The sequence below is a fragment of the Streptomyces sp. NPDC044033 genome (assembly GCF_056434425.1).
The window spans coordinates 225,176-338,412 of the sequence record NZ_JBWKFF010000004.1; the positions used below are offsets into that span (position 1 = coordinate 225,176).

A 113,237-nucleotide genomic window follows, 5' to 3' on the forward strand; every position below is an offset into this window, starting at 1 on the left:
CACTTCCCGGAGCGCCCTGGTCAGGCGTGTACGGGCCCTTGCCGCAGCCCCTCCGGGCCTCTGCCGAAGCCTGTCCGGGCCTCTGCCGCAGCCCCTCCGGGCCTCTGCCGAAGCCTGTCCGGGCCTCTGCGGCAGCCCTTCCGGGCCTCTGCCGAAGCCTGTCCGGGCCTTTGCGGCAGCCCCTCCGGGCCTCTGCCGAAGCTTGCCCGGGCCTCTGCCGCAGTCCCTCCCGGGCCCCTGCCGACTCGTCGGGGCGCGGTGACCACCTCAGATGCGGCGTGGGCCGTTGATCCTCGGTGCTCTGCATGGATGGTGCCGCCGCGCGCCGCCATCCCGCCGCTCTGGGTTCATGTGCGGTGAGCCCTACACGTGGGCTTGTTCCGCGGGGCGCTGACGTCGCCTCTTCAACAGTGCGTTGACAGCCAGGACGATGACAGCGGCTATCGCCAAAACCCGAGTGACATACCACGTATGTACAGACAGCTGATCCTGCAAAGGGGCCGTATCGGCCAGGCGCATGGTGGTCTCACCCACGACCACGAACGGAATAAGGAGCTGGAAAGGGAAACGGTAGGGTCCACTGCGCGAAGCCCTCCCGGATATCCCGCAGACGGGCCCCAGCAGGCAGGCGAACACACACCAGACCCCGATCGACGATATAAGCCCATCCCACGCGAAATATTCGGTCTTCCCGGAGTGGTCGCTCAGGTCGATCATCCAGTAGCTGCCTTGGGCGGCCTTCGTCAGGTAGTAAGCCGGTACGCATACCCAGAGAGAGGCGACGCCGAGGATGGCGGCTCCCTTTTTCGAATGGCCTGCCATTCCGGAAAAATAGGAAACTGCGGCATACGCCCACCCGGCACCCAGCGTGACAGAGGTGACCTGGGCCGCCCGGCCTCCTATCGGTTCTAGGAGGGGGCTGAGAATTCCTACGGCAGCGGCGAGTGCCAGAACCAGAGCCAGTGAGGCTTTCGAGAATAATGAGGAACGCATGAACACAACCTTGAACCTTGGAGACGCCTCTACGGGCATTATGGGCGCAGGTCGGCCATTGTGATCATCCTGCTGTGATGGAGATTACTGTAAAGTGCTTCCGTGGGAATTTCTCGTAGGGTTCAAGACACTCATGCGACAGAAATTGCCATTTTCAGGCGAAGCTCCGGAGTTGTTCCGGCGGTTCAGGTCGCTTCGGACGGGCGCGGCTGAGCTGAGGGAGACGCCTGGTCGACCCCGTCGGCCACTGCTTCGACGGCAAGCCCGTTCTCAACGGAAACACCCTGGTCGAAGGGTGCACGTGCCGTGTCTGCGCGGGAGCCGTCACCTTCGGTACCGCTGCGCCACTGCCGCGAAGGCGGCCTTGGGTTCCCATTCCATGTCGGGGTAGGTCTGCCCCCGGCGGCTTTCGAGGAGTTTGACGATGCCCAGGCCGGCCCGGTCCAGGTCGTCTCTGGGGTCGCCGTCCGGCCGGTGCGGAAAGCCAGGCAGTGCGAACAGGAACACGAACGCGCTGTCCACGCCCTCGGTCTCGAAGATCTCCAGCAGTTCGCTCAGATATGCGGCCTGACCGGCCTCGTCGCGCTCGTATACGCCCTTCAGCCGTACAGGAGCCTTGGTCTCCGCGTCGTACTCGACCACTTCCAGCACTCGCCCACCGAGGTCTCCCGCGCCGCGGTAGGCCGCAGTGCCGAACCCGGTGATGGCGAGCGGCTTCGGCCCTCGGGCCAGGGTGCGTACCGCGTCCCGGAACCGGTCGGCGACCTCGGCGGAGCGGATCAGCTCGAACGTCACGATGTCGAAGGGGGCCCAGTCGACCTGCTCGAACTGAATGGATGCGTAGGTGAGCTTGCCCCGGAAGCGCTCGCGGACCGTGGCCGCGGCGTCGCGGAGGAACGAGTTGACGCGCACCCCGAGCTCGCGCATCGCCTCGGCTCGCCTCTCGGGCCGGCTCATCAGATGCCCGACCCGCTCCTCGGGGCTCTCCCCGGGCAGGAACCCGCGGTTCATCACGCTCAGCTCGACCCCTGCGACGAACACGACCGCGGCCCCCTGCCGCCGGAGCCGTTCCGCTCGCTCGGCGCAGTCACGGAAGAGCGTGAGGATCTGCTGCGGATCCAGCTCCAGCGGGTAGGGCGAGAACCAGACCTCCAGGCCGAGTTCGGCGGCGGCACAGGCGGCCAGCTCCAGTCGGTCCGGGCTGCCGCCGATGATCTGGACCGCGTTGCAGTGCAGGTCGTCGCGGATGATGGCGAGCTCGCGCCGGACCACCGCGGGGTCGAAGTGCTCGCGGGATGTCCGACCGTGCACGACGAATCCGGTGTCGTAGGTCATTCCTCTTGCTCGCATGGTGGCGTCCTCTCCGTCGGTCTCGGGGCGTGTCGAGACTGACAAGAAAAGTGCGTGCACGCAAGTTTGCGTGCACGCAACCCCGTGTGGAACGCTGACACCGTGACGACACCATCACCATCACCAGGGCTACGGGAGCGGAAGCGGCAGGCCACACGCGAGGCGCTGCGCGAGGCGGCCCTGCGTCTGGCCTTGGAGCGCGGACCGGACCAGGTGCGGGTCGAGGACATCGCCGAGGCGGCCGGGGTCTCGCCGCGCACCTACAACAACTACTTCGCCAGCCGCGAGCAGGCGATCGTCTCCGCTGTCACCTCGGACAGGGAGGCGCGGATCGCGGCGGCGGTCGCGGCCCGGCCCGCAGGGGTGCGGCTGGCTGACGCCGTCACTGAAGCAGTGGTCGAGCAGTACACGGGCACCGGTGAGCGCGAACGCGAGGCGCTGCTGCTGATCACCGCCCGGACCGCGCTGCGCGACGCGTTCCTCGATGCCACAGCCGGCATCGAGCCCCCTCTCGCGGCGGTGATCACCGAACGCCTGGGTGACGCCGAAGCGCACGCGGCCCGTGTTCTCGCGGCAAGCGTGGCCGCGGCGGTTCGCATCGCGTTGGAAGGCTGGCTCCGGCCGGCCGGGAGCGCGGAGGCCGCCGGGAGTTTCGGCGCCGGAGGGCTGGTCGTGCCCTCCGGCTCACTGCCCGACCAGCTCCGCGCGGCGCTGGCCCCGCTCGCACCCGCGCTCGACGCGGCCGAGCAACGCACCCGGCCGTGACGTCGGAAAACCCTGGTGCGTCTACCTGTCAAAAACAAACAAAATATGGTGGCCTGTCCGGGCCTTTGCCGCAGCCCCCGGCCCCGGCCCTTCCGGGACTTGAGAGCCCGCAGGCCGAGCGCGGGCCGGGGGCCGGGGGCCGGCACAAGAGGTACGGCCCTGGCAGGGGCCTCGGCCGCTACGGGCCGACCGGCTCGGGATCGGCGTCGAGTGCGTCGAGCACCGCGTCGCCGTTCGCCCTCGCCCACTCGGTCAGCATGTGGATCGGATCGATGAGTGTCGCCCCGAGCGGGGTGAGTTCGTACTCGACGCGGGGCGGCACCTCGGCGTAGGCGTGGCGGCGGACGAGTCCGTGCGCCTCAAGGCGGCGGAGCGTCTGGGTGAGCACCTTGCGCGAGATGCCGCCGATCAGCTCGATCAGCTCGCCATGGCGCACCGGGCCCTCGCTGAGCCCGTAGAGCACGACCGCCGTCCACTTGTCGGCGATGAGCTCGACCGCCAACCGCCCCGGACAGTCGGCGAGAAAGGGGCCGCCGGGACCGAAACCGCTCATGGCGCCAAAGGTACCTGCTGGTTCCTATCGGAAAACTAGCCTGACTCTTCTACCCCCCTCCAAAGCCAGGAGAGTCATGCGCGTCATCACCCAGCAGACGCTCGGCGGTCCCGAGGTGCTCACCATCGTGGACGCGCCCGAGCCCCGGCCTCTCCCGACCGAGGTGCTCGTCCGCGTCAAGGCGATCGGGCTGAACCCGCTGGAGGCGCGCCTGCGCGCCGGTGAGTTCCCGCTGATCGGCCGGCCGCCGTTCATCCTCGGCTGGGACATCAGCGGCGTGGTCGAGGCGGCACCGCAGACATGGCGGTTCAGGCCCGGCGACGAGGTGTTCGGGATGCCGCTGTTCCCACGGGCGGCGAGCGCGTACGCCGAGGTCGTGGCGGCACCGGCGCTGCACCTGGCGCACAAGCCGGCGTCGCTCTCGCACGTCGAGGCATCGGCGCTGCCGGTCGTCGGGCTGACGGCGTGGCAGGGCCTCATCGACATCGGCGGCGTGACCGAGGGCGACCGCGTCCTGATCCACGGCGGTGGTGGCGGGGTCGGCCATGTCGCGATCCAGATCGCGAAAGCGCTCGGCGCGCACGTCATCGCGACCGCCGGCGGGAGCAAGCGGAAGTTCGTCGAGGGGCTCGGCGCCGACGAGGTGATCGACTACACGGCGGTCGACTTCACCGAGGCGGCCCGCGACATCGACGTCGTGCTCGACACGATCGGCGGCGACACCGTCGAGCGGTCGCTCGAAGTGCTCCGCCCCGGCGGCCACTTGGTCACGGCGGCGGCCGAGGAGAATGCGGAACTCGCCGCCAAGTACGAGGCGGCCGGCATGCGCTTCAGCGGCATCGCGGTCGACCCCGACCCGGCCGCCCTGCGAGGTCTCGTCGAACTCGTCGAGCAGGGCAGGCTCCGGGTCCACGTGCAGGAGACGTTCCCGTTCGAGCGCGTCGCCGACGCGCACCGGCTGCTCGATGCCGGTCACCTCCAGGGCAAGCTCGTCCTCACCATCTGACCCCGCCGCGGGGCCTCGCGCCCGCAGCAGCCGGCTCGCAGAGCCGGAGTCGAGGCCCAGGTGGCGGGCGAGGTAGACCCGTGCTTCATGCCGCATGGCCGTGTTCCTCCCCGCCTGCGCGGCACCCGCCCGCGCCGCATCGCTCGCCGGGCTCCCCCCGGCCTACGTTCTCACCTGCGGCCTGGACCCCCTGCGGGACGAGGGCCTCGCCTACACCCGCCGCCTCACCGAGGCCGACGTCCCTGTCGAGACCAAGGACGTTCCTGGCGCCTGGCGCATGGTCGAGTTCGCCGCCCCGCACAGCACCCTCGCCCAGCAGACCACCCGGCACTGGCTCACGGCCCTCAAAACGGCCCTCACCTGAGCGCCCCCGCGCCGAACAATCGTCGCAAGCGACCTACCGCGCGCCTACGGTCTGCGGGTGGGGACAACGCCTGTCACGGTTCGGCGGGGAAGGGAGAAGAGCCGGGCCGGTGGTCCTGGTTCCGGGGCTTTGGCGGGCGTCGAGAATGACATGCGCCCACAGGCCCTGCCAGAGCAGGAAGTAGCAGATTCGGCAGGCGTGGACGGGGGCCCGGCTGCCCCGGGGGCCTATGTCTTCGCCGGTGTCGGCGACTTCGCCCTCGGTGTCGCACCTCCGGCAGCGGCCCTTCGCCCATGTCGCCTGCGCCCACAGGGTTTCGGGCATCATGAGGCTCGTCCATGCGCCTGCCGGGGCTTCTGCCGACGGTGGTACGACAAGAGCACCTCCATGCACTTTTGGCACCAACACACCGGCACCTCGCACCCCTTGCCGAGGACAACCGCCCCCTCCAGGGCTCTGGCCTCCTTGGGGAGGGAGCGGTGGCACATGTAGCACTGCGTTCCCGCGTCGGGAGCGTTTTGCACCTCGGGGGCCTCGGAGCCGCCTTCGGGCTCGGCGGTCACCGGTACGGCTCCTTCTGGAGGCGCTGGACCTCGTACAGCACGCCGTCGTCGAGGTTCCTCGGGGCATGGCCGTCGAGCTCCACGCGCCTCCCGCCGACGCGGCTCCGCAGGTCCACCACGCGGAAGTACGCGCCGTCGACCTTGAGCCAGTCGCCCCGCCGAATCGTCTGCGCGACGACCGCCAGTGTCCTGTACACCGCTCTGTACCTACGCCTGGCAGGCATGTGGGTACCTCAGCTTCGCCCAGATGACCTTTCCGTTCGGCACCGAGCGCACGCCGACATCGTCCGCGAAGCTCCGCACGCAGCCCAGCCCCCGGCCGTGCTCGGAGAGCTGCCGCAGGTCCAGGCCCGCCAAGTCCGGTTCCGTTTCGGGGAATGTCACCAGCACCGGCGAGAAGTCCCGCACCCCGATCACGATCGCGTCGGTGCGGCGACGCATGATCAACCTGAAGTGGTTGTCGCCGGTGTGTTTGATGTTGCATACGAGTTCTGTGGCGATGAGACGGGCGTCTTCGACACGCTCCTCCAGCTCCCAGACGCGCATCTGGTCCGTCACCACTTCCCGGAGGAGTGGAAGTCGGTGCGGATCGAACTCCATCGCCCAACTCTTTGTGTCCTGTACGGGTTTTCTGCGTACGCCCGATGCACCTGTGGTCATCGTCGCCATGGTTGGCTGCCGCCTCACTGCTCGCTCACGCTGCCGGTGGGGGTGAAACCGTTGGGGGCGGGGGCCCGGCCTGTGCGGCCGCAGGCCGCGTTGGGGCTCCCTGGTGGGAGCTGACCCTGAAAGCGCCGTGACGGGGCTCGGCGGTGGCGTTTCCAGGGTTCTCCCATCGCCAACTCCGGCCGATGGCAAGGCAGTTGACGGTTATACGGTGCACCGGGGAACCGTCCGCCGGTTGTTCTGGTGCGACGCCTCATACGATGGGTCCAGGTTCTGCTTTTCTGCAAGTTGTTGGCTCGCAAATCTCAGAACTCCACCCTTAGGGGTGATTCGCCATCGGCAGCCCGGGAGGATGCTGGGTGGTGCCGTACCGTGCGGCGGGCATCCACCTGTCAGCAAGGGAGAAACCACCGTGGGCCAGCAGACGCTCCGGACGGCACGTCGCCGCAGGTTGGGGGCGGAACTGAGAACACTCAGGGAGGCCGCTCAGGTGTCCGTGGAGGAAGCGGCACGGAGGCTGCACGGCGATGGTTCCAAGATCAGCAGGATCGAGACGGGCAGCTATCGCGGCTCACGACTTGAGCTGGAGACCCTGCTGGACCTCTACGGTGTCCCGGAGGAAGACAAGCTGCGGGAGAGGCTGATCGCTCTGTCGACTCAGGGTCGGCAGCGAAGCTGGTGGCGGCAGCACGGTGATGCTCTGGGGCCGGGGCTCAAGGAACTGCTGTCACTGGAAGCCGACACCGCGAGAATCGCTGTCTTCCAGCCGCTGGTCGTCCCCGGCCTTCTCCAGACCAAGGAGTACGCCACTGCGATCATTGCAGGATCGGGTGAACCGCTGTCGGCGGAGGAGCTTGATTTCTACGTCTCCTTGCGAATCGAACGGCAGGAGGTGTTCCGGCGGAAAGAACCGCCGCCGTACCTCTGCTACCTGACCGAAGGCGTAGTGCGCCAGGTAGTCGATAACCCTAAAGTGATGGCCGACCAGCTCCGTCATCTCGTGCACATGAATGAGACTTCCGGGATCACCATTCAGGTCATCCCCTTCCAGGGTCCTTACGTCAACGTCGGGAGCGCCTTCATGCTCTTCTCGTATCCTGACCCCATGGACCTCGACATCGTCTATGTCGAGTACCTGGATGGCACGCTCTTCTTGCAGGAGGACGCCACGGTCTCGAAATACCGCAATACATTCGATGCGCTGAGGTCAGCAGCGCTGTCGTCCGGGCAGTCCATGAAATTGATCTCCTCGATCGCACAAGAACTTGATGAATAGGCAGAGGGGTATCCTTCGTGATGCGGTACAGCCTTCCCGAGCAGGATTGGACCAAGTCCTCCTACAGTGGTTCGCAGCAGTCTGATTGCGTCGAGACGCAGTACACCGCCGACGGCTTGGTCGCTGTGGGCGACAGCAAGGATCGCGCCTCGGGTGCGTTCGTTTTCTCTCCGGTGGCATGGATGGATTTTGTGCTTGCTGTGAAGTGTGGCGAGTTAGGGGACATGTAGCGAGGCTGACAGGCGCGGTTTAGGCCGGGCCGTCCGACGAAGGGCCACTCTGTGATCCGGAATAATTTGCCTAAGGGTCGGTGGGAGAAGTCTTCCTACAGCGCTGACCAAGGCTCGACGTGCGTGGAAACTCAATCTACTGACGATGGGTTGGTCGCCGTGGGAGATAGTAAAGAGCGCGCCTTGGGTGCGTTCGTTTTCCCCCTGGCTGCATGGGCGGAGTTCGTGGGTTCCGTGAAGCGTGGTGAGTTGGGTGACATGTGGCGAGGCTGACAGGCGCGGTTTAGGTCGGGTCGTCCGACGAAGGGCTACTCTGTGATCCGGAATAATTTGCCTAAGGGTCGGTGGGAGAAGTCTTCCTACAGCGGGGACCAGGGCCCGACTTGCGTGGAAACTCAATCTACAACCGACGGTCTGGTCGCCGTGGGTGACAGCAAGGAACGCGCCCTGGGCGCATTCGTCTTCCACCCGGCGGCATGGACGGCATTCGTACGTGCCGTGCAGCACGGCGAGTTCGGCGACGTATAGGCGAACTCCCCAACACGGGGCCCCAGCCAGAAGCATGGGGCTGGAGCCCCGCCCTTTGGGGTGCCGTTACCGCCGACCGCTGTCCCGTGGCCCCTCAAGGCCGCCGAGGAGTTCGTCCAGGGCCTTGCCGAGGGCTTCGGAGTTGGCCGGGGTGAACCATGTGGTGCGGATGCGTTCGTTGTTTCCGTTCGGGGTTTCGTGGTCGGCCGCGAGCTGGTGCAGGGAGCGGGTCCGGTCGCTCAGGGAGCGGCCGACGCCCTGGAAGAGGCTGCGCACGTAGCTGTCCGCGCTATCGGGGGCGATGCCGTGGCCGACGGCCCACGATGTGAGCGTGGCGAGATACGAGTAGTGGGTGGTCAGCGTGCCCGTCAGCGCGGAGAAGGCGTTGAAGGCCGCCTCGTCCTCGGCCGGGAGCACGCCGCCCAGGCGCTCGAAGAGGGAGTCCGCGGCGGGGTGCGAGGGGTACGTGACCGTGATGGAGCGGCGTTCGCGTACGGCGGGCAGGGGGATCGCCCGTACCAGTGGGGCGTCCGTGGCCAGGGTCTGGCGCAGGTCGTCGATGCCGACGCCGGCCATCACGTTGATGACCAGCTTTCCGCCGTCCACCCTCAAGCCGGCGAGCGCTTCGTGCCGGTCCTGGCGGCGCACGGCGATGATCAGTACCTCGGCACGGTCCACCACCTCCTGGTTGCCGGCGCACACCCGCACGTTCTCGAAGCGCTCGGACAACTCGGCGACCGTGCCCGCTCCCCGAGGTGACAGGAAGACCTCCGGAGACTCGTCTTCCCCTTCGCACAGGCCCGTCACGATGGCCCGGCCGATCTCGCCCACTCCGATGATGCCGATGCGTTTCACTGCGTCTTGCCTCCATGGCGTGCCGGGGCGACCCGGGCCGGTCCGGGTCGGTGAGGTCGAGTCCGTACTGCTCGGGTCTGTCTCGCGGGCATAGCGATGTCGACTGCCTGAGCTGGGTGTTGGGGCCCGCGAGCCGGAACACCGGGTGTTCCGGACCCGGTCGACGCTAGCCGAGCGCCCGATCGACGCGATTGAGAGTTTTTGCGCCAGGACGCAATAATCTTGCATGCCCGAACCGCTGCCGCCCCGCCTGGACGAGATCGACACGCAACTCCTGGACCTCTTCCAGCGCGACGCCGGACGTACCCTGCACGACCTCGGCGAACGGGTCGGGCTCTCACCGAGCGCTGTCCAGCGGCGGATCGCCCGTTACCGCAAGGACGGCCTCATCACCGGGCAGGTCGCCGTCCTCGACCCGCACCGCCTCGGCCCCACGGTCCTGGCCGTGGTCCTGGTGACCCTCGGCGAGGAATCGTTCGGGCACCAACGCGCCTTCGCCGAACGGATGCTCTCCGACCCGCAGGTTCAGCAGTGTTACCAGGTCGCGGGGGCATGGGACTACGCGGTCGTCCTGGCCGCGCGGAGCATGCGCGAATGCAGCCGCCTGGGCGACCGCCTGTTCAACGCGGACGACAACGTCAGGCGTTACGAAACCCTGCTCGTGTTCGACACCATCAAGACGGGCCTGGCCCTCCCGCTTCCCATGCCGCAGCCCTCTCGGCCTCAAGACGGGCGGGCGTGAGCGGGGCGGCTCAGGGGAGGCGCAAATGAAGCCGCCTGCCCCGTGGTTCAGGCCGGGTCGTCCGCCAGTTCCGCCACGCCCGTGATGCGGTGCAGCGGGTACGTACGGACCTCGTCGGCCGTGTGGTCGTACGCCGTCACGAAGCCGCCCTCCACCCGCACCGGGGCGATGACGCGCTGGCTGGCCGCCCCGTCCGCGTTGACGTAGCCGATCCATACGGCGGAGCCGGTGAGGGCCGCCGCCTGCATGGTGGCCAGGGTCTCGGCGGAGGTGGTGCGGGGCAGGCGGCCGTTGGCGGGGGGCGGGGAGGAGGGGGTCTGGGACGGTTTGCGTTCGGCGGTGGCCGCCAGGTCGCCGGCCCTGATGGCCCGTACCGCCGCGCCGAGCAGCGTCTCGTCCGGGACCGGCGGGCCGTCCGGCACGGGGGCGGGCGCGGTACGGGCCGGGGTGCGGTGGGCGTCGGCGCGGGCCACGACGACGTCGCCCTCGGCGGACTCGGCGGCGGGCGCGTAACCCATGGCGCGCAGCCCCTCCAGGAGCGCGTCCGGGGCGGTCTGCGCGGCGAGGACCGTCGGGGCCAGGCGGCGCAGCCGCAGGTTCGCCGAGCGGCGGTCGGCCAGGATCTCGGCCAGCAACGCGTCGTCGTCGCAGCGCAGGTACGCCGAGGCCGCGCCCACCCGCAGCCGGCCGTGTTTGCGGGCCACGTCGTCGATCAGATACGCCAGCGGCTGCGGCACCGGGGTCCGCGAGTGCTCCGTCAGGAACGCCTGGAGGTCCACGGCCGTCCTGCCCGCGTCCAGCGCGCGCCGCACCGAGCCGGGCGTGAAGCGGTAGACCGTGGCGCCGCCCTTCGACTCCACGTCGGCCAGCACGCCGAGCATGGCCGCCAGCGGGCGCTCCAGCGGGCCGGGTGCCACCGCCGTCAGGTCCGCCTGGAGGAGTACGTGGTCGAGCGGGGTCGGCAGGAGCGGGGCCAGCAGCTCCGCCGCTTCCTGGAGGCGCGACTCCGGCGGCCCCAGCAGCGCCCGGCCGTGCGCCGCCAGCACGCCCCGGCCCGTAACCCCCAGCAGCTCCGTCTCCGCCAGCGTCCAGCGCGCGATGCGCGAGCGGAGGTCCGTCGTCTCCGAGGCGGCCCCGCCGCGCAGCGGGCGTTCCCAGCGGAGCCGGGCCAGCAGGGAGTCCGGGGTCACCGCCGTGCCCTCCGGCGCCTCCGCCAGCAGCCGCAGCGCGCGGACCCGGACGTCCGGCGCCTGCGAGCGGTCCAGGTCCGGGCCGAGCGCCGCGAGCGTACGGGCCTTCGCGTCGCGGGTCCCCACCAGCCCCGCGGTACGGGTCCCCGCCAGCCACGCCGTCGCCAGCCGGGCCCAGCGGTCCTCGGCCGGGAGCGCCAGCCAGTCGTCGTACGCGGGTGTCGGCGCGTAGCGCTCATCGGTCTCGCCGTCCGAGGCCAGCAGTCCCGCCCCGTACGCCAGCTCGATCCAGAACGCCGCCACCGGTTCCGTCACGTCCAGCACCGACGCCGCCCGCTTCAGGTCGCGCACGCTCAGCCCGCCGGCCCGCAGCACGAGCGGGCCGGTGCCCGTCTCCCACTCCTTGAGCAGCTCCTCGACCGTGGTCAGCGCCGTGAACGCCTGGGCCGCCGCCGACGCGTCCACCGCCCGCGCGCCGTACTCGGCGGCCGGTACGAGCGCGGGCGGCGTCGGCTCCGTCGTACGGTGCGCCAGCCCCGCGCGCAGGTACAGCGCCGCCTCCCGCGGCAGCACCACGTTGCCCGGCGCGGAGGGCAGGAGCAGGCCGCGGTCCAGCAGCCACTGGAGGTGCGGGGCCGGATGCGCGGTCACGGAACCGTACGGCGGGCCCCACACCAGCCGGTCCAGGACCTCCACGGACCGCGGCGGCGCCTGCCCGAGCAGCGCCGCCATGCGCGTACGGTCGCCGAACAGCTCCGCCAGCGCCGTGACGGCCGAGACCGGGTCGTGCGTCGCCGTCAGCCCGGCCGCCCCGATGATCCCCTGGAGACGGCCCGGCGACATGCCGGCCGTCGCCTCGGCCACGGTGGGGCCCAGGCCCGTGGGCGACGGGTTCGTGGGGGAGGGCGACAGCAGCTCGCGCGCCGTGCGGACGAGGCGGAGGCGGTCGTCCGCGCCCCAGATGAGGGCTTGCGCGCGGAGGGTCGCCACGGCGTGCGGCAGGTTCCGGACGGTGGCCTCGGTGTGCGGTTCGGGGTTCTGGCCCGTCATGAGCGCGCTGAGGCGTTCGTACGGGCAGAGGTCCGGGGCCACCGCCAGCGCCTCGGCGGTCTGGAGGGCGAACCGGTCCAGGCGCTCCAGCGCCCGTACGACGGAGGCGCGGGTCCCGGCGCGGGTGGCCAGCTGGGTGAGGTCGCCGGGCACGGGGGTGAGGAGGTCCGGGCGGGCGTGCAGCAGGGCGGCGAGGCCGTCGTCGGGGCGGGTGCGCAGCTCTTCGGCGAGCGTGCGGGGCGCTCCTGGAGGGGTGTCGCTGTGGGCGGGGTCCCGATGCCGCGCGGTGGTCATTCTGCCAACGGTACCGGAGCGCCCCGCTGGGCTTGTGGGGGTTTGGGTGCGCGGGGCCGGGCGGCGCCCGGCTGGGGGAGGGGCGCGCGCTCCGGTTTCTCCCGCGCTCCGGCGGCGGGGAGCCCCCGGGCGGTCCGTGCGGGGTGTCCGTGGCGGTGGGGCTCGGCTAGCGTCGTCTGCGGCACGCGCGCACCTTCGCACTCCCTGGTTCTGACCGCGTCTCGGCGTTGAGTTGAGGGGAATCACCATGGCAGCGACAGCACACGGCGCAGGCGGCAGCCCCGCCCCCACACCCGACGAGGTCGGGGCGATGTACGACGAGTTCGGCGACATGCTCGGCATGCTGCTCGGCGGGACCGCCGTCCATATCGGCATGTACGTACCGCACGGCGAGCGTTCGCCCGTCTCCTCCCTGGTCGGCCTCGCCGACATCGGGCAGGACCAGCAGACCGAGTTCCTGATCGACACCATCGACCTGGGGCCGGACGCCCATCTGCTCGACATCGGGTGCGGCACCGGCGGGCCCGCCATCCGGCTGGCGGAGCGCAGCGGGGGGCGGGTCACCGGGATCACGGTCAGCAGGGGGCAGCTGGCGCACTGCGAGGAGCGGCTGCAGGCGTCGGCGGAGGCGGTGGTGGGGCGGGCGTCTGTGGCGGACCGGGCCTCGGGGGCGGGGCGGGCCCCGTCGGCGGGGCGGGCGTCTGTGGCGGACCGGGTGGAGTTCGCCCGCGCGAACGCCATGGAGCTCGGCTACGCGGACGCCTCCTTCGACGCCGCCTGGTCCATCGACTGCATCCCGCACCTCTCGGACCGCCCCGCCGGGCTGCGCGAGGCGTACCGCGTGCTGCGGCCGGGCGGGCGGTTCCTGATGACGGACTTCACGCTGCGCGGCGTCCCGGACGAGGCGGGGGTGGCCGCCTACACCCAGCTGTGGACCTGTCCGCCGATCCGGCCGTTCGGAGAACTGCTCAGCGAGGTGGAGGAGGCCGGGTTCCGCGTCACGAAGATCCAGAGCATGACGTCCAACGCGGTGCTGTCCGGCGAGCTGATGAACGCGCTGTACCAGGAGCGGCGGAAGGAGATCGAGGAGCGGTACGGGAAGGAGATGACGGCCCGTACCGACCCGCTGATGGAGCCCTTCCGCGACTTCTGCCGGGACCACGTGGACTACTACCTGCTGTTGCTGCGCAAGGAGGGGGACTGACGCGCGCGGGGGCGAGGGCGGGGGATGGGCGGTGGGTGACGGGCGATGGGCGACATAGTCCCCTTCGTCTGGATACCGCGTCGATCCCCTCTTGATCCGCTTCTGTGAGAGTGGCGGTGACGGCCGGGCGAAAACCCGAAGTCCGGCCCTGTCACTGAGGAGTTGACGACCATGCAGAGAGTCACGTCGTTAGTCGCCGCCCCGGCTGCCGCCCTCGCGCTGGCGGCAGTCGCCGCGCTGAGCGCTTCCCCCGCTTTCGCGGCTTCCCCCACTTCCCACGCTTCCGCCCCGACGGCGAAGGCGGCGACCGCGTGCGACGCCATCGCGGAGGGCAACGAGGTCAAGACCGCCGACGGCTGGCGGGCGGCCACCGCGTGGAACGTGAACTGTGCCGAGGCGCGCACGGTGCGGGTCGAGATCGAGTACGGCGACGGCAACGGCAAGACCGTGGTCAAGGAGCGGGAGGTGGCCGCCGGGGGCACCTGGAACGACACCGATGTGCTGCCCACCGCACGCGGCGTGAACTGCATCGTCTACTTCTTCGAGAACGGCGAGCCGCTCACCCATTACTCCATCGTCTGGGACTGACGGGTTGATGGGCTGACGGATTGACGGATTGACGGACTGACGGGCTGATGGCTTGTGTGCTGACGGTCTGACGTCCCGACCGCCTGACGTTCTGAGAACCGGCCGGGCCCCCGGGGCGCCATGCGCGCCGCTCGCCGGGGCCCGGTCGGGTTCGGTTCAGCTCGCGCCCTCAGTCCCACCCTTGACGGCCCGCCAGTCTCCTCCGTACGGAAGCCGGTTGCGGTCCGCGAGGTGCGCCGTTCGCGGTTCCGGCAGGGCAGCCCAGCCGCTGGTCGGGTGAATTCGCCGTGCGCCCCGGTGGGCGTGGTGGGCACTGCGCGGGTGGGGCCCGCGCGGTACCGTCGGGGGCGGCAACCGAACGGGCCCGTAGGGGATTTGGTGGGGATCGAGAGCGATCAGCTCGTTTATGACTATTTGAGCCGGGTCGGAGACCTGGCTCAGCAGCGCGGGCTGCCGTCCGGCGACCGAATGCGCCTGGTGGCGCGGTTGCGCAGCGAGATCGACCAGCAGCGCGCGGCCCTCGGCATGGCGGAGAACCCCAGCGCCGTGAAGCGCATCCTGACCAAAATGGGCACCCCCGACAAGATCGTGGAGGGCGCGGGTCCGGCCGACGGCGGTACGGACGGGGCCAACGCCGCGCCCGTGCACTCGCCCGTCACGGGGCGACCGCGTACGTCCGCGCGCGAGAAGCTCTCGGGGCTCACCGGCCTCGCGGGGCGCGGCGGCCGGGGCGGGTCCGCCGCCAAGGTGCCCGCGCCGCGCACCGAGGGCGAGCCCGAGCGTTCCCCTACGGCCGCGCTGCCGCCCCACCTCGCGGGCGAGGACGAGCTGGGATCGGGCGTGGACGCCCCGGACTGGTGGCGGATCGAACCGGTGCCGTTCACCGAGGGCGAGACCGTGCACGGCTTCGTCGGCGGCATCGAGATACCCGAAATACTCAAGCCTCCGCCCAAACCGAAGCCGGAGTCCGGAGCCCGCGGGCCCGTCGAGCAGGCGCCGGCCGAGGACGACGAGGCCGAGGCCGAAGAAGAGGCGGCCGAGGAAGAGGAGGCCGTAGCGGGCGCGGCGGGCCGGCGCCGGCTGCGGATCATGCCGCGCCGCGGTCCGCGCGAGAGCTCCGGCGTCCGGATGAGCCCGCTGATCCTCATCGCCGCCGTCCTCCTCGTCGTGGGCGCCGTGCTCGGCAACTGGATCGTCCTCGGCCTGGGCTGGGCGCTCGCCTACAGCACGCGCCGGCTGTCCCGTACGGAGTCGCAGTGGGCCGTGATGGTCGTGCCGGGGCTCACGCTGGCGGGCGGGATCGTATGGCTGTGGGGCCGGTCCGCCGGGCACTGGGGCGATCGGATACCACAGGGGCAGATGGGCCCGGCTCTCTCCGAGACCTGGCCCGTGGTCGTCCGCGTCGCCGCCGTCGCCTCGGCGGCCTTCCTCATCTGGCGGGCCCGGCGGCAGGTCTAGGGCCTGCCGCCGGGCGGCGGCCCCCGGCCCTTGCTACTGATCACCGGCTATAGATCTCCGGCCATTGATCTCTGGTCCGGTCCGCTGCCCGATCCGGCCTGCTTCCTCGCCGGGACCGCTTCCTCGTCCGGTCCGATCCGCTGCCTGGTCCGGTCCGCCGCCCGGTCCGGTCCGCCTCCCCGTCGGGTCCGCCTCCCGTCGGGTCCGCCTCCCCGTCAGACCTGCCGCCTTCTCAGGTCCGCTTCTTCGTCAGGTCCGTCTGGAGTTCGTCGAGGATCTTGTCGGCCGCCGTGTAGCCGATGCCCTGGATCCACAGCTGGTCGTCGACCTTGAACGTCCGGCCGTTCTTCGCGGCCTTCATGTTCTTCCACAGCGCGCTGCCCGTGGCCTGCGACTCCTTCGACTTCCGCGGGTCGCCGTAGGTGGACGTGAAGACGGCGTCGGCGTCGGCCTTGTCGATCTGCTCGGGGCTGACGTCGTACGAGAACCCGTCCTTCGCCTTGTCCACGATGGCGGGCCGGCCGAGGCCGACATCGGCGAGGAGGGTGCCGATGTAGTTCTGCCTGCCGTAGATGCGGATGTCCGCGCCCTCCACGAACCGCACGACGTTGACCTCCGTGGCCTCCGCCTTCTCCCTGCCGCCCAGCGCGGCGGTGACCCGCTTCGCGTGTGCGAGGTAGTCGGCGACGACCTTTTTCGCCTCGTCCGCCTTGCCGAGCGCCGCCGCGTGCGTGGTGAAGTTGGACTTCCACGGGAAGCCGGTGGTGCCGGTCATCACGGTCGGGGCGATCTGCGACAGCTCCTCGTAACGCGTCGCGTCCCGGTCCTTGTTGGTGAGGATCAGGTCCGGCTTGAGCCCGGCGACGGCCTCCAGGTTGGGCGCGGCGATCCCGCCGACGTCCTTTATGCCGGACACCGCGCCCTTGGGCAGGTAGTCGAGGAACCCGGTCGCGACGTCGGCGTGCGTCGCGCCGACCGGCCGTACGCCGAGGGTGATCGCGGAGTCGAGTTCGGCGGTGTCGAGGACGACGACGCGCTGGGGGTGGTCCTTGACCGTCACGTCCCCCATGGCCGTCTTCACGGTGTGCGTACCGGAGCCCGAGGCCGTTCCGTGGTCCGGTCCCGGTCCCGGCCGTGAGTCCGAGCCGCAGGCCGACAGCGTGAGGGCGGTGGCCAGAGCCAGCAAGCCCGCCGCCGCACCACGGCGGCGGAGAGTGCGATGCATGTCAGGACCTCTCGTCGGTGGGGGCGGGCCCGTCGGCGCCTCCGTCCTCCCCGTCGGCCCCGGCGGGCTGTGCGCCGCGAGCTGAGACTGCCCCGGCCGACGCCGCGCCACTCGGCTCCGCCGCGGCGTCCCGTACCTCCCGCGCGGCGTCCCGTACCTCCGGTGCGGCGTCCCCGTCCTCCCGCGCCGCGTCCCGTACGTCGCCCCTTGCCTACCGCGGGCCGTCCCCGTCCTCCCGCGCGCCGTCCTGAACGCCTCGCGCGCCCCGTACGGCCGTACCGGCTCCGGCCCCCGCCTGCCACGGCGCGCCCGGCACCACCAGCGGGCTGCCCGTCACCGGGTCCGGGACCACGACCGACTCCAGGCCGAAGACCTCGCGCACCAGCCGCGCCGTGACGACCTCCGAGGGACGGCCCCGCGCCACGATCCGGCCATTCTTCATGGCCACCAGGTGATCGGCGTAGCGGGCCGCCTGGTTGAGGTCGTGCAGGACCGCGACGATCGTCCGGCCGCGTTCGTGGTTGAGCTGGCGCACCAGGTCCAGGACCTCCACCTGGTGCGAGATGTCCAGGTAGGTCGTCGGCTCGTCGAGGAGCAGCAGGTCCGTCTCCTGCGCCAGGGCCATCGCGATCCACACGCGCTGCCGCTGGCCGCCCGAGAGTTCGTCCACGGACCGTTCGGCGAGCTCGGTGGTGTCCGTACGCTCCATGGCGTCCGTGACCGCGCGCTCGTCCTCGTCCGACCACTGCCGCCACCAGTGCTGGTGCGGCTGGCGGCCGCGGGCCACCAGGTCGGCGACGGTGATCGCGTCGGGTGCGACCGGCGTCTGCGGCAGCAGGCCGACCGCCTGCGCGATCCTGCGGGTGGGGATGCGGCTCAGCTCGGCGCCGTCCAGCAGCACCGCGCCGCTCCGCGGCTTGAGCAGCCGGCCGAGCGCCCGCAGCAGCGTCGACTTGCCGCAGGCGTTGGGGCCGACGATGACGGTGACCTCGCCGTGCGGGACGTCCAGGTCCAGGCCGTCGACGACCGTACGGTCCTCGTACGCGAGGGTCAGGTCCCGGGCGGTGAGCCTGCTCGCGGGCCCGGCCGGGGTCCTGTCCGCGGTGGTGTCCGCTGCCTCGGTCACGCTTTTCCTCCGGTACGGCTGCGGATGATGAGCCAGATCAGATACGGGGCCCCGATGACGGCCGTCAGCACGCCCACCGGCAGCTCCGTCGGCGCGAACAGCCGGCGCGCCAGCAGGTCCGCCACCACCACGATGAACGCGCCCAGCAGCGCCGAGCACAGCAGCGGGATCTGCGCGGTGCGCGTCACCCGGCGGGCGATCTGCGGGGCGAGCAGCGCCACGAAGTCCACCGGCCCCGCCGCGCCCGTGGCCATCGACGCGAGCACCACGCCGAGCGCCACCAGCCCGAGCCGCACCCGGCCCAGCCGTACGCCCAGCGCCGTCGCGGTGTCGTCGTCCATCGAGACGGTGCGCTGCGCCCGGGCCGCCCAGAGCACGAACGGGCTGAGCAGCAGCAGCGCCCAGGCGAGCGGCGCCGCCTCGTCCCAACCGCGCCCGTTGAGCGAGCCGGTCATCCACACCTGGGCCTGCTGGGCCACGAGGTAGTCGCCCTTGGTCAGGAACAGCTGGGTGACGGAGCGCAGCGCGACCGCGAACCCGATGCCGATGAGGACGAACCGCGCGGCGTGCAGCCCGCCGCGCCACGCGAAGACGTAGACGAGCGCGGCCGCCACCAGCCCGCCCGCCACGGAGAGGTAGGGCAGCGTCGCGTACGAGGTCACGCCGAGCGTCATCGCGCCCACCGTCAGCGCGCTCGCGCCCTGGGTGACGCCGATGATGTCGGGGCTGGCGAGCGGGTTGCGCGCCACGGTCTGGATCAGCGCCCCGGCGATCCCGAAGGCGGCGCCGACCAGCAGCCCCACCGTCATGCGCGGCAGCCGCAGCGTCCCGACGACCAGTTCGTCGGGGGACGGCCGGTCGAGGAGGACCTTGACCACTTCGCCGGGGGCCACGAAGGACTCGCCGACGCACAGGTACGCCACGCACGCGGCGGCCAGCAGCGCGGCCAGCGCCACGGCGACGAGAGCCGCCCGCCGGTGCAGCAGGAAGGAGCCGCGTCCGGCCCGTACGAGCGTGTACCCGGCGGGGCGTACGGCAGCGGGGGCCGCGGTCATGAGGCCACCGCCTTCCGGCGGACCAGGGTCACCAGGAACGGCACCCCGATCAGCGCGGTCATCACGCCCGCCGGCACCTCGCTCGGCGGGAAGACGATACGGCCGATGACGTCGGAGACGAGCAGCATGACCGGGCCGACGAGGGCCGCCATCGGCAGCACCCACCGGTGGTCGGTGCCGACGATCGCGCGGGCGATGTGCGGGACCGCCAGGCCGACGAAGGCGATCGGCCCGGCCGCCGCGACGCCCACGCCGGTGAGGACCGTCGCGCCGAGGCCGGCCACGACGCGTACGACGGCGACGTTCTGGCCGAGCCCCTTGGCGACGTCCTCGCCCAGCGCCAGCGCGTCCAGGCCGCGCGCCACCGAGAACACCAGCACCAGCCCCACCAGCAGGAACGGCCAGACCTGGCCGACCAGCCCGGCGTCGCGACCGGCCAGCGAGCCGACCTGCCAGAAACGGAACTCGTCCAGCGCCGCGGCCCGGGTGGTGAGGACCGCGTGCGACACCGAGGCGAGCAGCGCGTTGATCGCGGCGCCCGCGAGCGCCAGCTTCACCGGGGTCGCCCCGCCGCGCCCGCTGGTGGCCACCGCGTAGACGGCGACGGACGCGAGGCCCGCGCCCGCGAAGGCGAACCACACGTACCCGGTGAGCGAGTGCACCCCGGCGAAGGCGATGGCCAGCACCACGCCCACCGAGGCGCCCTGGCTGATGCCGAGGACGCCGGGGTCGGCGATGGGGTTGCGGGTGATGCCCTGGAGGACCGTGCCGGCCATGGCGAGGGCGGCGCCGACCATCAGGCCGACGACGGTGCGGGGCAGCCGCATGGACCGTACGATCTCGGCGCTGTTGCTGGTGCCGCCGTGCAGCAGCGCGTCGACGACCTTGGACGGTGCGATCTGGCTGCTGCCGATGGAGAGACTGAGCAGGACCGCGACCAGCAGGGCGGCGACAGCGGCCGCCGTCCAGCCGATGCGGCGCCGCACCAGATGCGATCTGGGGCTGCTGATCGGGACGGCTGACATCGCTTCCACTTCGCGGGTCGGTGCGGGTCGGCGCTGCTGCTCCCCGCTGTACAGGCCGGCCGGTGCTGCTCTGTGCTGCTCTGGGCTGGTCGGTTACGTGCCGCACGGCGCCGGTCGGCTGGTTCGCGCTGGTCGACGCGGTTCGGAGTTGTGGTTAGGCGACGCTAAGTGTACGGGCAGGGGCGCGGCACAATGTTCGGCATGTCCCCGCATACCCCGAACCACGAGCCCGCCGCCCAGTCGACTGCCCGGTCCGCCGCCCAGCCGGCCGCCCAGCCCACTGTCCGCTCCGCCGAGCCCGTCTTCACCGTCGGCTTCGACCTCGACATGACCCTGATCGACTCCCGGCCCGGCATCCGGGCCGCGTTCTCGGCGCTGTCCGCGGAGACGGGCGTGTACATCGACGCCGACCTCACCACCACCCGCCTCGGCCCGCCGCTGGAACTGGAGCTCGCGCACTGGTTCCCCGCCGACCGGATCAAGCCGATCGCCGACCGCTACCGCGAGATGTACCCCGAATACGCCATCGAGCCGACGCTCGCCATGCCGGGCGCGCGGGAGGCGGTGGCAGCCGTGCGCGAACTGGGCGGGCGGACCATCGTCGTCACCGCCAAGCACGAGCCCAACGCCAAACTGCACCTGGAGCGGCTCGGCATCGGCGCCGACGCCGTGATCGGTTCACTGTGGGCCGAGGCCAAGGCCGAGGCGCTGCACGAGTACGGGGCGGCCGTCTACGTCGGCGACCACACCGGGGACGTGCGCGGGGCGCGTACGGCCGGTGCGCTGTCCGTGGCGGTGGCGACCGGGCCGTGCGGCGCGGACGAACTGCGCTCGGAGGGCGCGGACGCCGTGCTCGACGACCTGACGGAGTTCCCCGAGTGGGTGCGCGGCTATGTCAGGGAACGGGCCTGACGCCGCTCCTGCGAGATCGAGCGCAGCACGCCCGCCGCGGCGATGACGAAGCCGACGCCCATGAGCATGCAGACGACATAAGCGGCCGACGGCAGCGGGTGCAGGCCCAGGAACAGCGGGGCGACGGTGACCAGGGTGGCCACCGCGCCGACCATGAAGACGATCGCACCGATCCGTACGAGCAGGTCACCGGCGTGCTTGGGGCTTGAGGGCGCGGGGGTCAGGACCCCGGCGGAAGGAGTATCACTCACCTCAACAGGGTAGGTCCCCTAGCCCCGGGGCGTTTGTCCCCATGGACCAAAGCGCTGCGGAACCACCCGAAGACGTCTTGTCACCGGGCCCGGGACCATTAGCCTTGGTGATGGCGGGTCTTGCGGCCCGCTGTAGTGCTATCCAGAGCCGTTTTCAGCTGCTTTTCCCGACGAGTACGAGGACGAGGACAGACGTGCCTACCGGCAAGGTCAAGTGGTTCAACAGCGAGAAGGGCTTCGGCTTTCTCTCCCGTGACGACGGCGGCGACGTCTTCGTGCACTCCTCAGTACTCCCGGACGGAGTCGAGGCGCTCAAGCCCGGCCAGCGCGTTGAATTCGGTGTCGTAGCGGGCCAGCGCGGCGACCAGGCGCTCACCGTGACGCTCCTCGACCCCGCCCCGTCGGTCGCGGCGGCACAGCGCCGCAAGCCCGACGAACTCGCCTCGATCGTCCAGGACCTCACCACGCTCCTGGAGAACGTCACCCAGCAACTGGAGCGGGGCCGCTACCCCGACAAGGCCCACGGCGGAAAGATCGCGGGCATGCTGCGGGCGGTGGCGGACCAGCTGGACGTCTGAGGATGTGACCGGTCCGGTTCACCGGTTCCCGCGCGGCGTGGACGGGCGGGCCGTGCCCCTCCGGCGCGGGGAGGCACGGTGGCGCCCTCGCTGCGGGGCGTCGGCTGTCCGGACCGGAAGGGCGGAACTCACGGCAGGTCGTGCGCCGATGCGGCGCCCTCGCCGCGCAGGACCGCGAGCGGGCACGTACGCGCGGCCAGGCCGCGAGCGCGCGCGTCCGCGAGGCCCTGGTCGTCCTGCACGCCCGGCTCGGCCTTGTCTACGGTGCCTGCGATCTGATCGTCACCCCGGACGGCGACGTCGTTTTCCTGGAGACGAACCAGAACGGTGAATGGGGGTGGCTCGCCGCCGAGTGCGGTCTGCCGATCGCCCCGGCGCTCGCCGATGTCCTGACCCGAGGGGACGGAACCACGTGAACGGCTCTCACGGAACCGGCGCCTGGCGGGAGCATGCCAGGGCCCTGGCCGACGCGCTGGAGAAGACCGGGGACATCACCGACCCGGTGTGGCGGGAGGCGTTCGCGCGGGTGCCCCGTCATGAATTCGTCGGGCACTTCGCCCGTACCGCGCTCAGCGACCGGGGCACCCGCTACGAGCTCGTTTCCGGCGACGCCCCCGGCCAGTACGGGCAGTGGCTGGACGCCGTGTACTCCGACACCACGCTGGTGACCCAGATCGAGGGCCGCCCGGTCGAGGAGTTCCTCGCCGCCGGCAGCGGATACGGACAGCATTCCAGCTCCTCGACCGCCCCCGGTCTCATGGCGCGGATGCTCGCCGCCCTGCGCCTGGCCGACGGCGACACCGTGCTGGAGATCGGCACCGGCACCGGCTATAACGCGGCGTTGCTGTGCGAGCGCCTCGGGAGCGAGCGCGTCACCTCGGTCGACATCGACGCGCGCCTCGTCGACCGGGCCCGCGGCCGGCTGGCGCACCTCGGGTACCGGCCCCGTCTGGCCGTGCGTGACGGGCGCAGCGGCAGCCCCGAGCACGCCCCCTTCGACCGGGTGGTCGCCACCTGCGGACTGCCGTACGTGCCGCCGGAGTGGATCGCGCAGACGCGGCCCGGCGGGCTGATCCTCACCAACCTCACCGGCCTGCTCGGCGGCGCGATGCTGCTGGCTCAGGTGACCGGCGACGGCACGGCAAGGGGCCGTTTCCTGCCGCGGTGGGCGGGGTTCATGCCCTCCCGCCACCCTCAGCCCCAGGGCGACTACGCCGAGGAGTACACCACCGGCAGTACGACGCTCGACCCCGCGGTCCTCGATGACCAGGCGTTCGCCTTCCTCGCCCAGCTCCATCTCCCCGGCGTACGCCCGTACACGGCCGGTAACGGCGGCCGTCACCTCTTCGGCCTGCGCGCCCCCGATACCTCCTGGGCCGAGGTCTACGAACCGGACGCCACCGGATACCGCTACGTCGAACAGGGCGGCCCGCGCCGGCTGTGGAGCTGGGTGGAGGAGGCCCACGCGCTGTGGACGCGGGCCCGACGGCCGGACTGGACCCGCTTCGGCTTCTCCGCCGAACCCGGCCGTCAACGGGTTTCCCTGGAGGGCAGTGGGAGTTGGGAGCTTCCCGGCTGACCGGGGCCGTGCTGGGCCCTCGCCCCGACGACACCCGCTGCTCGGGGGCGCGGGCGCGCGCCCTCAGCGGGCCCGCGCCCCCCGGGCCAGAGCCGGCCCGGCCCCGGTGTCCGGTGGGTTCCGGTGGTTACGCGAAGGTGAGCGCGTTCGGGCCGAGGGGCGGTACGAGTCCCTCGGCCGCGGCGCGGGTGAGGAGGCCGCGTACCGCCGCGTAGCCGTCCTCGCCGAGGTCGGCGGTGAACTCGTTGACGTACAGGCCGATGTGCCGGTCCGCGACGGCCGGGTCCATCTCCTGGGCGTGTTCCAGCACGTACGGGCGGGAGACCTCCGGGTCGTCCCATGCCATGCGTACGGACGTCCGGGCGGCCTCGGCCAGTTCGCGCAGCCGCTCCGCGCCGAGCGAGCGCTTCGCGATGATCGCGCCGAGCGGGATGGGCAGGCCGGTGGTGGCCTCCCAGTGCTCGCCCATGTCGGCGAGGCGGTGCAGACCGTAATCCTGATAGGTGAACCGCGCCTCGTGGATGACCAGGCCCGCGTCGACCTTCCCGTCCCGGACGGCGGGCATGATCTCGTGGAACGGCAGCACGACCACCTCGCCGACCCCGCCCGGCACCTCGGACGCCGCCCAGAGCCGGAAGAGCAGATAGGCCGTCGAACGCTCGCTGGGCACCGCGACGGTCTTCCCGCGCAGGCTCGCCGGGTCCCCGGCCTCCTGGGACTCCCGCGTCAGGACGAGCGGGCCGCAGCCGCGCCCCAGGGCTCCGCCGCAGGGCAGCAGGGCGTAGTCGTCGAGAACCCAGGGGAGCACCGCGTACGACACCTTGAGCACGTCGAACTCGCCGCGCTCCGCCATGCCGTTGGTGATGTCGATGTCGGCGAAGGTGACATCGAGGGCGGGCGCGCCGGGGACGCGGCCGTGTGCCCACGCGTCGAAGACGAAGGTGTCGTTCGGGCACGGCGAGTACGCGATCTTCAGCGGCTCGCTCTGCGAAGGCGGCAGAGGCTCGCTCTTCAGAGGCTCGTTCATGGGGGTGCTCTCCTCTTCGGGTTCGAGTCGGTCCGCCAGTCGGCCGAAGGCGAGCCGCAGCGCGCCCAGGGCCTCCCCGATCCGCCAGGCGGCGCGGTCCCGGGGGCCCACCGGGTTGGAGACGGCCCGCAGTTCCAGCGCGGGCACGCCGTGCGCGGCGGCGGCCTCGGCGACGCCGAACCCCTCCATCGCCTCGGCGAGCGCCCCCGGGTGACGGGCCGCCAGCTCGGCGGCGCGCTCGGCGGAACCGGTCGCGGTCGACACGGTGAGCACCGTGCCGGGCACGGCGCCCGTCGCCTCGGCCACGGCCCGTACAAGGTGTTCCGGCGCCCGGTGGGCCACGGTCCCGAAGCCCAGTTCGGTCGTGGAGCGGAACCCCTCGGGCGTCTCGGCGCCCAGGTCGGCGGCGATGATCGCGTCCGAGACCACCAGCGAGCCGACGGGCGCGGCGGGCTGGAAGCCGCCGCCGATGCCGGCGGACAGCACGAGGCCGTACGGTTCCGAGCGGAGCGCGGCGGCGGTCAGCGCGGCGGCGGCCCCGGCCCCGGCGGCGCCCGGGCCCACGCCCGCCGCCAGCACGTCGACGACCGTCCCGGCGGGGCGGTGCACCCGGTGCAGCACCCCGCCCGGCACGGCGGTCTCCACGGGGTCCCCGGCGGACGACGCGCCGCGTGCGACCGCGTCGCGCTCGGCGGGGACGGCGGTGACGACGAGTACGCGCATCAGCTGGTAACCCTCGGGTCGCGTCAGGAGCCGTTGCGCTCCAGGTTGAAGTGCCACATGCCCTTGGCCTCGCCCTTGCCGAGCTCGATGACCGTGACGGTGACCTTGTCCATCAGGGTGGCCTGGCCCATCTGGTTCTTCTGCGTGAAGAGGTCGGCCGCGTCGAAGGTGCGGTACGTGTTCTTGGTGGGCTCCGGCATGACCGGCCCGCCCGCGACCACGACCCACCCGGTGTCGGCGATCTTCGGCTCGACGCCGATGCGCACCTTCGCGCCGGCGTCGACCTTGACGGTCTTGCCGTCCTTCTTCGACAGGCACTTCTCCATCACGGACTTGGCGAGCGCCTTGCCGTCGCCGAAGCAGCCGGCGGTGGCCTCGGAGGTCACAGTGTTCGAGCCGACGGTCACCGTGGCCAGCGGCGTCGGCTTGTCGCAGGCGGTAAGGGCGACAAGCCCCAAGGTCACGGCACCGACGGCGGCAGCGGCGCGGCGGCCCTTACCCCGGGAAAACAGAGCGGTCATGCGGGCAGGTTATCGGTCGCCTCCGCTCACGCCACGCGGGGGTGCGGCGTGCCGCGCCGGGCGGCGGTCAGCAGGCCCCGTACGGAAGCGGCCACGCCCAGCGCGATGACCGCCGCGGCGACCGACATGCCGAGCACTCCGTTGAGCGGCAGCAGGATGCCGATCGCCCCGCCCACCACCCACGACATCTGGAGCAGCGTCTCGGAGCGCGCGAACGCGGACGTACGGACCTCTTCCGGCACATCGCGCTGGATCATCGAGTCCAGCGACTGCTTGCCGAGCGCCTGCGAGATGCCCGCCGTCGCGGCCACGACGGTGAGCGCCACGGGGCTGTAGAGGACGGCCGCGACGACGGCCGCGGTCAGCGCCGCCGTCAGCACCAGCGCGATCATCGACTCCGGGGCGCGCGAGCGCAGCAGCGCCCCGATGGCCGTGCCGAGCGCGTTCCCGCCGCCCGCCGCGACGGCGACGACGCCCAGCGAGACGGCCGGACTCAGCCCGCTCAGCGGATGCTCGCGCAGCATGAACGCCAGAAAGAAGGTGAGGAAGCCGGAGAGCATCCGCAGCGCGCTGTTGGCCTGCAAGCCGTGCAGTACGGACGAGCCGACCGTACGCAGCCCGAGCGGCCGCGGCCGCCGCGGCTGCTCCCGCCGGCCCCGCCCGGGCAGCGAGGGGGCTCGTGGGGGCCGGTGCTCGCGGGTGGTGAGGCGGGCCCGCGCCTCGCCCTTCGCCGAGTCGACCTTGTGGGGCAGCGAGAACGACAGGACCATGCCGATGATGAAGAGCACACAGGCCCCGTACAGCGGCCAGGCCGCCCCGATCTGATGCAGCCCCGCGCCCACCGGGGCCGCCGCCCCGGTGGCCAGCAGGCCGCCGAGCGTCACCCGGGAGTTCGCCTTGACCAGGGAGATCTTCGGCGGCATGAGGCGCGGCACGACCGCGGACCGCACGACGCCGTACGCCTTGGAGGCCACCAGCACGCCCAGCGCCGCCGGATACAGCTCCAGACTGCCGCTCACCACCGCGCCCGTCATGGTCAGCGCGAGCAGCGCGCGGGTCAGCATCGCGCTCGCCATGGCGGCCCGGCGGCCGTGCGGGAGGCGGTCCAGGAGCGGGCCGATCACGGGGGCGAGCAGGATGAAGGGGGCCATCGTGACGGCCAGGTACAGGGCCACCCGGCCGCGGGCCTGGTCGGTGGGGACGGAGAAGAAGACGGTGGAGGCCAGCGCGACGGTGATCAGCATGTCGCCGGCCGAGTGCACCGCGTGCAACTCGATCAGCTTGCCGAGGCCGGACTCGCCCGCGCCGTGGGCGTGCGTCGCCCGTCTGATGGAACGGCCGGCGCCGGTGAAGGGCGCGCGCAGGGCGTGACCGGCTGCCCGTCCCGCGCGGCGGAGCGGGCTGCCATGAGCGGACTGAATGGCTCCCACCACGCCATACTGCCCCAAGACACAGGGAAGATGGCGCGTTCCCGCTATCTGTTCGGTCAGGACGCCGGCATTCGCCGCCCGGTCACCGGGAGTGCGCCCGGGGTGCGCCCGGAATCCGCCGGGCGTCCCCCTCCGGCCGTCCGCCCGGCCCCTCGCGGGTGTCCTTTCCATATCGGGTCGGGCACGGGGAGATCTCCACCAGGTCACTCGGGCCGCGCCGGGCGGATACGGCCCGGCCCCGGAGCACGGTCGCCGGGCCCGGCCGCATACGGATGTGAGGCTCGCCGCAGCCCGGGTATCCCCGGCATGCTGGAGCGGGGTAGCGTGCGTAGCGCGCCACCGGCGGTCGTTCTTGGCCGCGCGCCGAGTCTCGATCCCGCAGAATGGGTCATACAAGGTGCGCCCCTGACCGATCGGGCGCGGACGTTGACGCGGTCCTGAGGTCCGCTCCGTCCGCCGACCCGGCCGTACGGCCGGCGCACTCGTGAGACGGCGTGGAAGAGAGAATCGATCCTGTGAGTGCTGCGATGCGAAGCCGGACCCCTGACCGCCAGTGCGCCGAGGCGGTCGAATTGGCCCGTGCGGCGGCCGAGGAGGCCGCGCTCCCCGGAATGGTCGGCGAGCACGTGGATGTCGCCGCCGAGGGAGACCGCGTCGTCACGCACTTCTTCGCGTGCCAGGAGCCCGGATACCGGGGGTGGCGCTGGGCGGTGACCGTCGCCCGCGCGTCGCGGTCGAAGACCGTCACCCTGGACGAGGCCGTCCTGCTGCCCGGCCCCGACGCGCTCCTCGCCCCCGAATGGGTGCCGTGGAGCGAGCGGCTGCGCCCCGGCGACATGGGCCCGGGCGACCTGCTGCCGACCGACGCCGACGACCTGCGGCTGGAGCCCGGGTTCTCCGGCGAGGACGCGCCGCCGCCGAGCTCCGTCCTCGCGGACGAGGCCACGGCGGGCCGGAGCCTGACCGACCTCGCGGATGCCGAGGACGCCGAACTCACCCCGGGCCCGCCCGCGGAAGCCCCCGCCGAGCCGGCGCCCGCCGCACCGGCGGCCAGGACGGAGCGCGGCAGCATCGCCGCCGTCGCCGAGGAGCTCGGCATGCGCCGGGCGCGGGTCCTGTCCCGGTACGGGCTGCACGCCGCCGCCGACCGCTGGGACGAGACGTACGGCGCCAAGACGCCGATGGCGCAGGCGGCCCCGGCCTCCTGCGAGAGCTGCGGCTTCCTCGTGCCGCTGGCGGGGTCGCTGCTACAGGCGTTCGGCGTGTGCGCCAACGAATTCGGGCCGGCGGACGGGCACGTCGTCTCCCTGGGCTTCGGCTGCGGAGGGCACTCGGAGGCGGCCGTCATGCCGAGGCCGTCGCGGCCGGCGGCTCCGGTGATCGACGAGACGCTGGTCGACCCGATGCCGCTGCGGCCGGACCGCACGAGCGGCTCGGTCGAGCCGGACGCTCCGGCGGAGGAGCTGGGCCACTCCTGATCGCGTAGCCGCGCGGCCGTGCGGCCGGCCGGCTTTATCGCGGCCGGTCGGCTTCATCGCACGGCCGCGGACGGCTGTGCGGCCGGTCGGCCGGTGTGGTTGGTCGGCCGGTGTGGTCGGTCCGCCCCAGGCCGTTCGCGGCCGACCGCGCGGTTCCCGCGCCCTTTACGGGGCAAGGTGATGATCCTGGGACGGCGGGGCCGACCGCGGCCCGTTCCCCGCGCCCCTCGCGGTCCGGGCTTCCACGGCCGCTCAGTCGGGGCCGTACGGGCGCGGTGCCGCCCCGGACTTTCCTGACCGCTCGACCGGCGCCGCCGCCCCGGTCCGTTTGCGGACGGGGGACGTGGAGAGCAGCCAAGGGCGGAAGCGCTGTACGTTTCGCGGCAGGTAGTGCGGCGGCAAATTGGTGCGGGGCTAGCAGGGGAGACGACACGTGAGCGGCGCGGCGATGGTACGAGGCGTGGACGAGGGCGCGGACCCGTTCGGGACCGGACGGCTGCGGCGCGGGGTGCTGGACGCCTGGGCGGCGTCGCCCGCGCGGTTCCGTGAGGACGCCAACGCCGAGGAGGACTTGTCCCTCGGCGGCTACCGCGACCGGCTCGTCGTCGAACTGGCGCAGAACGCCGCCGACGCCGCCGCCCGGGCTGGGGTGCCCGGCCGGCTGCGGCTGACGCTGCACCCCGGACAGGACGGCGCGCACGCCGTGCTGGCCGCCGCCAACACCGGCGCCCCGCTCGACGCCGACGGCGTGGAATCGCTGTCCACGCTGCGGGCCTCCGCGAAGCGGGACGCGGCCGAGGGCGGCGACGGCGGCGCCGTCGGGCGGTTCGGCGTCGGCTTCTCGGCCGTGCTCGCCGTCAGCGACGAGCCCGCCGTGGTGGGCCGCTCGGGCGGCGTCCGGTTCTCGCTCGCGGAGGCGCGGCTGATCGCGGCGGACGCCGCCGCGGCGGCCCCCGGGCTCGGCACGGAGATCCGCCGCCGCGACGGCCATGTGCCGCTGCTGCGGCTGCCCCTGCCGGCCGAGGGCTCCGCGCCCGAGGGGTACGACACCGTCGTCGTCCTGCCGCTGCGGGACGGCGCGGCCGAGGATCTGACGGCGCGTCTCCTGGCGGGCCTGGACGACGCGCTGCTGCTGGCGCTGCCGGGGCTGTCCGAGGTCGTCGTGGAGACGGCCGACGGCGTACGGACGGTGACGCGCCGTACGGACGGCCCGTACACCGTCATCGAGGACAGCGCCCGCATCGCACCCGCCCGTTGGCGCGTGGCGCGCACCGGCGGCGCGCTGGACGCGCCGCTGCTCGCCGACCGCCCGGTGGAGGAGCGGCTGCGCCCGAACTGGTCGGTGACGTGGGCGGTGCCGGTGGGCGCCGACGGCGCGCCCGTACGGCCGGACACCGCGCAGGTGCTCCACGCGCCGACGCCGACGGACGAGCCGCTGGGCCTGCCGGCCCTGCTCATCGCCTCGTTCCCGCTGGAGCCCACCCGCCGCCGCACCGCGCCCGGCGCGCTGACGGACTTTCTGGTGGCGCGGGCGGCCGAGGGGTACGCGGCCCTGCTGGGCGACTGGCAGCCGGTCGGCACCGGCACCATCGACCTGGTGCCCGGCCCCCTGGGCAAGGGCGAACTGGACGGTGAGCTGCGCCGCCTGCTGCTGGAGCGGCTGCCGCGGGTCCCGTTCCTGCCGAGCGCGGCCGCGGAACAGGACGACGACCCGGCGGCGGACCGCGCTCAGGACGCCGGACCCGACTGGGACGATCCCACCGCGCTCACCGGACCGGCCGAGGGCGCGCACGTACTGCGGGCCGTCGACGCCGAGATCGTGGAGGGCGCCGGGGCCGGGACCGTCGCCGTGCTGGCCGAGCTCTTCCCCAGCCTGCTGCCCGCCGGTCTGGAGCGGCGCGTGGAGCTGCGGGTACTCGGGGTGGAGCGGGTGCCGCTGGGGGAGATGGTCGACCGGCTGGCGGGCGTCGAGCGGGACCCCGCCTGGTGGCGGCGACTGTACGACTCGCTGGCCGGGGTCGACCCGGACCGGCTGTCGGGGCTGCCGGTGCCGCTCGCGGACGGCCGTACGACGATCGGCCCCCGGCAGGTGCTGCTGCCGGGCGCCGACGAGGGGGCGCGCCACGAGACGCTCGCCCGGCTCGGCCTGAAGGTCGCGCACCCCGACGCCGCGCACCCGCTGCTGGAGAAGCTGGGCGCGGTCCCCGCGTCCCCGCGCGCCGTGCTGAGGACGCCCCAGGTGCGGGCGGCGGTCGCGAACTCGCTGGACGCGGACGAGGACGCCTATGGGCTCCTCGAAGGCGACGCGCTGAGCGGCGAGGAGCTCGCGGAGACCGTGCTGGCGCTCGTACGCGACGCGCACCTGGCCCCCGGCGACGAGCCGTGGCTGGCGGCGCTGGCGCTGCCCGACGAGGACGGGGAGCCGGCCCCGGCCGGTGAACTCGTGCTGCCGGGCAGCCCGTTCGAGCAGGTCGTACGGGACGGCGAACTGGCCGCCTGCGACGCGGAGCTGGCCGAGCGGTGGGGGGAGCAGCCGCTCACCGCGGTGGGGGTGCTCGCCACCTTCGCCCTCGTACGGGCCACCGACGTCGTCCTGGACCCCGACGAACTGGAGCCCCGCGACGGCGACTTCGCGGAGCCGGACGACGCCGGGCTGCTGGACGCCGTCGACGTGTGGTGCGAGGACGTGCTGGACGGGCTGCCGCAGACGGCGGTGCCCCCGGTGGCCACCGAGATCGTGGCCGTACGGGACCTGGACCTGGTCGACGACGACGCGTGGCCGCTGGCGCTGCGGATGCTCGCCCGGCCGCCGCTGCGGGACGCGCTGACCGCGCCCGTACGGGTCCTGCTGCCGGACGGCACCACGGAGTCGGTGCGGCCGTACGCGGCGTGGTGGCTGCGCGGCCACCCCGTGCTGGACGGACGGCGCCCGGCCGGCCTGCGGGCCGCGGGCGGCGACCCGCTGCTGGCGGGGCTGTACGAGGCCGCCGACGCCGACGCCCTCCTTGGTGAGAGTCGCGACGAACAGGTGCTGCGGGCCCTGGGCGTACGGACCTCCCTGGCCTCCCTCCTGGACGAGCCCGGCGGCGCGGCCGAACTGCTGGCGCGGCTGGCGGACAGCCGGCTGCGGGTGGGCGAGGCCCAGCTGCACGGCATCTACGGCGCGCTGGCCGCCCTCGACCCCGAGCAGGTCACGCTCCCCGACGAGCTGCGGGCCGTCGTCGACGGCGAGGTGCGGGTCGTGGACGCGGCCGAGGCGCTGATCGCCGACGCCCCGGACCTGCTGCCCCTGACGGAGGGCCGGGCGCTGCTGCCCGTACGGCCCGCGCTGGCGGCGGACCTCGCGGAGCTGCTGCAAGTGCGGCGGCTGAGCGAGGAGTTCACCGCCCCCGTGCCCGGTGGCGGCGAGCGGCGCGGGGTGCCGGCAGGGGTGCGGGTGCTGCTGCCGGGCGCGCCGGACTCGTACATCGAGCACGAGGAGCTGATGGTCGAGGGCGTCGAACTGGACTGGCGCCACGGTCCGGACGAGGTGCTGCACGCCTCGACGCTGGAGGGCGTCGCGGCGGGCCTGGCGTGGGCGGCGGGTCAGTGGAGCCGGCGCTTCGAGGCGGCGGCGCTGCTGGAGGACCCGTCCCGGACGGAGGAGCTGGCCGAGGCCCGCTGGTTCGACTAGAGGCCCTGCGCGGGGGCGGGGCGGGGGCCTGATCCCCGTCCCGGATCCCCGCCCCGGATCCCCGCCCTGGCTGCGGGCGCGCCTGGTTCGCTGCGGTTTCGGCTCCGGGACTGCCTGGTCGGCTTCGGGCCCGCGCCTTTCTGCTCAGCTCGGGCTTCGGCTGCGGGCCTGCCCGGTTAGTGCCGGATTCGGCCCTGGGCTTGCCCGGTCCGTACCGGCTTCGCCCTCGCGTTTGCCCGGCTCGCTCTCCGCTTCGGCTGCGGGCCTGCCCGGTCCGTACCGGCTTGGGCTCCGCCCGCCTCGGCCCGCGCTTCGCCCCCGCGCCCGCCCGGGCCCCCGCGGTCGGACCCGTACCCCGCTCGTACTCCCCGCTCGTACCCCGCCGTTGCGTCGACCGGCGCACCCGTGTACGTCTGTACGGGCAGTGAACAGCCCTGTGGGCGTGTGGTGTTCCCTGTTCACCACACGCCCCAGGTGTTCGGCCCCGCGCCCCTTCAAGGCGATCCAGCGCCGTGGGTCTCGGGCCGCGGTGACCACCCCCGTAAGCCACTGTGGGCCGGCTCCGGCGGCCGGATCACCTGGCTCACGACCCTAGGGCGCCGCGGGCACGGCGACGAGGTTCACCTTGCACTGCGGGGCGTGCCACAGGTTTCAGAAGCCACATTCACCAACATCGGGAGGTCGGGTGCAGACGCGGGAGAGTTCGGACACCGGCGGCGCCATAGCGGCGCGCTGGAGCTTGGAACGGGCCGAGGACGTGCTGCGGATGCAGCGGCTGGCGCGCTCCGGCGGAACCCGGGCGCTGCTGCGGTGGCTCGCCGCGCGGGCCGGCGGCTGGGCGGGGCTGCTCGACGCCTCCGGCACCGTGCTGTGCGCCGCCATGCACCACCGCCCCGCGATAAGACCCGGCGACGGCATCGGACGCGGCGCGTCCGGGGGGCAGGCCACCGCCCTGGCGGCCGGAGCGGCGCGGAAGCTGATGGACCGCGGGCTGCGTTCCGTGACCCTGGACGGGGACGCGGAGACGGCCGTGCTCTTAGCGCTCGGCGGGTCGCGGCACCAGCGGGGCCTGGCGCTCGGCGTCGTGGTGGCCGGTCCGCTGCCCGACCGGCTCTCCGTGCTGCTCGCCGATGTCACCCTGCCGCTGGCCCTGTGCTGGGAGGCGGAGAGCGCCGAGCGCAAGCGGCGGCGGGTGGATCTCGCGGAGGCCCGCAGCCGCGAGGCGGTGCTGCACCTGCTGATGATCGGGCAGCTCACCACCGCCCACCAGATCGCGGGCGCGCTGCGGCCGAACCTGCCCGACCTGATGCGGGTGTACGTGGCCGAGTGCCCGCCGGGGCGGCGCGACGACGTGGTGCGGATGTGCGCGGACGCCTCCGAGGGGCGCGCCTGGGTGGTGCGGTGCCCCGTCTACTCCGGCCATGTGATCGCCCTGACGCCCCCGCCGCCCGGTGCCGCCGGGCCGCTCGACCGGGCGCTGACCTCCATGGCGGGCGACTGCGCCGTCGGGGTCAGCGACGATGTGCCGTTGCGGGAGACGGCCGTCGGCTACGCGCAGGCGTTCCACGCCCTCGCCATCGCCCGCGGCCACACCGACCGGTACGCGAGCTTCGGGGCCGCCCCCGAGCTGGCCCTCGTGGCGGGCGGCGTGGCGACGCCCTGGGCCCGGGAGCTGCTGGCCCCGCTGACCTCGCACGCCCCCAAGCGGCCCCAGGACCCGAGCGGCCAGGAGCTGATCGCGACGGCCTCCTCCTGGCTCGCGTTCTTCTCCCGGGCCACCGCCCATCTCAAGATTCACCGCAACACCCTCGCCGCCCGGCTGCGGCTGATCGGGCAGCTGCTCGGCATGGACCTCGACCGGCTCGCCGACCAGTCCGCGCTCGCGCTGGCCCTGCGCGTGCACGCCGCGCCCGTACCGCTGCCGGACCACCGGCCGGGCGGCCCGGACACCGCGCCCGCCCGCACCCTCGACGAGCTGCTGGCACGGCCCGCCGTCCAGCGCTGGGCCCGTATCCAGCTGCGCCCGCTGACCTCCGAGGGCTGCCCCGCCGACCCGTCGGCCACGCTCCGCACCTGGCTGGAGCACGACGCCCAACTGAGCCGGACCGCCGCCGAACTGGGTATCTCCGTCCCCGGCGCGCGCAAGCGGCTGACCCGCCTGGAGGCGCTGCTGGAGCGCTCCCTGCTGCACGCCCCGAGCGCGCGCCACGACCTCTGGCTGGCCTTCCGGGCCGTGGGCCTGACGGACGCCCGGACCTGAGACCGTTCGCTTTTATGGGGCGGGGGCGGGGGCGGTCCGCGCCTCGGCGAGAAGCCGCTCGTACGTGTGGTGGCGGCGGGTCGCGGTGCGGTGGTGCAGCAGGTCCGCCGCGCGGACGTGCTCGCTGGTGTCGGCCAGGGCGCGGGCCAGGGTGTCCTGGATGATCTCCCGTTCCACCCGCACCCCGCCGATCCGCTCCGCCTCTTCGCCGAGCGCCGTGAGCAGCCCGACCGCCGCCCGGGGGCGGCCCGCGGTCAGGTGCGCGAGGGCTTCGACGACCGGGGAGAGGGCTTCGCGGTAGTCGGCGCGCGGATCGCCGGCCGCCCGCCGGGCCAGGGCGCGCAGATCGTCGGTGGCGGCCTCCACGGCCAGCGCGAGGGCGAGGTTGAAGGTGTGGAAGATCTCCGCCATGCCGCCGGGCGCGGCCAGCAGCTCCCGTACGCGCGTCAGATCGGTGCGACCCGCGGGGGACTGCCCGACGAGCAGCAGCCAGACCGCGCCACGGAATACCCGGGCCGCACTCCGGCCAACGACGAAGACCCCCGCCGGTCACCCTTCGGAGTGATTGGCCACGTTCCGTAATGGCGTTGCTCTAGACCGGGAACCGACGCCCCACCCACCGCCAGGTGACCTCCAGCACCGCGGAGCCGGCCGCCGCGATGCCGACGGCGGCCCACGGCATGGTCGTGCCGACGAGCTTGAGGGCGAAGAACGTCTGGAGCCACGGCGTGACGAGCACGATCAGGAACCCCGCCGCCATCGCCAGGACCAGCCCGACGCGCCACCAGGTGTAGGGGCGGGCGATGATCGCGAGGACCCACATGGAGACGATGAAGAGCGTCAGCGTCGCGACGCTCGTCTCGGCGTCGAGGGCGCCCGGCCCGGTGTAGTAGTGCCGTGCCAGGAGGTAGGCGGCGAAGGTGGCGACGCCCGCGATGGCGCCGGCGGGCACGGAGTAGCGCATCACCCGGCGGACGAAGTGCGGCTGGGCGCGTTCCTTGTTGGGGGCCAGCGCCAGGAAGAAGGCGGGCACGCCGATGGTCAGCGTGGACAGCAGCGTCAGGTGGCGGGGGAGGAAGGGGTAGGGGACCTGGGAGCAGACGACCAGGACCGCCAGCAGCACGGAGTAGACCGTCTTGGTCAGGAAGAGGGTGGCGACGCGCGTGATGTTGCCGATGACGCGGCGGCCCTCCGCCACCACGGACGGCAGCGTCGAGAAGCTGTTGTTCAGCAGCACGATCTGGGCGACGGCCCGCGTCGCCTCGGAGCCGGAGCCCATCGAGACGCCGATGTCGGCGTCCTTGAGCGCCAGCACGTCGTTGACGCCGTCGCCCGTCATCGCGACGATGTGGCCGCGCGACTGGAGGGCGGCCACCATGTCCCGCTTCTGCTGGGGGCTCACGCGCCCGAAGACCGCGCCGTCCTCCAGCACGGCCGCCATCTCGTCCCGGTCGGCGGGCAGCCGCCGGGCGTCGACGGGGTTCTCCGCGCCGCTCATGCCGAGCTTGCCGGCGACGGCGCCGACCGAGACGGCGTTGTCGCCGGAGATGACCTTCGCCGCGACGTTCTGCTCGGCGAAGTAGCTCAGGGTCTCGGCGGCGTCCGGGCGGAGCCGCTGCTCCAGAATGACCAGCGCGGTGGGCCGTACGCCGTCCGCGACCCGGGGGTCGTCCAGCCCCCGTTCCGTACGGGCCAGGAGCAGCACCCGCAGCCCCTGCGCGTTGAGGTCGTCGATCTCGGCCAGGGACGCGTCGCCGTCCGGCAGCAGGACGTCGGGGGCGCCCAGCAGCCAGGTGCTGGACTCGCCGTCCGGGCCGCTCAGCGCGGCGCCGCTGTACTTGCGGGCGGAGGAGAAGGGCAGCGCCTCGGTGGAGCGCCAGCCGTCGGCTGCGGGGTAGGCGTCGATGATGGCCTGGAGGGAGGCGTTGGGCCGGGGGTCGGACTGGCCGAGGGCGCCGAGCACCTGGTGTACGTACGGCTCCTTCGCTCCGTCGAGGGGGCGCAGCTCCGTGACGTCCATGCCGCCCTCGGTGAGGGTGCCGGTCTTGTCGAGGCAGACGACGTCGACGCGGGCCAGCCCCTCGATGGCGGGCAGCTCCTGCACCAGGCACTGCTTGCGGCCGAGCCGGATGACGCCGATGGCGAAGGCGACGGAGGTCAGCAGCACCAGGCCCTCGGGGACCATCGGGACGATGCCGCCGATCACCCGGCGGACGGCCTCGCGCCAGTCGTGGTTCTGCACCACGAGCTGGCTGACGATCAGGCCGATCGCGGTCGGGACCATCATCCAGGTCACGTACTTGAGGATCTGGCTGATGCCGGTGCGCAGCTCGGAGTGGACGAGCGTGAAGCGGGAGGCTTCCTCGGCGAGCTGCGCGGCGTACGCCTCGCGGCCGACCTTGGTGGCGGCGAACGCGCCGCCGCCCGCGACGACGAAGGAGCCGGACATCACCTTGTCGCCGGGCTTCTTGAGCACCGGGTCGGCCTCGCCGGTCAGCAGCGACTCGTCGATCTCCAGCCCGTCGGCCTCCAGGATCTCGCCGTCGACGACGCACTTGTCGCCGGGGCCGAGCTCGATGGTGTCGCCGAGGACGATCTCGCCGGTGGGGATGGCGGCGGCCGTGCCGTCCCGCCGGACGGTGGGCTTGGCCTCGCCGATGACGGCGAGGCTGTCGAGGGTCTTCTTGGCGCGCAGTTCCTGGATGATGCCGATCGCCGTGTTGGCGACGATCACGAAGCCGAAGAGGCCGTCCTGGATGGGGCCGACGACCAGGATGATCAGGAAGAGGACGCCGATGATGGCGTTGAAGCGTGTGAAGACGTTGGCGCGGACGATCTCCGAGGTGGACCGGGAGGAGCGGACCGGTACGTCGTTGACCTCGCCGCGGGAGACCCGCTCCGCCACCTGTGCGGTGGTCAGCCCGGGGTGCGCGGACGGCGGTACGGGCTCTTCGACTGCGGTCTGCGCCGGATCGGTCATGCCAACGACGGTACGGGGCTCACGTCAGGTTCACCCCTTGGATATACGCGCTGGGCGGCGTGGCAGACGTCTCATCAACCGTCCAGCGACGGAAGGCATCCACCGACAATTCCAGCCGCTCCGGCACGCGAGGCCCCCAGGCCCGGGCAATACAGCCGGTCCGGCGGTTCGAGGACACCTGGGCCCAGCCCATTCAGCCGGTCCGGCGTTTGAGGACGCTTGTGCCCGCGCACTCAGGTGGTCCTGAGCCTGGGCAATCCAGCTGGTCCGGCGTTTCGAGGACATCTGGGCTCAGCCCGTTCAGCCGGTCCGGCGTTTGAGGACGTTTGTGCCCGCACACTCAGGCGGCCCTGCGCCCAGGCAAATCCAGCCCGTCCGGCGCTTGAGGACAAAGGCTCCGGGGCGCAGCCCCGAACCTCAGGCGCCCTGCGGCGGCTCCGCCGCCTTGGCGAGGTGCCGTCGGATGGCGGCGTCGCGCTTGCGCACGTACCAAATCCCCAGCAACCCCAGCGCCGCCGCGGCCAGGCACGTCCACACCCACCACAGGTGTCCGTTGTCGTGGAACCACCCGTAGAAGGGGAGCTGGGCCAGGAAGAGGATGAACCACGCGATGGTGCCGCCGGTGATGGTGGCGACGACATTGCCCTCGTAGGGCTCAGGCGCCTCGTGCCGTGGGGTCCACTTCGTCATGGGCTCCAGCCTAGACGGTGGTGTCGGGGTGGCCCTCCGGGGTGGGGACGCGACCGGAACCGGGGGTTCATAGGGGTCTACGCGCGGAGATAGCAATTGACGGCTTGTTTATTCATACTGAAACTGCTCGTTTCTGACTGGTTTCTTTCGTTTGATCATCCAAAGATCGCCCCAAGAGGGTCTGTTCGGCTCCGGAGTGCTCTCCGCTACCGGTTCCCGCAGCCCCGCTCGGCCCCCCTCGCCTCCCCGTAGGCCCATACGACTGAGGTCCCGCATGTCCCCCTCGGCCACTGCTCCGGTCGACGCCAGGCCGCCGCTCCCGACGCCGCCCAAGAACCCGTTCGACGCGTTCTTCAAGATCTCCCAGCGCGGTTCGACCGTCTCCCGTGAGCTCCGCGGCGGGCTGGCCACCTTCTTCGCGATGGCCTACATCATCGTCCTGAACCCGATCATCCTGGGCGCGGGGGAAGACAAGTTCCACCACCAGCTGGACAACGCGCAGCTGGTCACCGCCACCGCCCTGATGGCGGGGCTGACCACCATCCTGATGGGCGCCATCGGCAATGTGCCGATCGCCTGCGCCGCGGGCCTGGGCATCAACGCCGTCGTCTCGCTCCAGCTCGCGCCCAAGATGAGCTGGCCGGACGCGATGGGCATGGTGGTGCTGGCCGGTCTGGTGCTGCTGGTGCTGGTCGCCTCGGGGCTGCGGCAGCGCGTGATGGACGCGATCCCGGGCGGGCTGCGCCGGGCCATCGCGATCGGCATCGGGCTGTTCATCTCGCTGGTCGGCCTGGTCGACTCCGGGTTCGTCTCGCGCAACCCGGACAAGGCGCACACCACCGTTCCGCTCGGGCTGGGCGCGGGGGGCCAGCTCCAGGGCTGGCCGGTGCTGGTGTTCGTGATCGGCCTGGCGCTGATGTTCGTGCTGACCGTGCGCAAGGTGCGCGGCGCGATCCTGATCGGCATCGTCGTGATGGCCGTCGTCGCGATCGTCATCAACTCGATCGCCACCATCCCGGACGCGAGCTGGGGCCTGTCGGTGCCGACCGTCCCGGACAACGTCGTCGGGGCGCCCGACTTCTCGCTCGTCGGCGACATCAGCCTGTTCGGCGGCTTCCACGAGGTCGGCATCCTCACCGGCTGCCTCTTCGTCTTCACCGTGCTGCTGTCCGGCTTCTTCGACGCGATGGGCACGATCATCGGCGTCGGCGAGGAGGCCGGGCTGACGGACGAGCGCGGCCAGCTGCCGGGCATGGGCCGGATCCTGATGGTGGACGGCGTCGCGGTCGCGGCCGGCGGGTTCGGCTCCGCGTCCGCCAACACCTGCTTCGTGGAGTCCACGGCGGGCGTCGGCGAGGGCGCCCGTACGGGCCTGGCGAACTTCGTGACCGGCGGGCTCTTCCTGCTGGCGCTGATCTTCACGCCGCTGGCGACCGTGGTGCCCTCGCAGGCCGCGACGCCCGCGCTGCTCGTCGTCGGCTTCCTGATCATGTCGGCCAACGTCCGGGAGATCGACTGGAGCGACTTCACCATCGCGATCCCGGCGTTCCTGACGATCATCTCGATGCCGTTCACCTACAGCATCACCAACGGCATCGGGCTCGGCGTGCTCGCCTTCATCCTGCTGCGGATCGCGGACCGGCGGGCGCGGGAGATCCCGTGGCTGCTGAGCGTGGTCGGGGCGTGCTTCCTCGTCTACTTCCTGCTCAACCCGATCGAGCAGCTGCTGGGCGTGAAGTAGTAGAGGAAGCCGCAGGTCAGGGCGGCGGGGCGGAGTAGAACGCCGCCGTCGCGTCGACGGAGCGCTGGAACCGCTCGTCGAAGTCGTCCCGAATGAGCGTCCGGACCACATAGTCCTGGACGCTCATTCCTCTTTTCTCGGCGTGCTGCCGGACCCGGTCCAGCAGCTCGCCGTCCATCCGTAGGCTGAGCACCCTTGATCCCATGGGTGCCAGGGTCCAGTGGGTGGCCGGTGCGGCGGTTGTTTTCCCACGTGTGCTCACCCGTACGGGTGAAGCGGCCGTGACATGCGAGGGCTTTGACCTTTCCTGGTTTTCTTTAGACGGAGTAATGAGTTAGGCTAAAGACCATGCCGGAACTGTCCAGCCCTCCGCCCCCGGCGGAGGAGATCTCAGACCCCCCGGACGACGCCGAAGCCGTGAGCGCACTGCGCTCCGCCGTCATGCGCCTGTCCCGCCGACTCAAGCACCAGCGAGTCGACGAATCGCTGAGCCCCACCGAGATGTCCGTGCTCGGCACGCTCGCCCGATGTGGCTCCGCCACCCCCGGCGAACTGGCCCGCAAGGAGCACGTACAGCCGCCGTCGATGACGCGCATCGTGGCGCTGCTGGAGGCCAAGGGGCTGGTCAGACTCGAACCGCACCCGGAGGACCGCCGCCAGAAGGTGGTCACCCAGACCGAGCAGGCCGAGGCCATGCTCAAGGAGAGCCGGCGCAAGCGCAACGCCTGGCTCGCCGAGCTGGTCGGGGAGCTGGACGAGGACGAGTGGGCGACGCTGCGCGCCGCCGCGCCCGTACTGGAGAAGCTCGCGCACCTGTAAGACCACTCTGCCCCTAGGAGGCGACCCCATTTTGAGTACGGGACCCGGAGCAGACTCCGCACCCGCACCGAACGCCGACGACGACATACCCGCCGACCCCAAGCCGCGAGGCGGGACCTTCAGCTCCCTGAGGGTGCGCAACTACCGCCTCTTCGCCACCGGACAGGTGGTCTCCAACACGGGCACCTGGATGCAGCGCGTCGCCCAGGACTGGCTCGTCCTCAGCCTGACCGGCTCCTCCACGGCCGTCGGCATCACCACGGCGCTGCAATTCCTGCCCATGCTGCTTTTCGGGCTGTACGGCGGCGTCCTCGCCGACCGCTACCCCAAGCGCAAGCTCCTGTTCATCACCCAGGCCGCGATGGGCCTCACCGGCCTCGCGCTGGCGGCCCTGACCCTGACCGGCCAGGTCCAGGTCTGGCACGTCTACGTGACCGCGTTCGTCCTCGGGCTCGTCACCGTCGTCGACAACCCCGCCCGCCAGGCGTTCGTCGTCGAGATGGTCGGCCAGGACGACCTGCGCAACGCGGTCAGCCTCAACTCCGCCAACTTCCAGTCCGCCCGGCTGATCGGCCCCGCCGTCGCGGGCGCGCTGATCACCGCCGTCGGCAGCGGCTGGGCGTTCCTGCTCAACGGGGTCTCGTTCGTGGCGCCGCTGGCCGGGCTGATGATGATGCGCACGAGCGAGCTGCACAAGGCGGAGCCGGTGCCGCGCGGCAAGGGCCAGTTGAAGGAGGGACTGCGGTACGTGGCCGGGCGGCCGGAGCTGATCTGGCCGATCGTGCTCGTCGGCTTCGTGGGGACCTTCGGCTTCAACTTCCCGGTCTGGCTCAGCGCGTTCGCCAATGACGTCTACCACTCCGACGCCGGCACGTACGCCCTGTTCAACATCCTCATGGCGGCCGGCTCCCTGGCCGGCGCGCTGCTGGCGGCCCGGCGCGGCACCTCGCGGCTGCGGCTGCTGGTCGGCGCGGCGGTGCTCTTCGGCGTGCTGGAGATGGCGGCGGCGCTGTCGCCCTCCTTCGGGGTCTTCGCCGCGCTGCTGGTGCTGATCGGAGCGGTCGGCCTCACGGTCAACGTGACCGCGAATTCGAGCGTGCAGCTGGCGACGGACCCCGCGATGCGGGGGCGCGTCATGAGCCTGTTCATGATGGTCTTCATGGGCGGCACGCCGCTGGGCGCACCGCTGGTCGGCTGGATCACGGACCAGTACGGCGCCCGGCTCGGCTTCCTCTTCGGCGGCCTGATCTCCCTGCTGGCCGCGGTCGGCGTCGGCCTCGCGCTGGCCCGGGTGGGCGGCCTCCGGCTGCGGATAGACCTGCGGCGCGGACACCGGCACGTGGCGTTCGTACCGCGCGAGCGGACGGCACGGCAGGAGGAGCTGGCGGCGATCGCCTGACGCCCGTTCCACCTGCCGATGGCCGGAGTCCCTCACGGAGGGGCTCCGGCCATCGGCGTCGCGGGCTGGGCGGGGCGGCGCTACGGGCCGTGCGTCCGCCGCGTCGTACGGGCCGTGCGTCCGCCGCGTCATGCGGGCCGTGCGCCCACCGCGTCGTACGGGCCGCACGCCCACCGCGTCATACGGGCCGTGCCTCCGCCGCGTCATACGCACTGCGCGCCCGGCCGCGTCATACGCGCCGCGTGAGCACCTGACCCGGCCAGCCGTCGGCGGTGAAGTCCTCCGCCGGGGTGAAGCCGTTGCGGCGGTAGTAGTCGACGAGGCGGCCCCCGCCGCCCGCGTAGCAGTCGACGCGCAGCAGGCCGACCGACTGCCTGCGGGTCTCCTCCACCGCGTGCGCGAGCAGCGCGCTGCCCACGCCGTGGCCCCGGAAGCGGCTGTCGATGACGAGGAGACGGACGTAGACCTCGGGTTCGCCGGCCGGGGCGACATACGGGGCCGGGTGCGGGGCGAGCGTCATCGAACCGGCCGCTTCGCCGTCGATCTCGGCGATCCAGGGGGTGCCGGACCGCACGGTATCCCCGATTTTCTCCGCGGCCGTCGGCCGGGAGGACCACGGCTCGGTGCCCCACTGGCCCGTACGCCCCTCGGCGACCAGCCATTCCACGGCGCTGTCCAGCATCGCGAGTATCGCGGGGATGTCGTCCGCCCCGCCCTTTCTGATCTTCATCTGCGCCAGACTAAGAGGCATGAGGCTGTTTGTCGCCGTACTCCCTCCGGCCGGGATCGTCGCGGAACTCGCCGCCGAGGTCCGCAAGCTGAAGGCCCTGCCGGGGGCCGACCGACTGCACTGGACCGAGGCCGCGGGCTGGCACTTCACGCTCGCCTTCCTCGGCGAGACCGCCGAGGTGGTCCTGCCGGAGCTGCGGGAGCGGCTGGGGCGGGCGGCGGCGCGGCACCGGCCGCCGGAGCTGCGGCTCTCGCGCGGCGGCCGGTTCGGGGAGCGGGCACTGTGGACCGGGGCCGCGGGCGAGACGGCCGCGCTCGGGCGGCTGGCCGAGTCCGTGGCGGCGGGCTGCCGCCGCGCCGCCGCCCTCCCGGCCGACGCCCGCGCCTTCCGCGCGCACCTCACCCTTGCCCGCAACCGCGCGGACGCCGACCTGCGCCCGTACGTCAGCGAGCTGGCCCGCTTCGAGGGCGCGCCGTGGACGGCGCGCGAACTCACCCTCGTCCGCAGCCACCTCCCCGCCTCCGGCATCAAGGGCGAGCGCCCCCGCTACGAGGCGCTGGCGGTGTGGCGGCTGGGCCGCTGACGGGGCGGGGCCGGCGGGCCCTCCGCGTCCGGCCGCCCGGGGCTCCGGTTAACCTCGGGGTGTGGACCCCAAGACCCGGAACCGGATCATGACCGGCGTACTCGCCGTGCTGCTCGTCGTCGTTGTCGTGATGGCGGCGGTCAAGTGACGCGCTGACCAGGCGGTACGGGGCGGACCGGCGCGGCCGGCCCGCCCCGCCGGGTCACCAGGCGAACGCCTCCGGCGACGGGCCGGGGCCCGGGAAGATCTCGTCGAGCGCGGACAGCAGCTCCGGCGACAGCTTCAGTTCGACGGCGCGCAGCGCGGACGCGAGCTGGTCGGTGGTGCGCGGGCCGACGATCGGGCCGGTCACGCCGGGCCGGGTCAGCAGCCAGGCCAGCGCCGCCTCGCCGGGCTCCAGGCCGTGCTTGGCCAGCAGGTCCTCGTACGCCTGGATCTGATCGCGCACGGCCTTGTCCTGGAGGGCTTCGGACGCCCGCCCGGAGGACGTACGGCCGGAGCCGCCCTCGCGCTCCTTGCGGAGCGCGCCGCCGAGCAGCCCGCCGTGCAGCGGGGACCAGGGGATGACGCCGAGCCCGTACGTCTGCGAGGCCGGGATGACCTCCATCTCGGCGCGGCGCTCGGCGAGGTTGTACAGGCACTGCTCGCTGACCAGCCCGTACGAGCCCCGGCGGCGGGCCGCCTCGTTGGCCTGCGCGATGTGCCAGCCCGCGTGGTTGCTGGAGCCCGCGTAGAGGATCTTGCCCTGCTGCACGAGGACGTCGACGGCCTGCCAGATCTCGTCCCACGGGGTATCCCGGTCCACGTGGTGGAACTGGTACAGGTCGATGTAGTCCGTGCCGAGCCGCTTGAGGCTGGCCTCGACCGAGCGGCGGATGTTGACGGCGGAGAGCTTGTCGTGGTTGGGGTAGGCGGGGCCGTCGTCGAGCGACATGTTCGCGTAGACCTTGGTGGCGAGGACGGTCTTGTCCCGCCGGTCGCCGCCCTTCGCGAACCAGCTGCCGACGATCTCCTCCGTACGGCCCTTGTTGGCGCCCCAGCCATAGGCGTTGGCCGTGTCGAAGAAGTTGACACCCGCGCCGAGAGCGGCGTCCATGATGGTGTGACTGTCCGCTTCGTCCGTCTGGGGGCCGAAGTTCATCGTCCCGAGGACGAGGCGGCTGACCTTGAGTCCGGTGCGTCCGAGCTGCGTGTACTCCATGGGCCATAGCCAACGCCTTGGAGCGCACTCGAATCAAGACAGCCGGGCCGTCGCGGGCGCGCGGCGGCCCGCCGGTTCCGTCAGTCAGCGGGGGACGGCGGCGCCGCTCGAAGCGCGGACCTCGGTGAGGGACGTGTACGGGCCGCCCGTGGATACCCGTGGATACCCGTGGACGCCCGTGGACGCCCGTGACGGTTACGTGCTCGGGGCCGCGCGTCTCGATGGCCGAGAGGGCGGTCGGCCGCGGGCTTCCCCCGTCGTGGCCGAGCTTCGGGTCCGGCGTGACCGGTCCCGGCTGATCAAGGCATGACAGGGCAGTCCCGGCTGCCCTGCCGTGCATCGCGGAGGTCTTCCTCGGGCACTTTGGAGCGGAAGCGGACCGAAACACCGCCACTTAGTGAACTTCCGGCCCGGTGTGCGCATCCAACCCGGTGAACGACGCACAGAACAGGCGGCTTTCGACCGTGGCGCCTCTCCAGGAGAGCCGCGCGGGGGAAGCCCCGAAGACGCCCGATGGAGGAATTCATGAAGTCATGGCGCACCCGTATCGCTCTCGGTCTCGCCGTGGGCGCCGCGGTGGTCACCGTTCCGCTGACCGCCTCGTCCGCCTTCGCCGCCGGCCCCCCGGCCGGTGACGGCTGGCAGCCCGTCGGCGGCGAGTCGTACGACTCCTGGCAGGCATGCAACGACCAGATCCAGGAAGACCTGAAGCTGAGCCCGCAGTACCACGAAGCCACCTGCGTCAGCGACCCCCAGCCCGGCCTGCCCAACTTCTACTCGGAGTGGATGCGCTGAGCATGCCCGGCATGGGCCGCCGCGAACGGTTCCCTGAACCCGCTTGCCCGTAGGGGTAGTTCGGGGACGCCGGGGACGTGAACGCGGCCCGCGCAGGGCCCTCGCGCGGCTGTCGCCGGTCCGGTCGCACTCGGCGGCCAGGGCGTGCGGCGGGCCGGGTGCGGCAGGGCGGATGATCGACGATTCTCCCGTGCTCGTGAGGTGAGGAGTGGAACTCCTCCTTCACGGCACGGGAGTTTCGTGCGCTGCGGGCCTCCGCACTCCCCGAAGCCCCTCGCCCCCAGCGGCCCCGTCGCCCGTTCAGCGGCAATGCTGAAAGGGCTCACCGGTTCCGGCTGTCCCCCTGCCTCGCAGGGGGACGGTGAGCGACGAATCCGCCGGGGATCTCGTTGCCCTGTGCGTCCCAGGACTGCGCCGAGCCGTAGCCGGACGCGTCCGGCCTGCCCTCCAGAGACTTCATCCGGACACCCATTCCGGACGGTGCGTACCACGTCCGGTTCGAGCCGTTGCTGTGCATCTCATTGGCCATGTCCGCGGCCGCGGTCGCCATCGGATGGCCGGAGGTGCAGGACATGAGCAGCCCGTCCTGGCCCGGGGTGTTGCGGGCGGCCTCCCGGTATCCCGGGTGATTGCGCAGAATGCGGCTGAACGTGGCCCCGTCGACCTTTACCGCCTTGACGGTCCCCGGGGCCACTTCCACCGGCACGCTGAAGAACTCGTTGGACGCGTGGGCGTGGACGTACAGGGGGCGGTCGCTCCACGGTGCGGGCACCGGGGCCCCGAAATGGAACGTGGGTGCACGGATATCGCCTTGGAGGTTCACGTTGTAGACCTCCACGTCCGAGGTCCGGTGGGGCTGCTTCGCCCATGCCGTGACCTGTTCGATGTCCCCCGGCATGGTCGGGAAGGAAATTCCGACCAGGGCGTTCGCATGGTCCCGCAACGCCTTCGCGCGCACATGTTTGAAGTCGAATTTGTAGTAATTGCCCGCGTGGTCCAGGCCGTCCAGCGGGCCGCCCTGCCCGAGCACGGCGGTGCGCCCGCTCTGCGGCATCCGCTGCACCGGCCGGGTGGCGGCGGCGTGAGCCGACTCCGGACCGCTTCCGCGGCGGTCGGCGTCCGGCCGGTTGCGCGCCGACGGCCCAGCGGCCCCGGTACGGTTCGCCCCGCCGTCACGCAGCATCTGGACCATCGCGGCGTTGCCCATGGTCCCCTGCACTCCGCGGGTCGCCTCGACCACCGCCCCGGACGCACGGCCGCGCCCCGGCCGGCTCGCGGCACTGTGCGCGGCGACCGTGTCCATGTGCGCTGCCGGTCCGGCATCCGCCTCCCGTGAACGCGCCGGTGGCTGCCTCGGCGCAGGGGTCTCCGGCTTCTCTCTCGTACGCAATCTGCTGCTCCTTCGGACGTTCAGCTCGCTCGGTGCCCCTGTGGCACTCTAAGGAGTCCTTGCAGAATGATCTTGGTGTGGCATGGTGGGTGGGAAGGCGAGCGCGTTCCTCGGGGGTCAGGATGACCCGGCCGAAGCCGTGGGAGGCCGGTGACGAGCTGTGGGCGCTCATCGAGCCGTTGCTGCCCCGGCGCCCACGCGGGTACCGGTATCCGGGCCGCGAGCGCATCGACGACCGCAGAACGCGGGGCGTCCTCTTCGTTCGAGCTCCTCGTTCGAGAGTCTCGTCCTCATACCGTCAGGCGGTCGCGGCGGAGGCACCGAATCCCGCCGCGGGCTGGTGCAGCGTCTCGTTCCTGCACACATGCACCGGTGCGAGAAGGGCCTGGTGGAAGGAGCCCAGCTTGCGCCATCGCGTGCCGCGTTCACACCGTCGGGCATAGATCAGCCAAGAGACATGCTCGACCAGCCCATGAGGGGCGTCGAGCGTGGCTCGATACGGGACCAAGCGAGGCTCCTCGGACGAAGCGTGGTGCGTGACGAACACCACCGCGACGACCAGGATCTCGTCTCGTCACCTCACCCCCCTGACCTGCATCATCACCCCCGCAGGACAGGATGGAAACGGTTCAGTGACTTTCAGCCGGATCGTCCTCATCGCTGATCAGTCGACCGATCTCGGTCATCTTCGTGAGGCGACCGTCGCCGCCGAGGCGACCGATGAGATGTGACTCGCCTCGTGCGACAGTGCCGTCTTTCAGGTCCATCCGCACCAGGACCCGGGCCGCGGCAGTGCTGGGCGACTGACCGCTGTCCCACACAGTGTCAACCACTGTGAGCAAGCCGTCATTCATGCCCGAACGCAACTCCATCACGTGCTGGAGGTATTCGGTAACGGATGATTCCTTACCGTTGAGCCTAAATGTGGCGTCCGGATCGACGAGAGCATGCACCTCCCGGATAAGCGTTTCGTCGTAGGCCTCAAATGTCAGTGCGCCGAGCCGAGCGAGGGGGTGGGTGTATTCCGAGCTCAAGCCATAAATCCTTCCAAGGCAGTGGCCAGGTGCGCCACTTATGAATTTCACCGTGTCTGCCGACAGGCAGGCCGCAGCCTGGAACCATAATAAATGCGACCGGCGCGACCACGCCCACGTTTCGCCGAACCTTTACCCACCCTCCACGCCTCGACGGAGACCCTGACTTTGTCTCCGCGCGCAACTGGTCGCCTGTTGGCCAACGAGCGAGGCTACGCGTCGGTCGCCTGCCCGTGCCTGATGGATCGCGACCGTATTAAAGGGCCTATGAACGCGGTTCGCCTCGGCTGAACGCCCCGTGGAGAGCGGCCATTTCGCGACGCGAGGCCGACGCGCTCCTGTGCTTGAGGCCGGCTACGGCATCGTCAAGTACATCGCACCACCGCCCATCCGCCGGTACGCCGACGTGGCCGACGCCCATGTCGACGCGGCGGCGAAAGGGGTCGGCCGACGCTTCGGACACGGCCGGCGACCTATGGGGCAGCATTCTCTGCCCGAGCCGCTGCCCGGCAGGTTCTGGCGCCGTCGCACCGCGCGTGTATGAATGGAACGAGGTGTAACCTCACCCACACTCATGGAGGCGAACCATATGCGGTCGCAGTCGGAACAGGCCGGCGCGGGAACTCGGAGCGCGGGTCGGCGGAGCCGAAACCAGGACGCGCCCGTTCTCAATCCGCTGACTGCGGCTGAAATCACGTCGATCCAGCGACTGGCGAATTCCAGGACCGTCGCCCGCGCTTCCGACCAGGAACAGCACGTCCACGGCGCCGGCTGCGGTCACGGCGGGGGCGAGAGCGGCGATACCGCCGCCGCGCAGAGCGAGCTTCTGAATTCGGCCATGTCCTCGCCGAGTCGCCCCTTGGGCGGGACCCTGCGCTCCGAGGCGGATTCCTTTTATCAGAACGACTTCTCCCCTGCCCGTATCCACGACAACCAGATCGCGCAGCGCGCGACCGAGGCGCTGGGCGCGCAGGCCATGACCGTGGGGTCCCATGTCTTCCTGGGGCGAGGGGCGGCCGGCAACAAGGAAGTCATGGGTCATGAACTCGGACACGTCGACAAGAACTTGCGCGGCGTCCGGGAGACAGGGAACGACAACGGCGCCGGTGTGAGCGTGACCGACCCCCGGCAGGGCTCGGAGCGGACGGCGGAGGTCGACGGAGCCGCGTTCGCCGCGGGCATCGAAAGGGCCCCGTCCGCCGGCGCCCATTCCGTTGAAGCGGCGCCGGAAGAGTCCGTACAGCGTTCGGTCGACGAGGCCGCGATGAGCCGGATGCGGTCCTTGCAGGGTGTGGCCGGCAACAGGGCCGTCACACGGCTCCTCAGCTAAGGGCCGGAGTTTCAGAGCCGGAGCCATTTCAGGGCGGGAGCCAGGGGCCGGAGTCGGGGCCGGCGTCAGAGGCCGGATTCAGGCGCCGTCTCTCTGGGGGCGGGGCAGGGGCCTTGCCCCCTTGCTGCCTTGCCCCCCTGCCCCCCTTTGCCCCCAGAGGATGGACACCTCTTACGGACGTAGCGGGGTCACCCGCGCCGCTGATCCGCATCCGGGCCCGGGTGCGCGCTGCTGCGGGCGTCGAGGCCGCGGCGGAGGCGGTCGGAGCCGGGGTCCGGGGTCGGGTCCGCGGTCGGGTCCGCGTCCGAACTCGGGTAGCCGCGGGGCATCGTCGGCCTCGGCGTGCCGACGCTCGGCCGGCGGCCGTCGCTCGGCGGCGGCGAGGGCGTGGGGGAGGCGGCCGGGCCGTACGCGGGCGGCACCTGGGGTGGCCGGAGCGGGCTGCCGGGCAGCAGCAGGTACAGGGACACGGAGGCCGCGACCGCGCCGACGGCGGCGAGTACGGTCCGGCGCACCCGGCGCGTGCCCCAGGCCCGGCCGGCCGGCGGGGGCGCGGGCGCGAGGTCGTGAGGGGTGATCAGTTCGGCGCGGGCTTCGAGGGCCGCGCGCAGCCGCGCTTCGGTCTCGGCGTGGCGGTCGGCCGCCGCGCCGGGGTGGCGTGGGCTCAACGGTCCGCCTCCAGCAGTCTCTTCTCCAGGGCGTCCAGCGCGCGGCTCGCGGTGGACTTCACGGTGCCGCGGGACAGCCCGAGGGCCTCCGCGATCTGCGCCTCGGTCAGCTCCGACCAGTAGCGCAGCACCAGCACCTCCCGCTGACGTTCCGTCAGCTTGGCCAGTGCGTCGAGCACTTCCCCGTGCTCCTCGGCGAGCAGCAGCCGCTCGTCCACGGGCGGTCCGTACCCCTCGTGCGGCGGCGTGTACGCGCGCGCCGTGCGACGGCGGCGGAGCACCGAGCGGGCGGCGTTGACCACCGCCGTGTGCAGATACGCCGCCGCGTCCTGGAGGTCGTCCAGCGACGCGCCGTGCCTGCGGCACACCGCGGTGAACGCGTCCTGCACGACGTCCTCCGCGGTGTGCCGGTCATCGACCAGGAACACCGCCAGGCGCACCATCTCCAGCCGCCGCGCGTGGTAGAGGTCGGCCAGGGTGGGCCGGTGCGAATCCCGTGGGCCCTCCTCCCCGGGCGGCCGGCGCACCGCCCGCAGCCGGCGGCCGTAGAGGGGCGTCTCGGCGGCAGACCGCGGGGTGGGCTTCCGCGCCGAGGACTTCGGGCCCGACTGCTCGACCGACTGGCCCGACTGCTTGACCGACCGCGCGGCAGCCGACCACGGGGCCGATCGCGCGGCGGCCGACCACGGGACCGGCCACGGGCGGAGCGGGGACGCGGGCCACGGCTCGGGCCACGGTTCGTCACGCCCCCCGGCCGTACGCGCGCGGCGCAGCAGCCGCCGGGCCCAGCGCAGCGGCCCACGGTCGCGTGGGACATGACGTGCCGGTGCCGCCGCCCCCGGCAGGAGCAGCGGCACCGGCGGAACGCATATGGGGTGCATAGACCTCGTTCACCTCGGTCGAAAGCGCCTTCACCCCCACCAGACGTGTGGCTCAGTCCCGGGTTGCGGCCGACCGGTGAGAGATTTCCGATGGGACGGGCGGCGGCGGCGCCGAACACGTCGTGTCGTGGGCCGGGAGATCGCCGTCGAACAGGTACTTCTCGACGAGGGAGTCCACGCACGGGTTGTGGTTCGTGTACTGGCCGTGGTCGCCGCCCTCCACCGTCACCAGACGCGAGCCGCGCAGTCCCCGGTGCGCGGCGAGCGCGCCCTCGTAGTGGGTGGCGGGGTCGCGCAGCGAGTTGAGCATGAGGGTCGGGGGCAGCCCCTCGCCGGTGACGTTCACCCGCGGGGCCGTGGTGGCGGGCCAGTACGCGCAGGTGGCGGCGTAGGCCAGTTCGCGGGGGCCGACCAGCGGATACGTCTTCGCCGCCGCGGCACCGCGCTCGACCCAGCGGGCCACATCGTGGTCCCACGGAGTGTCGTTGCAGGTCACGGAGAAGAACTCGGCGGCGAACTCCGGGCTCTGGTACGAGCCGAAGACCTTCCTCGTGAGCTCGCGCTCGTCCGGAGTCGCGGAGCCCCAGTGGTCCAGCGCGGCCAGGGCCCGCGCCAGCGGGTCGAAGCCCCCGGCGGCGTTGTACATCGCCTGCATCGTGCCGCTGTCCAGCTGGTTGGGGCCGATGAGCGACGCCCCGACGGCGAGCGGCCGGTCGTGCAGCGCCCGGCGGCGCGCCTCCCACTTCTCCTTCGCCTCGGCGGCCGTACGCCCGTAGTGGTAGACCGAGTCGTACTTGGCGAGCCAGGGCAGGAAATCGCGGTCGAACCGGCGCTGGAAGCTGCGCGGCTGCCCCGCCTCCCACTGGTCCATCCTGCCGGTGAAATCGATGTTGCTGTCCAGCACGGCGCGCGCCACGCGCCCCGGGAACTCCGTCGAGTAGTACGCGCCGACCATCGTGGCGTACGACGCCCCGTAGTACGAGATCTTCTCCACCCCGAGCAGCGAACGGAACAGGTCCATGTCCCGTGCCGTCTGCTCGGTCGTCAGATACGGCGTCAGCCCGCCCGAACGCTGCCGGCAGCTCTCCGCCAGCGCGCGCGACCGGTCCAGGACGCCCTGGACGGCGGCGGGCGAGCGGTCGCGGAAGTCGTGCGCGTAGAACTCCTCGAACTCGGCCGGGGTCTGGCAGTGCGCGCGGGTGCTCCGCCCCACGCCGCGCTGGTCGAAGCTGACCACGTCGTACGCGGCGGCCACCTTCGGCGAGTACTTCGCGATGTTGGCCGGTCTCTCCAGCCCCGTGCCGCCGGGGCCGCCGGCGGCCATCATCAGCACTCCGCGGTGGTCCGCCGCCGGGCCGCTCGCGCTGTGCCGGGACACCTCCACGCTGATGTCCGCTCCGGTGCCGGGGTGGTGCCAGTCGCGCGGGGCCGTCATGGTCGCGCACTCCAGCGCCGGCTGCCCGTCGCAGGCGTGCCAGCTCAGCCGCTGGTCCGCGTAGCGGGCCGGTACGGGGTCCGGGGCGGCGCCGCGCGGCTGGGCCTGGGCCGCCGGCGCCGGCAGGACGGCCGCGATGGCCGCCATGGCCACGACCGAGGCGGCGGGCAGGGCCCGCCGCCGCTTCTTCAACTTCCTCAACCTGAACATGGTCTCTCCCCCTGGGGTTGCGGTGACGGCTCCCATCCTCGGCGCGGGCACGGCCGCGGTCGATCATGCTGGTGCCACCTTTTCGCCTCGGCGGCGGTACGGCCCGCCCACGCCCCACGCCTGATGCAGGGCGTCGGCGAAGGCCCCCGCGACGAGGTGTTCGCCGCTCGGGTTCGGGTGCGTGCCGTCGTACGTGTCGCGGGCGAGGTCGTAGCCCGGCGGCGGGGAGGCCAGCAGCAGCGGCGAGGCGGGGGAGGAGAGATCGGCGACGGCCTTCGCCAGCAGTTCGTTGAAGCGCTCGCACTCCGCGGCGAACAGCGGATCGGTCAGCGCGCGCGTGTTGGGGATGACGGGCAGCAGCACGGCCCGCAGCCGCGGAGCGGCGTCGCGGGCCGCCGCGAGGAAACGGCGGACGTTGGCCGCCGTCCGCTCGGCGTCCGTATAGAAGCCGAGGTCGATCAGGCCGAGCGCCACCAGCAGTGTGTCGGCCCGCGCGGCCCGTACCGCGTCGCCGACGACCGGCGCCATGTGCAGCCAGCCTTCGCCCCACCCCGCGAGGTGCGCCCGCGCGGAGCGGGGGAAGGCGGGATCGGCGTAGTCCTGCGAGACGGCGGCGTCGGCCGCCGCGTCGTACAGCCCGTCGCGCGGCCCGACGATCTCGTACGGGGCGCCGTACGCGGCCTCCAGGTGCTGCCACATCCGGTACCGCCAGGTGAAGTCACCGGCGACGCCGATGGTCTGCGAGTCGCCGACGAACATGATGCGCACGGTGGTGTTTTCCTGGTCGGGGCTTGAGGCACGCGGAGGCGCGCCGCAGGCCCCTGGGCCGGGCCGTCACCCGCGCCCAGAAGTATCCCGGACCCGCCCGCCGCGCCGGTACGTGACCTTGCCCACCTCGCGGCGGCGCACCCACCGGTCCGGCCGGCGGCGGCTCACTCGTTGGGCAGCCGCAGCTCGTAGTGGATCGACCGCTCCCGCTTGACCTTGTGCATCAGTGGGACGAACACGCCGTGCAGGAACCGGTACTTGCGGGCGATGGCCTTGGCGGCGTGCTCGTTCTCCTCGCCGCCGTGGTCGAGGAGGCGCGCCCGCGCCGTGACGGCCGGGCCGGTCGGCGCGCCGCGGAATGTGGACGGGGCGACGGTGACCTCGGGATTGTTGCGCATCCGCTTGGCCTTCCACGCCGTACCGAACGTACGGACGTAGGCGCGCTCGCCGTCCACGGCGATGTTGACGGGGGTGCCGACGGGTGTGCCGTCGCGCTTGTAGGTGGTGAGCAGGACCGTGCGCTGCTTGGCGAAGGGCGCCAAACCGGGACCCACGGGAGTTGTCATGGTGCATGTCTACGCACTCGCGGCCCGTCCGGCTACCCGCTCATCAGGCCACTCGCCCGTACGGACGGCCATCCGCCTGTGCGTGCGGCCACCTGTCTGTGCTTACGGCTATCTGTCTGTGCGTAGGGGCCCCTCGCCCGTACGGTCCTGTCGGCCCGTGGCACGCGAACGGGCCCGTGGCACGCGAACGGGCCCCCGGCGCGCTGTCGGAGGCCCGTATCGGCAGGCCCGTATCGGCACTGCGTCCCGCAGGGCTACAGCTTGCTGATCACGTAGTCGACGCACGCGGTGAGCGCCTCGACGTCCGCCGGGTCGACGGCCGGGAACATCGCGACCCGCAGCTGGTTGCGGCCCAGCTTGCGGTACGGCTCGGTGTCCACGATGCCGTTGGCGCGCAGCGCCTTGGCGACGGCCGCGGCGTCGACGGACTCGGCGAAGTCGATGGTGCCGATGACCTGGGAGCGCTTGGCCGGGTCGGTGACGAACGGCGTCGCGTGGTCGGACCGCTCCGCCCAGCCGTACAGCCGCGAGGAGGAGTCGGCCGTCCGCTTCACGGCCCAGTCGAGGCCGCCCTGGCCGTTCAGCCAGTCCAGCTGGTCGGCGAGGAGGAAGAGGGTGGCCAGCGCCGGGGTGTTGTACGTCTGGTTCTTGAGGGAGTTGTCGATCGCCGTCGGCAGCGAGAAGAACTCCGGCACGTGCCGGCCGGACGCGTGCACGCGGGCCGCGCGCTCCAGGGCGGCGGGCGAGAACGCCGCCAGCCACAGGCCGCCGTCGGCGGCGAAGGACTTCTGCGGGGCGAAGTAGTAGACGTCCGTCTCGGTGATGTCCACGGGCAGGCCGCCCGCGCCGGACGTCGCGTCCACCAGGACGAGTGAGCCCGCGTCGGCGCCCGCGACCCGCTCGATGGGGGCGGCGACGCCGGTCGAGGTCTCGTTGTGCGTGAGGGCGTAGACGTCCACGCCCGCCTCGGCGGCCGGCTCCGGGTGGGTGCCGGGCTCCGAACCGATCACGGTCGGCTCGGCCAGCCAGGGCGCGAGCTTCGCGGCCTTCGCGAACTTCGACGAGAACTCGCCGAAGGTGAGGTGCTGCGACTTGTTCTCGATCAGCCCGTGGGTCGCGATGTCCCAGAAGGCGGTGGAGCCGCCGTTGCCCAGGACGACCTCGTACCCCTCGGGCAGGGAGAAGAGGTCGCGCACACCGTCACGCACCTTGCCGACCAGGTTCTTGACCGGGGCCTGGCGGTGCGACGTGCCCATCAGTGAGGTTCCGGTGGCAGCAAGGGCGCTGAGCGCCTCCGTACGTACCTTGGACGGGCCAGCGCCGAAACGACCGTCGGCGGGCTTGATGTCAGCGGGAATCTGGATCTCGGCCACGGGCGAAGCGTAATCCGTCCGGGCCCGGCGACGTATCCGCGGTCCACCTCCCGAGACGGTTGTGTGCGTGAGCGGCGGGGCCGGGCGCCGTGGCGTGATGACCCGCCGTGTGATGGCCGATGGGGCGTGGCCGTGGTGAGGGCGCTGATCATTGGGCAGGCTGAGTCTTATGGGTGCCAGGGGTTCGACGGGATCAACGGGAGCATCGGGATCAACGGGCTCGACAGGCTCGACGGGGCCGACGGGTTCGGCTGGGGCAGCGGGTTCGCGACGTGACCGGGATGCCGGAGCCGCCGACGCGGCCGGAGCTGCCGACACCGCCGGAGCTGTCGGAGCTGTTGGCGCTCTGCGACGGGAGCTGCGCGCCGCCGTGCGCGGTGAGGTCTCCTTCGACGCGGCGAGCCGCGCGCTGGCGACCATGGACGCCTCGAACTACCGGCGGGTGCCCGTCGGCGTCGTCGCCCCGCGCGACGCCGACGACGTGGCCGCGGCGCTGGCCGTGTGCCGGGCCCGCGGGGTGCCCGTCGTGCCGCGCGGCGGCGGCACCTCCATCGCCGGACAGGCCACCGGCGTCGGCGTCGTCCTCGACTTCACCCGGCACATGCGCGCGATCGTCGCGCTGGACCCCGAGGCGCGCACCGCCGTCGTCCAGCCGGGTGTGGTCCTGGACGACCTCCGGTCGGCGGCGGGCGCGCACGGGCTGACATTCGGCCCCGACCCCTCCACCCACAGCCGCTGCACGCTCGGCGGGATGATCGGCAACAACTCCTGCGGCTCCCACTCGGTGGCCTGGGGCACCACCGCCGACAACGTCCACGAACTGGACGTCCTCACCTACGGCGGCGAGCGGACGCGGCTCGGCCAGGGGCTCGACACGCTCCCGCCACGGCTCCGCGACGGGCTGCGGGCCCTGGTCGACGGGGACCTCGCCCGGCTGCGTACCGGCTTCCCCGAACTGCCGCGCCGCATCTCCGGCTACGCCCTCGACGAGCTGCTTCCGGAGAAGCGCGCCGACGTCGCACGCGCCTTCACCGGCTCCGAGGGCACCCTCGGAGTACTGACCGAGGCGACCGTACGGCTGGTCGAGGCGCCGCGGGCGCGGGCCCTCGCGGTCCTCGGGTACGCCGACGAGAGCGCGGCGGCGGAGGCCGCCGCCGGGCTGCTGCCGTACGGGCCGCTGACCGTCGAGGGGATGGCCGCCGACCTCGTACGGGACGCGGCGGGGCTGCCGGGCGGCGGGGCGTGGCTGTTCGTGGAGGCCGGCGGGGAGTCGGCGGGCGCGGCACGGGCCCACGCCGACGCGCTCGTACGGGCCGCCGACGGCTCCGTCGACCGCCTCGTCGTCACCGACCCCGCCGCGCAGCGCGCCCTGTGGCGCATCCGCGAGGACGCCAGCGGCACGGCGACGCGCATGCTCGACGGGAGCGAGGCGTGGCCCGGCTGGGAGGACTGCGCGGTGCCGCCCGCGAGGCTCGGCGCGTACCTGCGGGACTTCCGCGCGCTGCTCGGCGAGCACGGGCTGCGCGGCACGCCGTACGGGCACTTCGGCGACGGCTGCATCCATGTCCGTATCGACTTCGACCTGTTGAGCGCGGACGGCGTACGGCGGTTCCGGGGGTTCTCCGAGGCGCTGGCCGGGCTGGTCGTCGCGCACGGCGGCTCGCTCTCCGGCGAGCACGGCGACGGGCTGGCGCGGGCCGAGCTGCTGCCCAGGATGTACGGGCCCGAGATGGTCGGCCTCTTCGAGCGGTTCAAGGACCTGTGGGACCCGGACGGCGGCATGAACCCGCAGGTCCTGGCCCGGCCCGCCCGGCTGGACGAGAACCTGCGCTTCGAGGTGCTGCCGAAGCGGCCGGTGGACGTGGAGTTCGGCTACCCGCAGGACGGCGGGGACTTCTCGGCGGCGGTGCGGCGGTGCGTTGGTGTGGCCAAGTGCCGCAATTCCTCCAGTGGTTCGGATGTGATGTGCCCGTCCTTCCGCGCCACGGGCGAGGAGCGGCACTCGACGCGGGGCCGCGCCCGGCTGCTGCACGAGATGCTCGCGGGCGAGGTCGTCACCGATGGCTGGCGCTCGGAGGAGGTACGGGACGCCCTCGACCTGTGCCTGTCCTGCAAGGGGTGCCGCAGCGACTGCCCGGTGGGCGTGGACATGGCCACGTACAAGGCGGAGTTCCTGCACCACCACTACGCGAGGCGGCCGCGCCCGGCCGCGCACTACGCGATGGGCCGGCTGCCGCTGTGGCTATGGGGGACGGCCGCGCTGCGCTTGTCGCCGATGGCCACCGCGGCGGCGGGCGTCCGTCCGCTGGCGGCTTTGGCCAAGCGGGCGGGCGGCATCGCTCCGGAACGTACGATTCCGACGCTGGCGGCGGAGCCCTTCACCCGCTGGTGGCGCAGGCGCGCCCCGGCCCCCGCCGGCGGCCGCACGGTCGTCCTGTGGCCCGACACGTTCACCAACTACCTGACGCCGTCGGTGGGCCGGTCGGCCGTCGCGGTCCTGGAGGCGGCGGGGCTGCGGGTCGTTCTGCCGCCGCGCCCGGTCTGCTGCGGGCTCACTTGGGTGACGACCGGCCAGCTCGACGGCGCGCGCCGCGTCATGCGGCGCACCCTGCGGACGCTGGCCCCGGCCCTGACGGCGGGCGTCCCGGTGATCGGCCTGGAACCGAGCTGCACCGCGGCCCTCCGCACAGACCTCCCCGAACTCCTGGGCGCCGAGGACGCCCGCGCCACCCGCCTGGCCGCGTCCGTACGAACCTTCGCCGAGGCCCTGGAGGAGTACGCCCCCGACTGGACACCCCCACGCCTCGACCGCCCCGTGGTCGGCCAGACCCACTGCCACCAGCACGCGGTACTGGGCGACGCTCCGGACCGCCGCTTGCGGGAACGAGCGGGACTGACGGGCGAACTGAGCGGCGGCTGCTGCGGCCTGGCCGGGAACTTCGGCTTCGAACGCGGCCACTTCGACGTCTCGGCTGCTTGCGCGGAGGAGCAGCTGCTGCCGTCCGTGCGCCGGGCGCCGGAGGGGTCGGAGGTCCTGGCGGACGGCTTCTCGTGCCGGACGCAGCTGGGGCAGTTGGGGGGCGTGCGGGGGCGGCACTTGGCTGAGGTGTTGGCGGAGGGGTTGGGGGGTGGGGGGTAGGGGGAGCGGGGCGGGTGCTTCCACTCTGTCCGGTGTGTGGGCCGGCCGAAGGGGCCGGACCGTCGAAGGCCGGGGCCGACCGCGCACGGGGGTGGTCCGCGCGGACCCATGCGCTGCGGCGTAGGTTCTCGGTGGTCCCCGCGAGGGACGGCCCGCGTCGGTGCCGTAGGGCCTTGAGCAGCGCATCCCCGCCGTAGCCAGGCGTGGCCGTACTGGTTCATGCCCTCACGGTGGCCTAAAACTCAGGCTGTTACACGGGCACGATCAGCCGTGGCTTCCCTGCTTCGGCGGTGTACGTGAGGGTCTGCCACGTCCCCGACGACTCGTCGCTGTGGTGCGGGAAGCCGATCGTCATCTGTGCGTGGTCGACCATCCACCGGTTCCGCGCGTGGTAGGCGGGTGAACCGAGTTCCTGCGCGCCCAGCTCGATGACCTCCTTGACGCGCTCGCGGGCGCGGGCGATGGCCTGCCGCGCCTCGGCGGGCTGCTGGGCCACGGTGCCCGGCACGACGACGGTGATGGCCGCGGTGGTATTGCCGGCCAGCCACAGCAGGGCCAAGGAGTCGATGCCCTTCGCGCCGCCGATGAAGAAGCGGGCACCATCGGCGAAGGGACCGATGTAGTTCGCGAACAGGGCCGCGTACTCGTCGAGCGGCCGGTGCCCGGTGGACCGCGTCCCCGTGATCGCGACTGCCCGCATGATCAACTCCGTGTCATAGGTTGTCATACCGCCCCGGCCGCCACGCTGCCGCGCGGAGATCGGCATGTGAACGCCGAGCGACGCACCCAGCTTGCGGGACACCCCAAGAGGCACGGCCTGCTCATCGACGATTGCGCGGTGCGGCATCTACGCGTCCGAAGGCAGGGGCCGGCAGCGGCCCAGCCGCCCCGTAGCGTGCCGTCGTGTGATCGAGAGCATCGTCTTCGACGTCGGGGAAACACTGACCAACGACGATCGCTACTGGCGCTCGTGGGCGGACTGGCTGAACATCCCACGGCACACCCTGTCGGCTCTCGTCGGAGCCGTCACCGCCCAAGGGCGCGACAACGCCGACGCCATCCGCCTCGTCCGCCCAGGCGTCGACATCCATGCCGAGTACCGGGCACGCGAAGCGGCCGGACAGGGCGAGATGCTCGACGACACGGACCTGTACCCCGACGTCCGCCCCGCCCTCAGCGGTCTCCGCGCGCTCGGCGTACGGGTCGTCATCGCCGGAAACCAGACCGCCCGCGTGGGCGAACTCCTACGCGCCCTCGAACTGCCCGCCGACGCCATCGCCACCTCCGCGGAGTGGGGCGTCGCCAAACCCTCACCCGACTTCTTCGAGCGCGTCATCGACCTCGCCCAGGCCGAGCCGCACGAAACCGTCTACGTCGGTGACAACCCCGCCAACGACATCATCCCCGCGAAGGCCGCAGGGCTGAGAGCGGCGCACATCCGGCGCGGCCCATGGGGGCATCTGTGGGCAGATGCCCCCGAGGCCGCCGCCGCAGACTGGCGCATCTCCTCGCTCACCGATCTCACCGCGCTCATCAGCGAACGGCACGAATAGGCGGTGCAACTCTGGCGGGCCGATCAATGAGCCGCGCCGTAGTGATTCCCCGCCCACGCCACCGCGACCGTCCGGCGAACGGGTTCAACTCCTTTCGTCTGCAAACAGGTTCAGGGCGTACCGTTTCAGATGTCGAAGCCTGAAACGGAGTCCGGTATGCCTCAGTGGTCCGACTACAGCAACGGCGAACGAATCAAGATCCTTCGCGGCTCGGAGATCAAGCAAGCCGACCTCGCCGAAATGACGGGTCTCTCGATCCCCACTATTCAGGCCGCCGAGCAGGACAAACGGCTGTCGCTCCCTACTCTGCTCAAAATTGCCGGCGCACTCAGCGTCGACACGTCAGTGCTCCTCGGACAGCAGGCGCCACGCCGCGCTCTGGGGCAGGAAGACCGAACGATGATGCGGGCCCTCTCGCACGCGGTGCACGACACGGCGGTAGGAGCCCCCTCGACGGTCGACGCACCGACTCTCGACGAACTCACCGCCGTCATCCGGCAGGGCTGGGAACTGTACTGGAAAGGGCACTACACGGAGGTCGGCTCGCTCGCCGCGCCCCTGTTGCGGTCGGCCGCGGCGAGGCTGCGCGAGCAGCCGGTCGGCGAGCAGGCTCCGGCCTGGGGCATCGTGGCCGATGCGTATCGCATCTGCGCGTACGTCGCGAACCTCCTCGGCGTGCGTGATCTCGCATACGCCTCGATCGGTCATGCGCAGCGCGCTGCCGAGTTGGCGGGCGACGACCTTCGGCAGGCGCTCGTGGCCTCGGGCCGTGCGTGGGTCTACCTCCGCGACGCGCGACTGTCCGAGGCGCTCGACCTCGCCGAGCGCGCTGCCGTCGACATCGAGCCACGGTTCTCGCAGGCGACCCAGGAGCAGCTCACCGTGTACGGCTCGCACGTGAACTTCGCCGCTGTCGTGGCCAGCAGGTTGGGTGACAAGGACCGGGCCGCCGACTACCTGTCGCAGTCGCACGCGACGGGTGCCCGCATGGGGCGGGAAGTCCGGGCGCACGGCACGCTGTTCGGCCCTGTCTCAGCGACGACGCAGGCAGTCGGCGTGAACGTGAGCCTCGGGCAGACGGGGAAGGCACTCACGCTGATCGACGCGATCGGCGACACGACGCAGCTCAGTGAAGCGGCACAGCACAGGTACGAACTCGACAAGGCCCTGGCTCAGGCGGACGCGAAGATGTGGGACACCTCGCTCGACACGCTTGAGGCGGCGCTCAGGACGGCACCGCAATGGGCCCGGCACCAGGCGCTTCCGCAGGTGATCGTCTCCAAGGTGGGGCGAGCGTCGACCTCGCGTCTGCGTCGCGTGTCCAAGCTGATCGGCACGGGCCAGGGGATGACCGGATTCCCGACGGCGACAGCCAGGACCGCGCTCTAGCGGGGCGTTGACTCGTACGCCACGTACGACTCTTCGCCGGTCGGTGGCGTCGGCTCGTACGTGGTGTGGGGCTACCGGCTTCATGACCTGCGGAAGTCGTACGTCCTGTTTCTGTACGGGCACCCACGGTAGCGAGATCGTTGCCGACATGACCGAGATGCCCGCACAACCGAACCGGCCTTCGGCGCAGACCCGGCGTCGGCGCGCCATACACAGCGCAGCGGCCGGACGTACCGCGGTCGTTCTCTACGTCTGTGCCGGTGATCCCGCGTGCGGGACCACTGACGCCCTCTCCAGCCTCCGTGACTACGCGGCCGCTCGCGACTGGCAAGTCAGCCGGACAGTTCTCGACACATCGCCTCTTGGTATTCCGCTCGCCGAGCGCGAGCGATGGGGCGAAGTACAGCGCACGATCGAGGATCGTCGCGCCGAGGGCGTCGTCGCCCTTCAAGGGCACACCGGTGAGGCTGCCTCACCGAATCGCTTCCCCTTGCTGCAATGGCTCGCCCACCATGCCGCGTTCCTCGCCGTCGCCCCGCACGTGGAGCGGAACCGACCCGAACGGACCCCGGCATGACCGAGCGCTGCGCCCCTCCACCGATTTCCTCGCTGTGGCAGGACCACACCGCGGCCAGGTTCTTGACGCCCACGCGGGCGGCGGCGCACGCGGCCGAGGACGAGTGGTGGCGCCGGGGCATTGCCCTCTTCCTCGTCGGGCCGGCCTGGGACGCGGTCAAGCTCCCCGCGCACCTGGTGCACGCTGTCGCCGGGGGCGGCGACCGGGGGCGGGTACGGGCGATGCTGCGCTGCCTCGGTGTCACCGGGCCCGTCGCCCTCGTCGGCGGGACCTACGTCGTCCTCGTACCGCCCGGCACCGCCGCCGGCTGGGACGCGGCGGCGGAGTGCGTCACCACCACCGACCGCGAGGCCCACTACATGGGTCTGCCCGCACCTCACACCTGCGACGGGCCACGGGCGCATTGGGTGATCCCACCGGGCACCGTTCTGAGCCCCTCGTCCGCCGTGCGCGCTCTGATCGCGGTGGGCGCGGACATTGGCTCCGACGACGCGGGGGAAGCCGAGTCGTGAACAGCCCCGGCAACCGCCGCCCGCCGTACCCCTGCCTCGATATCGGCCCCGCGCTCTGCGAGGCCATGGAGACGTTGCAGCTCGCCATGTGTCTACGAGCCCTCAACGAGGCCCGGACCGCCGTCTTCGCGCACCAGAACCTTCTGCCGGACAAGGTCCTGATGCCGATCACGGGCGCGTTCCGGGCGCTGGACGACGCCGTACGTATCGCGAAAGGCCGCCACTACCAGCACCCACGGGACCGCCCATGAACGCCACCCGACACGCAACAGGGACGAGCTATCCGTCGGTGGCGCACTGGCTGGCCGCTTCCTCGCCCCAGCCCCGTGCCGTTCTCGCCCTGTGGGCACAGGGGCAGGCCGCCACGCTCATCAGCGGCGTCCGCTGGGACGCCATCGAAATGCCACTCGGCCTCTCCAGCCGGGCCACGACCTACCTCGCCTACCGCAGTCAGCACGTCGGCCCGTATCTGCTGTGCGGCTCGGAGGACGCGGCCTGGTGGCTCGTAGAGGCGGGCCGTGGACAGGCGCTCGCCGATGTCGAGCGGGTGAAGGTACTGCCCTCAGGCTGTCCCATCACGGCGTCAGTACCCGGGACGTACAGCGACAGGCTGTGGGTTCTCCCCGAGGAGACCGACGCGCACCCGCGCCCGTGGCTGAGGCTCACCTCGCCGGGAGCCCTGCGCGTGGCCGTCGACGAAGCCGTACGGTCCCGCCCTGCCGTCTACCGAACTGGGGGGTGCCGTTGACGAGCGGCGAACCAGGTGACACGTAACCCTTCGGGCCGAAGACCGGCCTGCACCGCACCTGCTCCTCGCGGTGTTCATCGTGCGAGGCCACGCCCATCAGGTGCTATACGAGCTTGACCGGTTCACTCGTTCAGCCAACGGGCCGGCGGGCGGCGGAGAGACGGTCCAGGTTCCGTCCCGGAGGACGCGGGGCGGTTCGGCATCGTCGGGGTATGGAGCCCGGTCAGCTCACCCGAGGGCGAGATCAACGAGCTGCTCAGCGATGACGAGGCGCGTCGCCCTTACCCGCCCGCCCGGAGCGCACTCGTGCTCAAGTGCTGCCGGTGAGCGCCTGCCGGTGATCACTGGCGGAGTCGAGAACGGTACTCGCCCGGGGACGTGCCCCGGGCGCGTCTGAAGGCACGGCTGAAAGCGTGCGGAGAGGCGTAGCCGACCGCGCCGGATATCGACTCGACCGGCTCATCGGTGTCGCGGAGCCGGACTGATGCCAGGTCGATGCGCCACTGCGTCACGTACGCGCCCGGCGTCTGTCCGAGGGCGGATCGGAAATGCCTGGACAGCGTCGCTCGGGAGACGCTCGTCGCGGCGGCCAGGGTCTCCGTGGTCCAGGGGTGCTCCGGTCGGGCGTGGACACATGCCAGGGCGTCGCGCACGACCGGATCACGCATCGCGCCCAGCCATGAGCCGGACTGCTCCTCCGGGTGGCGGGCCAGCCAGGCGCGTACGAACTGGACGAGCAGAAGGTCGACGATGCTGTTGACGGCGGCGGTAGTGCCGATCTGGGGCTGTGCGAGTTCCGCCGTGAGGAGTTCGACGGTCCTTCTGAGCTGCGCGTTCTGGCGGGCTGTGACGTGCATCGGCCGGGCGAGGGAGGTGAGTACCGGGGTGCTCACCTCCGGGTCCTGGTCATAGTGCAGGACGATCACTTCTGTCTGCACCGGCGCCGAGCCCAGCCGCAGGGCTCGGCCATCGCCGAAAGCCCGGGCCGCCGCCTCACGGTCGCAGGACCCCATCGTCACGTCGGCGCCGCCGGCTATCCCGTGTGTGGTGCCCGGCGACACCAGAACGGCGTCTCCGGCCTGCACCTGAAGAGGTTTCTCGCCTGTGGCGTGGAGCCACATCGTGCCGTGGGACACCACGTGCAGTGCCGCTCCTGGGTGAGTGTCCAGCCGCAGGCCCCAGGTTCCTCCGGCCTTCAGCACGACTCCGAGCGACCCACGCGCACCCGAAACACGCAAGACCTCCGCCAGCACATCCATGGGTCCACTCTCGTCCACCGCCGCGAAGCGCCCACCTGCGGGTGACGGCGCTTGTGTCCTCGTTCGCAGCTTCAGGTCACGTCGAGAACGATCTTTCCGTGCACTTTCCGCGCGAACAGCGCCTGGACGGCGTCGTCCACGTCCTGCCAGTCGCCTCGCAGTCCGACCGGTGCCGAGAGCTTTCCGGCGGCCATGAGGCCCAGCAGATCCGTCAGGTCCTCGCTGGTCGGCGTCATGTCGCCGTACGTGGCGATGCTGCGGGGTTCGCCGAAGCCGAACAGGGCCCCTGGCGGGAACGTGGTTTCCTGCCCCGAGGAGTAACCGACCAGGTGGATGGTGCCGCCCTCGGAGAGGGAATTCCACGCCTGGGCCACCAGCGGCCCGCCGACCGTGTCCAGGACGAGGTCGAACCGGCCCTCGGTCGCTGCCAGGTCGGTCAGCACCTCGTCGGCGCCGAGTTCGCGGAGCCCGGCGGCCCGGTCCGGCGAACCGACGAGTGCCGTCACCCGAGCGCCCGCCAGCGCCGCCAGCTGGACGGCGAAGTGCCCCACGCCCCCGCTGGCCCCGGTGACCAGGACGTTGCGCGCCAGCAGGGAACGCTTGCGCAGTACCCGGAGTGGGGTGACTCCGGCGATCCCCAGCGCGGCGGCGTCGGCCAGGTCCACGTCCTCGGGGACGGTGCCGAGCGAGGCGGGGCTGACCGCCACCCGCTCCGCCCACGCGTGGGGAGTCATTCCCAGTGCGACGCGCGTCCCTTCGGGCGGCCCCGAGCCGTCGGACGCGGCGCGCACCACGACGCCGGCCGCGTCGTGACCGTGCACAGCGCCGGCCGTCCACCTGTGCAGGTAATTCAGCTCCCCGAAGTTGAGACCGATGTGCCGTATCTCCACCAACGCCTCGCCGGGGGACGGCACGGGCTCATCGACATCGGCGAACCGGACGGGCCCGGCCTCGCCGTGAGCGACCACAAGGGCGCGCATATGGGTGCTTCCTTCTCTCGTGATGACGCCGGAACACTCGGCGCGGCAGCGGATCGAGTGTGCGAATGCCGCACTGGCGTCTTCTGAAAAACCCTACGCAGGACCGGGACAGCGACCAGTCCCGTGAGAATCAATGAGTTGACGATCTGTGTCAGTGCGGCTCACGGTGCGGTGAGCTCTGCACCCGTCCGAGTGGCGTTCAGCCCGTCCGGTGTTTGAGGACGCCCGCTGGGTGGTGCTCGGGTGTCCCGGCCTGTCCGGCGTTTGGGGACAGCCGATCACCCAGTGCAGGGCCCGCGCCTTTCAGCCCGTCCGGCGATTGAGGGCACCCGCCGCGCAAGGCTTGCGCACCCCAGCCCGTCCGGCGTTTGAGGACCGGGGTCCGGGGCGGAGCCCCGAAGTCTTCAAACGGCCCGCAGCGAAACCTGGCGCGCGAGCGCCACCAGCTCCCCGATCGCCGGATGCCCCGGACCGCTCCGCCACGCCAACGACAGCGGCAACTCCGGCGCATCGACCAGCGGAATGTAGGCCACATCCGGATGCTGGTGCATCACGGCCGTGGCCGAGGTCGTCACCCCCACCGCCCGCCGAGCGGAAATGGCGGCCAGCCAGTCGTCATTGTTGGCGACCGTCACCGTGGCGGTGGGGCGACGCCCCGGCGGCCAGAGATCCAGCGTCGTACTGCCCGCGACCGTGTTGAGCGCCACCGGATGGTCCGCCAGATCCGCGAGCCTGAGCTCGGAGCGAGCGGCGAGCGGATCGGCGGTGGGGACGGCGGCGAGCCGGGGTTCGGTGAGGATCACCTCCGTGACCAGGCCGGGGGCCCGGACCTCGCCGCGCAGCAGGGCGACGTCCACGGCGCCGCGTGCCAGCCCGGCCGTACGGTCGTCGATGCGCAGGAATTCGAGCGGCGTCTCGGGGTGGGCGCGGCCCCAGGCGAGGAGCAGCGGGGTCGTGTACGCGCCGAACGCCGACCAGGCGTGGCCGAGCCGCAGCGGCCACGGGCGCAGCCGCCCGACGTCGACCGCGTCGTCGAAGGCGGCGACGGCCGCCGCGGCCTTGGCGCGGAAGGCGTGGCCCGCCTCGGTGAGTTCGAGGTGGTGGGTGGAGCGGTCCACGAGCTGCGCGCCCAGTTCGGTCTCCAGCCGGCGCAGGGTGCGCGAGACGGCGGGCTGGCTGAGGTGCAGGCCGGTGGCGGCGCGGGTGACGTTGCCGGCCTCGGCGATGGCGAGGAAGCAGCGGAGGTGGCGCAGCTCGATGGTCATGTCCACGGAGCATAACGGCAGGGAAATAGGCATTTCACGCAACGCCGGATGGTACCTAGCGTGGGGTGCATGAATCGTGCACGTGTCGACGCCCGTACCGCTGACGCCCCGGCGGCGCCCCTGCCCGACCCGTCCGGGAAGGCCGCTCCCGGCGGCGGACAGCTCACGTCGGTGGCGCTGGTGATCGGCGGGGTCGTGTCGTTGCAGTTCGGCGCGGCCGTGGCGGTGCTGCTCTTCCCGCGCGCGGGCGCGCTCGGCGTGGTGACGCTGCGGCTGGTGCTGGCCGCGGTGGTGCTGCTGGTGGCCTGCCGGCCGAGGCTGCGCGGCCACGCGCGGGCCGACTGGCTGCTGGTGTGCGTCTTCGGGGCGGCGCTGGCGGGCATGAACACCCTCTTCTACCAGGCCATCGACCGGATTCCGCTGGGCGCCGCGGTGACGCTGGAGGTGCTCGGCCCGCTGGTGCTGTCGGTGGCGGCCTCGCGCCGGCTGGTGAGTCTGGTGTGGGCGGGGCTGGCACTGGGCGGGGTGTTCCTGCTGGGGCGCAGCGGCTTCGGTTCGCTGGACCCGGCGGGCGCGGGGTTCGCGCTGGCGGCGGGGGTGCTGTGGGCCTCGTACATCCTGCTGTCCGCGCGTACCGGGCAGCGCTTCCCGAAGGCGGACGGGCTGGCGCTGGCGATGAGCGTGGCCGCGGTACTGAGCATCCCGCTGGGCGTGGCGAGCACGGGGACGGCGCTGCTGGACCCGGTGACGCTGGGGCTGGGCGCGGCGGTGGCGCTGATGTCCTCGGTGCTGCCGTACACGCTGGAGTTGCTGGCGCTGCGCAGGCTGCCCGCGTCGGGGTTCGCGGTGCTGATGAGCCTGGAGCCGGCGGCGGGCGCGGCGGCCGGTTTTCTGCTGCTGTCGCAGTCCTTGTCGGTGGCCGAGGGGGTGGCGATCCTGTTGGTGGTGGTGGCCAGTGTGGGGGCGGTCCGTACGACGTCGGCGAGGCGCGGCGGGCCGGTGCCGTTGGGGGACTGACGGGCGTGGCTCGGGACGGGGCGGTCGGCGCGGCTCGGGGAGCGGCGGGTGCCGCTCGCTGGCGGCGAGCGGGGTTTCGGAGGGCTGTGCGCCGGGGCTTCGGAGGGCTGTGCGCCGGGGTTTCGGAGGGCTGTGCGGCGGGGCCGCGCGGCCCCGCCGCGTTTCTGTGAGCCCGCCATGATTAATGCAATCACGCTTGATTGTTTTGCCGTCCGCTGCCACGCTCGGAGTGCGCGGCGTGCCCCAACACGCCCCGCCTGTACGGACGTAGCAGTCGGAGTCGGTGAAGTCGGTGAGGGGAGCGCGGCGTGGCCGATCCAGCGGAGGTACTCGGCGATCTGCGGGCGGAGGGCGAGGAGCTGGACGGCCTGGTGGCCCGTATCGCCCCGGAGCGGTGGGCGGCGCCGACGCCCGCGGCGGGGTGGACGATCGCCCACCAGATCGCGCATCTCGCCTGGACGGACGGATGCGCCGTGCGGTCCACCGAGGGGGCAGAAGCCTTCCAGCCGCTCATCGACAGAGCGCTGGCCGCCCCCCACGCCTTCGTGGACGAGGCCGCCGCGGAGGGTGCCGCGCTGCCGCCCGCCGAACTGCTCGCGCGCTGGCGGGCGGGGCGCGAGCGGGTGGATCGGGAGCTCGCCGGGCAGCCGGAGGGGGTCCGCCTCCCGTGGTACGGGCCGCCGATGAGCGTCGCCTCGATGGCGACGGGCCGGCTGATGGAGACCTGGGCGCACGGCCAGGACGTCGCGGACGCGCTGGGCGTGGAGCGGGAGCCCACGGCGCGGCTGCGGCACGTGGCGCGCATCGGCGCGCGGGCCCGGAACTACGCCTATGCGGTACGCGGACTCACGCCGCCCGCCGAGGAGTTCCGGGTGGAGCTGACGGCGCCGGGCGGGGAAGTGTGGTCGTACGGGCCGCCGGACGCGGCGCAGCGGGTGACCGGGCCCGCCCTGGACTTCTGCCTGCTGGTCACGCAGCGGGCGCACCGTTCGGAGGTGGCGGTGGTGGCCGAAGGGCCGGACGCCGCGCGCTGGTTGGAGATCGCCCAGGCATTCGCCGGCCCGGCGGGGCCGGGCCGCGAACCGGGTGGTGCGGGCCGTAAGCCTGTCGACCCGGGCCGTGAACCCGCCGACTCGGCCCCCGGGCCGGACGGGCCAGGCCGTGAACCCGCCGGCCCAGCCCCCGGACCGGACAGGCCAGGCCGTGAACCCGCCGGCCCAGACTCAGAATCGGGCGGGTCGGGCCGATGACGGAGCAACGGGGGAAGCCGGACGGATACGGGCCCGAAGCCGCACGTCCGCGAGGCGCGGGGGGTGTCAAGAGGGCGGCCGTCCCCTCCCCGAACCCGGCCTTCGGCGCCGCCCCCGACGGCGTCCTGCGCATAGGCAACGCCTCCGGCTTCTACGGCGACCGCTTCGACGCCCTGCGCGAGATGCTCACCGGCGGCGAGCTGTCCGTCCTCACCGGGGACTACCTCGCCGAGCTGACGATGCTGATCCTCGGCCGGGACCGGCTCAAGGACCCGGCACGCGGCTATGCCAAAACGTATCTGCGCCAGCTGGAGGAAGGGCTCGGGCTCGCCGCCGACCGTGGCGTCAAGCTCGTCGCCAACGCGGGCGGGCTCAACCCCGCCGGGCTCGCCGACGCGGTACGGGGACTGGCCGAGCGCGTCGGCGTGCCGGTGCGCGTCGCGCACGTCGAGGGCGACGACTTGCTCGGCGCGCGCGCTTGGCCGAACGGCGTGCTCACCGCCAACGCCTACCTCGGTGGCGCGGGCATCGCCGAATGCCTGCGGGCCGGTGCGGACATCGTCATCACCGGCCGCGTCACCGACGCGGCCCTCGTCACCGGGCCCGCGGTCGCCCGCTTCGGCTGGGCCCCGGACGACCACGACCGCCTCGCGGGCGCCGTCGTCGCCGGTCATGTGCTGGAGTGCGGCACCCAGGCGACCGGCGGCAACTACTCCTTCTTCGGGGAGCTCTTCGGCCGGAACGGGCTGCGCCGCCCCGGCTTCCCCCTCGCCGAACTGCACGCCGACGGTTCGGCCGTCATCACCAAGCACCCCGGCACCGGCGGCGCCGTCACCATCGGGACCGTCACCGAACAGCTGCTGTACGAGACCGCCGGCCCCCGCTACCTGGGCCCCGACGTGACCGCCCGCCTCGACACGGTCCGGCTCACCCAGGAGGGCCCCGACCGGGTCCGTATCGACGGGGTGCGCGGCGAGGCGCCGCCCGCGACCCTCAAGGTCGGGCTGACCCGCCTCGGCGGCTGGCGCAACGAGGTCGTCTTCGTCCTCACCGGCCTCGACATCGACGCCAAGGCCCGCCTGGCGAAAGGCCAGTTGGAGGCGGCCCTGGACGCCGCCGAGCGGCGGCCCGCCGAGGTGCGCTGGACCCTGGCCCGTACGGACCGCGCCGACGCGCCCGTACAGGAGGAGGCGAGCGCGCTGCTGCGCCTGGTGGTGCGCGACGAGGACCCGGAGGCCGTCGGGCGGGCGGTCAGCGGCGCTGCCGTCGAACTGGCCCTGGCGAGCTACCCCGGGTTCCATGTGACGGCCCCGCCGGGTAAGGGCGAGCCGTACGGAGTCTTCGAAGCCGCCTATACGGACGCGGCCGGCGTCCCGCACGTGGCCGTGCTGCCGGACGGGCGGCGGGTGGACGTGAGGGCGGACACGCGGGTGGACGTACGGGCGGACGTGCAGGCGGACGGGGGAGGCGCGCCCGTACGACCCGTACAAGGCGTACGACCCGTACCCGCCTTCGAACCGCCCCCCACCGCCCAGCTCCCGCCCCCGCTGCCGTGCGGCCCCCGGCGGCGCGCGCCCCTCGGGCTGGTGGCGGGCGCGCGCAGCGGGGACAAGGGCGGCTCCGCGAATGTCGGGGTGTGGGTCCGTACCGACCTGGCCTGGCGGTGGCTCGCGCACGAACTGACGGAGGAACGGCTTCGCGAACTGCTGCCCGAAGCAGCCGAGTTGGCCATCACCCGCCACGTACTGCCGAACCTTCGCGCCCTGAACTTCGTCGTCGACGGACTGCTCGGCCAGGGCGTCGCCCACCGGGCGCGCTTCGACCCGCAGGCCAAGGCCGTGGGGGAGTGGCTGCGCTCCCGCCACCTGGACATACCGGAGGTGCTGCTGTGACCGTGCTCGCATCCGGGCTCGACGTGTCGGGCCCCGAGTCGGCCGACTACGCCGCGAACCGCGAGGCCATGCTGGAGAAGCTCGCCGCCGTGGAGGCCGAGCACGCGAAGGCGATCGGCGGGGGCGGCGAGAAGTACGTGGCCCGCCACCGCAAGCGCGGCAAGCTCCTCGCCCGCGAGCGGATCGAACTGCTCCTCGACCCCGACACGCCCTTCCTGGAACTCTCCCCGCTCGCCGCCTGGGGCAGCGACTACGCGGTGGGCGCGGCCCTGGTCACCGGCGTCGGCGTCATCGAGGGCGTCGAGTGCCTGATCACCGCCAACGACCCGACCGTACGCGGCGGGGCCAGCAACCCCTGGACGCTGCGGAAGGCGCTGCGCGCCAACGAGATCGCCTACGCCAACCGGCTCCCCGTCGTGAGCCTCGTCGAGTCCGGCGGCGCGGACCTGCCCAGCCAGAAGGAGATCTTCATCCCGGGCGGGGCGCTGTTCAAGGACATCACCCGGCTGTCGGCGGCGGGCATCCCCACCGTCGCCGTCGTCTTCGGCAACTCCACGGCGGGCGGCGCGTACGTACCCGGCATGTCCGATCACGTGATCATGGTCAAGGGGCGGGCGAAGGTCTTCCTCGGCGGGCCGCCGCTGGTGAAGATGGCCACGGGCGAGGAGAGCGACGACGAGTCGCTGGGCGGCGCCGACATGCACGCCCGCACCTCCGGGCTCGCCGACTACTTCGCGCTCGACGAGCCGGACGCCATCCGCCAGGCCAGGCGCGTCGTCGCCCGCCTCAACTGGCGCAAGGCGCACGCCGATCCGGGCCCCGCCGAGCCGCCGAAGTACGACGAGGCGGAGTTGCTCGGGATCGTCCCCGGTGACCTGCGCGTTCCCTTTGATCCGCGCGAGGTGATCGCCCGGATCGTGGACGGCTCCGACTTCGACGAGTTCAAGCCGCTGTACGGGACCAGTCTCGCGACCGGCTGGGCCGAGCTGCACGGCTACCCGGTCGGCATCCTCGCCAACGCCCAAGGCGTCCTCTTCAGCCAGGAGTCGCAGAAGGCCGCCCAGTTCATCCAGCTCGCCAACCAGCGCGACATACCGCTGATCTTCCTGCACAACACCACCGGCTACATGGTCGGCCGCGAGTACGAGCAGGGCGGCATCATCAAGCACGGCGCGATGATGATCAACGCGGTGTCCAACTCGAAGGTGCCGCACCTCAGCGTCCTGATGGGCGCCTCGTACGGGGCCGGGCACTACGGCATGTGCGGGCGCGCCTACGACCCGCGCTTCCTCTTCGCCTGGCCCAGCGCCAAGTCCGCCGTCATGGGCCCGCAGCAGCTCGCCGGGGTGCTGTCGATCGTGGCGCGCGCCTCGGCCGCCGCCAAGGGGCAGCCCTACGACGACGAGGCGGACGCCGGGCTGCGCGCCATGGTGGAGCAGCAGATCGAGTCGGAGTCGCTGCCGATGTTCCTCTCCGGCCGGCTCTACGACGACGGCGTCATCGACCCGCGCGACACGCGCACCGTGCTCGGCCTGTGCCTGTCCGCCCTGCACACCGCGCCCGTCGAGGGCGCGCGCGGCGGCTTCGGCGTCTTCCGGATGTGAGGCTTCAGTGATCACCGCTCTCCTCGTCGCCAACCGTGGCGAAATCGCCTGCCGTATCTTCTCCACCTGCCGTGACCTGGGAATCTCCACCATCGCCGTGCACTCCGACGCGGACACCGGGGCCCCGCACGTCCGCGCCGCCGACGCCGCCGTGCGGCTGCCGGGCGACGCCCCCGCCGAGACGTATCTGCGCGGCGACCTCATCGTGAAGGCGGCGCTCGCGGCCGGTGCCGACGCCGTGCACCCCGGTTACGGCTTCCTCTCCGAGAACGCCGCCTTCGCGCGCGCCGTCGCCGACGCCGGGCTGGTGTGGGTCGGGCCGCCGCCCGCCGCGATGGAGGCCATGGCCTCCAAGACCCGGGCCAAGTCCATCATGCGGGCGGCCGGGGTGCCGCTGCTCGAACCTGTCGCGGTGGGTGCGGCCTCTGTTCGGGACCTGCCGTTGTTGGTGAAGGCCGCTTCGGGCGGGGGCGGGCGGGGGATGCGCGTTGTGCGCGAACTCGGCGATCTGGAGGCCGAGTTGGCTTCCGCCCGTACGGAAGCCGCTGCCGCTTTCGGTGACGGCGAGGTCTTCGTCGAGCCGTACGTGGAGGGTGGCCGCCACGTCGAGGTGCAGGTGCTGGCCGACGCGCACGGCGCCGTATGGGCGCTCGGCACCCGCGACTGCTCCCTCCAGCGCCGCCACCAGAAGGTCATCGAGGAGGCGCCCGCGCCGGGGCTGCCCCCGGAACTGCGCGAGTCGCTGCACGGCGCGGCCGTCGACGCGGCGCGGGCGATCGGGTACGAGGGCGCGGGCACGGTGGAGTTCCTCCTCTCCGGCGACGGGCGCGCGTACTTCCTGGAGATGAACACCCGCCTCCAGGTCGAGCACCCGGTGACGGAGTGCGTGTACGGGCTGGACCTGGTGGCCTGGCAGCTGCGGGTGGCGGAGGGTGCGCCGCTGCCGGGTGGCTCGCCGCCGGCTCCGGTGGGGCACGCGGTGGAGGCCCGGCTGTACGCGGAAGACCCGGCTCGGGGGTGGACGCCGCAGACGGGGGTGCTGCACCGGCTCTCGGTGGGCGGCTACGGATTTCGGGGTGACGGGCTTCGGGGCGACGGGCTTCGGGGCGACGGGCTTCCGGCGCGGGTCGGTGGGGCGGCGGCGGGGTCTGCCGGGGGGCGGCGCCGGGCTCTCCGGGGCGGGGGCCCGGGACCGTATATTTACGGGCCGCCCACCCGGAACCCCGAGGGAACCCGGAACTCCGGCCCGCAAATACACGTCAGCGTCCCGGACCCCCACCCCTCCGAACCCGGCGCCTCCCGCGCGTACCCGGCCGACGGCCGCCGTGGGCTGCGCGTCGACTCGGGCGTCGCCGACGGGGACGTCATCGGCGTCCACTACGACCCCATGCTCGCCAAAGTCATCGCCTGGGCGCCCAGCCGGGGGGAAGCCGTGCGGATGCTGGCCGCCGCTCTTGAACGCGCCCTCATCCACGGGCCTGTGACCAATCGTGCGTTGTTGGTGCGGTCGCTGCGGCATCCGGACTTCGTCGCGGCGCGGCTGGACACCGGGTTCTACGACCGGCACTTGGCCGAGCTGACGGCCGACTCGGCCGACTCGGCGGACCCGGGGGGCTCGGACGGGCCGGGTGAGTCGGCGGGTGGCGGTGCGGCCCGGCTCGCCGCGCTCGCCGCCGCCCTCGCGGACTCCTGCGGGCGGTCCCGGTTCGGCGGGTGGCGCAACGTTTCCTCTGCCCCGCAGTCCAAGACCTACCGCAGCGAACCGGGCGGGGCCGAGTACGAAGTGCGCTACCGGCTCGGGCGGGACGGACTTCTCGCGGAGGGGTGCCCGGATGTGCGGTTGCTCTCCGCCGCACCCGATGCGGCCGTGCTCGAAGCCGGCGGCGTGCGGCGCGCGTTCTCCGTCGCCGTCTACGGCGACCGCGTGTACGTGGACTCGCCGCTCGGCTCGTACGCCTTCACCGCCCTGCCGCGCTTCCCGGACCCCACGGCCCGTACCGAACCCGGCTCCCTCCTCGCCCCCATGCCCGGCACCGTCATCCGCCTCGCCGACGGACTCGCCGTCGGCGACCCGGTGGCCGCCGGACAGCCGCTGCTGTGGCTGGAGGCGATGAAGATGGAGCACAAGGTGGCATCGCCGACGGCCGGAGTTCTCGCCGCGCTGCACGTCGCGCCCGGCCGCCAGGTGGAGTTGGGCGCGCTCCTCGCCGTCGTCGCCGATCCGTCCTCATGAGCTGATCCACCCTCATAAGTCGGCTCGCTCTCGTCGGCCGACCCGTCCTCATCAGCAGACACCTGACGCATCCTCAACAGGGAGCTTTTCGTGATCGAGACCGAGGAACAACGTGACCTCCGCGCGGCCGCGGCCGCGCTCGGCAAGCGGTACGGCCGGGAGTACTTCGCCGGGGTCGTACGGGACGGCAAGCACAGCGACGAGCTGTGGGCCGAGGCCGGCAAGCTCGGCTACCTCGGTGTGAATCTGCCCGAGGAGTACGGCGGCGGAGGCGGAGGTATCGCTGAACTCTCCATTGTCCTGGAGGAGTTGGGGGCCGCCGGCTGTCCGCTCCTCATGATGATCGTCTCGCCCGCCATCTGCGCCACCGTCATCGCCCGCTTCGGCACCGAGGGGCAGAAACGGCGCTGGCTGCCGAGGCTCGCGGACGGCTCCACCAAGATGGCGTTCGGCATCACCGAGCCCGACGCCGGGTCCAACTCGCACCGGATCACCACCACCGCCCGCCGGGACGGCGACGACTGGCTCCTGACCGGGCGCAAGGTCTTCGTCTCCGGCGTGGACATCGCGGAGGCGACGCTGATCGTGGGCCGCACCGAGGACGCGCGTACGGGCAAACTCAAACCCTGCCTGTTCATCGTCCCGCGCGACGCGCCCGGCTTCGCGCGCAACCGGATAGAGATGGAACTCGCCGCCCCGGAAAAGCAGTTCGAGCTGGTCCTCGATGACGTGCGGCTGCCCGCCGACGCGCTCGTGGGCGACGAGGACGCCGGCCTCCTCCAGCTGTTCGCGGGCCTCAACCCCGAGCGCATCATGACCGCCGCGTTCGCGCTCGGCATGGGGCGGTACGCGCTGGACAAGGCCGTCGACTACGCCCGTACGCGTACGGTCTGGAAGGAGCCGATCGGCGCGCACCAGGCCATCGCGCACCCCCTCGCGCAGGCCCATATCGACATCGAGCTGGCCCGGCTGATGATGCAGAAGGGCGCGGCGCTCTACGACCTGGGCGACGACGCGGGGGCGGGCGAGGCGGCCAACATGGCGAAGTACGCGGCCGGGGAAGCCGCCGTCAAGGCCGTCGACCAGGCCGTGCACACCCTCGGCGGCAACGGCCTGACCAGCGAATATGGCCTCGCCTCCATGATCACGGCGGCGCGGGTGGCGCGGATCGCACCGGTCAGCCGCGAGATGATCCTCAACTATGTGTCCCATCAGTCCTTGGGCCTGCCCAAGTCGTACTGAGCGGCATTGTGCGGAACCGCGCTGCCCGCGCGGAGCTGGACCGCGCTGCCCGCGCGGAGCTGGGCCGCGCTGCGCGACAGCGGAGCTGGGCCGCGCTGTGCGGAACCGAGCCGTGCTGGATGGAGCTGAGCGCGCTGTGCGGAGCTGATCCGCGCTGTGCGGAGCTGAGTCGAACTGATCCGAACTGAGTCGTACTGAGCTGTACTGAGCCGAACGCGAGGGGATCCGCCATGGAATTCCGCAGCGAGTACGCCGATGTGCCCCCTGTCGACCTGCCCATTCATGAGGCCGTGCTGGGCCGCGCCGCCGAGTTCGGCGACCGGCCGGCGCTGATCGACGGCCTGGACGGACGCATCGTCAGCTACGCGGAACTGACCTTCGCCGTAAGCCGATTGGCCGCGGCGCTGGCCGACACCGGGGTGCGTAAAGGCGATGTCCTCGCCCTGATCAGCCCCAACACCATCGCCTTCCCGGTGGTCTTCTACGCCGCGACCCGTGCGGGAGCGACGGTCACCACCGTCCATCCGCTCTCCACCGCCGACGAGCTGACGAAGCAGCTGGGGGACAGCGGCGCACGCTGGATCGTCACGGTCTCGCCGCTGCTCCCCCAGGTCCGCGAGGCGGCCGAACGGACGGGCTGTATAAGGGAGATCATCGTCTGCGACCGGGCGGAGGGGCACCGATCGGTGCGGGACATGATGGCCTTCGACGGCCCGGAGCCGGACGTCGCCATCGACCCCGCGCGGGACCTGGCGGCCCTCCCGTACTCCTCGGGCACGACCGCCACCCCCAAGGGCGTGATGCTCACGCACCGCTCCATCGCCACCAACCTGGCGCAGCTGGACGATCTGGTCCCGTCCCGCCCGGGCCAGGTGGTCCTGGCAGTGCTGCCGTTCTTTCACATGTACGGCTTGACGGCGCTCATGAACGCGCCGCTGCGCAGGGGCGCCACGGTCGTCGTGCTGCCGCGTTTCGACATGCGGCAGTTCCTGTCGGCCATCGAGACGTACAAGGTCAACGTGGTGTACGTGGCTCCGCCCATCGTCCTCGCGCTGGCCAAGCACTCGGCGGCCACCGGTTACGACCTGTCGTCGCTGGAGTACATGGTCAGCGCGGCGGCGCCGCTGGACGCCGGGCTCGCGGCGGCATGTGCGCGGCGGCTCGGGGTGCCGCCGATCATGCAGGGGTACGGGATGACGGAGCTGTCCCCGTGCGCCACCATCTGGCCGCTGTCCGCCGCACACGACGCGCCGCCCGGCTCCGTGGGCCGGTTGGTGCCCGGCACCGGGCTGCGGATCGTCTCCCTGACGGAGGACGGCCGGGATCTCGGAGTGGGGGAGGAAGGGGAGATCGTCCTCCGCGGGCCGCAGGTCATGAAGGGGTACTTGGGCCGGCCCGAGGAGACGGCTGCGATGATCGACTCGGCGGGCTGGCTGCGGACGGGGGATATCGGGAGTGTGGACGCGCAGGGGTGGCTGTATGTCGTGGACCGGGTGAAGGAACTGATCAAGTACAAGGGCTACCAGGTCGCTCCCGCCGATCTCGAAGCCGTGCTGCTGGCGCACGAGGCGATAGCCGACGCCGCGGTGATCGGGGTGTGGGACGAGGGCGGCGAGGAGATCCCGAAGGCGTACGTGGTACGGCGACCGGGCACAGGCGCGGGGCCGCTGACAGCGGAGGGCGTGATGGAGTACGTGGCCGGGCGGGTCGCCCCGTACAAGAAGATCAGGCGGGTGGAGTTCGTGGAGAGCGTGCCGCGCGCCGCCTCCGGCAAGCTGCTGCGGCGCGAACTACGGGAGCGGGAACGGGCGATGGACGGAGGGGCGCGATGACGGGGCGGGCCGAAAGCGGGGACCGGGCCGATTTCCGGGGGCATGCCGATGAGCATGCCGATGAACGGGCCGATGAGCGGGCAGATGACCGGCTGGTGCGGTGCTCGTACGCCGACGGGATCGCCACCCTGACGCTCGACTCCCCGCACAACCGCAACGCGCTCTCGCGGCGGCTGGTGCGGGAGTTGTACGAGGGGCTGACGGCGGCGGCCGAGGACGACGCGACGCGCGCCGTACTCCTGACCCACACCGGCACCACCTTCTGCGCGGGCGCGGACCTGACCGAGGCCACGGCGGACCCGACCGAGGCCGTGACGGACCCGTCCGCCTCCGGCCCGCACGTCCTGGCCCGGCTGCTCCGTACGGTCGTGAAACTGCCCAAACCGGTCGTCGCGCGCGTCACCGGCCATGTACGGGCCGGGGGGCTCGGACTCCTGGGCGCCTGCGACATCGCGGTGGCGGGCCCGGGCGCGAGCTTCGCGTTCACGGAGGCGCGGCTGGGGCTGGCGCCCGCCGTGATCTCGATGCCGCTGCTGCCGCGCCTCGACGCGCGGGCCGCGGCCCGGTACTACCTGACGGGCGAGCGGTTCGACGCGGCGGAGGCGGCGCGGATCGGTCTGGTGACGGTGGCGGCAGGGACAGAGACAGGGGCAGGGGCAGGGACAGAGACAGGGGCAGGGACAGAGGACGCGGTCGACGCGGCCCTGGCGCCCGTACTGGACGGCCTGCGCCGGGGCTCGCCGCAGGGGCTGGCCGCGTCGAAGCGGCTGGTCACGGCGGAGTTGCTACGGGCCTTCGACCGCGACACCGACGCGCTGGCCGAGGAGTCGGCGCGGCTGTTCGGATCGCCCGAGGCCCGCGAGGGCATGACGGCCTTTCTGGAAAGGCGGGACCCGGCATGGGCATGGTGACCGTACCCAAACAGGACCGCAGCCGCGTCACCCGCCAGCGGCTGCTGGAGGCCGCCATCTCCTGTCTGGCCGAGTACGGCTGGGCGGGCTCGACGGTGTCGGTCGTGGCCGAGCGGGCGGGCGTGTCGCGGGGCGCGGCGCAGCACCATTTCCCCACCCGCGAGGACCTGTTCACGGCGGCGGTGGAGTACGTGGCCGAAGTCCGCTCCCAGGCCATGCGCACCCTCGCGATGCGCGCCCCCCACGGCCCCCGGCCCAGCCCCACCCGCACCCGGGCCGTGGTCCGCGCCCTGGTCGACCTCTACACGGGCCCCCTCTTCCGGGCCGCCCTCCAACTGTGGGTGGCCGCCTCCAACGAAGCGGAACTCTGCCCGCGCGTGGTGGCGCTCGAAGCGCGCGTAGGCCGCGAGACCCACCGCATCGCCGTGGAACTCCTGGGAGCCGACGAACGCGTCCCGGGCATCCGCGAGACCGTACAGGGCCTCCTCGACATGGCCCGCGGCCTGGGCCTGGCCAACCTCCTGACGGACGACGCCACGCGGCGTGAACGGGTGGTGGAGCAGTGGGCGCACATAGTGGACTGCGTGCTCAAGAGCCGGAGGTGAGGGCCGCGCCCGCCGGAGACCGAGGCGGGTACACGGCGAAGCCGGTGCAATGACGCGTCGCCCGGTGGGGGGAGGATTTGCCCTCGTCGGGTGCCGTCTGCGGCGGCTCCAGGGTGAGGCGGTCGCTGCGGGTGCGTCGGTAGCGCTTGGACGTCCCGTCCCACTTACTCGTCAACTGGTCCGTGAGCTTCCTGACCACCCCCAAGCATGTGACGCTGGTATGCGTGGAGGCTTATCGCACGGCAAGCGTCATCGAAGAGCCGGAGAGCGTCCAAGCCGCGATGAGTGCTTACGATGATCTGACCGGGAACGCGCTGTCACCCGGCGATAGTGCTGCCCTACTGCGAGAGCAGATGGAGAGCCTGTGACTACCAACCCCGCTACGTGGATCAAGTCGACCTACAGCGGCCCCGATGGCGGCAACTGTCTTGAGTGGTCGCCGGCCGCCGTGTCGACCCATGGCGTCGTCCCCGTCCGTGACAGCGAGAATCCGACCGGCCCGGTGCTGGAGATCAGCACTGCGGCATGGAGCGGCTTTGTCGCGTTCGCCAGGACCATGGACATCTGAGATCGGCGACACAACGAGCCCCGCCGAATTGTAGTCCGGTGGCGGCTCGTTGCGAGTTCCACGGTCTTCGTGGACGCTCGTTGCCGGCCTACCATCAGTTGCAGGCCGTGGTGCTGCCCCAAGCGGCGGTCATGGTCATGATTGACCAGTTACGAAAGGGCAACTTGTGGCAGCCGAGTCAGCTGGTTGGGTCAAGTCCTCGTACAGCAGCCCCGATGGCGGCAATTGTGTCGAGTGGTCGCCGTCCAGTGTGGTGACGGGTGGCGTGGTTCCTGTTCGTGACAGCAAGGATCCGCTCGGTCCGGTGCTGGCCTTGAGCCCTGTGGCGTGGAGCGACTTCGTCGCGTTCGTCAGGAGTACGGACATCTGAGATTGGCGACACAATGAGCCCTCGCTGAATTCTGTTCCGGTGGGGGCTCGTTGCGAGTTCCACGGGCTTCGTGGACGGTTGTTGGCGGCCTACCATCAGTTGCAGGCCGTGGTGCTGCCCCAAGTGGCGGTCATGGTCATGATTGACCAGTTACGAAAGGGCAACTTGTGGCAGCCGAGTCAGCTGGTTGGGTCAAGTCCTCGTACAGCAGCCCCGAAGGTGGCAACTGCGTCGAGTGGTCGCCGTCAAGCGTGGTGACGCGCGGCGTGGTTCCTGTTCGTGACAGCAAGGATCCGTACGGTCCGGTGCTGGCCTTGAGCCCTGCGGCGTGGAGCGACTTCGTCGCGTTCGTCAGGAGTACAGACATCTGAGATCGGCGACACAACGAGTCCCCGCCGAAACTGACCTGGTGGGGGTTCGTTGCGAGTTCCCCAGTCATGGGGAGCATCCGGACCGGCCCTGACGCCCTCGTCACCTGCGCAGCCTGCAAGGCCATAGTCCAGTGGAAGGCTGACGATGGACCTCACGCTCATGCTCGCCTGCGGGATCGTCGGAGCAGTCTGCGGAGCCGTTGCCGTGGTCGTCGTCGGCAGAAGAAGGCGCCGACGTCAGCGGTGCGGACGCGAGGGTTGCTAGTGGGTGTCCGTCGTCGGTGGTGTTGAGGGCCGATCGGCGTCGGCGGACCAGGAGGCGAGTATCCGGAGTCCGTCGTGGGCGGGGGTGCCAGGCTCGGCGGTCCAGGTGACGAGTTGCTGGTCGGGGTCGGTGGCGCAGACGAGGGTGTCCCAGTCCAGGGTGAGGTCGCCCGCGATGGGGTGGCGGAACACCTTGGTGCCCATGCCGCGGACGGCGACGTGGTGGGCGCCCCACCAGCGCCGGAAGTCCGGGTCCTGGACGGACAGCTCCCCCACGAGAGCGGCCAGCCTCGGGTCGTGCGGGTCGCGGGCGGCCTCCATGCGCAGCTGGGCCACACCGGTGTGGGCGACACCCTCCCAGTCCGGGTACAGCGCCCTGACGGCCGGGTCGACGAACACCAGCCGCACCAGGTTCCGCTGCCTCTCCGGGACCCGGCCGAAGTCGGTGATCAGTGCGGCGGCCATCGGGTTCCACGCGAGAACGTCCATGCGCCGGCCCAGGACCACCGCAGGGGTGGTGGTGAGGTCGTCGAGCAGTCGCCGCAACTGGGGCTGGACCTTCTGCGCGGGCCGTCGCCGCGGCCGGGCCGCGTCCTTGCCCGCCAGGTCGAACATATAGGCGCGTTCGTCGTCGTCGAGGCGGAAAACCTCGGCGAGGGTCTCCAGCACGGTCTGCGAGGCTTGCCTGCGGCCCTGCTCCAGACGGGTGTAGTAGTCGCTGCTGATGGAGGCGAGCAGGGCCGCCTCCTCCCGGCGCAGGCCCGCGACCCGCCGCCGCCCGGCGGTCTGCGGCAGTCCGACCATGGCGGGGCTGAGTTCCTCGCGGCGGGCCTTGAGGAAAGCGCCCAGCTCATTGCGGTGCGCGTTGGTGCTCATGCGGACAAGTCTGGCAGTGAATGCTGGGACTGTGCGGGGGCCGGTTCTGTCCCAGGACAGGGCTGTCCCGGGACAGAAGCCGCCCATTTCGCGGGCGAGCGGTACCTGGCAGCGTTGCTTTCGTGGCCATTGAGGCCGCGCCGGCAGAGCCCGTTTCCGGGGCGGTTCCGGATTCCGTGCCACTTCGGGCTTCGCACTCGTGAACCGCTTCGCACTCGTGAACCGAGGAGAGGGCAAGCGCATGAAGGCCACCGTCACCTTCCCCCGCGCCGGTCTGAAGCCGGCCGGAATGCCGTTCACCCCCGACGGGCCCGACGGGCACACCGGGACCCCGCTGCCGGCCGTCGTCTCCCACCCGGGCGGCGGCGTGAAGGAGCAGGCCCCGAGCGTCTGCGCCGAACGGCCGGCCCGTGAGGGGCTCGCCACCCGCATATCCCGGTACGGGCGGGACGCGCACGTCACGCCCCTCGCGGTCACCCAGCTCACCGGCTTCTTCGGCAGGCACCTGGCCGCCTGACGCGCCCGGATACTCCGGCGCCGTCCCACAGCCGATCGCAACCAAGGAAGAGAGCAGAACCATGCAGAAGGAATCCGTGCGTTTCAAGAACCGGACCTGGGATGTGGCGGCCGACCTCCGCCTCCCGGACGGCTTCGACCCGGCGAGGAAGTACCCCGCCATCATCTGCGCCCACCCGATCAGCAGCTGCAAGGAGCAGACGTCGGGCGATGTCTACGCCGAGCGGCTGACCGAGCTGGGTTACGTGACCCTCGCGTTCGACGCCTCGCACCAGGGGGAGAGCGGCGGTGAGCCCCGCTACCTGGAGGACCCGGACACGCGTGTGGAGGACTTCCGCTGCGCGGTGGACCACCTGGTCACCCTCGACTACGTGGACGAGGACCGGATCGGCGTCGTGGGCGTCTGCGGCGGTGGCGGCTATGCCGCGAAGGCGACGATGACGGACCACCGCGTCAGGGCGCTGGGCACCGTGGTGGCCGCGAACTACGGGCGGCTCACGCGCGAGGGTGACCTCACCCCCGACGCGGCGATCGACGCCCTCGAAGCGATCGGCAAGCAGCGTACGGCCGAAGCACGCGGTGCGGAGCCGCTGATCGCCACCTACATCCCCAACTCCCCCGAGGAGCGGGAGCAGGCCGGCGTCTCGGACATCGACATCGTCAACGCCGTCGAGTACTACCGCACGCCCCGGGGGCAGAACCCGAACTCACCGAACAAGCTGCGCTTCTCCGGACTGGAGGCGGCGATGGGCTTCGACGCCTTCCACCTGGCGGAGGTGCTGCTGACGCAGCCCTTGCAGATCATCGTGGGGGACGTGCCGGGTGCCTTCGGCTCGTACCGGGACGGCTGGGAACTCTTCGACCGGGCCCGGTCGGACAAGAAGGACATCTTCATTGTCAAGGGCGCGAGCCACTACGACCTGTACGACCAGCCGGAGTACACCGCCCAGGCGCTGGAGAAGCTTGAGTCCTTCTTCGCGGAAAACCTGTAGGCCGACGCCGCGGCGGCCGACCGGCGGCCGTCGTTCACCGAGGGACGGTCGCCAGGGCGGCCGCCCCCCCACCTGCCCGGCCGCGCGCCGTAGCGCTCAGCTACCAGCGACCAGGGCACGTGGCCGGTCGAGCGGAGCGGCCCGGCCACCGGCGAGCTCGGCGCGGACCGCTGGCAGAGCAGCCGACAGGTATCGCGGGTGAAGGCGTCGCCGTCTTCGGCATTGCGCGTCAGTGTCGAAGTTCCGGCTTCGGGTCAGGCCGGCGGGGCGGGGGTGTATCTGGCGAGCATGGTCTGGACGGCCTCTTCGACGGCGTTGTGGATGTCGGAGGCTGCGGGGTTCCAGCCGGTCAGCAGCATGCGGGGCCACAGGACGTAGTTAGCGATCATGCCGAGGAACTGGTTCGCGGCGCTCTCGGCGTCGGGCACCTCAGCGTTGCCCGCCTCATGCTCGGATTCCAAGTAGTGCTGGACGGAGGCGAAGTAGGGCAGTTTGCCGAGCTGGAACTGCATCCGTCCCAGCTCGGGGAAGCGAGGCAGTTCGGCGATGACGATCCGGAACAGGCCCGCCATGCGGGGCTGGCCGATCAGGTCGGCGTAGCGGTGGCCGATGGCTGTCAGCCCGGAGCGCAGATCTCCCGCCTGTGGCCGCGCGGCGGTATCGCCGGCGTCGCGCTGCCAGGACTCGGTGACGATGGCCTCGAAGAGGGCCGCCTTGGTGGGGAACTGCTTGAACAGGGTGGACTTCGATACCCCGGCCGCTTCGGCGATCCGTGCGAGGGAGGTGCCGTCGTAGCCACGGTCCAAGAACAGTTCTGTGGCCGCGGAGGTGATCGCCTCGCGCTTCTGCTGGGCGAGCCTGCGGTGATGCGCGGTGAGTTCTGCTGCCATGCGGAGAGTATGCCGTAGCCCCGAGGCGAGTCACTTGACTCGCCTCGGGGGCCCGCTTACGGTGCACCAGTAAGGCGAGTCGAGTGACTCGCCTCTGATCTGTGGCGCCTGGGCGCATCCTGGTTGTCGCACGGTGGAGGAAGTTCATGACAATCGACAAGATCGCTTTGGTGACCGGTGCGAATCGCGGCCTCGGGCGCAGCGCGGCCATCGCGCTGGCCACACGCGGGGTGCGGGTCGTGGTCACCCACCGCGGCGATGCGGCCGGGGCTGAGCAGACGGCGGAACAGGTGCGGGCCGTGGGTGGGACTGCCGCTGTTCTCCGGCTCGACATCAGCGACGTCTCCTCCTTCGCGTCCTTCACCTCCGAACTGGGCGCGCAGCTGGAGCGCTGGAGTGCTTCGCGGCTCGACATCCTGGTCAACAACGCGGGAGTGGGAGTCTTCGGGCCGCTGGAGGCTGTCACGATCGACGACTTCGACACGGTGATGGGCACCAACGTCCGGGGCACGTTCTTCCTCATCCAGTCGCTCGTGCCGCTGCTGGCCCAGGGCGGCCAGGTCATCAACGTCTCGACGTCACTGACCCGCCACACCAGCCCCGCCACCTCGGCCTACTCCGCCTCGAAGGCCGCCGTCGAAGCTCTGAGCCGCACCCTCGCCGCGGAACTCGGACCTCGCGGCATCCGGGTCAACTCCATCGCCCCGGGGCCGACCGCCACCGACTTCAACGGCGGAGCGATGCGGGACGACGCCGGAATGCGCCAGGTTCTGGCCGGACAGACCGCGCTCGGCCGCGTCGGCGAACCTGAGGAGATCGGCGACGCCATCGCTACGCTGGCCTCCGAGGGACTGCGCTGGGTCACCGCCCAGCGCATCGAGGTCTCCGGCGGCGCCCTCCTGTGACGCCGGGCGACGGCCGGTAGGCCGGTAGAGAAGCAGGCAGTGCGGCCCCGAATCACTGCGAGCCGACCGACTCGTCCTCATCCTCGTCCCCATCCTCGTCCAGCTCCGGCGCATCAGGGTCCCGAAGCGGGCGCAGGGCACCGACGGCCGTCGGAAGGATGGCGGTGAAGCTGTAGCGGCCGAGCAGGCTCAGGTCGCGGTGCTTGAGCGGGGAGAGCCGGGCGATGTCCTCGTCCTGGATCTCGTGACCCTCGGCCTGGAGCCGGGCGACGGCGGCGTCGATGTACTTCGTCGTCCCGCCTGCCTCCGTCTACCCGTCGAGCGGGAAGCGGTAGACCGTGGACTGCCGGGCCTGGAAACCGAGACGCTCGTACAGCCGGTTCGCCGCCGCACGATCCGGCCGGGAGGTGAGGTCAACCGTCCGGGCGCCCGCCTCCCGGGCGATCCGCAGGGCCTCCTGCGTGAGGAGGCCGGCGACTCCCTGGCCTCGCGCCGCACCGTCGACGACCACGTCTTCGACGCGGGCCCGCAGGCCGGACGGCAGAGGCGTCAGCACCAGCGTCAGAGTGCCGACGATCGCAGCGGGCGTGCGCGCGACGAGCAGTGTGTTGGCGTCGGAAGTCACCATCCGGTCGATCGCTTCGTGGCCGAGGGGCTTCGCGGTCGAAGACAGCTGCGGAAGCAACCTGCCGAAAGCGTCGACGAGTTCCTGACTCGCCTCCTGTGCGATCTCTACTCGGATCTCCATGCCGGGAGCCTAGCCGTCGGCCGACGGCGCACAGCCGCTCAAGCGGGACGGGCCGGCCGGTCACGCGGTCGAAGCGACCATGGCTGAGGGCGACAGCCTCGAACGTGCCCGGGCGCACGCCGGGGCGGCCGGGGTTGGTCGACAGGCCGTCGGTGTTCGCTCCGGCGTCGAAGAGCGTCCGCCGTGGACGACCTCAATGCCGACAGGTCCGCGCTCGATCACCTCATCGAGGTCAATCAGTGATACCTGACGAATTCGACAGAAGTCGATTCGTGAAACCGACCCATTCGCGAACTCCCGGCCATCGGGCGTGCGTTGATCCGTCCGTCTGGAGCTGGAGGTAGACCGCCCGACCGATGGCCGCGGACCTTCGCCGCCCCTGGCTCACCCCGGCCCGGGGCCGCCGAGGGGGCGACAGCATTGACTGAGCCGCCGGCGCCGGCCCGCCCGTAGTGATCCAGACCAGAGCGTCCAGGTGTAGCCGTCGCCCCCGCCGCCTGGGTCCAGCCCCGCGAACCGCCCCCTGAGTACCCGTACTCAGGTCCCCGCGCCGCCCGTACGGAATGCTGCGCGTGTGAACACCGGCAAGATCCCTCCCGCTGAACGGGCGGAGCAGCAGTACTCCGGGTGTGCCGACTTCGTGGTCGCCTTCGGGCTGTTCGTCGTGGATGTGATCTTCGGGTACTTTGCCCTCGGCCTGGCCGTAGGGAGCACCGGCTACAACATCTTCGAGCCGGACCGGAACAAGGGCATCGACTGGACGGTCCCGATCGTCACCCTGTGCGTTCTGGTCGGGCTCTGCTGGCTGTCGGCCTGGCCGCTGCTCCGTCGGAGCTTCTACGTCGGCGGGTGGCTTCAGATCCTCTTCGGAACCGGGCTGCTGCTCGTACTGGCCGTGGCAACGTCGCCGGGTTGATCCAGGCCCACCGCCCCACCACCCCGCCGCCCCAGCCCATCCACCGCATCCACCACCCCCGCCGCCCATTTCCCCCACAGCCGCCCCAAAGTCACCCCGCGTCAATTCCGTTGCGCCCGCCACACGGCTAGCGTGCTGGGGCCCCCGAATTTGAGGAGATGCCCCGTGACCTCACTCACGCGCCGCGCATTTGTCGGTACGTCCACCGCGGCCGCGACCGCCGGTCTGATCGGAGCGGCCGGTACGGCCGAGGCGGCGAGTACGGAGGAGAGCCCCGCCGCCTCGGCGCGCACGCACGACGGGATCGACGGGATCGACGAGATCAAGCACATCGTCGTGCTCATGCAGGAGAACCGCAGCTTCGACCACTACTTCGGCTCCCTGCGCGGCGTACGCGGCTTCGACGACCGCCAAGGGCTCGTCTTCCCCGACGGCTCCACCGTGCTGCGCCAGCCGGACTCCGCTCGTAAGGACGGCGGTTACCTGCTCCCGTACCGGATGGACACCACCCGCTACAACGCACAGAACGCCAACGGGCTCCCGCACGAGTGGGAATCCAGCCACGACGCCATCAACCACGGCGCCATGAACCAGTGGATATCCGCCAAGGGCGAGCGCTGCATGGGCTACTTCACCCGCGAGGACATCCCCTACCAGTACGCGCTCGCCGACGCCTTCACCGTCGCCGACCACTACTTCGCCTCCCTGGCCGGGCCCACCGACCCCAACCGCCTCTACCTGTGGAGCGGCACCGCGGGCCCCGGCACCGACGGCACCACCGGGCCGTTCACCGACAACAGCGTCGTCACCGAGAACCCCGTCGCCGACTGGACCACGTACGCCGAGCGCCTCCAGGAGGCCGGGGTGAGCTGGCGTGTCTACCACAACCCGGGCATGGACGATCGGTACGGCGACTACGACTGCAACGGGCTCTCGTACTTCAAGCAGTTCCACGGCTTCGCGAAGGACGACCCGCGCTACGTCAACGCCATGACGAAGTTCGATCTGTCCGCCTTCGACCAGCACTGCAAGGACGGCACCCTGCCGACCGTCTCCTGGCTCGTGTCCCCCTTCCTCTTCTGCGAACACCCCTCCGCCAGCCCCGACTACGGCGCGGACTACGTCAACACCGCCCTCCAGTCGCTCGTCGCCAACCCCGACGTCTGGAAGCACACCGCCTTCCTGGTCATGTACGACGAGAACGACGGCTACTTCGACCACGTCGTGCCGCCCACCCCGCCCGCCGGCACCGCCGGCGAGTTCGCCCTCGGCCAGCCGATCGGGCTAGGCAACCGGGTGCCGCTGTGGGTCGTCTCCCCCTGGTCGCGCGGCGGCTGGACCAACTCGCAGGTCTTCGACCACACCTCGGTGCTGCGGCTGATGGAGCGCGTCACCGGTGTGCGCGAGCCGAACATCTCCGACTGGCGGCGGGAAGTCTGCGGCGACCTCACCAGCTGTTTCGACTTCTCCGCACCCGACTACTCCGTCCCGCGCCTCCCCGACACCAAGGAACTCATCCGCAAGGCCGACCAGAACAAGAAGCTGCCGCCGGTCAAGCTCCCCGCGAACGGTCAGCAGACCACGCCCGTACAGGAGCCGGGCACCCGTCCGCACCGCCCGCTGCCCTACCGGCCGGACGCGAAGACCACCGTGGACTCCAGCACCGGCAAGGTCACCTGCACCATGGTCAACCAGGGTGAGGCCGCCTTCCACTACACCGTCTTCCCCAACGCCCACCTGCCCTTCGCCGGCACCCCGTTCACGGTCGCGCCGGGCGCGGAGGCGGTCTACGAGTGGGACACGGCCAAGACGGACGGCGCGTACGACTTCACGGTGTACGGCGCCGACGGGTTCGTACGGCGCTTCAAGGGCGCGGCCCTCGACACGGCGCGGGCGACCGCGAAGGCGGACCGGCGGACCGTCCGGCTGACGCTCGGGCACACGCACGGCGGCGAGGCCGAATTCGCGCTGGAGCCCGGCGGCTCCGGCGGCAAGCGCCGCACCGTCGCCGTACGGGCGGGCCGCCCCACCCACGTGGACTGGCCGACGGACGGCGGGCGCTATGACGTGACGGTCACCGGCGCGGACGGATTCGTACGGCGCTGGGCCGGCACGGTGTACCACCACTGAGCGGGAGAGCTGAGGGCTATTGAACCGACGGTGGGGGCCGCTGGGCTGTGCCCGGCGGCCCCCTTCGGGTCAGTCCACGGCCTTCGGGTCAGTTCACGATGTCGCCGTACCCGCCGATGTCACGCGGGTCGCGCGCCGCGGGGCCGGTGTAGCGCGCCGACGGCCGCACCAGCCGCCCCGTGCGCTTCTGCTCCAGGATGTGCGCGCTCCACCCGGCGGTGCGGGCGCACGTGAACATCGAGGTGAACATGTGCGCCGGGACCTCCGCGAAGTCCAGCACGATCGCCGCCCAGAACTCCACGTTCGTCGCCAGCACCCGGTCCGGGCGGCGGTTGTGCAGCTCCTCCAGCGCGGCCTTCTCCAGCGCCTGCGCGACCTCGAAGCGCGGCGCGGCCAGCTCCTTGGCCGTCCGGCGCAGCACGCGCGCCCGGGGGTCCTCGGCGCGGTAGACGCGGTGGCCGAAGCCCATGAGCCGATCGCCGCGGTCCAGGGCCCGCTTGACGTACGCGGTCGCGTCGCCGGTCCGCTCGATCTCCTCGATCATGCCGAGGACGCGGGACGGCGCGCCGCCGTGCAGCGGCCCGGACATGGCGCCGACCGCACCGGAGAGCGCGGCGGCGACGTCGGAGCCGGTGGAGGCGATGACGCGGGCGGTGAACGTCGAGGCGTTCATGCCGTGTTCGGCGGCGGACGTCCAGTACGCGTCGACGGCCTTGACGTGCCGGGGGTCGGGCTCCCCGCGCCACCGCTTCATGAAGCGCTCGACGACGGTCCGCGCCGTGTCGATCTCCTTCTGGGGCACCATCGGCAGCCCCTGGCCGCGCGCCGACTGGGCCACGTAGGACAGCGCCATCACGGCGGCGCGCGCGAGGTCGTCGCGGGCGGTGGCCTCGTCGATGTCCAGCAGCGGGCGCAGGCCCCAGACGGGCGCGAGCATGGCGAGCGCGGACTGCACGTCGACCCGGATGTCACCGGAGTGCACCGGGATGGGGAACGGCTCGGCGGGCGGCAGACCGGGGTCGAAGGCGCCGTCCACCAGCAGGCCCCACACGTTCCCGAAGGACACATGGCCCACCAGGTCTTCGATGTCGACGCCTCGGTAGCGGAGGGAGCCGCCTTCCTTGTCGGGCTCGGCGATCTCCGTTTCGAACGCGACGACTCCCTCTAGTCCGGGTACGAAGTCGGACATCAGGCGGCTCCTCGTGATCTGATCAACAGGCGGTTTTTGACCAAAATGTCAGAATCTTGGTGAAGATGTGGCGTCACCGTGCGGCGATCGGTGTGCTGGTGTCGAAACGGGTCCGCGGCTGCGTGGCGCGGCTCGCGGCCCGTGGTGCTCTTCCCGGTCATGCCCCGCGCGGCGGGTGGTCACCCAAGTGGGCGGGGACTGGTTCGGGCCGGACGCGGCAACCGGCGGCGGACGCCCGGCGCGCGGCTCCGGGCTGCGATTTTGGCGGCTCCGCGGCGCACGGGGAAGGGTGATGTGCGGCACACCTGGCGATTGGGTCGGGTGAGGGTTACGCGGCGGCACGGACGGGCAGGCTGATCCGCGCCGGTCGGGACTTCCGGGGCTTTTGGGTCTTTCGGGACCGCTGGTGTCATGGATGCTGCAAGATGAGCCCGTGTCAGAAGCTGACGAACTCGACCCGGCCGCGATGCGCGTGCAGTACCGCTCCCAGGGCCTCGCGGAGGCCGACCTGGCCGCCGATCCGTACGAGCAGTTCCGGCGCTGGTTCGCGCAGGCCGCGGCCGGCGGGCTGTACGAGCCCAACGCCATGGTCGCCTCCACCGCCGACGCCGCCGGCCGGCCCAGCTCCCGTACGGTCCTGCTCAAGGGGTACGACGAGCGCGGCTTCGTCTTCTACACCAACTACACGTCCCGCAAGGCCCGCGAACTCGCCGAGAACCCCCACGTCTCGCTGCTCTTCCCCTGGCACTCCATCGCCCGCCAGATCATCGTCACCGGCACCGCCGACCGCGTCGGCCGCGACGAGACGGCCGCCTACTTCCGCACCCGCCCGTACGGCTCCCAGCTCGGCGCCTGGGCCAGCGACCAGTCCGCGGTCGTCGCGGAACGCTCCGAACTCGACGCTTCCTACGCGGAGTTGGCCGAACGCTACCCCGAGGGCGAGCAGGTGCCGGTACCGCCGGGCTGGGGCGGCTTCCGGGTGCGCGCGGAGGCGGTGGAGTTCTGGCAGGGCCGCGAGAACCGCCTGCACGACCGGCTGCGCTACGTCCGGGCAGAGGAGGGCGAGGAGTGGCGGGTGGAGCGCCTGTGGCCATGAGCGCGTACGGGTCGAGCGCGTACGGGCATCCGCGCTCATGAGCGCGTACGGGCGTCCGGAGCCGTGAGTGCGTACGGGCGCCCTTGCCCGTACGGCCGCGGAGGCCGGGAGAACGCAGGCGACCCGCGGGCCTCGGTCCCTCCGGAGAGGGAGCCGGCCGGACAAACCGGCGGCCCGCGGGTCGGGTGACTGCTTGGGATTGAGCCGACTACCAGCCGGCCCCGCACAGAGTGCGACGACGGGCTGTCAGCCCGCAGCCACCTCGCTTGTCCGGGATGAAATCACTTCCCGATCACCTCCTTTCGGCGTTAGCGGCACTCTAGGAGTCGGCCGCGGCGGCGCTCAACCGATTTTCCGAGCCGCTGTGCGGGGCGCCGTGTGGACCGCTGCGCGAGCCGCCCGCGCGGACCCCGGGCGCGTACGGTCCGCGCCGCGCCCCTCCGGTCCGCATCGAGCGCCCTCCGGCCCACGTCGAGCCCCCAGCGGCCCGTTCCGCGCCCCTCTCGAACCGTGCCGCGCCCCTCGCGGCCGCTTCGGCCGGAGGCAACGATTTCGCCGAACCGTGTGTGGCGCGCGTCACGTTCGAGTTCAATATCCTCTTGTGCAGTACGCCCAAGCAGGGGGGTCGCCCAATGACTGCTTCGCAGCGTTCAGACGCATCACACGACGCATCGCACGACACACCGCCGTCCGGTCCGCCGCGCTCCGGGGCGGGTGACGGTTCCGGCCTGCTCGCCGCACTGCTCGACGGGATGGACGCCGCGCTCTGCGCCTTCGACGCCGACGGCGTCATCACCCACTGGAACCGGGAGGCCGAGCGGATTCTCGGCTGGACGGCGGAGGAGGCCGTCGGGCGGCGGGGGCTCACCGAGTGGGCGGTGCGGGCGGCGGACGCCGAGGAGGTGGAGGCGCGGCTGCTGAGCGCGATGAAGACGCCGGGCCGCCATGTGCACGAGTTCGCGCTGGTGACCAAGGACGGCGGGCGGGTGCTGGTCCGTACCCAGTCCTCCGCGGTGCCGGGCGCGGACGGCGGCCCGGCCGGGGTCTACTGCGCGTTCAGCGAGGTGCACGCGCAGATCGACCTGGAGCGGTCGATAGCGCTCAGCGAGGCGCTGTTCGAGGACGCGTCGTGGGGCGTGGTCCTGGTCGACGTCGACCTGCGCCCGGCGGTCGTCAACGAATACGCCTCGTCCGCCCTGGGCGTCTCCGGCCCGGGGCTGCTCGGCCGCCCGCTGGGCGAGCTGCTGGAACAGGGCGTCGAGGAGCTGGAGGGCGCGCTCCAGCACGTACTGGCCGAGGGCGCCCCACTCGCGCCGGCCGAACTGTGGTTGACGCTGCGCGGCGGCGAGGGGCAGATGCCCGAGCGCCGCTGCTGGCGCAGCGGCTTCCTGCGGCTCGCCTCGCCGCTCGCCGAGGAGCCGGTGCCGCTGGGGGTGGCGTGGCTGTTCCTGGACGTGACGGAGGAGCGCCTGGCCGAGCAGCAGGGCGCGCGGCTGCGGTTCCGCGCAAGTCAGCTGCACCGGGCGGGGCGGGCGGTCGCGGAGTGCGAGGACCCGATGGAGGCGGCGACCCTTCAGCTCGACTTCGCGCTCGCGGGGTTCGCGGACCACGCGCTGATCGACGTGCTGACGGTGCCCGTGGCGCTGGCGGAGCCGCCCGTCCGGCTCGTACGGGCCGCGCTGACGCCCGCGGGCGCGCCGGGCCCGTGTCCGCCGCAGGCGCCCTGCGACATCCCGGTCGGCTACGCGGAAGGCCACCCGGCGCTGCTGGCGGTCGAGCGCTGCGGCTCGGTGCGCTCCAGCTCGCCGGGCGACTCCGACGCCGCCGCCGCGCTGTGGGCGGCGGCCCGCAAGTGGCCGGACGGCACGGCGCACGCCCTCAGCGTCGTGCTGCGCAGCAGGGGCCGCACGCTGGGCGCCGCCACCTTCCTGCGCGGCTCCTCCCGCCGCCCCTTCGACCGCGTGGACGCCACGTACGCGGAGGATGTGGCGGCCCGTGTCGCCGCGTCGGTGGATCTGGCGGCGGTGGTACGGGCGTGAGCGGGCGGTACGGGGACGGGTCCGCGGCCGGGTCTAGTGGCGGTAGAAGATCCGGTCGCCGTACTCCGTCATGATCCGGCCGTTCCACTCGTGCCCGCCGTCGATGTTGCCGGAGCGCAGCATCGGCGGGTCGATGCCGCGGGCGGCGAGGCCGCCCGCGGCCGCGGCCATGACGGCCTGGATCAGGGCGCTGGTGACGACGGTGGAGGCGGGGGCGAAGGGGGCGCTGATGCCCTCGGCGGTGAGTTCGGCGTCGCCGAGCGCGATCTTGGTGTCGAGGACGATGTCGCAGTGGTCCTTGAGGTATGTGCCGGAGACGTGCCGGGACTTGGTCTCGGTGGCGTACGCGAACGAGGTCACGCCGATGACCTTCAGGCCGAGGGCGCGGGCGTTGAGCGCCATCTCCACGGGCAGGGAGTTGCGGCCCGAGAGGGAGATGACGACCAGGACGTCCCCGGGCTGCGCGGGGCTGGTGTCGAGGACGGCCCCGGCGAGGCCGTCGACGCGCTCCAGGGCGCTGCCGAGGGTGGCCGGCATGACGTCGACGCCGACGGTGCCCGGTACGGCGAGGAGGTTCATGAGGGCGAGCCCGCCGGCCCGGTAGACGACGTCCTGGGCGGGGAGCGAGGAGTGGCCGGCGCCGAAGACGAAGAGGCGGCCGCCGTCGGCGACGGTGTCCGCGAGGAGGGCGCCGGCGGCGGCGATACGGGCGGCCTCCTCGTCGCGTACCTTCGTCAGCAGCGCGATCGCGGCGTCGAAGAACTGCCCGGCGAGCTCGGACCCGGTCGGCTCGGTCCCGGCCGATCCGGACGCGGTCGACCCGGATGCCGCGGTCGGTCCGGCCCCGGTCGCCCCGGCCCCGGTCGGTCCGGTCGGCTCGGACGCGTTGGTCGCAGCACGCGTGGCAGCACTCATCGCAGCAGGAGCCTTTCCGTCGGTGCGTACTCTGGTGGCGCGGATCACGTTGCGGTCTGGACCAGTGCCCTGTCAATACAGCCCGCGATCCTGCGCGGGGGCACGCCCGTGATCCCGCTACGACGCCCCGAATGGCTCCGGCGCCGTCGCGCGCGGTCGGCGACGGCACCGTTGTCAGTGGGATGCGTCAGAATTGAGTTCAGGGCCACCGCACGACGGATCGAGGGACACACATGTCCGGACTGATCGACACCACGGAGATGTATCTCCGCACCATCCTTGAGCTGGAGGAGGAAGGTGTGGTCCCGATGCGCGCCCGGATCGCGGAGCGGCTCGATCAGAGCGGCCCGACGGTCAGCCAGACGGTCGCGCGAATGGAGCGCGACGGCCTGGTCACGGTCGCCGGGGACCGCCACCTGGAGCTGACCGAGGAGGGCCGGCGGCTGGCGACGCGCGTGATGCGCAAGCACCGGCTCGCCGAGTGTCTGCTCGTCGACGTGATCGGGCTGGAGTGGGAGCAGGTGCACGCGGAGGCGTGCCGCTGGGAGCACGTGATGAGCGAGGCGGTGGAGCGGCGCGTGCTGGAGCTGCTGCGCCACCCCACGGAGTCGCCGTACGGAAACCCGATCCCGGGCCTGGAGGAGCTGGGCGAGAAGGCCGAGGCCGACCCGTTCCTCAACGACGGCATGGTCAGCCTGATGGAGCTGGAGCCGGGCGCCGGCGGCAAGACCGTGGTGGTGCGGCGGATCGGCGAGCCGATCCAGATGGACGCGCAGCTGATGTACACGCTGCGCCGCGCCGGAGTGCAGCCGGGCGCGGTGGTGAGCGTGACGGAGTCGGCCGGCGGGGTGCTGGTGGGCAGCAGCGGCGAGGCGGCGGAGCTGGAGGCGGACATCGCCTCGCATGTCTTCGTGGCCAAGCGCTGACGCGCCCCGGCGCTGATCCGGTCGGTGCGGCTCTTGGCTGACGCGGCTTCGGCGACGCGGCTTCGGTGACGCGACTTCGGTGACGTGTCTTCGGTGACGCTGCTTCGATGACGCCGCTTCGCTGAGGTGGCTCCGATGACGCGGCTTCGCTGAGGCGTCTTCGCAGTCGGCGCCGAGGTGTGGCCGCGGGGGCGCTCGGCCGCGCCGTCGGGCGCCTTTTCGCTGTGGTTTCGAGCGCCGACGTGCGCCAATACCCCTGATCCGAGCTGGAGTTCGCGGAATCGGCACGGCCGGGCCGTATGCGTGCCACGCTGTCGCTGAGCAGGTGCGCGCACGTGCCGTGCGCGAATGACCTGAGCTGGGGGCTGACGTGGGCGGCGCTCTGACAGCCAGGGCCCCGGCGCCTCAAGCTGCCGGGGCCCCGCCTCCCCATGCTCCCCCAAGGCGGCCTGGAGCCCCGAGCTCCCAAGGTCTCCCCTCGCGGACCCTCATCCCCGAGTGGTCCGTCTCCCGGACGAAGCCTCCCCTGGGCGGTGGCGGCCAACCCTGGCGCACGGTCACTCGAACGAGCGGTGTTGAACGGCACAACAATGCATTCGAATAAAGGTTCGATAGTGTGGGGCTGTTCGCAGTTGGAGCTGCCCGGGGGATGAATGGGGGTGCCAGGACTGATGGCGCGGCGTATCGACGTGACAGGGGTGGGTGGGGTGCGCCTCGCCGCCTGGGAATTCGCCGACCCGCCCAAGGCGGGCGGCCGGGACGGGGAGGGCGGCCGTTCCTCGGTCCTGTTACTGCACGGCCTGATGGGGCGTGCCGCGCACTGGGCGGAGTCGGCGCGCTGGCTCTCCACGCGGTACCGCGCCGTGGCCCTCGACCAGCGCGGCCACGGCCGTAGCGAGAAGCCGTCGGACGGCCCGTACACCCGTGACGCCTACGTCTCCGACGTGGAAGCCGCCGTCGAACAGCTGGGGCTCGCGCCGGTCGTCCTCATCGGCCATTCGATGGGCGCCCTCACCGCCTGGCAGTTCGCGGCCCGCCGCCCCGATCTCGTGCGGGCCCTGGTCATCAGCGACATGCGGGCCTCGGCGCTCGGCCCGGCCTCGCAGAAGGAGTGGGCCGCGTGGTTCAAGTCCTGGCCGGTGCCGTTCGCGACGCTCGCGGACGTACGGAAGTGGTTCGGCGAGGACGATCCGACGCTGGAGCGGCCCAAGCCGGCGCGCGGCGACTTCTACGCCGAGGTGATGGCCGAGCGGGCGGACGGCTGGCGGCCGATCTTCTCCCGCCGTCAGATGCTGGTCTCCCGGGCGCCGTGGATCCATGACGCGCACTGGGACGACCTGGCGCTGGTGGAGTGCCCCGCCCTCGTCGTCCGCGGCCTCGACGGCGAACTGGGCCGGGCCGAGGCCCAGGAAATGGTCCGCGTCCTTCCCCGCGGCGAGTACGCGGAGGTGCCGGACGCCGGGCATCTCGTCCACTACGACCGCCCGGAAGGCTGGCGCCTCGTGGTCGATCCGTTTCTTGCCGCCGTCGCGCCGGCCTGATCCGCGGGCGTGGCTCGTCTGCGCCCGCGCCGCCCCGCAGGAATTCAACGGGCGTTGACACCCTTCCGCGGGCGGGTGTGCACTGGAAGTCAACAGTCGTTGGCCAACAGCCGTTGGCGTCGGTAGACCTGGAGGCGACATGCCATCGCACAGCTCTCGCACCGCACGCACCGAAGAGCCCGCACCCACCGAAGGGACCGCACGCGCCGAGGAGCCCGTACGCGCCGAGGAGCCCGTACGCGCGGAGGAGGTCGTCCGTAGCGAGGAGCCCGCCCCCGCCCAGGAGGGCGCGGAGAAGGCCCCCGCGCCCGGCGTCGACGTCATCGTCGTGGGGGCCGGGCCCACCGGGCTGCTGCTCGCCGGGGACCTGGCCGCCGCAGGGGTCCGCGTCGTCCTGCTGGAGCGGCGCTCGCTGGAGTCCAACCTCTCCCGCGCCATCGCCGTGCACGCCCGCACCCTGGAGGTGCTGGACATGCGCGGCATCGCCGAAGACCTGCTCGCGACCGGCGAGTTCATCCCCACCCTGCGCGTCCTGGGCGCCCCGTTGGAGCTCTTCCGGCTGCCGACGCGCTTCGCCGGTGTCCTGATGACGCCCCAGTACGAGACCGAGCGGGTCCTTGAGGAGCGGGCCGTCCGGCTCGGGGCCGACATCCGGTACGGCGCCCAACTGCTGGCCTTCCGCCAGGACGGCGACGGCGTCGACCTGGACGTACGCACCGAGGCGGGCACGGACACCCTGCGCGCCGGATATGTGGTCGGCGCCGACGGCGTGCGCAGCACCGTGCGGCAAGCCCTCGGGCTGCCCTTCCCCGGCCGGTCCGTGCTCCGCTCCGTCATGCTGGCCGATGTCCGGCTGGGGTCCGCCCCGTCCCACTCGCCCATCGTCGCCTCGGCCCGCCAGGGCCTCTCCTTCATCGCGTCGCTCGGGGACGGCTGGTACCGCGTCATCGCCTGGAACCGCGCCGTGCAGTCGCCCGTCGACGCGCCCGTCGACCTGGCAGAGATCCGCGCCGTCACCCGCGGGGCGTTCGGCACCGACTTCGGCATGCACGACGCCCGCTGGGCCTCCCGGTTCCACAGCGACGAACGCCAGGCCCCGCACTACCGCGTCGGCCGCGTCTTCCTCGCCGGGGACTCCGCGCACGTGCACTCACCGGCCGGCGGCATGGGCATGAACACCGGCCTCCAGGACGCGGCCAACCTCGGCTGGAAGCTCGCCGCGGCCGTACAGGGGCGGGCCGGAGCCACGCTCCTCGACAGCTACGAGGGGGAACGGCACCCCGTCGGCGAGCTCGTCCTGCGCCTCAGCGGATCGATCCTGCGCGGGGTACTGCTCCGGCCGGCCCTCCTGCGCGGCGCCCGCGCCCTCGCGATAAACGCCGCGATGCGGGCCGCGCCCGTGCGGCACCGGGCCGCCATGGCGGTCTCCGGCCTCGGCATCGACTACCCGGCCCCGCCCGGCGCCCACCCGCTCACCGGCCGCCGCGCCCCCGACCTGCCGCTCGTCGGCGTGGGTAAGAGGGAAGCCGGGGGAGGCGGGGAAGGCGGGGGAGAGCCGGCGGGGGCCGGTGCGGACGGCAGGCCTACGCGGCTCCACGAGGCGCTGCGCGCGGGCGGGTTCGTACGGGTCGTGCCGCGCGCCGACAGCGGGGACGCGGATGCCGCCCTGCCGTCCGTACGGACCACCGTCAGGCGCGCCGACGCCGCGCCGACCACGCTCCTGGTGCGCCCCGACGGGCACGTGGCCTGGGCGAGCGACCGGCCGGACCCGGCCGGGCTGCGCGCCGCGCTGGCCGCCCTCACGGGAGGGGCGGGGTAGCGACCACGCCCATCGGGCCCCCTCGTACGCCGGAAGGACGAGAAATGTCCCGTCCTTCCGGGACCAAAGACCCTCTGCTGAGCTGTCTTCCCGGGCGTCTGTCTGGATGTAGGCCCGTAAGCGCCCGGAAGGCGGACCAGACTGTGCTCCCAGAGTTCCCAGCGTTCTCAGTGATCCCGGTCTTCGCCGCGTTCTCAGGGTGCTCGGGGCGCTCAGAGTTCTCGGGGTGCCCGGGGTGCTCAGGGGTCTCCGCGCTCTCAGGGCGTTCCGCCCCCGCCGCCTTCTCCTCCTCCACTGTCTTCTCCACTGCCTTCTCCTCCGCCACCCGTAGCCGTCGTCCGCCGCGATCCCCCCGAAGGCCGCCGGTAACGAGCCGTCGCCGCAGGTACGCCCGACAATGGTGGGGCACCTGAAGTCGCCCCTTTCGTCCGTACCGCCCGTACCGTCATCCGCCTGGAAGTGCCGTGCCGCCTCTCCTCACCGCGTTCCTCCGGCGCCCGGCCGCCGCCGTCGCCGCGGTGGCGACGGCGGCCGGGCTGACGACGGTGACCGGCTGCGGGACCGGGGCGGGCGGCGAACCCGTCAGCGCCGGTACGACCGCCCCGGCCGCCGCCCCGTCCCCGCTGTGGCCCGGCCGCTCCCCGGCCGCGGTGCCCACCGCCGAGCAGCAGGAGAAGGTGCCCTCGACCGTCGTCCCGGGATTCCGCCGGGTGCCCTCCGAGAACATCCGCGAGGTCGACCCGCTCGCCGTGATCAAAGCCGAACTGGCCGCCCACCCTCACGAGGCCACCGGCGCGGACGGGATGGACGCGGCGACCGAGCACAGACTGGCCGCCTGCTCCCCCGGGAAACCGGGCTGCCCCCTCCTCGCCCCCGTCCACCGGGACATCACGGGCAACGGCAAGGACGACCTGATCCTCGGCTTCGAGATGGAGGACGGGCTGCTGGGGCTGCGCTGCTACACCTTTGTCCACGGAGTGCTCACCCGCATCATGGCCACCGCCGTCCGGCCCACTTCGGTGGAGGTCGCGGGCCGCGACATCATCGTGTGGGAGCCCTCGTCGACCCCCAACTACGCCATCCGCTCCGTGTACTCCTGGGACACGCACCGCGACTACATGGAGCTCCAGAGCGACGAGATCCGGCGGACCGACGCCTCGGGCCGGCCCACGACGTCGGCGCGCCGATGACAGCCCGGAAGCCGCAGTCGCAGTCGCAGCCGCAGCCGCAGCCGCAGTCGCGGCCGGTGAAGCGGCGGTGGGCCCGGCCGAAATGGCTGCGGCTCGCCCGGTCCGGCTCCCTCTACGCGAAGTTCACGCTCTTCCTCGCCGTCATGTGCTGCATCGTCGCCGCCGTGCTCGGCACCCTCGTGCACGTCATCGTCACCCGGCAGACCGTCCACCAGGCCCGTTCCGAGGCCCTGTCCCGGCTCGACGTCGCCACCCGCTCCTACGTCGCCGGCGACCGGATGCGCCCCGAAGCCTCCCTCGACTCGCCCGAACTCCCCGGGCCGCTGCGGCGGATGGCGCTGCGCGGCGAACGCGGCACGGCCCTCGGCTCCTTCGAGGGCGACCCCGCCATGTGGGCGGCGGGCCCCGCCGACGGCAAGGCGCTGACCGTGAAGATCGACTACCGGCGCAGCGCCGAGACCATCAGCGGCCTGGACCGGGCCATCGTCGTCTCCTCGGCCCTGGCGATCGTCGGCACCCTGGTCATCGGGGTGTTCGCTGTCTCCCGCGTCACCCGGCGGCTGCACCGCACCGCCGATGTGGCCCGCCGGATCAGCGCGGGCGACCTCGACGCCAGGGTCGCCGACCCGCGCACCACCGACCTCACCCGGCAGCAGGACGAGGTGGCCGCCGTGTCCGCGGCGCTGGACGCCATGGCCGCCACGCTCCAGGCCCGGCTGCAGAGCGAACAGCGGTTCACCGCCGATGTCGCCCACGAACTGCGCACCCCGCTCGCCGGGTTGCAGGCGTCCTCGGACCTGCTGCCGCCGGGGCGGCCGACCGAGCTCGTACGGGACCGGGTGCAGGCGCTGCGCCGGCTCACCGAGGACCTGCTGGAGATCTCCCGGCTGGACTCGCTCACCGAGCGGGCCGACCTGGACGCGCACCAGCTGGGCCGGCTGGCCGAGCGGGCGGTACGGGCCTCCGGACTGCCGGCCGAGGTGCGCGTCGTGCGCGACGCGTGCGTGATGACGGACCGGCGGCGGCTGGAGCGGGTGCTCGGCAACCTGCTCTCCAACGCGCATCGGCATGGGCGGCCGCCGGTCGTGGTGACCGTGGACGGGCCCGTGATCACTGTTCGCGATCACGGGGAGGGGTATCCGGGGTATCTCCTCGACCATGGTCCGCAGCGGTTCCGTACCGAGCCGACGACGGCGTCCCGGGGGAAGGGGCATGGGCTGGGGCTGACGATTGCCGTGGGGCAGGCGCGGATCATGGGGGCGGAGCTTGCGTTCTCCAACGCCACTGTTGCCGGGGGCGGGGCGGTGAGTACGCTCCGGTTGCCGGTCGGGCCGCGGTAGTTCCGGGGTTACCGCCCCTGGGCCTTGGTGTCCTCAATCGCCGGACGGGCTGGTTGGGCTGGGTGCTGGTTGTCGCGTGCGGGCGGTTTGTCCGGCTGGGCTCGGGTGGGTGGGGTGTGCGGGCTCAGGTGTCCTCAATCGCCGGACGGGCTGATTGGGCCGGGCGGCGGCTATCGCGTGACCGGCGAGCTCGTTGGGCTGGTTGGGCTGGGTGTTGGTTGTCGCGTGCGGGCGGTTTGTCCGGCTGGGCTCGGGTGGGTGGGGTGTGCGGGCTCAGGTGTCCTCAAGCGCAGGACGGGCTGATCGGGCTGGGGCCGGTGTTCCCGTACGTGGCTGACATGGCTGGGCCCGGGCAGCGAATGCCCGGGCCCAGCGCGTAGCGAAGCAGCGGGTGTCAGCCCTTGCTCACCGCCATCAGGATTTCCGGGAGGCGCTTCGCCACCTGGGGGGCCGCCACGCGAAGGCCCGCGTAGGCCGCGGCCAGGCTGTATGCCGCGCCCACGGGGAGCACCAGCCACAGCAGGTCGTGCGCGCCCGACAGGTGGAGCCAGAGGGTGAGGCCCAGGACGGGGGAGGACAGGAGCGCGCCGACGAGCATGCCGCCCACGGCGCTGAGCGAGGCGATGCCGGCCTGGCCCGGTACGACGTTCTTGTTGCCCTCCGAGGGGATGGAGTACGGGGCCAGCGCCGAGGACAGCGCGCCCGTGGCCACCAGGGAGCCGAGGAGCGCCAGGGCGATGCCGTACGCCTCGGGGAACTCGGACCACTGGTGCAGCGACGCCGCCGCGCCGACCACCACCGCGGATACGTACGGCACGGCGATCAGCGCGATCGTCAGGGCCCGCGCCCGCAGCTCCACGAACGCGTCGCGCGGCGTGGAGATCGTCGAGGCGACCATCCAGAAGGCCGAGGTGTCCTGCCCGAACTGGTTGTACATCTGGAGGCCGAGGAGGCCCGCCGCCCAGCACGCCGTGTAGACGCTGCCGCCGCCCTGCACGGCCGAGACGAACGGGAGCAGCAGCCCCACGCCCAGGGCCGCCGCCCAGGACATCTTGGTCTTCGGGTCGCGCCACGCGTAGCGCAGCGACCGCAGCATGACCGTGCCCGTACGCCCCGCGGGCAGCAGGCGCAGCAGCCCTCGCTCCGCCGGCCGGCGGGAGGTGTCCTTCTCGACGGCCTGGAGGGTGGAGGAGTCCGGGGAGGTCATCAGGGTGGTGAGCGTGCGCTGCCACCACCACAGCAGCAGGACGAGCGCCAGCACGGTCAGGGCCAGTCCGGCGGCGGCCCGGCCGTACGAGCCCTTGCTCGTGGCGTCCACGGCGTCGAGCGCGGAGGCGGGCGGCAGCCAGCGCACCACCGTGGCCAGCGGTTCCAGGACGCCGAGCCCGTCGGGGCCGGTCAGCTTCTGGACGCCGAGGTTCACGCCCTGCGCGCCGAGCGCGATGAACAGGCCGCTGAGGACGGCCAGGTCACGGCCGCGCCGGCTGGTCAGCAGCCGGACGTTGGCCGTGGCGACGGCGCGTGCCAGCGCCACGCAGACCAGCGCCACCAGCAGTACGGCGAGGACGCCGACGACGGTGGCGGCGGCGCCGTGCGCGAGGGCGATCACCGAGCCGATGGCCACGGCGAGGGTGAAGACGGGGCCGATGCCGATCATGGAGGTGACCAGCATCGAGATGATCAGGGGGCGCGGCCGCAACGGCAGCATGGCCAGCCGGGTCGGGTCGAGCGTCTCGTCGCCGGAGGGGAAGAACAGCGGCATCGCCGCCCACCCCAGCGCGACGATCGTGATGAGCAGGACGACGAGGGCCGCCGCGTGGCCGTGGCCGCGCAGCGCGACGAGGCCCAGCAGCACCCCGGCCGCGAAGAGCAGCGTGAGGACGAGCGAGGTGACGTAGACGGCGGTGCGGCCGGAGGACTGGCGCAGGCCGTTGCGGAGCAGCGACAGCTTCAGCCGTACGAAGACCGGGGTCAGGGACGGGGCCCCGGCGGGGGCCGGGACGGCGCCGGTGGGCGCGGGGGCCGTGGACATGGTGCTCATCGGGCGCCGCCGCCCAGCCAGTCCAGGTTCTGCCGCCCGGCCAGCCGCCGGTTCGCGCCGACGAGTTCCAGGAACGCGTCCTGGAGGCTGGGCGCGTCGCCCCGCACCTCGGCGGTCGGGCCCTGGGCGCGGATGCGGCCCGCGGCCATCACCGCGACCCATGAGCACAGGGACTCCACCAGTTCCATCACATGGCTGGAGAAGACGACGGTCGCGCCCGATTCGGTGTAGCGCTCCAGCACGCCGCGGATGGTCTGCGCGGAGACCGGGTCGACGCCCTCGAAGGGCTCGTCGAGGAAGAGGACCTCGGGGTTGTGCAGCAGGGCGCAGGCGAGTCCGATCTTCTTGCGCATGCCGGTCGAGTAGTCGACGACGAGTTTGTGCTGTGCGCCGGCCAGGTCGAGTACGTCCAGGAGCTGGGTGGCGCGCGTGTCCACCTCGTCGCCGGGGAGGCCGCGCAACCGGCCGGTGTAGGCGAGGAGTTCGCGGCCGGAGAGCCGTTCGAAGAGCCGCAGCCCCTCCGGCAGCACGCCGATCCGCGACTTGACCGCGACGGGGTCCTGCCACACGTCGTGGCCGCCGATCTCGACCCGGCCCGAGTCCGGCCGGAGCAGCCCGGTGACCATGGACAGGGTCGTCGTCTTGCCCGCGCCGTTGGGGCCGACGAGCCCGATGAACTGTCCGGCGGGGAGTTCCAGGTCGATGCCCGCGACCGCGACCTGTTCCCCGAACTTCTTCCATAGGCCGCTGATCCGCACGGCGGCCGCGCTCGTGCCCGTACCCGCGCCTGTACCTGGGGCCGCGCCCGTACCTGGGCCCCCGCCCGTACCCGTGCTGGTCCTGCTCCCGTCGGCCGTGGCCGCGCCTTCGCCGGCCGCTGCGTCCTGCACCACTGTGATGCCCCCTCGTTCCCCGTCGACTGTTCACAGGGGACGGCACCGCCCCCCGGGGGCCAACCCTAGGCGGGAGGAGAACACACCGTCACGGAGCCGAGGGCGGCGCGGGCCGGCCGTGCCCCGGGGGCAGGGCCTCAGCGCCCCCGCGCCGCCGCGGCCTCGCGCCCGCAGGCGTAGGCGAGGGCGCTGATCAGCTCCTCGGTGTCCGGCAGCCAGCGGTTGGCGGCGGTGGGCTGGCGGGCCCACTGCACCGAGCCGTGCGAGCCGACGCGGGTCGGCGGCGCCGCCACGTAATCGCCCTCGCCGCGCGCCACGAGGTCCAGCGACGACGGCGGCCAGCCCAGCTGCCGCACCAGGCCGGGGACCTTCGGGGCGCCGCCCGGCAGTACGAGGAAGAGCATCCGGCGGCCCGGCGTGCAGGTGATCGGCCCCAGCTCGATGCCCATGCGCTCCATGCGGGCCAGTGCCAGGCACCCGGCGGTCTCCGGCACGTCCAGCGCGTCGAAGGCGCGCCCGGTGGGCAGCAGCACCGAGGCGCCGGGCTGCCCGGCCCACAGCCGGCGGGCGCCGACCGCGCTGCCGGTGGCCTGGGTGGCCCAGTCGGGGCGGGCCGGATGCGCCCCCGGCGCGGGGCAGTCCAGGTCGCGGCAGGAGCAGTGCTCGCGCCCCTGGCCGGCCTCCAGCCAGGTGCCGGCGAATACGTCCCAGTGCCGCTCTTCCGCGTACCGCACCGCGGAGTCGAGGGGCTGTTCGCCGCGTTGCGCCGGGATATGCGGGGCCGTTACTCCGATGGTCTTTTCCACGTTCATCACAACTCCCCTTGTCACCAGGGGTTACGGCCCGCTCGCGGCTCGGGCGCGGTGCATCGTTACGGCACGTGGGGCGCACGGATGCACGCCCGGGGGCGCAGACGGGGCCGCGCGGTCGTCAACGGGTAGCCACCTGCGAGACGTTCGTCCGCACAGGCACAGGCACAGGCACAGGCACGGACCCGGACACAGACACGGACGCGGACGCGGGCACGGACGCGGGCACGGGCACGGTCATCGGGCACGACGGCACCGGGCACAGGAACCGAGCACACGCACCGGGCACGTTCATCGGGCACAGTCGTCGGATACGGATACCGATCACGGGTTTCGCCCCGGATCGGCAAGCGCGGTCATTACGGGCAAGTCCCGCATTCTCCGGACATCTTCGGGGCAGTGATCTCGCCATACGGACTTCACAGGGTGCGCGGCGCTCGTCGCGGACGCACAGCAGTCACAGGGGGTACACACCATGGCCGCACGGCCACTCGTGGCGCGGCAGCCGAACGAACGGCTGCAGGCGCTCATCCAGGAAGCCGGCTGCTCCAACGCCGGTTTGGCGCGCCGCGTCAACATGTGCGGCGCCGAACACGGCCTCGATCTGCGGTACGACAAGACCTCCGTCGCCCGCTGGCTCCGCGGCCAGCAGCCCCGCGGCCGGGCCCCCGCGATCATCGCCGAGGCGCTCGGCCGCAAGCTGGGCCGCACGGTCACGATCGACGAGATCGGCATGGCCAACGGCAAGAACCTCGCCTCCGGCGTCGGCCTCCAGTTCTCGCCGACCGTCGTCGGGGCCATCGACCAGGTCTGCGAGTTGTGGCGCAGCGACGTCGGGCGGCGCGACTTCCTCAGCGGGTCGTCCGTCGCCGCCTCCGCGCTGGTGGAGCCCAGCCGCGACTGGCTGATCACCGGCGCGGACCCGCAGGTCGCCCGGTCGGTCGGGGCGCGCGTCGGCGGGGCCGACGTGCAGGCCGTACGGGCCACCACCGACGCCCTCGTGGAGCTGGACCACCGCTACGGCAGCGGCCATGTGCGGCCGGTGGTCGTCCACTATCTGAACAGCGTCGTCTCCGGGCTGCTGGGCGGCTCGTACCGGGAATCGGTGGGGCGTGAACTCTTCGGCGCCGTCGCGCGGTTGACGGAACTGGCCGGATACATGGCGGTCGACACCGGACAGCCGGGGCTCGCCCAGCGCTACTACATCCAGGCGCTGCGCCTCTCCCAGGCCGCGGGCGACCGCGGTTACGGCGGCTACGTACTCGCCGCGAGCATGAGCCATCTCGCCGCCTCGCTCGGCAATCCGCGGGAGATCGCACAGCTCGCGCGCGCCGCGCAGGAGGGGACGCGGGGCCATGTCCCGCCGCGGGCCGAGGCGATGTTCCTGGCGGCCGAGGCGCGCGGGCACGCGCTGCTCGGCGACTCCCGGGCCTGCCAGGCCGTCGCGGGCCGGGCGTCGGCCGCCCTGGAAAAGGCGGACAGCGAAGGCGAGTCGGGCGACGACCCGGTCTGGATCCGCCACTTCGACCACGCCTATCTGGCGGACGAACTGGCCCACTGCCACCGCGACCTCTCCCAGGCCGAGCCGGCCAAGCGCCGGGCGGAGGAGGCCCTGGCCGGCCATCCGGAGGGGCGGGTGCGCCGCCGTGCCATAGGGCTGCTGCTGCTGGCCACCGCGTATGTGCAGCAGCGCGAGATCGAGGAGGCGTGCCACGCGGGCACCCGCGCGGTGGAGCTCCTCGGCACTCTGCGGTCCAACCGCGGCGTGGAGTATCTGGACGACTTCCAGCAGCGGCTGGAGCCGTACCGTGATGAATCCGTTGTACGGGAGTTCGGCGCCCGGCTGGAGGTGCGGGCGGCGTAGGGACTTCCCGGCGGTTGTCCGTGCGGGGCCGTGCGGGGCGGGTTCTCGGGGCGGCCCCGGTCGGGGGCCGACGGGGACGAGACCGTTACGAGGTCAATGGTCGAGCGTTATCGTCACCCGGTAGCGTGAGCCGACGATTCCGTAAGTCCCGCACAGGTTGAGGAGCCCCGGTGACGCAGAGCGGACAGGGAAACGAGCCGCAGCGCCCAGCGGCTCCGCCCACGCGGCCCGCGTACGAGGGCATCGTGCTGCCCGCCGACGGCGAACCCTTCAACCCCGCCGACCAGCAGGCCGCGCCGGCCACCGGCCGGCCGTGGGACGAGCCTTGGGGGCCGGACGCGCAGGCCGCCCCCGGCCGGGGCGGGTATCCGGGGCAGGGCGCGCACCACGCGGGAGGCGCGCAGAGTGCGCAGGACTCCGGCTCGTACGGTGCTCCGGCCTATGACGCGTACGGCCCGCCGCAGCCCGGCTACCCCGCGCCCGGACAGGGCGCGCAGCAGGGCGGCATGCCCCCGCCGTACGAGACCCCGGGGCCGTACGCCCCGCAGCCGCCCGCGCACAGCGCGCCGCTGCCGCCGCAGGCCGGCCAGCTCGCGCCGACCGGTTACGACTCGCCGCCGCAGCCCGGCTACGCGCCGCAGGGGCAGCCGCCCCAGGGCGGCGGCGGGCGCCGCAGGCGCGCCGCGCCGCCCGAGCAGCAGGGTCTGCCCGCCGCGCCGCTGCCGCCGCAGGCCGGCGAGCCCGCGCCCCCCGGGTACGGGCACCAGCAGCCCTCGCACGCGGGGTACCCGGCGCCCGGCTCGGCCGAGGAGACCCGGGTGCTGCCCCCGCAGGCGTCGGCGGAGTCCGACGCGACGCAGTTCATCCCGCCGGTCGGCGGCGGCGCGATGCCGGGTGCGATGCCCGGGGCCATGCCCGGCGCGATGCCGCAGCCGGGGGCGTCCGATGCCACGCAGCTCATTCCGCCCGTCGGCGGCGGGTCCCTGCCGCCCGAGCAGCCCTCGCACGGCGGCGGGCCGATGCCCCCGGCCTTCCCCGCGCACGGCGGCCAGGACTCCGCCGCGGACTCCACCCAACTGCTGCCCCCGCAGGGCGGCGGCCCGCAGCCGGGCGCCGGATTCGGCTCCGAGTCCACGCAGTTGATCCCGCCCGTCGGGGGCGGCGGGCCGCAGCAGCCCGGCACGGCGGCGTTCGGTGTGCCGCCGGGGGCGCCCGGCGCTTCCGGCGAGCGCCAGCCGCCCGCCGAGTTCGACGGCCTGTTCCGGTCCGACAGCGCGCAGCCCCCGCCCGGACCGGCCCCCTCCACGCAGCAGTTGCCGTACCTCGACGACAAGGCGGCGCAGAGCCGGTTCGGCCAGGGACCGGGCGGCCAGGGCCCGGGCGGTCACGGGCCGGGCGGCCCCGGCCCGTACGGTCAGGGGCCGTACGGCCAGGGGCCCGGCGGACCGGCCCCCGGCCAGTTCGGCCAGGCCGGGCACGAGCCGCAGGGGCGGCCCGAAGGCGGCGGACGCCGCCGCCGGATCACCCCCCTCGCGGCGATCGGCATCGTCGTCGCGTGCTGCGCCGTCGCGGGCCTCGGCGCGGGCGCGCTGCTCAGCGGCGGTGACGACGACAAGGACAGCGGCAAGAAGAGCAGCGACCAGGCCGGGCAGAACCCGGGCCCCGACACCGGTGGCAAGTCCGGGGACGGGGACGGGAAGCCGGCCGACCCGGCGGAGCCCCAGGCGAAGGCGCTGGACGCGCTGCTCAAGGACAGCAACAACAGCCGCGACGCCGTGATCAACTCCGTGGAGTCGATCAAGTCCTGCAAGAAGCTCGACAAGGCGGCGGCCGATCTGCACGGCGCGGCGGGCCAGCGCGGCGACCTCGTCGCGCGCCTGGACCGGACGCCGATCGACAAGCTCCCCGGGCAGGCCGCCCTCAAGGCTCAGTTGAAGAAGGCGTGGCAGTCCTCGGCGGCGGCCGACAACCACTACGCGGCGTGGGCGGGCAAGGTGGGCGGCAAGCACGGCTGCCACAAGGGCAAGGCGCGCACCACCGGCGAACTGGGCCAGGCCAACAAGGCGAGCGGGGACGCCACCGAGGCCAAGAAGCAGGCGGCCACGCTGTGGAACTCGATCGCGAAGAAGTACGGCCTGACCCCGCGCCAGTACACCCAGCTGTGACGGAGGGGCGCCGGGTGACCGGCGCGCGACGGATGGTGACCGCCGGGTGAGAGCGGGGTCCGGATGGCGCTCCGGGGCGGAGAACGTACGATCGATCACCGTGCAAGGTTCGGAGAAGTCTTCCCGTCGCGGCCGCCGCTCGACCACCATGGGTGGCATGCCCCTCAATGACATGCCGTGGTGGCGCTGGCGCGCGAACGCGCGCTCGGCGCTGCACATGCTCGCCGACCCGGCCTTCCAGCGGGAGTGCTGGCTCCCTGCCCTGGAGGGGTACGGAGACGTCACCGACGCCGTATACCGGCTGGTCGAGGACACCTGGCTGGACAACTGGTCCGCCGAGAAGTACGTCGGGACGATCTTCCGCGACCAGACCGAGGCGGCGCTCGTCGACGCGGCCGTGCTGCGCGTACTGCGGATCATGCACCAGGTGGGCGCCGACGCCCCGGTCTCCGCCTATCTGGAGCACGAGGCGTGGCCGGACGCCGTAGGGGCGGCCCGGGAGGCGCATGTGCGGCTCGCGGTCAACGACGGGGACGACCCGGACACGGCGCCGCGCTCGCTGGAGGTACTGGCGATCGTGACGCGCGTGGTGTGACGCCCCTGTGCGCTTCTCACGCTTCTCGCGCTCGGCGGCTCAGGTGCGCTCCTCGCGTCTGGCGGTCCCGGTGCGCGCTCCCCGCGCTCGATGGCCCCGGTGCGGTCCTCGCCGCTCAGCGGTTCCGGTGCGACCCTCGCCGCTCAGCGGTTCCGGTGCGACCCTCGCCGCTCAGCGGTTTCGCTGTGACCCTCGTCGCCCGGCGGTTTCGGTGTGATCCTCGCCGCTTGACGCCGCCGGTGGGGTCCGAGCGGCCCGGCGGCCCTGCCGGGTATGCGACGCTTCTGGGTTATGAGTGATTCGCAGCCCGTCGCCCCCGAGCAGTATGTCCTGACCCTGTCCTGCCCGGACAAGCAGGGCATCGTGCACGCCGTGTCCAGCTATCTGTTCATGACCGGCTGCAACATCGAGGACAGCCAGCAGTTCGGCGACCACGACACCGGGCTCTTCTTCATGCGGGTGCACCTCAGCGCCGAGCCGCCGGTGACGGTGGACAAGCTGCGGGCCAGCTTCGCGGCCATCGGCGACTCCTTCCAGATGGACTGGCAGATCCACCGGGCCGACGAGAAGATGCGCGTCATCCTGATGGTCTCCAAGTTCGGCCACTGCCTGAACGACCTGCTCTTCCGCTCCCGGATCGGCGCGCTGCCCGTCGAGATCGCGGCCGTCGTCTCCAACCACACGGAGTTCGGCGAGCTGACCGGCTCGTACGGCATCCCCTTCCACCACATCCCGGTGACCAAGGACAACAAGGCACGGGCCGAGGCCGAGCTGCTGGAGCTGGTCCGCGCCGAGAACGTCGAACTCGTGGTGCTCGCCCGCTATATGCAGGTGCTCTCCGACGACCTCTGCAAGGCGCTGTCGGGCCGGATCATCAACATCCACCACTCCTTCCTGCCGAGCTTCAAGGGCGCCAAGCCGTACCACCAGGCGCACGCCCGAGGCGTGAAGCTCATCGGCGCGACCGCCCACTATGTGACGGCCGACCTGGACGAGGGCCCGATCATCGAGCAGGAGGTGGAGCGCGTCGGCCACGACGTGACCCCGGACCAGCTCGTGGCGATCGGCCGCGACGTCGAGTGCCAGGCGCTGGCACGCGCGGTGAAGTGGCACGGCGAACACCGCGTCCTGCTCAACGGCCGGCGGACGGTCGTCTTCGCGTAACGCCCCCGGCGCTTCGCGTAACCGCCCCGCCCCTCTCTTCCGTGTGACCGCCCCGCCCTTCTCTTGCGCGTAACCGCTCCCGGCTCCGACGCGCCCCGTCAGAGCCGGGACAGCGACGCCGCCGCGAAGAGCACGTCCCGGATCGCCTCGCGGTCGCCGTCCTGGCCCGCGGCGGCCTCCTCCGGGGAGACGTGGCCCGCCGCCAGCTGGCAGAACTCGACGCCGTCCAGGGCGATATGGGCCACCGACTCGGCGGGCGTGCCGACCGCGGCGGGGGAGTCCAGCGCGATGTACCAGTTGCCGCCGCCGCTGCCCTCGATCTCCAGGTGGAGCGTACGGCCGGGCGCGCCCACCAGGACCGGGCCGCGCGCGGGGGGCGCCAGGCCCGAGCGGCGGCGCTGCGCGAGGACGCCGGGCAGCAGCCGGGCCGCGAGGTCGATCATGCGGTTGAGGTGGGCCGAGGACGGCGGGTCGTACGGGTAGTCGACGGCGTCGGCGATGTCCCCGGCGTGCACCCAGCACTCGAAGGCGCGGTCGAGGAACGAGTCGCGCAGCGGAAGCGTGAACCGGCCGTACGACACGTCGAGCCCGGCGGCCCCGCGGCCGGCGAACGACACCGTCCGCAGCAGCGAGTGGCCCTGGTCGCGCCAGGCCGTGCGCACCGCGGCCGCCGGGAGCGGTTCACCGGCGGCGGCCGCCGGTTCCGCCGCCCAGTACGCCTCCGTACGGGCGGTGGGGGAGCCCTCCTCGCCGCCGGGCAGCGGTTCGGCGAGGCCGAGCGAGGCGGCGACGAGGCCGTCCACGGTCATGAGGTGGCCGATGACCCCGGCGACCGTGGTGCCGCGCCGCAGGGTCCGCCGCCCCTCGAACCACCGCAGGCTGACCGGCGCCCGCCACTCCGCCTCGCCCATGTCCCGCAGCAGCGCGTCGAGCCGGGCGGTCTCGGCGTCGTACGGAGCGGCCCAATCGGGCACCGGGATACGGGCGGGGCGGCGGCCGAGGCACCCTTCGAGCACGCGGGAGCGGAGCATCGGATCGAGGTCGAGGTTCTCCTCGGGGTGCAGGAGCCCCACGGCGTCGCGCAGGCGCACGGCCTCGTCGGCGCAGGCCGCGCACTCGGTGAGGTGCGCCTCGACGTCGAGGGTCTCCTCACTGGAGCAGGCGGCCAGGGCCCAGGCGCCGAGCAGCGACTTCAGCACCTTGTGCGTCCGGGGCGCGGGCCGGGGCCCCGGCCCGGGCCGCCGGGGTGCGGGCGCGGGCGGGGGCGGCCCCTGTGACGGCGTGGTGCCCGGGTCCGGGGCTGGGGCGGGGGCTGGGGCGGGTGGTTGCGTGGGGTACGGCCAGTGGGCGCCGTCCTCGGGGGCCGCTCGCGGCGGCGGTATGCGCGGCGGCGTCGCGGGGCCCGGGGAGCCGCGGGTGCCGTCGCCGGGTGCGCCGTCGCCCCGGCCGGGTCCGGGCGCACCGCCGCCCGGGCCGTCGCCCCCGTTCTTCTTCCCTGAGCCCGACCCCGACCCTGACCCCGACCCCGGGCCCGTACCGCCCTGGTCCCAGGAGTCGTCGTCGGGCTCCCAGCGCCCGGGTCCGCACCGCTCGTTCACAACGCCCTCCCGTAACCGGGCGGCGGGACGGAGCGGGACGAGTGGTGGGCCGTGGAGAGCAGCTGGAGGCCCAGGCGCAGCCGGCGGCGGGCCTCGTCCTCCGTGACGCCGAGGTCGGCGGCGGCCTGGCGGTAGTCGAGGCGGCGGAAGTAGGCGAGTTCGAGCGCGGCGCGCAGGGGCGCGGGCATGGAGGTGACGATGTAGTCGGCGCGGGCGGCGGCGGATGCCTCGCGGACCTTCTCCTCGACTTCCTCGGGGGTGCCCTCGCCCCGCAGCTCGTCCTGGCGCAGCCGCTGGACGGAGTGGCGGTGGGTGATCTTGGCGATCCAGGAGCGCAGGGAGCCCTGCTTCGGGTCGTACGAGTCCGGGTTCTCCCAGACGTGGCCGAAGACCTCACGGGTGACGCGGTCGGCGGCCTCTTCGTCGTGGAGCACCCGGTGGGCGAGGCTGTGCACGAGCGAGGCGAAGCGGTCGTAGAGCTCTCCGAGCGCTGCCGCCTCGCCCCGCGCGAGCCGCTGCTGCATCATGCGGTCCCAGCGGGGTGGTGCGTCATTCGTCATGCGGCCCCCATCCCTTCACCTCTGGCTACCCGTCCTGCCCCGCGCTACCCATGGGTACGGAGCCGATTCGAGGAACCCGCTCCGAACCGTGCCGTGCCCTCCCCGGCAGCTCCCGATCAGCTTCCGGGCAGTTCTCGGCAGCTTGTGCCCGCGCTCACATACTCATCGAATGTAGTGCGAGCCACTGACAACGCGCGTCGATTTGCGGCAAAGTGCACGCTCGGCCGACTCCGGATGGTATAAGTCCGGTCACTTTGGGTGGGTTGTCGCTGATCGACCCAGATCGTTCCTGCCTGAATAGGCCGATGAGTTATGCGGGTGTGACCGGATCTTTGGGGTTTCTGTACCTGAGGTGGGCATAGGGTCGTCACGAGCCCTTTACGCCGCACGGTGTTTCATGAGGGAGCGGCCGGGCAGCCGCAGTCGGGGAAGGGCCCGTTCCGGGCAGCCGCCGGACAGCGAGCGACAGGGCGACCGAGCGAAGGGGCTTCGAGCGCGTGACGTTGAAAGTGATGGAGGGCGAACAGGGCCATTGGGCCGTGCTGCAAGTCTCCGGTGAGATGGATCTGGTGACCTCGCCGGCGGTCCGGCAGCACGTCCACGACGCGGTCGCCGAGGGGCGCCGGAGCCTGGTGCTCGACCTCGGAGAGGTCCGCTTCTGCGACTCCAGCGGCGTCGGCGTGCTCATCGCCGCGCGCCGCCTGATGCGGTCCTGCCAGGGCCGGCTGCGGCTGATCCTGCCCGCACAGGGCGCGGTCGACGGCTCGCACGTCAACCGGGTGCTCTCCGCACTGGGTGTGCGCCGCCT

At 72.3% G+C, this 113,237-nt stretch carries 103 protein-coding genes and 5 pseudogenes (1 of these 108 cut by a window edge); 62 read left to right on the forward strand and 46 right to left on the reverse strand.

Annotated elements, in window-relative coordinates:
• Positions 1-363: 363 nt before the first annotated feature.
• Both AC07AB_RS10480 and AC07AB_RS10485 read right to left on the reverse strand, forming a co-directional pair.
• Positions 364-999 (reverse strand): DUF6518 family protein, encoded by a 636-nt coding sequence (locus tag AC07AB_RS10480; protein ID WP_478563220.1) that lies wholly within the window; start codon positions 997-999, stop codon positions 364-366.
• A 318-nt stretch (positions 1,000-1,317) separates the two neighbouring features.
• Positions 1,318-2,328, reverse strand: coding sequence for a hypothetical protein (locus AC07AB_RS10485; RefSeq protein WP_478563591.1), 1,011 nt, complete (start codon positions 2,326-2,328; stop codon positions 1,318-1,320).
• Positions 2,329-2,445: 117 nt separating this feature from the next.
• On the opposite strand from AC07AB_RS10485, the gene AC07AB_RS10490 reads away from it, so the two are divergent.
• Entirely contained in the window at positions 2,446-3,108 is a 663-nt protein-coding gene (locus AC07AB_RS10490) for a TetR/AcrR family transcriptional regulator (RefSeq protein ID WP_478563223.1), read from the forward strand.
• A gap of 178 nt (positions 3,109-3,286) precedes the next feature.
• Here AC07AB_RS10490 and AC07AB_RS10495 read toward each other — a convergent pair whose 3' ends face one another.
• Complete coding sequence (locus tag AC07AB_RS10495) at positions 3,287-3,661, reverse strand: winged helix-turn-helix transcriptional regulator (RefSeq protein ID WP_478563226.1); 375 nt, start codon at positions 3,659-3,661, stop codon at positions 3,287-3,289.
• 76 nt (positions 3,662-3,737) lie between these two features.
• Between AC07AB_RS10495 and AC07AB_RS10500 the strand changes: the two genes are divergently transcribed.
• Both AC07AB_RS10500 and AC07AB_RS10505 read left to right on the forward strand, forming a co-directional pair.
• A complete protein-coding gene (locus tag AC07AB_RS10500) occupies positions 3,738-4,667 on the forward strand; it encodes an NADP-dependent oxidoreductase (protein ID WP_478563229.1) in 930 nt (309 codons plus the stop codon).
• A 118-nt stretch (positions 4,668-4,785) separates the two neighbouring features.
• Positions 4,786-4,935, forward strand: a pseudogene (locus AC07AB_RS10505) (alpha/beta hydrolase fold domain-containing protein); the annotation flags it as partial.
• Between the two features lie 655 nt (positions 4,936-5,590).
• Here AC07AB_RS10505 and AC07AB_RS10510 read toward each other — a convergent pair.
• Complete coding sequence (locus tag AC07AB_RS10510; protein ID WP_478563232.1) at positions 5,591-5,791, reverse strand: hypothetical protein; 201 nt, start codon at positions 5,789-5,791, stop codon at positions 5,591-5,593.
• A 10-nt stretch (positions 5,792-5,801) separates the two neighbouring features.
• Entirely contained in the window at positions 5,802-6,254 is a 453-nt protein-coding gene (locus AC07AB_RS10515; RefSeq protein WP_478563235.1) for an ATP-binding protein, read from the reverse strand.
• 418 nt (positions 6,255-6,672) lie between these two features.
• Here AC07AB_RS10515 and AC07AB_RS10520 point away from each other — a divergent pair, with 418 nt between their 5' ends.
• The 4 genes from AC07AB_RS10520 to AC07AB_RS10535 are packed head-to-tail and all read left to right on the forward strand — an operon-like array spanning position 6,673 to position 8,294.
• Complete coding sequence (locus tag AC07AB_RS10520) at positions 6,673-7,536, forward strand: helix-turn-helix domain-containing protein (RefSeq protein ID WP_478563238.1); 864 nt, start codon at positions 6,673-6,675, stop codon at positions 7,534-7,536.
• A 20-nt stretch (positions 7,537-7,556) separates the two neighbouring features.
• Entirely contained in the window at positions 7,557-7,766 is a 210-nt protein-coding gene (locus tag AC07AB_RS10525) for a DUF397 domain-containing protein (protein ID WP_478563594.1), read from the forward strand.
• Positions 7,767-7,817: 51 nt separating this feature from the next.
• Positions 7,818-8,039, forward strand: a complete 222-nt coding sequence (locus AC07AB_RS10530; RefSeq protein WP_478563241.1) for a DUF397 domain-containing protein — start codon at positions 7,818-7,820, stop codon at positions 8,037-8,039.
• A 42-nt stretch (positions 8,040-8,081) separates the two neighbouring features.
• Positions 8,082-8,294, forward strand: a complete 213-nt coding sequence (locus tag AC07AB_RS10535; protein WP_478563244.1) for a DUF397 domain-containing protein — start codon at positions 8,082-8,084, stop codon at positions 8,292-8,294.
• A 66-nt stretch (positions 8,295-8,360) separates the two neighbouring features.
• Here AC07AB_RS10535 and AC07AB_RS10540 read toward each other — a convergent pair whose 3' ends face one another.
• Positions 8,361-9,149 (reverse strand): NAD(P)-binding domain-containing protein, encoded by a 789-nt coding sequence (locus tag AC07AB_RS10540; RefSeq protein ID WP_478563247.1) that lies wholly within the window; start codon positions 9,147-9,149, stop codon positions 8,361-8,363.
• A gap of 226 nt (positions 9,150-9,375) precedes the next feature.
• Here AC07AB_RS10540 and AC07AB_RS10545 point away from each other — a divergent pair, with 226 nt between their 5' ends.
• Entirely contained in the window at positions 9,376-9,891 is a 516-nt protein-coding gene (locus tag AC07AB_RS10545) for an Lrp/AsnC family transcriptional regulator (protein ID WP_478563250.1), read from the forward strand.
• Between the two features lie 47 nt (positions 9,892-9,938).
• On the opposite strand, the gene AC07AB_RS10550 is transcribed toward AC07AB_RS10545, so the two are convergent.
• Positions 9,939-12,425, reverse strand: a complete 2,487-nt coding sequence (locus AC07AB_RS10550; protein ID WP_478563252.1) for a helicase-associated domain-containing protein — start codon at positions 12,423-12,425, stop codon at positions 9,939-9,941.
• 247 nt (positions 12,426-12,672) lie between these two features.
• Here AC07AB_RS10550 and AC07AB_RS10555 point away from each other — a divergent pair, with 247 nt between their 5' ends.
• From AC07AB_RS10555 to AC07AB_RS10565, 3 genes are all read left to right on the forward strand, one after another.
• On the forward strand, positions 12,673-13,629 hold the full coding sequence (locus AC07AB_RS10555; RefSeq protein WP_478563255.1) for a methyltransferase domain-containing protein: 957 nt from the start codon (positions 12,673-12,675) through the stop codon (positions 13,627-13,629).
• 171 nt (positions 13,630-13,800) lie between these two features.
• Positions 13,801-14,217, forward strand: a complete 417-nt coding sequence (locus tag AC07AB_RS10560; RefSeq protein WP_478563257.1) for a hypothetical protein — start codon at positions 13,801-13,803, stop codon at positions 14,215-14,217.
• 378 nt (positions 14,218-14,595) lie between these two features.
• Positions 14,596-15,675, forward strand: coding sequence for a hypothetical protein (locus tag AC07AB_RS10565; RefSeq protein ID WP_478563260.1), 1,080 nt, complete (start codon positions 14,596-14,598; stop codon positions 15,673-15,675).
• Positions 15,676-15,907: 232 nt separating this feature from the next.
• Here the strand turns inward: AC07AB_RS10565 and AC07AB_RS10570 are convergent, their stop codons facing one another.
• The 4 genes from AC07AB_RS10570 to AC07AB_RS10585 form a co-directional block, all read right to left on the reverse strand.
• Positions 15,908-16,900, reverse strand: coding sequence for an ABC transporter substrate-binding protein (locus tag AC07AB_RS10570; RefSeq protein WP_478563263.1), 993 nt, complete (start codon positions 16,898-16,900; stop codon positions 15,908-15,910).
• Positions 16,901-17,111: 211 nt separating this feature from the next.
• A complete protein-coding gene (locus AC07AB_RS10575; protein ID WP_478563266.1) occupies positions 17,112-18,026 on the reverse strand; it encodes an ABC transporter ATP-binding protein in 915 nt (304 codons plus the stop codon).
• The gene (locus tag AC07AB_RS10580; RefSeq protein ID WP_478563268.1) at positions 18,023-19,081 is read right to left on the reverse strand and encodes a FecCD family ABC transporter permease; all 1,059 of its coding nucleotides are present in this window, start codon (positions 19,079-19,081) and stop codon (positions 18,023-18,025) included. The genes AC07AB_RS10575 and AC07AB_RS10580 overlap by 4 nt, the downstream gene beginning before the upstream one ends.
• Positions 19,078-20,106, reverse strand: a complete 1,029-nt coding sequence (locus AC07AB_RS10585) for a FecCD family ABC transporter permease (protein ID WP_478563271.1) — start codon at positions 20,104-20,106, stop codon at positions 19,078-19,080. The genes AC07AB_RS10580 and AC07AB_RS10585 overlap by 4 nt, the downstream gene beginning before the upstream one ends.
• Positions 20,107-20,433: 327 nt before the next feature.
• Here AC07AB_RS10585 and AC07AB_RS10590 point away from each other — a divergent pair, with 327 nt between their 5' ends.
• Entirely contained in the window at positions 20,434-21,018 is a 585-nt protein-coding gene (locus AC07AB_RS10590; protein WP_478563597.1) for an HAD family hydrolase, read from the forward strand.
• Here the strand turns inward: AC07AB_RS10590 and AC07AB_RS10595 are convergent.
• A complete protein-coding gene (locus AC07AB_RS10595) occupies positions 20,997-21,269 on the reverse strand; it encodes a hypothetical protein (RefSeq protein ID WP_478563274.1) in 273 nt (90 codons plus the stop codon). The two genes, AC07AB_RS10590 and AC07AB_RS10595, sit on opposite strands and share 22 nt — an antisense overlap.
• A 194-nt stretch (positions 21,270-21,463) precedes the next feature.
• On the opposite strand from AC07AB_RS10595, the gene AC07AB_RS10600 reads away from it, so the two are divergent.
• From AC07AB_RS10600 to tgmC, 3 genes are all read left to right on the forward strand, one after another.
• Positions 21,464-21,847 (forward strand): cold-shock protein, encoded by a 384-nt coding sequence (locus AC07AB_RS10600; RefSeq protein WP_478563277.1) that lies wholly within the window; start codon positions 21,464-21,466, stop codon positions 21,845-21,847.
• A 140-nt stretch (positions 21,848-21,987) separates the two neighbouring features.
• The gene (locus AC07AB_RS10605) at positions 21,988-22,263 is read left to right on the forward strand and encodes a hypothetical protein (protein ID WP_478563280.1); all 276 of its coding nucleotides are present in this window, start codon (positions 21,988-21,990) and stop codon (positions 22,261-22,263) included.
• A complete protein-coding gene (gene tgmC / locus AC07AB_RS10610) occupies positions 22,260-23,426 on the forward strand; it encodes an ATP-grasp peptide maturase system methyltransferase (protein ID WP_478563282.1) in 1,167 nt (388 codons plus the stop codon). The genes AC07AB_RS10605 and tgmC overlap by 4 nt, the downstream gene beginning before the upstream one ends.
• Positions 23,427-23,553: 127 nt before the next feature.
• Here tgmC and AC07AB_RS10615 read toward each other — a convergent pair whose 3' ends face one another.
• The 4 genes and pseudogenes from AC07AB_RS10615 to AC07AB_RS10630 form a co-directional block, all read right to left on the reverse strand.
• Positions 23,554-24,453, reverse strand: a complete 900-nt coding sequence (locus AC07AB_RS10615) for a 1,4-dihydroxy-6-naphthoate synthase (protein WP_478563600.1) — start codon at positions 24,451-24,453, stop codon at positions 23,554-23,556.
• Positions 24,454-24,495: 42 nt separating this feature from the next.
• Positions 24,496-25,176, reverse strand: a pseudogene (locus AC07AB_RS10620) (futalosine hydrolase); the annotation flags it as partial.
• Between the two features lie 23 nt (positions 25,177-25,199).
• Positions 25,200-25,697 (reverse strand): hypothetical protein, encoded by a 498-nt coding sequence (locus tag AC07AB_RS10625; RefSeq protein WP_478563284.1) that lies wholly within the window; start codon positions 25,695-25,697, stop codon positions 25,200-25,202.
• A 26-nt stretch (positions 25,698-25,723) separates the two neighbouring features.
• On the reverse strand, positions 25,724-27,127 hold the full coding sequence (locus tag AC07AB_RS10630; RefSeq protein ID WP_478563287.1) for an MFS transporter: 1,404 nt from the start codon (positions 27,125-27,127) through the stop codon (positions 25,724-25,726).
• A gap of 515 nt (positions 27,128-27,642) precedes the next feature.
• Between AC07AB_RS10630 and AC07AB_RS10635 the strand changes: the two genes are divergently transcribed.
• The 3 genes from AC07AB_RS10635 (at position 27,643) to AC07AB_RS10645 (ending at position 34,538) form a co-directional block, all read left to right on the forward strand.
• Positions 27,643-28,605 carry a DUF3027 domain-containing protein gene (locus AC07AB_RS10635; protein WP_478563290.1) on the forward strand — a complete coding sequence of 321 codons (963 nt, stop codon included), beginning with the start codon at positions 27,643-27,645 and terminating at the stop codon, positions 28,603-28,605.
• Positions 28,606-29,053: 448 nt separating this feature from the next.
• On the forward strand, positions 29,054-32,278 hold the full coding sequence (locus AC07AB_RS10640; protein WP_478563603.1) for a sacsin N-terminal ATP-binding-like domain-containing protein: 3,225 nt from the start codon (positions 29,054-29,056) through the stop codon (positions 32,276-32,278).
• Positions 32,279-33,044: 766 nt separating this feature from the next.
• Complete coding sequence (locus AC07AB_RS10645) at positions 33,045-34,538, forward strand: helix-turn-helix domain-containing protein (RefSeq protein WP_478563606.1); 1,494 nt, start codon at positions 33,045-33,047, stop codon at positions 34,536-34,538.
• Between the two features lie 12 nt (positions 34,539-34,550).
• Here the strand turns inward: AC07AB_RS10645 and AC07AB_RS10650 are convergent, their stop codons facing one another.
• From AC07AB_RS10650 to AC07AB_RS10660, 3 genes are all read right to left on the reverse strand, one after another.
• Positions 34,551-34,949 (reverse strand): hypothetical protein, encoded by a 399-nt coding sequence (locus AC07AB_RS10650; RefSeq protein WP_478563292.1) that lies wholly within the window; start codon positions 34,947-34,949, stop codon positions 34,551-34,553.
• Between the two features lie 181 nt (positions 34,950-35,130).
• The gene (locus tag AC07AB_RS10655; RefSeq protein ID WP_478563293.1) at positions 35,131-37,518 is read right to left on the reverse strand and encodes a cation-translocating P-type ATPase; all 2,388 of its coding nucleotides are present in this window, start codon (positions 37,516-37,518) and stop codon (positions 35,131-35,133) included.
• A gap of 417 nt (positions 37,519-37,935) precedes the next feature.
• Positions 37,936-38,208, reverse strand: coding sequence for a DUF2530 domain-containing protein (locus AC07AB_RS10660; RefSeq protein WP_478563296.1), 273 nt, complete (start codon positions 38,206-38,208; stop codon positions 37,936-37,938).
• A gap of 274 nt (positions 38,209-38,482) precedes the next feature.
• Here AC07AB_RS10660 and AC07AB_RS10665 point away from each other — a divergent pair, with 274 nt between their 5' ends.
• Positions 38,483-39,949: an NCS2 family permease gene (locus tag AC07AB_RS10665; protein WP_478563298.1), complete on the forward strand. Its 1,467-nt coding sequence runs from the start codon at positions 38,483-38,485 to the stop codon at positions 39,947-39,949.
• A gap of 16 nt (positions 39,950-39,965) precedes the next feature.
• Here AC07AB_RS10665 and AC07AB_RS10670 read toward each other — a convergent pair whose 3' ends face one another.
• Positions 39,966-40,154 carry a ribbon-helix-helix protein, CopG family gene (locus tag AC07AB_RS10670; RefSeq protein WP_478563300.1) on the reverse strand — a complete coding sequence of 63 codons (189 nt, stop codon included), beginning with the start codon at positions 40,152-40,154 and terminating at the stop codon, positions 39,966-39,968.
• A 143-nt stretch (positions 40,155-40,297) separates the two neighbouring features.
• Between AC07AB_RS10670 and AC07AB_RS10675 the strand changes: the two genes are divergently transcribed.
• Positions 40,298-40,768, forward strand: coding sequence for a MarR family winged helix-turn-helix transcriptional regulator (locus AC07AB_RS10675; protein WP_478563303.1), 471 nt, complete (start codon positions 40,298-40,300; stop codon positions 40,766-40,768).
• Between the two features lie 31 nt (positions 40,769-40,799).
• A complete protein-coding gene (locus tag AC07AB_RS10680; RefSeq protein ID WP_478563306.1) occupies positions 40,800-42,167 on the forward strand; it encodes an MFS transporter in 1,368 nt (455 codons plus the stop codon).
• A gap of 229 nt (positions 42,168-42,396) precedes the next feature.
• On the opposite strand, the gene AC07AB_RS10685 is transcribed toward AC07AB_RS10680, so the two are convergent.
• Positions 42,397-42,897 carry a GNAT family N-acetyltransferase gene (locus tag AC07AB_RS10685; protein ID WP_478563309.1) on the reverse strand — a complete coding sequence of 167 codons (501 nt, stop codon included), beginning with the start codon at positions 42,895-42,897 and terminating at the stop codon, positions 42,397-42,399.
• Positions 42,898-42,916: 19 nt separating this feature from the next.
• Between AC07AB_RS10685 and thpR the strand changes: the two genes are divergently transcribed.
• Positions 42,917-43,480 carry an RNA 2',3'-cyclic phosphodiesterase gene (gene thpR / locus AC07AB_RS10690; protein WP_478563312.1) on the forward strand — a complete coding sequence of 188 codons (564 nt, stop codon included), beginning with the start codon at positions 42,917-42,919 and terminating at the stop codon, positions 43,478-43,480.
• A 202-nt stretch (positions 43,481-43,682) separates the two neighbouring features.
• Here thpR and AC07AB_RS10695 read toward each other — a convergent pair whose 3' ends face one another.
• On the reverse strand, positions 43,683-44,681 hold the full coding sequence (locus AC07AB_RS10695) for an aldo/keto reductase (protein WP_478563315.1): 999 nt from the start codon (positions 44,679-44,681) through the stop codon (positions 43,683-43,685).
• 525 nt (positions 44,682-45,206) lie between these two features.
• Here AC07AB_RS10695 and AC07AB_RS10700 point away from each other — a divergent pair.
• Positions 45,207-45,476, forward strand: coding sequence for a hypothetical protein (locus AC07AB_RS10700; RefSeq protein ID WP_478563318.1), 270 nt, complete (start codon positions 45,207-45,209; stop codon positions 45,474-45,476).
• 322 nt (positions 45,477-45,798) lie between these two features.
• On the opposite strand, the gene AC07AB_RS10705 is transcribed toward AC07AB_RS10700, so the two are convergent.
• The gene (locus AC07AB_RS10705; protein WP_478563321.1) at positions 45,799-46,779 is read right to left on the reverse strand and encodes a hypothetical protein; all 981 of its coding nucleotides are present in this window, start codon (positions 46,777-46,779) and stop codon (positions 45,799-45,801) included.
• Between the two features lie 209 nt (positions 46,780-46,988).
• Here AC07AB_RS10705 and AC07AB_RS10710 point away from each other — a divergent pair.
• Positions 46,989-47,129 (forward strand): annotated as a pseudogene (locus tag AC07AB_RS10710) (IS5/IS1182 family transposase); the annotation flags it as partial.
• Positions 47,130-47,167: 38 nt separating this feature from the next.
• Here the strand turns inward: AC07AB_RS10710 and AC07AB_RS10715 are convergent.
• Together AC07AB_RS10715 and AC07AB_RS10720 are read right to left on the reverse strand one after the other, a co-directional pair.
• A pseudogene (locus AC07AB_RS10715) lies at positions 47,168-47,416 on the reverse strand (IS5/IS1182 family transposase); the annotation flags it as partial.
• Positions 47,417-47,495: 79 nt separating this feature from the next.
• Entirely contained in the window at positions 47,496-47,900 is a 405-nt protein-coding gene (locus tag AC07AB_RS10720) for a hypothetical protein (RefSeq protein WP_478563324.1), read from the reverse strand.
• 838 nt (positions 47,901-48,738) lie between these two features.
• Here AC07AB_RS10720 and AC07AB_RS10725 point away from each other — a divergent pair.
• Positions 48,739-49,230 (forward strand): eCIS core domain-containing protein, encoded by a 492-nt coding sequence (locus AC07AB_RS10725; RefSeq protein ID WP_478563327.1) that lies wholly within the window; start codon positions 48,739-48,741, stop codon positions 49,228-49,230.
• Positions 49,231-49,418: 188 nt separating this feature from the next.
• On the opposite strand, the gene AC07AB_RS10730 is transcribed toward AC07AB_RS10725, so the two are convergent.
• From AC07AB_RS10730 to serC, 6 genes are all read right to left on the reverse strand, one after another.
• Positions 49,419-49,898 (reverse strand): hypothetical protein, encoded by a 480-nt coding sequence (locus AC07AB_RS10730; RefSeq protein WP_478563330.1) that lies wholly within the window; start codon positions 49,896-49,898, stop codon positions 49,419-49,421.
• Entirely contained in the window at positions 49,895-50,671 is a 777-nt protein-coding gene (locus tag AC07AB_RS10735; RefSeq protein WP_478563609.1) for an RNA polymerase sigma factor, read from the reverse strand. Before AC07AB_RS10735 ends, AC07AB_RS10730 begins: the two co-directional genes overlap by 4 nt.
• Before the next feature lie 160 nt (positions 50,672-50,831).
• Complete coding sequence (locus tag AC07AB_RS10740) at positions 50,832-52,424, reverse strand: alpha/beta hydrolase (RefSeq protein ID WP_478563333.1); 1,593 nt, start codon at positions 52,422-52,424, stop codon at positions 50,832-50,834.
• A gap of 63 nt (positions 52,425-52,487) precedes the next feature.
• Positions 52,488-53,183, reverse strand: coding sequence for a GDSL-type esterase/lipase family protein (locus AC07AB_RS10745; protein WP_478563611.1), 696 nt, complete (start codon positions 53,181-53,183; stop codon positions 52,488-52,490).
• A gap of 173 nt (positions 53,184-53,356) precedes the next feature.
• Positions 53,357-53,758, reverse strand: coding sequence for a PPOX class F420-dependent oxidoreductase (locus AC07AB_RS10750; protein ID WP_478563336.1), 402 nt, complete (start codon positions 53,756-53,758; stop codon positions 53,357-53,359).
• 254 nt (positions 53,759-54,012) lie between these two features.
• Positions 54,013-55,131 carry a phosphoserine transaminase gene (gene serC, locus AC07AB_RS10755; RefSeq protein WP_478563339.1) on the reverse strand — a complete coding sequence of 373 codons (1,119 nt, stop codon included), beginning with the start codon at positions 55,129-55,131 and terminating at the stop codon, positions 54,013-54,015.
• A 418-nt stretch (positions 55,132-55,549) separates the two neighbouring features.
• On the opposite strand from serC, the gene AC07AB_RS10760 reads away from it, so the two are divergent.
• A complete protein-coding gene (locus tag AC07AB_RS10760; RefSeq protein WP_478563614.1) occupies positions 55,550-58,270 on the forward strand; it encodes an FAD-binding and (Fe-S)-binding domain-containing protein in 2,721 nt (906 codons plus the stop codon).
• A 250-nt stretch (positions 58,271-58,520) separates the two neighbouring features.
• On the opposite strand, the gene AC07AB_RS10765 is transcribed toward AC07AB_RS10760, so the two are convergent.
• Entirely contained in the window at positions 58,521-58,997 is a 477-nt protein-coding gene (locus tag AC07AB_RS10765; protein ID WP_478563342.1) for a DNA-processing protein DprA, read from the reverse strand.
• A gap of 178 nt (positions 58,998-59,175) precedes the next feature.
• Here AC07AB_RS10765 and AC07AB_RS10770 point away from each other — a divergent pair, with 178 nt between their 5' ends.
• The 6 genes from AC07AB_RS10770 (at position 59,176) to AC07AB_RS10795 (ending at position 63,049) form a co-directional block, all read left to right on the forward strand.
• Positions 59,176-59,823 carry an HAD family hydrolase gene (locus AC07AB_RS10770; RefSeq protein WP_478563345.1) on the forward strand — a complete coding sequence of 216 codons (648 nt, stop codon included), beginning with the start codon at positions 59,176-59,178 and terminating at the stop codon, positions 59,821-59,823.
• A gap of 129 nt (positions 59,824-59,952) precedes the next feature.
• On the forward strand, positions 59,953-61,212 hold the full coding sequence (locus tag AC07AB_RS10775) for a helix-turn-helix domain-containing protein (protein WP_478563348.1): 1,260 nt from the start codon (positions 59,953-59,955) through the stop codon (positions 61,210-61,212).
• Positions 61,213-61,360: 148 nt separating this feature from the next.
• Entirely contained in the window at positions 61,361-61,789 is a 429-nt protein-coding gene (locus AC07AB_RS10780; RefSeq protein ID WP_478563351.1) for a hypothetical protein, read from the forward strand.
• Positions 61,786-62,301, forward strand: a complete 516-nt coding sequence (locus AC07AB_RS10785; protein ID WP_478563354.1) for a hypothetical protein — start codon at positions 61,786-61,788, stop codon at positions 62,299-62,301. Before AC07AB_RS10780 ends, AC07AB_RS10785 begins: the two co-directional genes overlap by 4 nt.
• Positions 62,298-62,552, forward strand: coding sequence for a hypothetical protein (locus AC07AB_RS10790; protein ID WP_478563356.1), 255 nt, complete (start codon positions 62,298-62,300; stop codon positions 62,550-62,552). Before AC07AB_RS10785 ends, AC07AB_RS10790 begins: the two co-directional genes overlap by 4 nt.
• The gene (locus AC07AB_RS10795) at positions 62,549-63,049 is read left to right on the forward strand and encodes a hypothetical protein (RefSeq protein ID WP_478563359.1); all 501 of its coding nucleotides are present in this window, start codon (positions 62,549-62,551) and stop codon (positions 63,047-63,049) included. The genes AC07AB_RS10790 and AC07AB_RS10795 overlap by 4 nt, the downstream gene beginning before the upstream one ends.
• Positions 63,050-63,390: 341 nt before the next feature.
• Here AC07AB_RS10795 and AC07AB_RS10800 read toward each other — a convergent pair whose 3' ends face one another.
• The 3 genes from AC07AB_RS10800 to AC07AB_RS10810 all read right to left on the reverse strand — a co-directional run bounded on the left by AC07AB_RS10800 (position 63,391) and on the right by AC07AB_RS10810 (position 66,553).
• A complete protein-coding gene (locus AC07AB_RS10800) occupies positions 63,391-64,308 on the reverse strand; it encodes a cupin domain-containing protein (RefSeq protein ID WP_478563362.1) in 918 nt (305 codons plus the stop codon).
• Between the two features lie 71 nt (positions 64,309-64,379).
• The gene (locus AC07AB_RS10805; protein ID WP_478563365.1) at positions 64,380-65,288 is read right to left on the reverse strand and encodes a zinc-binding dehydrogenase; all 909 of its coding nucleotides are present in this window, start codon (positions 65,286-65,288) and stop codon (positions 64,380-64,382) included.
• A 404-nt stretch (positions 65,289-65,692) separates the two neighbouring features.
• A complete protein-coding gene (locus tag AC07AB_RS10810; protein ID WP_478563368.1) occupies positions 65,693-66,553 on the reverse strand; it encodes a LysR family transcriptional regulator in 861 nt (286 codons plus the stop codon).
• Between the two features lie 69 nt (positions 66,554-66,622).
• Between AC07AB_RS10810 and AC07AB_RS10815 the strand changes: the two genes are divergently transcribed.
• The 13 genes from AC07AB_RS10815 to AC07AB_RS10875 all read left to right on the forward strand — a co-directional run bounded on the left by AC07AB_RS10815 (position 66,623) and on the right by AC07AB_RS10875 (position 80,448).
• Positions 66,623-67,570 carry an EamA family transporter gene (locus tag AC07AB_RS10815; protein ID WP_478563371.1) on the forward strand — a complete coding sequence of 316 codons (948 nt, stop codon included), beginning with the start codon at positions 66,623-66,625 and terminating at the stop codon, positions 67,568-67,570.
• 308 nt (positions 67,571-67,878) lie between these two features.
• Entirely contained in the window at positions 67,879-68,820 is a 942-nt protein-coding gene (locus AC07AB_RS10820; protein ID WP_478563374.1) for a TIGR03084 family metal-binding protein, read from the forward strand.
• A complete protein-coding gene (locus AC07AB_RS10825; protein ID WP_478563377.1) occupies positions 68,817-70,712 on the forward strand; it encodes an acyclic terpene utilization AtuA family protein in 1,896 nt (631 codons plus the stop codon). Before AC07AB_RS10820 ends, AC07AB_RS10825 begins: the two co-directional genes overlap by 4 nt.
• Positions 70,709-72,316, forward strand: a complete 1,608-nt coding sequence (locus AC07AB_RS10830; protein ID WP_478563380.1) for an acyl-CoA carboxylase subunit beta — start codon at positions 70,709-70,711, stop codon at positions 72,314-72,316. Before AC07AB_RS10825 ends, AC07AB_RS10830 begins: the two co-directional genes overlap by 4 nt.
• Before the next feature lie 7 nt (positions 72,317-72,323).
• Entirely contained in the window at positions 72,324-74,549 is a 2,226-nt protein-coding gene (locus AC07AB_RS10835) for an acetyl/propionyl/methylcrotonyl-CoA carboxylase subunit alpha (RefSeq protein ID WP_478563383.1), read from the forward strand.
• A gap of 90 nt (positions 74,550-74,639) precedes the next feature.
• Positions 74,640-75,791: an acyl-CoA dehydrogenase family protein gene (locus AC07AB_RS10840; protein WP_478563386.1), complete on the forward strand. Its 1,152-nt coding sequence runs from the start codon at positions 74,640-74,642 to the stop codon at positions 75,789-75,791.
• A 230-nt stretch (positions 75,792-76,021) separates the two neighbouring features.
• Complete coding sequence (locus AC07AB_RS10845; protein WP_478563389.1) at positions 76,022-77,623, forward strand: 4-coumarate--CoA ligase family protein; 1,602 nt, start codon at positions 76,022-76,024, stop codon at positions 77,621-77,623.
• Complete coding sequence (locus AC07AB_RS10850; protein WP_478563392.1) at positions 77,620-78,534, forward strand: enoyl-CoA hydratase family protein; 915 nt, start codon at positions 77,620-77,622, stop codon at positions 78,532-78,534. The genes AC07AB_RS10845 and AC07AB_RS10850 overlap by 4 nt, the downstream gene beginning before the upstream one ends.
• Entirely contained in the window at positions 78,522-79,139 is a 618-nt protein-coding gene (locus tag AC07AB_RS10855; protein ID WP_478563395.1) for a TetR/AcrR family transcriptional regulator, read from the forward strand. The genes AC07AB_RS10850 and AC07AB_RS10855 overlap by 13 nt, the downstream gene beginning before the upstream one ends.
• A 182-nt stretch (positions 79,140-79,321) precedes the next feature.
• Positions 79,322-79,507 carry a Scr1 family TA system antitoxin-like transcriptional regulator gene (locus AC07AB_RS10860; RefSeq protein WP_478563398.1) on the forward strand — a complete coding sequence of 62 codons (186 nt, stop codon included), beginning with the start codon at positions 79,322-79,324 and terminating at the stop codon, positions 79,505-79,507.
• Positions 79,504-79,707, forward strand: coding sequence for a DUF397 domain-containing protein (locus tag AC07AB_RS10865; RefSeq protein ID WP_478563401.1), 204 nt, complete (start codon positions 79,504-79,506; stop codon positions 79,705-79,707). Before AC07AB_RS10860 ends, AC07AB_RS10865 begins: the two co-directional genes overlap by 4 nt.
• Positions 79,708-79,873: 166 nt before the next feature.
• On the forward strand, positions 79,874-80,077 hold the full coding sequence (locus tag AC07AB_RS10870; RefSeq protein WP_478563404.1) for a DUF397 domain-containing protein: 204 nt from the start codon (positions 79,874-79,876) through the stop codon (positions 80,075-80,077).
• Between the two features lie 167 nt (positions 80,078-80,244).
• A complete protein-coding gene (locus AC07AB_RS10875) occupies positions 80,245-80,448 on the forward strand; it encodes a DUF397 domain-containing protein (RefSeq protein ID WP_478563407.1) in 204 nt (67 codons plus the stop codon).
• A 261-nt stretch (positions 80,449-80,709) separates the two neighbouring features.
• Here the strand turns inward: AC07AB_RS10875 and AC07AB_RS10880 are convergent, their stop codons facing one another.
• The gene (locus AC07AB_RS10880; protein WP_478563410.1) at positions 80,710-81,588 is read right to left on the reverse strand and encodes a helix-turn-helix domain-containing protein; all 879 of its coding nucleotides are present in this window, start codon (positions 81,586-81,588) and stop codon (positions 80,710-80,712) included.
• 241 nt (positions 81,589-81,829) lie between these two features.
• On the opposite strand from AC07AB_RS10880, the gene AC07AB_RS10885 reads away from it, so the two are divergent.
• Together AC07AB_RS10885 and AC07AB_RS10890 are read left to right on the forward strand one after the other, a co-directional pair.
• Positions 81,830-82,105 carry a hypothetical protein gene (locus AC07AB_RS10885; protein WP_478563413.1) on the forward strand — a complete coding sequence of 92 codons (276 nt, stop codon included), beginning with the start codon at positions 81,830-81,832 and terminating at the stop codon, positions 82,103-82,105.
• A 61-nt stretch (positions 82,106-82,166) separates the two neighbouring features.
• A complete protein-coding gene (locus AC07AB_RS10890; protein ID WP_478563416.1) occupies positions 82,167-83,096 on the forward strand; it encodes an alpha/beta hydrolase in 930 nt (309 codons plus the stop codon).
• Between the two features lie 254 nt (positions 83,097-83,350).
• On the opposite strand, the gene AC07AB_RS10895 is transcribed toward AC07AB_RS10890, so the two are convergent.
• On the reverse strand, positions 83,351-83,986 hold the full coding sequence (locus AC07AB_RS10895) for a TetR/AcrR family transcriptional regulator (protein WP_478563419.1): 636 nt from the start codon (positions 83,984-83,986) through the stop codon (positions 83,351-83,353).
• A 146-nt stretch (positions 83,987-84,132) separates the two neighbouring features.
• Here AC07AB_RS10895 and AC07AB_RS10900 point away from each other — a divergent pair, with 146 nt between their 5' ends.
• Entirely contained in the window at positions 84,133-84,891 is a 759-nt protein-coding gene (locus AC07AB_RS10900; RefSeq protein WP_478563422.1) for an SDR family NAD(P)-dependent oxidoreductase, read from the forward strand.
• 52 nt (positions 84,892-84,943) lie between these two features.
• On the opposite strand, the pseudogene AC07AB_RS10905 reads toward AC07AB_RS10900, so the two are convergent.
• Together AC07AB_RS10905 and AC07AB_RS10910 are read right to left on the reverse strand one after the other, a co-directional pair.
• Positions 84,944-85,186: pseudogene (locus tag AC07AB_RS10905) on the reverse strand (Tn3 family transposase); the annotation flags it as partial.
• 15 nt (positions 85,187-85,201) lie between these two features.
• Positions 85,202-85,639 (reverse strand): GNAT family N-acetyltransferase, encoded by a 438-nt coding sequence (locus AC07AB_RS10910; protein ID WP_478563425.1) that lies wholly within the window; start codon positions 85,637-85,639, stop codon positions 85,202-85,204.
• A gap of 574 nt (positions 85,640-86,213) precedes the next feature.
• On the opposite strand from AC07AB_RS10910, the gene AC07AB_RS10915 reads away from it, so the two are divergent.
• Together AC07AB_RS10915 and AC07AB_RS10920 are read left to right on the forward strand one after the other, a co-directional pair.
• Positions 86,214-86,555: a hypothetical protein gene (locus AC07AB_RS10915; RefSeq protein WP_478563427.1), complete on the forward strand. Its 342-nt coding sequence runs from the start codon at positions 86,214-86,216 to the stop codon at positions 86,553-86,555.
• Positions 86,556-86,720: 165 nt separating this feature from the next.
• Positions 86,721-88,685 (forward strand): phosphocholine-specific phospholipase C, encoded by a 1,965-nt coding sequence (locus AC07AB_RS10920; protein WP_478563430.1) that lies wholly within the window; start codon positions 86,721-86,723, stop codon positions 88,683-88,685.
• Positions 88,686-88,773: 88 nt separating this feature from the next.
• On the opposite strand, the gene AC07AB_RS10925 is transcribed toward AC07AB_RS10920, so the two are convergent.
• The gene (locus tag AC07AB_RS10925) at positions 88,774-89,874 is read right to left on the reverse strand and encodes a citrate synthase 2 (RefSeq protein WP_478563433.1); all 1,101 of its coding nucleotides are present in this window, start codon (positions 89,872-89,874) and stop codon (positions 88,774-88,776) included.
• A 415-nt stretch (positions 89,875-90,289) separates the two neighbouring features.
• Between AC07AB_RS10925 and pdxH the strand changes: the two genes are divergently transcribed.
• Together pdxH and AC07AB_RS10935 are read left to right on the forward strand one after the other, a co-directional pair.
• Entirely contained in the window at positions 90,290-90,970 is a 681-nt protein-coding gene (pdxH, locus tag AC07AB_RS10930; RefSeq protein ID WP_478563436.1) for a pyridoxamine 5'-phosphate oxidase, read from the forward strand.
• 632 nt (positions 90,971-91,602) lie between these two features.
• On the forward strand, positions 91,603-93,009 hold the full coding sequence (locus AC07AB_RS10935; RefSeq protein WP_478563439.1) for a PAS domain-containing protein: 1,407 nt from the start codon (positions 91,603-91,605) through the stop codon (positions 93,007-93,009).
• A 33-nt stretch (positions 93,010-93,042) separates the two neighbouring features.
• On the opposite strand, the gene AC07AB_RS10940 is transcribed toward AC07AB_RS10935, so the two are convergent.
• Positions 93,043-93,924, reverse strand: coding sequence for an SIS domain-containing protein (locus AC07AB_RS10940; RefSeq protein WP_478563442.1), 882 nt, complete (start codon positions 93,922-93,924; stop codon positions 93,043-93,045).
• A 233-nt stretch (positions 93,925-94,157) separates the two neighbouring features.
• Between AC07AB_RS10940 and AC07AB_RS10945 the strand changes: the two genes are divergently transcribed.
• The 5 genes from AC07AB_RS10945 (at position 94,158) to AC07AB_RS10965 (ending at position 100,740) form a co-directional block, all read left to right on the forward strand.
• Positions 94,158-94,850 (forward strand): iron-dependent transcriptional repressor DtxR, encoded by a 693-nt coding sequence (locus tag AC07AB_RS10945; RefSeq protein ID WP_363131608.1) that lies wholly within the window; start codon positions 94,158-94,160, stop codon positions 94,848-94,850.
• Between the two features lie 671 nt (positions 94,851-95,521).
• On the forward strand, positions 95,522-96,391 hold the full coding sequence (locus tag AC07AB_RS10950) for an alpha/beta fold hydrolase (RefSeq protein ID WP_478563445.1): 870 nt from the start codon (positions 95,522-95,524) through the stop codon (positions 96,389-96,391).
• A 139-nt stretch (positions 96,392-96,530) separates the two neighbouring features.
• Positions 96,531-98,210: an FAD-dependent monooxygenase gene (locus AC07AB_RS10955; protein ID WP_478563448.1), complete on the forward strand. Its 1,680-nt coding sequence runs from the start codon at positions 96,531-96,533 to the stop codon at positions 98,208-98,210.
• A gap of 464 nt (positions 98,211-98,674) precedes the next feature.
• Positions 98,675-99,400 carry a hypothetical protein gene (locus tag AC07AB_RS10960; protein WP_478563451.1) on the forward strand — a complete coding sequence of 242 codons (726 nt, stop codon included), beginning with the start codon at positions 98,675-98,677 and terminating at the stop codon, positions 99,398-99,400.
• Complete coding sequence (locus AC07AB_RS10965) at positions 99,397-100,740, forward strand: ATP-binding protein (protein ID WP_478563454.1); 1,344 nt, start codon at positions 99,397-99,399, stop codon at positions 100,738-100,740. The genes AC07AB_RS10960 and AC07AB_RS10965 overlap by 4 nt, the downstream gene beginning before the upstream one ends.
• A 394-nt stretch (positions 100,741-101,134) precedes the next feature.
• Here AC07AB_RS10965 and AC07AB_RS10970 read toward each other — a convergent pair whose 3' ends face one another.
• The 3 genes from AC07AB_RS10970 to AC07AB_RS10980 form a co-directional block, all read right to left on the reverse strand.
• Entirely contained in the window at positions 101,135-102,772 is a 1,638-nt protein-coding gene (locus AC07AB_RS10970; protein WP_478563617.1) for a transporter, read from the reverse strand.
• Positions 102,773-102,777: 5 nt separating this feature from the next.
• Complete coding sequence (locus AC07AB_RS10975; protein ID WP_478563457.1) at positions 102,778-103,674, reverse strand: ABC transporter ATP-binding protein; 897 nt, start codon at positions 103,672-103,674, stop codon at positions 102,778-102,780.
• Positions 103,675-103,811: 137 nt separating this feature from the next.
• Positions 103,812-104,486, reverse strand: a complete 675-nt coding sequence (locus AC07AB_RS10980) for a bifunctional DNA primase/polymerase (protein ID WP_478563460.1) — start codon at positions 104,484-104,486, stop codon at positions 103,812-103,814.
• 472 nt (positions 104,487-104,958) lie between these two features.
• Here AC07AB_RS10980 and AC07AB_RS10985 point away from each other — a divergent pair, with 472 nt between their 5' ends.
• From AC07AB_RS10985 to purU, 4 genes are all read left to right on the forward strand, one after another.
• Entirely contained in the window at positions 104,959-106,347 is a 1,389-nt protein-coding gene (locus tag AC07AB_RS10985; protein WP_478563463.1) for a transcriptional regulator, read from the forward strand.
• A gap of 170 nt (positions 106,348-106,517) precedes the next feature.
• Positions 106,518-108,512, forward strand: a complete 1,995-nt coding sequence (locus AC07AB_RS10990) for a hypothetical protein (protein WP_478563466.1) — start codon at positions 106,518-106,520, stop codon at positions 108,510-108,512.
• A gap of 94 nt (positions 108,513-108,606) precedes the next feature.
• Positions 108,607-109,107 (forward strand): SCO4402 family protein, encoded by a 501-nt coding sequence (locus AC07AB_RS10995; protein ID WP_478563620.1) that lies wholly within the window; start codon positions 108,607-108,609, stop codon positions 109,105-109,107.
• A gap of 291 nt (positions 109,108-109,398) precedes the next feature.
• On the forward strand, positions 109,399-110,271 hold the full coding sequence (gene purU, locus AC07AB_RS11000; RefSeq protein ID WP_478563468.1) for a formyltetrahydrofolate deformylase: 873 nt from the start codon (positions 109,399-109,401) through the stop codon (positions 110,269-110,271).
• A gap of 98 nt (positions 110,272-110,369) precedes the next feature.
• Here purU and AC07AB_RS11005 read toward each other — a convergent pair whose 3' ends face one another.
• Together AC07AB_RS11005 and AC07AB_RS11010 are read right to left on the reverse strand one after the other, a co-directional pair.
• Positions 110,370-111,653, reverse strand: a complete 1,284-nt coding sequence (locus AC07AB_RS11005) for a maleylpyruvate isomerase N-terminal domain-containing protein (protein WP_478563623.1) — start codon at positions 111,651-111,653, stop codon at positions 110,370-110,372.
• A 212-nt stretch (positions 111,654-111,865) separates the two neighbouring features.
• Entirely contained in the window at positions 111,866-112,429 is a 564-nt protein-coding gene (locus tag AC07AB_RS11010) for a sigma-70 family RNA polymerase sigma factor (RefSeq protein WP_478563471.1), read from the reverse strand.
• 512 nt (positions 112,430-112,941) lie between these two features.
• Here AC07AB_RS11010 and AC07AB_RS11015 point away from each other — a divergent pair.
• On the forward strand, positions 112,942-113,237 hold the 5' portion of the coding sequence (locus AC07AB_RS11015; RefSeq protein ID WP_478563625.1) for an STAS domain-containing protein. It continues 64 nt past the right edge of the window; 296 of the gene's 360 nt are visible here — the first part of the coding sequence; its start codon is at positions 112,942-112,944; the stop codon falls past the right edge of the window.

Bases quoted from the DNA above. Each gene is read 5' to 3' on its own strand.
- AC07AB_RS10645 (WP_478563606.1), top strand. From the start codon at position 33,045: ATGCAGCGGCTGGCGCGCTCCGGCGGAACCCGGGCGCTGCTGCGGTGG.
- AC07AB_RS10925 (WP_478563433.1), bottom strand. From the start codon at position 89,874: ATGTCCGACTTCGTACCCGGACTAGAGGGAGTCGTCGCGTTCGAAACG.
- AC07AB_RS10810 (WP_478563368.1), bottom strand. From the start codon at position 66,553: ATGACCATCGAGCTGCGCCACCTCCGCTGCTTCCTCGCCATCGCCGAG.
- AC07AB_RS10580 (WP_478563268.1), bottom strand. From the start codon at position 19,081: ATGACCGCGGCCCCCGCTGCCGTACGCCCCGCCGGGTACACGCTCGTA.
- AC07AB_RS10495 (WP_478563226.1), bottom strand. From the start codon at position 3,661: ATGAGCGGTTTCGGTCCCGGCGGCCCCTTTCTCGCCGACTGTCCGGGG.
- AC07AB_RS10765 (WP_478563342.1), bottom strand. From the start codon at position 58,997: ATGACAACCTATGACACGGAGTTGATCATGCGGGCAGTCGCGATCACG.
- AC07AB_RS10515 (WP_478563235.1), bottom strand. From the start codon at position 6,254: ATGACCACAGGTGCATCGGGCGTACGCAGAAAACCCGTACAGGACACA.
- AC07AB_RS10845 (WP_478563389.1), top strand. From the start codon at position 76,022: ATGGAATTCCGCAGCGAGTACGCCGATGTGCCCCCTGTCGACCTGCCC.
- AC07AB_RS10855 (WP_478563395.1), top strand. From the start codon at position 78,522: ATGGGCATGGTGACCGTACCCAAACAGGACCGCAGCCGCGTCACCCGC.
- AC07AB_RS10890 (WP_478563416.1), top strand. From the start codon at position 82,167: ATGCAGAAGGAATCCGTGCGTTTCAAGAACCGGACCTGGGATGTGGCG.
- AC07AB_RS10805 (WP_478563365.1), bottom strand. From the start codon at position 65,288: ATGCGCGCCCTTGTGGTCGCTCACGGCGAGGCCGGGCCCGTCCGGTTC.
- AC07AB_RS10660 (WP_478563296.1), bottom strand. From the start codon at position 38,208: ATGACGAAGTGGACCCCACGGCACGAGGCGCCTGAGCCCTACGAGGGC.
- AC07AB_RS10825 (WP_478563377.1), top strand. From the start codon at position 68,817: ATGACGGAGCAACGGGGGAAGCCGGACGGATACGGGCCCGAAGCCGCA.
- thpR (WP_478563312.1), top strand. From the start codon at position 42,917: ATGAGGCTGTTTGTCGCCGTACTCCCTCCGGCCGGGATCGTCGCGGAA.
- AC07AB_RS10970 (WP_478563617.1), bottom strand. From the start codon at position 102,772: ATGTCCACGGCCCCCGCGCCCACCGGCGCCGTCCCGGCCCCCGCCGGG.
- AC07AB_RS10985 (WP_478563463.1), top strand. From the start codon at position 104,959: ATGGCCGCACGGCCACTCGTGGCGCGGCAGCCGAACGAACGGCTGCAG.
- AC07AB_RS10850 (WP_478563392.1), top strand. From the start codon at position 77,620: ATGACGGGGCGGGCCGAAAGCGGGGACCGGGCCGATTTCCGGGGGCAT.
- AC07AB_RS10695 (WP_478563315.1), bottom strand. From the start codon at position 44,681: ATGGAGTACACGCAGCTCGGACGCACCGGACTCAAGGTCAGCCGCCTC.
- AC07AB_RS10655 (WP_478563293.1), bottom strand. From the start codon at position 37,518: ATGACCGATCCGGCGCAGACCGCAGTCGAAGAGCCCGTACCGCCGTCC.
- AC07AB_RS10775 (WP_478563348.1), top strand. From the start codon at position 59,953: ATGTCGAAGCCTGAAACGGAGTCCGGTATGCCTCAGTGGTCCGACTAC.
- AC07AB_RS10705 (WP_478563321.1), bottom strand. From the start codon at position 46,779: ATGGACACGGTCGCCGCGCACAGTGCCGCGAGCCGGCCGGGGCGCGGC.
- AC07AB_RS10750 (WP_478563336.1), bottom strand. From the start codon at position 53,758: ATGACAACTCCCGTGGGTCCCGGTTTGGCGCCCTTCGCCAAGCAGCGC.
- AC07AB_RS10950 (WP_478563445.1), top strand. From the start codon at position 95,522: ATGGCGCGGCGTATCGACGTGACAGGGGTGGGTGGGGTGCGCCTCGCC.
- AC07AB_RS10625 (WP_478563284.1), bottom strand. From the start codon at position 25,697: ATGACCGCTCTGTTTTCCCGGGGTAAGGGCCGCCGCGCCGCTGCCGCC.
- AC07AB_RS10885 (WP_478563413.1), top strand. From the start codon at position 81,830: ATGAAGGCCACCGTCACCTTCCCCCGCGCCGGTCTGAAGCCGGCCGGA.
- AC07AB_RS10585 (WP_478563271.1), bottom strand. From the start codon at position 20,106: ATGTCAGCCGTCCCGATCAGCAGCCCCAGATCGCATCTGGTGCGGCGC.
- AC07AB_RS10760 (WP_478563614.1), top strand. From the start codon at position 55,550: ATGGACGCCTCGAACTACCGGCGGGTGCCCGTCGGCGTCGTCGCCCCG.
- AC07AB_RS10545 (WP_478563250.1), top strand. From the start codon at position 9,376: ATGCCCGAACCGCTGCCGCCCCGCCTGGACGAGATCGACACGCAACTC.
- AC07AB_RS10700 (WP_478563318.1), top strand. From the start codon at position 45,207: ATGAAGTCATGGCGCACCCGTATCGCTCTCGGTCTCGCCGTGGGCGCC.
- AC07AB_RS10800 (WP_478563362.1), bottom strand. From the start codon at position 64,308: ATGGATGTGCTGGCGGAGGTCTTGCGTGTTTCGGGTGCGCGTGGGTCG.
- AC07AB_RS10940 (WP_478563442.1), bottom strand. From the start codon at position 93,924: ATGAGTGCTGCCACGCGTGCTGCGACCAACGCGTCCGAGCCGACCGGA.
- AC07AB_RS10640 (WP_478563603.1), top strand. From the start codon at position 29,054: ATGGTACGAGGCGTGGACGAGGGCGCGGACCCGTTCGGGACCGGACGG.
- AC07AB_RS10795 (WP_478563359.1), top strand. From the start codon at position 62,549: ATGAACGCCACCCGACACGCAACAGGGACGAGCTATCCGTCGGTGGCG.
- AC07AB_RS10615 (WP_478563600.1), bottom strand. From the start codon at position 24,453: ATGAACGAGCCTCTGAAGAGCGAGCCTCTGCCGCCTTCGCAGAGCGAG.
- AC07AB_RS10815 (WP_478563371.1), top strand. From the start codon at position 66,623: ATGAATCGTGCACGTGTCGACGCCCGTACCGCTGACGCCCCGGCGGCG.
- AC07AB_RS10525 (WP_478563594.1), top strand. From the start codon at position 7,557: ATGCGGTACAGCCTTCCCGAGCAGGATTGGACCAAGTCCTCCTACAGT.
- purU (WP_478563468.1), top strand. From the start codon at position 109,399: ATGAGTGATTCGCAGCCCGTCGCCCCCGAGCAGTATGTCCTGACCCTG.
- AC07AB_RS10665 (WP_478563298.1), top strand. From the start codon at position 38,483: ATGTCCCCCTCGGCCACTGCTCCGGTCGACGCCAGGCCGCCGCTCCCG.
- AC07AB_RS10550 (WP_478563252.1), bottom strand. From the start codon at position 12,425: ATGACCACCGCGCGGCATCGGGACCCCGCCCACAGCGACACCCCTCCA.
- AC07AB_RS10740 (WP_478563333.1), bottom strand. From the start codon at position 52,424: ATGTTCAGGTTGAGGAAGTTGAAGAAGCGGCGGCGGGCCCTGCCCGCC.
- AC07AB_RS10500 (WP_478563229.1), top strand. From the start codon at position 3,738: ATGCGCGTCATCACCCAGCAGACGCTCGGCGGTCCCGAGGTGCTCACC.
- AC07AB_RS10725 (WP_478563327.1), top strand. From the start codon at position 48,739: ATGTCCTCGCCGAGTCGCCCCTTGGGCGGGACCCTGCGCTCCGAGGCG.
- pdxH (WP_478563436.1), top strand. From the start codon at position 90,290: ATGCTGCAAGATGAGCCCGTGTCAGAAGCTGACGAACTCGACCCGGCC.
- AC07AB_RS10785 (WP_478563354.1), top strand. From the start codon at position 61,786: ATGACCGAGCGCTGCGCCCCTCCACCGATTTCCTCGCTGTGGCAGGAC.
- AC07AB_RS11010 (WP_478563471.1), bottom strand. From the start codon at position 112,429: ATGACGAATGACGCACCACCCCGCTGGGACCGCATGATGCAGCAGCGG.
- AC07AB_RS10910 (WP_478563425.1), bottom strand. From the start codon at position 85,639: ATGGAGATCCGAGTAGAGATCGCACAGGAGGCGAGTCAGGAACTCGTC.
- AC07AB_RS10945 (WP_363131608.1), top strand. From the start codon at position 94,158: ATGTCCGGACTGATCGACACCACGGAGATGTATCTCCGCACCATCCTT.
- AC07AB_RS10590 (WP_478563597.1), top strand. From the start codon at position 20,434: ATGACCCTGATCGACTCCCGGCCCGGCATCCGGGCCGCGTTCTCGGCG.
- AC07AB_RS10900 (WP_478563422.1), top strand. From the start codon at position 84,133: ATGACAATCGACAAGATCGCTTTGGTGACCGGTGCGAATCGCGGCCTC.
- AC07AB_RS10935 (WP_478563439.1), top strand. From the start codon at position 91,603: ATGACTGCTTCGCAGCGTTCAGACGCATCACACGACGCATCGCACGAC.
- AC07AB_RS10895 (WP_478563419.1), bottom strand. From the start codon at position 83,986: ATGGCAGCAGAACTCACCGCGCATCACCGCAGGCTCGCCCAGCAGAAG.
- AC07AB_RS10980 (WP_478563460.1), bottom strand. From the start codon at position 104,486: ATGAACGTGGAAAAGACCATCGGAGTAACGGCCCCGCATATCCCGGCG.
- AC07AB_RS10555 (WP_478563255.1), top strand. From the start codon at position 12,673: ATGGCAGCGACAGCACACGGCGCAGGCGGCAGCCCCGCCCCCACACCC.
- AC07AB_RS10955 (WP_478563448.1), top strand. From the start codon at position 96,531: ATGCCATCGCACAGCTCTCGCACCGCACGCACCGAAGAGCCCGCACCC.
- AC07AB_RS10570 (WP_478563263.1), bottom strand. From the start codon at position 16,900: ATGCATCGCACTCTCCGCCGCCGTGGTGCGGCGGCGGGCTTGCTGGCT.
- AC07AB_RS10650 (WP_478563292.1), bottom strand. From the start codon at position 34,949: ATGGCGGAGATCTTCCACACCTTCAACCTCGCCCTCGCGCTGGCCGTG.
- AC07AB_RS10780 (WP_478563351.1), top strand. From the start codon at position 61,361: ATGACCGAGATGCCCGCACAACCGAACCGGCCTTCGGCGCAGACCCGG.
- AC07AB_RS10880 (WP_478563410.1), bottom strand. From the start codon at position 81,588: ATGAGCACCAACGCGCACCGCAATGAGCTGGGCGCTTTCCTCAAGGCC.
- AC07AB_RS10670 (WP_478563300.1), bottom strand. From the start codon at position 40,154: ATGGGATCAAGGGTGCTCAGCCTACGGATGGACGGCGAGCTGCTGGAC.
- AC07AB_RS10485 (WP_478563591.1), bottom strand. From the start codon at position 2,328: ATGACCTACGACACCGGATTCGTCGTGCACGGTCGGACATCCCGCGAG.
- AC07AB_RS10965 (WP_478563454.1), top strand. From the start codon at position 99,397: ATGACAGCCCGGAAGCCGCAGTCGCAGTCGCAGCCGCAGCCGCAGCCG.
- AC07AB_RS10685 (WP_478563309.1), bottom strand. From the start codon at position 42,897: ATGAAGATCAGAAAGGGCGGGGCGGACGACATCCCCGCGATACTCGCG.
- AC07AB_RS10675 (WP_478563303.1), top strand. From the start codon at position 40,298: ATGCCGGAACTGTCCAGCCCTCCGCCCCCGGCGGAGGAGATCTCAGAC.
- AC07AB_RS10560 (WP_478563257.1), top strand. From the start codon at position 13,801: ATGCAGAGAGTCACGTCGTTAGTCGCCGCCCCGGCTGCCGCCCTCGCG.
- AC07AB_RS10745 (WP_478563611.1), bottom strand. From the start codon at position 53,183: ATGTTCGTCGGCGACTCGCAGACCATCGGCGTCGCCGGTGACTTCACC.